92 protein-coding genes, 3 tRNA genes, 2 pseudogenes and 2 riboswitches (2 of these 99 running past the window's edge) are annotated in these 115343 nt (G+C 40.6%); of the genes and pseudogenes, 57 read left to right on the top strand and 40 right to left on the bottom strand.

Annotated elements, in window-relative coordinates; genetic code table 11:
* Positions 1-777, bottom strand: partial view of a S8 family serine peptidase gene (locus RB151_RS18105; RefSeq protein WP_071548592.1) — the beginning only. The gene continues 786 nt to the left of window position 1, outside the view; 777 of the gene's 1563 nt are visible here — the first part of the coding sequence; its start codon is at positions 775-777; the stop codon falls past the left edge of the window.
* Positions 778-1017: 240 nt separating this feature from the next.
* Between RB151_RS18105 and RB151_RS18100 the strand changes: the two genes are divergently transcribed.
* The gene (locus RB151_RS18100) at positions 1018-3078 is read left to right on the top strand and encodes a TonB-dependent receptor family protein (RefSeq protein WP_071548591.1); all 2061 of its coding nucleotides are present in this window, start codon (positions 1018-1020) and stop codon (positions 3076-3078) included.
* 39 nt (positions 3079-3117) lie between these two features.
* On the opposite strand, the gene RB151_RS18095 is transcribed toward RB151_RS18100, so the two are convergent.
* Positions 3118-3834 (bottom strand): Crp/Fnr family transcriptional regulator, encoded by a 717-nt coding sequence (locus RB151_RS18095; RefSeq protein WP_071548590.1) that lies wholly within the window; start codon positions 3832-3834, stop codon positions 3118-3120.
* A gap of 95 nt (positions 3835-3929) precedes the next feature.
* Here RB151_RS18095 and RB151_RS18090 point away from each other — a divergent pair, with 95 nt between their 5' ends.
* The 13 genes and pseudogenes from RB151_RS18090 (at position 3930) to RB151_RS18025 (ending at position 17137) form a co-directional block, all read left to right on the top strand.
* On the top strand, positions 3930-5018 hold the full coding sequence (locus RB151_RS18090; RefSeq protein ID WP_071548589.1) for an ABC transporter substrate-binding protein: 1089 nt from the start codon (positions 3930-3932) through the stop codon (positions 5016-5018).
* A pseudogene (locus tag RB151_RS18085) lies at positions 5011-6029 on the top strand (FecCD family ABC transporter permease). Before RB151_RS18090 ends, RB151_RS18085 begins: the two are co-directional and overlap by 8 nt.
* A complete protein-coding gene (locus RB151_RS18080; protein WP_042846084.1) occupies positions 6026-6766 on the top strand; it encodes an ABC transporter ATP-binding protein in 741 nt (246 codons plus the stop codon). The pseudogene RB151_RS18085 and the gene RB151_RS18080 overlap by 4 nt, the downstream one beginning before the upstream one ends.
* Positions 6767-6813: 47 nt before the next feature.
* The gene (locus tag RB151_RS18075; protein WP_042846082.1) at positions 6814-7164 is read left to right on the top strand and encodes a cupin domain-containing protein; all 351 of its coding nucleotides are present in this window, start codon (positions 6814-6816) and stop codon (positions 7162-7164) included.
* Between the two features lie 13 nt (positions 7165-7177).
* Positions 7178-7948 (top strand): class I SAM-dependent methyltransferase, encoded by a 771-nt coding sequence (locus RB151_RS18070; RefSeq protein WP_048606233.1) that lies wholly within the window; start codon positions 7178-7180, stop codon positions 7946-7948.
* Positions 7949-8176: 228 nt separating this feature from the next.
* Positions 8177-10378: a TonB-dependent siderophore receptor gene (locus RB151_RS18065; protein ID WP_071548588.1), complete on the top strand. Its 2202-nt coding sequence runs from the start codon at positions 8177-8179 to the stop codon at positions 10376-10378.
* Between the two features lie 75 nt (positions 10379-10453).
* Positions 10454-11554: an ABC transporter substrate-binding protein gene (locus tag RB151_RS18060; protein ID WP_071548587.1), complete on the top strand. Its 1101-nt coding sequence runs from the start codon at positions 10454-10456 to the stop codon at positions 11552-11554.
* Positions 11555-11828: 274 nt separating this feature from the next.
* Entirely contained in the window at positions 11829-12488 is a 660-nt protein-coding gene (locus tag RB151_RS18050; RefSeq protein WP_042846073.1) for a helix-turn-helix transcriptional regulator, read from the top strand.
* An 11-nt stretch (positions 12489-12499) separates the two neighbouring features.
* Positions 12500-13567 carry an alanine racemase gene (locus RB151_RS18045; RefSeq protein ID WP_071548586.1) on the top strand — a complete coding sequence of 356 codons (1068 nt, stop codon included), beginning with the start codon at positions 12500-12502 and terminating at the stop codon, positions 13565-13567.
* A 15-nt stretch (positions 13568-13582) separates the two neighbouring features.
* Entirely contained in the window at positions 13583-14644 is a 1062-nt protein-coding gene (locus RB151_RS18040; protein WP_237071485.1) for a M20 family metallopeptidase, read from the top strand.
* A 107-nt stretch (positions 14645-14751) separates the two neighbouring features.
* Positions 14752-15213 (top strand): RidA family protein, encoded by a 462-nt coding sequence (locus tag RB151_RS18035; RefSeq protein WP_042846070.1) that lies wholly within the window; start codon positions 14752-14754, stop codon positions 15211-15213.
* Between the two features lie 94 nt (positions 15214-15307).
* Entirely contained in the window at positions 15308-16603 is a 1296-nt protein-coding gene (locus RB151_RS18030) for an MFS transporter (RefSeq protein WP_071548585.1), read from the top strand.
* A 234-nt stretch (positions 16604-16837) separates the two neighbouring features.
* Positions 16838-17137 (top strand): HdeA/HdeB family chaperone, encoded by a 300-nt coding sequence (locus tag RB151_RS18025; RefSeq protein ID WP_071548584.1) that lies wholly within the window; start codon positions 16838-16840, stop codon positions 17135-17137.
* Between the two features lie 116 nt (positions 17138-17253).
* Here the strand turns inward: RB151_RS18025 and RB151_RS18020 are convergent, their stop codons facing one another.
* Complete coding sequence (locus RB151_RS18020; protein ID WP_048606242.1) at positions 17254-18153, bottom strand: LysR family transcriptional regulator; 900 nt, start codon at positions 18151-18153, stop codon at positions 17254-17256.
* 99 nt (positions 18154-18252) lie between these two features.
* Between RB151_RS18020 and RB151_RS18015 the strand changes: the two genes are divergently transcribed.
* From RB151_RS18015 to RB151_RS18005, 3 genes are all read left to right on the top strand, one after another.
* The gene (locus tag RB151_RS18015) at positions 18253-19584 is read left to right on the top strand and encodes an MFS transporter (RefSeq protein WP_042846065.1); all 1332 of its coding nucleotides are present in this window, start codon (positions 18253-18255) and stop codon (positions 19582-19584) included.
* A complete protein-coding gene (locus RB151_RS18010; RefSeq protein ID WP_071548583.1) occupies positions 19585-19977 on the top strand; it encodes a hypothetical protein in 393 nt (130 codons plus the stop codon).
* A 153-nt stretch (positions 19978-20130) separates the two neighbouring features.
* Positions 20131-21591 (top strand): MFS transporter, encoded by a 1461-nt coding sequence (locus RB151_RS18005; RefSeq protein ID WP_042846060.1) that lies wholly within the window; start codon positions 20131-20133, stop codon positions 21589-21591.
* Positions 21592-21651: 60 nt separating this feature from the next.
* Here the strand turns inward: RB151_RS18005 and rpoD are convergent, their stop codons facing one another.
* The 3 genes from rpoD to rpsU all read right to left on the bottom strand — a co-directional run bounded on the left by rpoD (position 21652) and on the right by rpsU (position 25813).
* On the bottom strand, positions 21652-23493 hold the full coding sequence (gene rpoD, locus RB151_RS18000; RefSeq protein WP_042846059.1) for an RNA polymerase sigma factor RpoD: 1842 nt from the start codon (positions 23491-23493) through the stop codon (positions 21652-21654).
* 188 nt (positions 23494-23681) lie between these two features.
* Positions 23682-25427: a DNA primase gene (dnaG, locus tag RB151_RS17995; RefSeq protein ID WP_042846057.1), complete on the bottom strand. Its 1746-nt coding sequence runs from the start codon at positions 25425-25427 to the stop codon at positions 23682-23684.
* Positions 25428-25597: 170 nt separating this feature from the next.
* Positions 25598-25813, bottom strand: coding sequence for a 30S ribosomal protein S21 (rpsU, locus tag RB151_RS17990; RefSeq protein ID WP_001144069.1), 216 nt, complete (start codon positions 25811-25813; stop codon positions 25598-25600).
* Between the two features lie 329 nt (positions 25814-26142).
* On the opposite strand from rpsU, the gene tsaD reads away from it, so the two are divergent.
* Positions 26143-27162 (top strand): tRNA (adenosine(37)-N6)-threonylcarbamoyltransferase complex transferase subunit TsaD, encoded by a 1020-nt coding sequence (tsaD, locus tag RB151_RS17985; RefSeq protein WP_042846055.1) that lies wholly within the window; start codon positions 26143-26145, stop codon positions 27160-27162.
* A 41-nt stretch (positions 27163-27203) separates the two neighbouring features.
* On the opposite strand, the gene RB151_RS17980 is transcribed toward tsaD, so the two are convergent.
* Both RB151_RS17980 and plsY read right to left on the bottom strand, forming a co-directional pair.
* The gene (locus RB151_RS17980; protein WP_042846054.1) at positions 27204-28736 is read right to left on the bottom strand and encodes a methyl-accepting chemotaxis protein; all 1533 of its coding nucleotides are present in this window, start codon (positions 28734-28736) and stop codon (positions 27204-27206) included.
* 279 nt (positions 28737-29015) lie between these two features.
* Positions 29016-29672: a glycerol-3-phosphate 1-O-acyltransferase PlsY gene (plsY, locus tag RB151_RS17975; protein ID WP_042846052.1), complete on the bottom strand. Its 657-nt coding sequence runs from the start codon at positions 29670-29672 to the stop codon at positions 29016-29018.
* A 108-nt stretch (positions 29673-29780) separates the two neighbouring features.
* Between plsY and folB the strand changes: the two genes are divergently transcribed.
* Positions 29781-30140 (top strand): bifunctional dihydroneopterin aldolase/7,8-dihydroneopterin epimerase, encoded by a 360-nt coding sequence (gene folB, locus RB151_RS17970; RefSeq protein ID WP_042846051.1) that lies wholly within the window; start codon positions 29781-29783, stop codon positions 30138-30140.
* Between the two features lie 43 nt (positions 30141-30183).
* Here the strand turns inward: folB and RB151_RS17965 are convergent, their stop codons facing one another.
* Together RB151_RS17965 and RB151_RS17960 are read right to left on the bottom strand one after the other, a co-directional pair.
* The gene (locus RB151_RS17965) at positions 30184-31425 is read right to left on the bottom strand and encodes a multifunctional CCA addition/repair protein (RefSeq protein ID WP_042846050.1); all 1242 of its coding nucleotides are present in this window, start codon (positions 31423-31425) and stop codon (positions 30184-30186) included.
* Positions 31426-31439: 14 nt separating this feature from the next.
* Entirely contained in the window at positions 31440-32054 is a 615-nt protein-coding gene (locus RB151_RS17960; RefSeq protein ID WP_042846399.1) for a TIGR04211 family SH3 domain-containing protein, read from the bottom strand.
* A 279-nt stretch (positions 32055-32333) separates the two neighbouring features.
* Between RB151_RS17960 and RB151_RS17955 the strand changes: the two genes are divergently transcribed.
* The 3 genes from RB151_RS17955 (at position 32334) to hldE (ending at position 37682) form a co-directional block, all read left to right on the top strand.
* A complete protein-coding gene (locus tag RB151_RS17955; RefSeq protein ID WP_042846049.1) occupies positions 32334-33296 on the top strand; it encodes an inorganic triphosphatase in 963 nt (320 codons plus the stop codon).
* 12 nt (positions 33297-33308) lie between these two features.
* Positions 33309-36155: a bifunctional [glutamate--ammonia ligase]-adenylyl-L-tyrosine phosphorylase/[glutamate--ammonia-ligase] adenylyltransferase gene (glnE, locus tag RB151_RS17950; protein ID WP_071548581.1), complete on the top strand. Its 2847-nt coding sequence runs from the start codon at positions 33309-33311 to the stop codon at positions 36153-36155.
* Positions 36156-36254: 99 nt separating this feature from the next.
* Complete coding sequence (gene hldE, locus RB151_RS17945) at positions 36255-37682, top strand: bifunctional D-glycero-beta-D-manno-heptose-7-phosphate kinase/D-glycero-beta-D-manno-heptose 1-phosphate adenylyltransferase HldE (protein WP_071548580.1); 1428 nt, start codon at positions 36255-36257, stop codon at positions 37680-37682.
* Between the two features lie 71 nt (positions 37683-37753).
* Here hldE and ubiK read toward each other — a convergent pair whose 3' ends face one another.
* Entirely contained in the window at positions 37754-38014 is a 261-nt protein-coding gene (gene ubiK / locus RB151_RS17940; RefSeq protein ID WP_042846045.1) for a ubiquinone biosynthesis accessory factor UbiK, read from the bottom strand.
* Positions 38015-38334: 320 nt separating this feature from the next.
* Positions 38335-38485: riboswitch (FMN riboswitch) on the top strand.
* 157 nt (positions 38486-38642) lie between these two features.
* Here ubiK and ribB point away from each other — a divergent pair.
* Together ribB and ygiD are read left to right on the top strand one after the other, a co-directional pair.
* Positions 38643-39329, top strand: a complete 687-nt coding sequence (ribB, locus tag RB151_RS17935; RefSeq protein WP_071548579.1) for a 3,4-dihydroxy-2-butanone-4-phosphate synthase — start codon at positions 38643-38645, stop codon at positions 39327-39329.
* A 208-nt stretch (positions 39330-39537) separates the two neighbouring features.
* Entirely contained in the window at positions 39538-40341 is an 804-nt protein-coding gene (gene ygiD / locus RB151_RS17930) for a 4,5-DOPA dioxygenase extradiol (protein ID WP_048606279.1), read from the top strand.
* Positions 40342-40425: 84 nt separating this feature from the next.
* On the opposite strand, the gene RB151_RS17925 is transcribed toward ygiD, so the two are convergent.
* The 3 genes from RB151_RS17925 to tolC all read right to left on the bottom strand — a co-directional run bounded on the left by RB151_RS17925 (position 40426) and on the right by tolC (position 44109).
* Positions 40426-41589, bottom strand: coding sequence for a glutathionylspermidine synthase family protein (locus tag RB151_RS17925; protein WP_042846031.1), 1164 nt, complete (start codon positions 41587-41589; stop codon positions 40426-40428).
* Positions 41590-41595: 6 nt separating this feature from the next.
* Entirely contained in the window at positions 41596-42300 is a 705-nt protein-coding gene (locus RB151_RS17920) for a DUF1190 family protein (protein WP_042846030.1), read from the bottom strand.
* 414 nt (positions 42301-42714) lie between these two features.
* A complete protein-coding gene (gene tolC, locus RB151_RS17915; protein WP_042846029.1) occupies positions 42715-44109 on the bottom strand; it encodes an outer membrane channel protein TolC in 1395 nt (464 codons plus the stop codon).
* A gap of 305 nt (positions 44110-44414) precedes the next feature.
* Between tolC and nudF the strand changes: the two genes are divergently transcribed.
* From nudF to RB151_RS17875, 8 genes are all read left to right on the top strand, one after another.
* A complete protein-coding gene (gene nudF, locus RB151_RS17910) occupies positions 44415-45053 on the top strand; it encodes an ADP-ribose diphosphatase (RefSeq protein ID WP_048606281.1) in 639 nt (212 codons plus the stop codon).
* 673 nt (positions 45054-45726) lie between these two features.
* On the top strand, positions 45727-46566 hold the full coding sequence (cpdA, locus tag RB151_RS17905) for a 3',5'-cyclic-AMP phosphodiesterase (protein WP_042846027.1): 840 nt from the start codon (positions 45727-45729) through the stop codon (positions 46564-46566).
* Between the two features lie 7 nt (positions 46567-46573).
* Positions 46574-47155, top strand: a complete 582-nt coding sequence (yqiA, locus tag RB151_RS17900; protein WP_042846025.1) for an esterase YqiA — start codon at positions 46574-46576, stop codon at positions 47153-47155.
* A gap of 88 nt (positions 47156-47243) precedes the next feature.
* The gene (gene parE, locus RB151_RS17895; RefSeq protein ID WP_042846024.1) at positions 47244-49139 is read left to right on the top strand and encodes a DNA topoisomerase IV subunit B; all 1896 of its coding nucleotides are present in this window, start codon (positions 47244-47246) and stop codon (positions 49137-49139) included.
* Between the two features lie 39 nt (positions 49140-49178).
* Complete coding sequence (parC, locus tag RB151_RS17890) at positions 49179-51434, top strand: DNA topoisomerase IV subunit A (RefSeq protein WP_071548578.1); 2256 nt, start codon at positions 49179-49181, stop codon at positions 51432-51434.
* A 113-nt stretch (positions 51435-51547) separates the two neighbouring features.
* Positions 51548-52285: a 1-acylglycerol-3-phosphate O-acyltransferase gene (locus RB151_RS17885; RefSeq protein WP_042846393.1), complete on the top strand. Its 738-nt coding sequence runs from the start codon at positions 51548-51550 to the stop codon at positions 52283-52285.
* A 355-nt stretch (positions 52286-52640) separates the two neighbouring features.
* Complete coding sequence (ftsP, locus tag RB151_RS17880; RefSeq protein WP_048606286.1) at positions 52641-54047, top strand: cell division protein FtsP; 1407 nt, start codon at positions 52641-52643, stop codon at positions 54045-54047.
* 134 nt (positions 54048-54181) lie between these two features.
* Positions 54182-54625 carry a GNAT family N-acetyltransferase gene (locus tag RB151_RS17875; RefSeq protein WP_048606288.1) on the top strand — a complete coding sequence of 148 codons (444 nt, stop codon included), beginning with the start codon at positions 54182-54184 and terminating at the stop codon, positions 54623-54625.
* 253 nt (positions 54626-54878) lie between these two features.
* On the opposite strand, the gene RB151_RS17870 is transcribed toward RB151_RS17875, so the two are convergent.
* Positions 54879-55493, bottom strand: coding sequence for a LysE family translocator (locus RB151_RS17870; protein ID WP_042846017.1), 615 nt, complete (start codon positions 55491-55493; stop codon positions 54879-54881).
* Positions 55494-55741: 248 nt separating this feature from the next.
* Between RB151_RS17870 and folA the strand changes: the two genes are divergently transcribed.
* Entirely contained in the window at positions 55742-56236 is a 495-nt protein-coding gene (folA, locus tag RB151_RS17865; RefSeq protein ID WP_071548577.1) for a type 3 dihydrofolate reductase, read from the top strand.
* Between the two features lie 58 nt (positions 56237-56294).
* Here the strand turns inward: folA and apaH are convergent, their stop codons facing one another.
* From apaH to lptD, 6 genes are all read right to left on the bottom strand, one after another.
* Complete coding sequence (gene apaH / locus RB151_RS17860; RefSeq protein WP_042846014.1) at positions 56295-57122, bottom strand: bis(5'-nucleosyl)-tetraphosphatase (symmetrical) ApaH; 828 nt, start codon at positions 57120-57122, stop codon at positions 56295-56297.
* Positions 57123-57124: 2 nt separating this feature from the next.
* A complete protein-coding gene (gene apaG, locus RB151_RS17855) occupies positions 57125-57502 on the bottom strand; it encodes a Co2+/Mg2+ efflux protein ApaG (protein WP_042846012.1) in 378 nt (125 codons plus the stop codon).
* Positions 57503-57520: 18 nt separating this feature from the next.
* The gene (rsmA, locus tag RB151_RS17850) at positions 57521-58330 is read right to left on the bottom strand and encodes a 16S rRNA (adenine(1518)-N(6)/adenine(1519)-N(6))-dimethyltransferase RsmA (protein WP_042846010.1); all 810 of its coding nucleotides are present in this window, start codon (positions 58328-58330) and stop codon (positions 57521-57523) included.
* Positions 58327-59322, bottom strand: coding sequence for a 4-hydroxythreonine-4-phosphate dehydrogenase PdxA (gene pdxA / locus RB151_RS17845; protein ID WP_042846008.1), 996 nt, complete (start codon positions 59320-59322; stop codon positions 58327-58329). Before pdxA ends, rsmA begins: the two co-directional genes overlap by 4 nt.
* Positions 59303-60622, bottom strand: a complete 1320-nt coding sequence (gene surA / locus RB151_RS17840) for a peptidylprolyl isomerase SurA (RefSeq protein WP_042846006.1) — start codon at positions 60620-60622, stop codon at positions 59303-59305. Before surA ends, pdxA begins: the two co-directional genes overlap by 20 nt.
* A gap of 152 nt (positions 60623-60774) precedes the next feature.
* Positions 60775-63141, bottom strand: coding sequence for an LPS assembly protein LptD (lptD, locus tag RB151_RS17835; RefSeq protein ID WP_071548874.1), 2367 nt, complete (start codon positions 63139-63141; stop codon positions 60775-60777).
* A 181-nt stretch (positions 63142-63322) separates the two neighbouring features.
* Here lptD and djlA point away from each other — a divergent pair, with 181 nt between their 5' ends.
* Positions 63323-64138 carry a co-chaperone DjlA gene (gene djlA, locus RB151_RS17830; RefSeq protein ID WP_042846004.1) on the top strand — a complete coding sequence of 272 codons (816 nt, stop codon included), beginning with the start codon at positions 63323-63325 and terminating at the stop codon, positions 64136-64138.
* 433 nt (positions 64139-64571) lie between these two features.
* Here djlA and rluA read toward each other — a convergent pair whose 3' ends face one another.
* The 6 genes from rluA to thiB all read right to left on the bottom strand — a co-directional run bounded on the left by rluA (position 64572) and on the right by thiB (position 74358).
* Positions 64572-65225 (bottom strand): bifunctional tRNA pseudouridine(32) synthase/23S rRNA pseudouridine(746) synthase RluA, encoded by a 654-nt coding sequence (gene rluA, locus RB151_RS17825; RefSeq protein WP_071548575.1) that lies wholly within the window; start codon positions 65223-65225, stop codon positions 64572-64574.
* Between the two features lie 135 nt (positions 65226-65360).
* Positions 65361-68267 (bottom strand): RNA polymerase-associated protein RapA, encoded by a 2907-nt coding sequence (rapA, locus tag RB151_RS17820; RefSeq protein ID WP_042846001.1) that lies wholly within the window; start codon positions 68265-68267, stop codon positions 65361-65363.
* Between the two features lie 389 nt (positions 68268-68656).
* Positions 68657-71008: a DNA polymerase II gene (locus RB151_RS17815; protein ID WP_071548574.1), complete on the bottom strand. Its 2352-nt coding sequence runs from the start codon at positions 71006-71008 to the stop codon at positions 68657-68659.
* A 62-nt stretch (positions 71009-71070) separates the two neighbouring features.
* Positions 71071-71781, bottom strand: coding sequence for a thiamine ABC transporter ATP-binding protein ThiQ (gene thiQ / locus RB151_RS17810; RefSeq protein WP_042845998.1), 711 nt, complete (start codon positions 71779-71781; stop codon positions 71071-71073).
* Positions 71774-73378, bottom strand: coding sequence for a thiamine/thiamine pyrophosphate ABC transporter permease ThiP (thiP, locus tag RB151_RS17805; protein WP_042845996.1), 1605 nt, complete (start codon positions 73376-73378; stop codon positions 71774-71776). The genes thiQ and thiP overlap by 8 nt, the downstream gene beginning before the upstream one ends.
* A complete protein-coding gene (thiB, locus tag RB151_RS17800) occupies positions 73354-74358 on the bottom strand; it encodes a thiamine ABC transporter substrate binding subunit (protein ID WP_048606295.1) in 1005 nt (334 codons plus the stop codon). The genes thiP and thiB overlap by 25 nt, the downstream gene beginning before the upstream one ends.
* Before the next feature lie 52 nt (positions 74359-74410).
* A riboswitch (TPP riboswitch) is annotated at positions 74411-74508 on the bottom strand.
* Positions 74509-74620: 112 nt separating this feature from the next.
* Here thiB and rppH point away from each other — a divergent pair.
* The 13 genes from rppH (at position 74621) to RB151_RS17735 (ending at position 94094) form a co-directional block, all read left to right on the top strand.
* Positions 74621-75154, top strand: a complete 534-nt coding sequence (gene rppH, locus RB151_RS17795) for an RNA pyrophosphohydrolase (protein WP_042845994.1) — start codon at positions 74621-74623, stop codon at positions 75152-75154.
* A 3-nt stretch (positions 75155-75157) separates the two neighbouring features.
* Positions 75158-77404, top strand: a complete 2247-nt coding sequence (gene ptsP, locus RB151_RS17790; RefSeq protein ID WP_042845992.1) for a phosphoenolpyruvate--protein phosphotransferase — start codon at positions 75158-75160, stop codon at positions 77402-77404.
* Between the two features lie 235 nt (positions 77405-77639).
* Entirely contained in the window at positions 77640-78536 is an 897-nt protein-coding gene (gene lgt / locus RB151_RS17785; RefSeq protein ID WP_042845990.1) for a prolipoprotein diacylglyceryl transferase, read from the top strand.
* A 109-nt stretch (positions 78537-78645) separates the two neighbouring features.
* Positions 78646-79497 carry a thymidylate synthase gene (locus RB151_RS17780; protein WP_042845989.1) on the top strand — a complete coding sequence of 284 codons (852 nt, stop codon included), beginning with the start codon at positions 78646-78648 and terminating at the stop codon, positions 79495-79497.
* 316 nt (positions 79498-79813) lie between these two features.
* Positions 79814-80299, top strand: coding sequence for a prepilin-type N-terminal cleavage/methylation domain-containing protein (locus RB151_RS17775; RefSeq protein WP_225833046.1), 486 nt, complete (start codon positions 79814-79816; stop codon positions 80297-80299).
* On the top strand, positions 80293-80910 hold the full coding sequence (locus tag RB151_RS17770) for a prepilin peptidase-dependent protein (RefSeq protein ID WP_048606299.1): 618 nt from the start codon (positions 80293-80295) through the stop codon (positions 80908-80910). The genes RB151_RS17775 and RB151_RS17770 overlap by 7 nt, the downstream gene beginning before the upstream one ends.
* Positions 80910-81353: a DUF2509 family protein gene (locus RB151_RS17765; RefSeq protein WP_042845985.1), complete on the top strand. Its 444-nt coding sequence runs from the start codon at positions 80910-80912 to the stop codon at positions 81351-81353. The genes RB151_RS17770 and RB151_RS17765 overlap by 1 nt, the downstream gene beginning before the upstream one ends.
* Positions 81350-81736: a type IV pilus modification PilV family protein gene (locus tag RB151_RS17760; RefSeq protein WP_042845983.1), complete on the top strand. Its 387-nt coding sequence runs from the start codon at positions 81350-81352 to the stop codon at positions 81734-81736. The genes RB151_RS17765 and RB151_RS17760 overlap by 4 nt, the downstream gene beginning before the upstream one ends.
* Positions 81714-85088: an exodeoxyribonuclease V subunit gamma gene (gene recC / locus RB151_RS17755; protein ID WP_071548573.1), complete on the top strand. Its 3375-nt coding sequence runs from the start codon at positions 81714-81716 to the stop codon at positions 85086-85088. The genes RB151_RS17760 and recC overlap by 23 nt, the downstream gene beginning before the upstream one ends.
* Positions 85089-85105: 17 nt before the next feature.
* Complete coding sequence (gene ptrA, locus RB151_RS17750) at positions 85106-88003, top strand: pitrilysin (protein ID WP_042845981.1); 2898 nt, start codon at positions 85106-85108, stop codon at positions 88001-88003.
* Entirely contained in the window at positions 88000-91629 is a 3630-nt protein-coding gene (recB, locus tag RB151_RS17745) for an exodeoxyribonuclease V subunit beta (RefSeq protein WP_071548572.1), read from the top strand. The genes ptrA and recB overlap by 4 nt, the downstream gene beginning before the upstream one ends.
* On the top strand, positions 91613-93460 hold the full coding sequence (gene recD / locus RB151_RS17740; protein ID WP_048606307.1) for an exodeoxyribonuclease V subunit alpha: 1848 nt from the start codon (positions 91613-91615) through the stop codon (positions 93458-93460). Before recB ends, recD begins: the two co-directional genes overlap by 17 nt.
* 64 nt (positions 93461-93524) lie before the next feature.
* Positions 93525-94094 (top strand): hypothetical protein, encoded by a 570-nt coding sequence (locus tag RB151_RS17735; RefSeq protein WP_042845977.1) that lies wholly within the window; start codon positions 93525-93527, stop codon positions 94092-94094.
* A gap of 122 nt (positions 94095-94216) precedes the next feature.
* Here the strand turns inward: RB151_RS17735 and argA are convergent, their stop codons facing one another.
* On the bottom strand, positions 94217-95560 hold the full coding sequence (gene argA, locus RB151_RS17730) for an amino-acid N-acetyltransferase (protein WP_071548571.1): 1344 nt from the start codon (positions 95558-95560) through the stop codon (positions 94217-94219).
* Between the two features lie 361 nt (positions 95561-95921).
* Between argA and amiC the strand changes: the two genes are divergently transcribed.
* Positions 95922-97172 carry an N-acetylmuramoyl-L-alanine amidase AmiC gene (gene amiC / locus RB151_RS17725; RefSeq protein WP_042845973.1) on the top strand — a complete coding sequence of 417 codons (1251 nt, stop codon included), beginning with the start codon at positions 95922-95924 and terminating at the stop codon, positions 97170-97172.
* Positions 97173-97322: 150 nt separating this feature from the next.
* Here amiC and RB151_RS17720 read toward each other — a convergent pair.
* The 3 genes from RB151_RS17720 to RB151_RS17710 all read right to left on the bottom strand — a co-directional run bounded on the left by RB151_RS17720 (position 97323) and on the right by RB151_RS17710 (position 97634).
* Positions 97323-97399: transfer RNA gene (locus RB151_RS17720), tRNA-Met, on the bottom strand.
* An 18-nt stretch (positions 97400-97417) separates the two neighbouring features.
* Positions 97418-97494: transfer RNA gene (locus tag RB151_RS17715), tRNA-Met, on the bottom strand.
* Positions 97495-97557: 63 nt separating this feature from the next.
* Positions 97558-97634: transfer RNA gene (locus RB151_RS17710), tRNA-Met, on the bottom strand.
* A gap of 232 nt (positions 97635-97866) precedes the next feature.
* Between RB151_RS17710 and mltA the strand changes: the two genes are divergently transcribed.
* Together mltA and tcdA are read left to right on the top strand one after the other, a co-directional pair.
* Positions 97867-98988: a murein transglycosylase A gene (gene mltA, locus RB151_RS17705; protein WP_048606311.1), complete on the top strand. Its 1122-nt coding sequence runs from the start codon at positions 97867-97869 to the stop codon at positions 98986-98988.
* Between the two features lie 30 nt (positions 98989-99018).
* Positions 99019-99837 carry a tRNA cyclic N6-threonylcarbamoyladenosine(37) synthase TcdA gene (tcdA, locus tag RB151_RS17700; RefSeq protein WP_042849006.1) on the top strand — a complete coding sequence of 273 codons (819 nt, stop codon included), beginning with the start codon at positions 99019-99021 and terminating at the stop codon, positions 99835-99837.
* A 41-nt stretch (positions 99838-99878) separates the two neighbouring features.
* Here the strand turns inward: tcdA and csdE are convergent, their stop codons facing one another.
* Together csdE and csdA are read right to left on the bottom strand one after the other, a co-directional pair.
* Positions 99879-100337, bottom strand: coding sequence for a cysteine desulfurase sulfur acceptor subunit CsdE (gene csdE, locus RB151_RS17695; RefSeq protein WP_048606312.1), 459 nt, complete (start codon positions 100335-100337; stop codon positions 99879-99881).
* Positions 100338-100367: 30 nt separating this feature from the next.
* Positions 100368-101573: a cysteine desulfurase CsdA gene (gene csdA, locus RB151_RS17690; protein WP_042849003.1), complete on the bottom strand. Its 1206-nt coding sequence runs from the start codon at positions 101571-101573 to the stop codon at positions 100368-100370.
* A 696-nt stretch (positions 101574-102269) separates the two neighbouring features.
* On the opposite strand from csdA, the gene RB151_RS17685 reads away from it, so the two are divergent.
* From RB151_RS17685 to rlmM, 3 genes are read left to right on the top strand one after another with little or no spacing between them, the layout of a single operon-like run.
* Positions 102270-103211: a transcriptional regulator GcvA gene (locus tag RB151_RS17685; protein WP_042849002.1), complete on the top strand. Its 942-nt coding sequence runs from the start codon at positions 102270-102272 to the stop codon at positions 103209-103211.
* Between the two features lie 28 nt (positions 103212-103239).
* Entirely contained in the window at positions 103240-103635 is a 396-nt protein-coding gene (locus RB151_RS17680) for a DUF423 domain-containing protein (RefSeq protein WP_042849001.1), read from the top strand.
* The gene (rlmM, locus tag RB151_RS17675) at positions 103628-104731 is read left to right on the top strand and encodes a 23S rRNA (cytidine(2498)-2'-O)-methyltransferase RlmM (protein ID WP_042849000.1); all 1104 of its coding nucleotides are present in this window, start codon (positions 103628-103630) and stop codon (positions 104729-104731) included. Before RB151_RS17680 ends, rlmM begins: the two co-directional genes overlap by 8 nt.
* A 50-nt stretch (positions 104732-104781) precedes the next feature.
* On the opposite strand, the gene xni is transcribed toward rlmM, so the two are convergent.
* From xni to queF, 3 genes and pseudogenes are all read right to left on the bottom strand, one after another.
* Positions 104782-105537 (bottom strand): flap endonuclease Xni, encoded by a 756-nt coding sequence (xni, locus tag RB151_RS17670; RefSeq protein ID WP_042848999.1) that lies wholly within the window; start codon positions 105535-105537, stop codon positions 104782-104784.
* A gap of 45 nt (positions 105538-105582) precedes the next feature.
* A pseudogene (gene ppnN, locus RB151_RS17665) lies at positions 105583-106949 on the bottom strand (nucleotide 5'-monophosphate nucleosidase PpnN).
* Between the two features lie 97 nt (positions 106950-107046).
* Complete coding sequence (queF, locus tag RB151_RS17660; protein WP_042848997.1) at positions 107047-107892, bottom strand: NADPH-dependent 7-cyano-7-deazaguanine reductase QueF; 846 nt, start codon at positions 107890-107892, stop codon at positions 107047-107049.
* A gap of 144 nt (positions 107893-108036) precedes the next feature.
* On the opposite strand from queF, the gene syd reads away from it, so the two are divergent.
* Complete coding sequence (gene syd, locus RB151_RS17655; protein ID WP_042848996.1) at positions 108037-108597, top strand: SecY-interacting protein; 561 nt, start codon at positions 108037-108039, stop codon at positions 108595-108597.
* A gap of 527 nt (positions 108598-109124) precedes the next feature.
* Here syd and RB151_RS17650 read toward each other — a convergent pair.
* Positions 109125-110021 carry a DUF535 family protein gene (locus RB151_RS17650; protein WP_042848995.1) on the bottom strand — a complete coding sequence of 299 codons (897 nt, stop codon included), beginning with the start codon at positions 110019-110021 and terminating at the stop codon, positions 109125-109127.
* 248 nt (positions 110022-110269) lie between these two features.
* On the opposite strand from RB151_RS17650, the gene RB151_RS17645 reads away from it, so the two are divergent.
* The 3 genes from RB151_RS17645 to RB151_RS17635 are packed head-to-tail and all read left to right on the top strand — an operon-like array spanning position 110270 to position 111844.
* The gene (locus RB151_RS17645; RefSeq protein ID WP_042848994.1) at positions 110270-110605 is read left to right on the top strand and encodes a YqcC family protein; all 336 of its coding nucleotides are present in this window, start codon (positions 110270-110272) and stop codon (positions 110603-110605) included.
* Positions 110606-110612: 7 nt separating this feature from the next.
* The gene (gene truC / locus RB151_RS17640) at positions 110613-111374 is read left to right on the top strand and encodes a tRNA pseudouridine(65) synthase TruC (RefSeq protein ID WP_042848993.1); all 762 of its coding nucleotides are present in this window, start codon (positions 110613-110615) and stop codon (positions 111372-111374) included.
* 17 nt (positions 111375-111391) lie between these two features.
* Positions 111392-111844, top strand: a complete 453-nt coding sequence (locus RB151_RS17635; RefSeq protein WP_042848992.1) for a flavodoxin — start codon at positions 111392-111394, stop codon at positions 111842-111844.
* A gap of 82 nt (positions 111845-111926) precedes the next feature.
* Here the strand turns inward: RB151_RS17635 and RB151_RS17630 are convergent, their stop codons facing one another.
* From RB151_RS17630 to glnD, 3 genes are all read right to left on the bottom strand, one after another.
* Positions 111927-112307, bottom strand: coding sequence for a DUF3461 family protein (locus RB151_RS17630; RefSeq protein WP_042848991.1), 381 nt, complete (start codon positions 112305-112307; stop codon positions 111927-111929).
* 432 nt (positions 112308-112739) lie between these two features.
* Positions 112740-113567, bottom strand: a complete 828-nt coding sequence (dapD, locus tag RB151_RS17625) for a 2,3,4,5-tetrahydropyridine-2,6-dicarboxylate N-succinyltransferase (RefSeq protein ID WP_042848990.1) — start codon at positions 113565-113567, stop codon at positions 112740-112742.
* 62 nt (positions 113568-113629) lie between these two features.
* Positions 113630-115343, bottom strand: partial view of a bifunctional uridylyltransferase/uridylyl-removing protein GlnD gene (glnD, locus tag RB151_RS17620; protein WP_042848989.1) — the 3' portion only. Its footprint extends 923 nt past the window's final position; the window shows 1714 of its 2637 coding nt (coding positions 924-2637); its start codon lies off the right edge, out of view; the stop codon is at positions 113630-113632.

The raw sequence follows: 115343 nt of genomic DNA, 5'->3' as shown, positions 1-115343 counted from the left end.
ATATACGCCAAAATCTAAATGTCGAACTACCGCTTTTGAACCATTGACATGTTTATTCCATGCGTTGCGAATATTCATGCCTTTTGGGGCATCTAAATAAGTTTGTAAGTGATTAAAATTTGGTGTTATGTCATCAACATTATCTACCTGCTCGGTATTTTCTGGGGGATTCTGATTAAATGGTAACTGCGGAGGTGTATATAACGCCGTATTTGGGGTAACACAACAATATTCAACATATTCAAAAGTTTCAATTAGATTAGCAAGTTGTAATAGGCTCTCAAAATCAGTTTCCTTGTCATAAGTTACATAATCATATTGGCTGATGGGCTGGCTATTAGTTGAATTAACTGGGGCTATATTAATAGGTATTAAGTCTATTAACAATTTAGTTTCAAGTAAAGTATACTTGCCTTTTAGTACTTTGATATCTAACTTATAATTATTTACCCCCGCTACTTTTTGATTAATTGTTTTTGTCTTTACTGGGTTGTTATATTCCTTAACCTGAGTTTGAATACTGTTTATATTGAAAGTGATCGCTTTTGAATTAAGTTTTTGCTTACTTTCACTTAGCGTTTCATATGTAACCTCAGCATGGTAATCTCCTGATTTATCTATATTAAATAGGTGGTGATTTTCTTTGGTAATTATAGAGTCTATTTTATTTTTATTTAAAAATAAACCAACCTCAACATTAGTTTCTTCTGTATTATTAAAATTAACTAAAATCCCACTTAAATTAAAGTCTATATATTTATAAATTTTTATACTCATCGTATCTCTTTATATTAATAGTTATTGGTTGTTCATTGAATTGGTATTCTATTTAAGGTTTGTTTTTTACTTGTTGCAATATTAATAATTTACTAGTTATTAATGAAAAAAAATTCACAATATTAATTATGCTTTATTTATTTTTATTTTTGACAAATGTCATAGGGATATCTTCCTCCTTCAATTATTTTACCCATCACAAATGAAAATGATAACCATTACTATTTATGGGGTGAATATATGCCTTATCCATTAAAACAGCATAAATTAACGTACTATATTGCTTTAACCTTCAGTATCAGCACGTTAGCGACTACTAAAGTGGTGGCTGCTCAGCAACCGACAAAACCAGAGGTAATAATTGTCAATTCTTCTACGCAGCACAGCCGCTTAACCCCAAGCGAACAGCAAGAGAAAGAGAAACTTGAAAAAGTTGCTGGGGGAACAAACCTCGTGATGATAGAGAAAGACTCCCGCCTTGCCACATTACAGGATGCGCTTGATTACCAGCCAGGGTTAGTTATTCAAAATTTTTTCGGTGGGATTGATCAGCCAAGACTAAATATCCGGGGGTCTGGGGTACAGAGTGCTCCTCTTGCTCGCGGTGTTTTATTATTACAAGACGGCTTACCAGCAACTGATGCAGATGGTAGTTTCCATATTAGTACACTAGAAATGCGGGATGCACGCATGGTCAGTGTACGTCGAGGAGCAAATAGCCTTAACCCTCAAAGTAATAGCCTTGGGGGGGAACTAGATGTTCTGTCTTATACCGGAAGAAATGAACAAGGTCGTTTACGCTATGAGTACGGCTCTCATGGGCGCGAAGCGCTACAAACGGCTTTTGGTGGTGTATCTGATAATGGGTTATTTGATGGGCGTGTTAATTTTACCTATGACCATTTTGATGGTTATCGTAAACATTCCTCCTCTCAACGAAAAACATTACGTAGTAATTTTGGTTATATTACTGATAATTTTGAGAATAGAACGTGGTTAAATTGGACGGACTTACGTTTTGATGTTGCTGGGCCTGTTTCTGAAGAAGTACTAAACGATAACCCTACCGAGGTCTACCCGATGGTATGGCTACGTGATCCGCATCGTAATGTTGAACAATTTCGGGTTGCTAACCGTTCCGATTGGCAGGTAGGTAACCAAGCCATAGGGGCAGGGCTATGGCATATTCGTACTCATGATAACTTCACTACGCCTGCATATTACCGTTTTAGCCGTAGTCACAGTGAAGGTTTACAGCTAACGTATAATATTGAAACTGAGCCTGTTACCTATCGCACGGCATTAGCGTGGGATCAAATGACGCTGCAAACAGAACTGATGCAAAATCGAAAAGGTACGCCAGCGGATAAGAAAAAAATAGGTAAATATGACGGACGTGCGCAAAATATCTATGGTAGTGTTGGTGTCGATATCCATATTACACCAGCCGTGACAGTGAATTTAGATATGAAAGGGACACATGCACGTCGTGATGTTGAAAAGCGGCAAAGCCATCTTTCACTTGATCAAAACTGGACATTTTGGACACCAAAGGCCGGTATTGTTTGGCGTCCAACGGAAAGTCAGCGCTATTTTGCGAATATTAGTGCTAGCGAAGAGCCTGCGACGTTCTGGGAGATTATCAACTCGGGTAATGGAAAGCTAACCAAACTTTCGCCACAAAAAGCGGTTACTTATGAGATTGGTGGTGAGGGCGATATAACAGAAGCCTTGAAGTGGAACCTTGCGCTATATCGTAGCCAAATTAAGGATGAATATATAACAACCTATGACAGTGCAGGGACGGTTGTGGGGGTATTCAACTATGCAGCTAAAACACGTCATCAAGGTTTAGAAGCCGGCTTGGCTGGGCGCATTGGAGTAGGCCCTGGCGATTTTAATTACCGAGTTTCTTGGACTTACAATGATTTTCGTTTTATGGGGGGAGAATATAATGGCAATTATATCGCAGGTATCCCCCGTAATATCATTGCTGCCGAGGTTTTGTATGAGATAGGCGATTGGAGCGTAGGCCCGAATATCCATTGGGCGCCTACGGATATGGCAGTTGATCATCAAAACAATCTTGATATTCAAAAACGCAAGCACTATGCGATATTGGGGCTCAAAGGGAGCTATAAACCAACCGAACAATGGTCCCTTTACTTATCAATGGATAATTTGACGGATGAACGCTATGCAACAACATCAGTTGCTAACCAAACGGTAACAGCGAGAGACAGCACATTATTCCCCGGAATGGGCTTTAATGTGAATGGTGGAGTGACCTTTAATTTCTGATAATTAATAAACGCATTAGCGCAAGTTAATGCGTTTTCCTTAAAATGGGCGCTGCGCAGAAATAGATAACTGTGTCAGGTAATTTTCGTTATAAATGTGCACCGTATCTTTTTCGATACCAATAAACCCTTTTTGACGCCAGCCAGAGACTAAACGGCTCAGTGTTTCATAACGTATTCCTAATTTTGCTGCTAATTGCCCTCGAGATAATGGCAGAACAATATTTAGGCTTAATTGTTTGTGTTTTAAATCAATAAGATAAGCGGCAAGTCTTTGCTCTGCTGAGCTGGAAGTCAGCCAATCAATATGATTGATATTTTCATAAAGCTTACTGCTAAAACGCATGAGTAACTTTTCCATGATGTGTGGGCATGCATGGCAAAGGCGCAGAATATCACGTTTATCTAGTAATAAAGCTTCCCCATCAGTTTTGGCTCGTAAGCTCATAGGGTAACGGTTGTGAGGCATAAACACGGCAGCAATTGCGACGATTTCCCCGACATCAAACAAACCAAAAACTTTCTCTTCGCCTAAATAGGTGTGCCGATATACCTCTATTTGGCCACTGATCATCAAAGGGCAATGTTTGAATGGTTCCCCTTCGTGGTTAATTATTTCACTACTTTTAAACCGTATATAGCCACAATTTTCCAGCAATAAAGATAATTTTTCATCTTCAACTGATTGAAATAAAGAACATATTTTTAGCGAGTCTAAAGATTGTGTATGGGGGAAAATATTTTTGACAAATGTCATAGGTCTTCCTCTTTTGCCGCCTTAGAATAGTCAGAGTATAAATGATAATCATACACATTATCAATTAAGATATTGGCGGGGAATTGAATAACCTTATGATAAATAATGCTTTTAGAATAGTGACAGTCTTCGTAACTTTTTTGGGGATGCTAAGCCCAGCCACTTCCCAATCAATTGATTTTACCGATATGTCAGGTGATAAAGTTCATTTATCTGCCCCTGCAAAACGTATTGTGGTGATCCCGATCCCTGCCGCTTCGATGCTAGTGGGGATGGACGAAAGTAGTGAGAAGCTGGTGGGGATGCACCCGTTTGCGAAGGTCGCCGCACGAGAGGGCATGCTGGGTCAAATGTTTTCACCGGTCTTACAGGTGAACTCTAATGTGGTGGGGAATAGTTTTACACCAAATATTGAGGCATTGTTGAATGTTGAACCAGATTTAGTATGGCAATGGGGGCATCGAGGGGATGACATTATTTCACCAATGCGAAATGCAGGGTTGACGGTTGCTACACTTGATTATGGGCAAGAAAGTTATACCCAAGAATGGGTCCGCCTAATGGGGCAAACGTTAGGCCATAATGAAAAAGCGCAAAAGATGATCGAGTGGCGCCAACACGTCATCGCATTGCTTTCCTCAACCACCGCCAAAATTCCAGAATCCGAACAGCCTCGCGTTTTATATCTATCTCATTTTAAGCAGAGTATTCAAACCTTTGGCTCAACTTCACATAATAATGCAGATTTTGCTTTAGCAGGTGGTGTGAGTTTAAACCGCGACCTCACTGGGCCAAGAACCTTAAATATAGAGCAAATCTTAGTTTGGAACCCAGATATCATTTTATTGGGCAATTTTGAAGAGGGTTTATCCCCCGAGGATGTGTATCAAAATCCGATGCTAAGCGAAGTGACTGCGGTGAAAAACCAACGAGTCTATAAATTACCGATTGGTGGGTTCATTTGGGATGCGCCTAACCAAGAAACGCCTTTGTATTGGCAGTGGCTAGCAATGATCTTCCATCCAGAAACCGTAAAAGTACCAATACGAGAGGAAATTCGTCAACGTTATCAGCAACTTTACGGTTATAACGTTTCAGAGCAACAAATCGATGGTATTTTGCAAATGGGAATGAACAAAAAAAGCCTGCACTACCTTTCTTTGATGGGGAAACCTGATGCGTAATTCGCAAATTCTGTGGGGTGGCTTAGTTATTTGTTTATTACTCACTTTTTTATTGGCGCTGAGTTGTGGGCGTTATCCTGTTTCGTTTTCTGCTGTTTTTCATATTTTCTATGACACCATTTTAGGCAATGACACTGGTTTAGCATACAGTCGCACGGAACAGAATGTGGTATTAAATGTCCGTTTACCTCGGGTTTTGATTGCGGGGGTCGCAGGAGCAGGTCTTGCTGTGGCAGGGGCTGCGCTACAAGGTATTTTCCGCAACCCATTAGTTGGCCCGCAAATTATCGGGGTGTCATCGGGTGCGGCGTTAGGTGGTGCCTTAGCTATCTTGCTGTTTTCTTCATTATTTATAACTATTTCCTTTGCTTTTGTGGGGGGGTATTGGCGATTGTATTGGTTTTCTTGTTAGGGTTGAATCGCCAAGGTAGCCAGTTATTAATGTTGATTTTAGCTGGTGTGATTATTAACGCTTTTTTTGCTGCTTTGATCTCATTAATTACGTATTTTGCCGACCCAAATAATACCTTACAAACAATTGTTTTTTGGCTAATGGGCAGCTTTGCTAGCGCGTCCTATTTAAAACTATCCATCATCTTTCCAGTAGTTCTAGTTGCTGTTCTGGTCATTTTTGCTCTTCGTTTTCGCATCAATGTGTTGTCTCTTGGTGAGGAAAATGCACAGGCTTTGGGGATGAAAATTAACCGTACACGCTGGGCGGTTTTACTTTGTGTAGCCTTGATCACCAGTGCAACCGTTGCGGTATCTGGAACGATTGGTTGGGTAGGCCTAATTGTTCCACATATTGCTCGGATTGTGGTAGGGCATGATCATCGTATCTTACTTCCGGCGAGTGCAGTGATTGGTGGGGTATATATGGTTGGTGTTGATACCTTCGCTCGAAGTATTACCAATGCGGAGATCCCGCTCAGTGTGATCACTGCATTAATTGGAGCCCCTATTTTTGCCTTACTTATTCACACGCTAAATAAAAGGGTGGCTGACTTATGATCGATGTTGAACAGCTCAATTTCACGATAGGTCAACGCCAACTATTTACTGATTTAAGCTTTAAACAGCCAAAAGGCAGTATTGGTGCAATTTTGGGGCCAAATGGCCGCGGGAAAACCACGTTATTGAGGTTATTACTCAGTTTACAACAAGGTGCGACAGGGAAAGTACGGATAAATGCTCCTGTTGCTTATGTGCCACAACTTAGTAGTTCATTATTTCATTATTCAGTGCGGACTATGGTGAGTCTTGGGCGCATTCGCCACTTACCTTGGTATTCCTCGCCCAGCAAAAAAGACCATCAGATAGTTGAGCAATGTTTAACCTATTTAGAATTGAATCACTTTGCTGATCAACCGTTTAACCGCCTTAGTGGGGGCGAGAAACAAATGGTGATGATTGCTAGAGCGTTAGCTAGTGAGCCAGAAATTCTCATTCTTGATGAGCCTACATCGGCTTTAGACCTAGCAAATCAAGACAATGTGCTTAGCGTATTGCGTGATTTAGCCGCGCACCGAGGAATGACCATCTTATTTACCAGCCATTACCCTCAGCATGCCCTGCATATTGCCGACCATTCCTTACTACTGTTTAACAATGGCAGTTTTTTATTTGGCGGTTCTCAAACCATTCTAACGGAAGAAAACCTCGCAAAGCTTTACCAATTACCGGTGGCTATAACGGCTATTAATGATCAAGGTCGACAGACACATGGGGTCATTCCGTTATTTAGGTGATTATTTTCGAAGATAAATAAAATTATTAAATTGAGGAATATAAAACAATGAGTGATAACACAATAACTCCATCAGAAGCGCTTACCATCAGCACATTAATTAATTATACAGAACAGGGGATTGCCAGTCGTGTTCTGGCTAAAAATACTGGGGGCAATATGACCTTGTTTGCTTTTGATAAAGGCCAAGCACTTTCAGAACATAGCGCTCCCTTTGATGCCATCGTCATGGTTGTGGAAGGAAGTTTATTATTAACCATAGAAGGGAAGCCTGTCACCGCAAAGCCGGGGGAAATTGTCAGAATGCCAGCAAATATTCCCCATGCAGTTGATGCACCTGAGCCTGCAAAAATGTTACTGGTAATGCTACGCGAACCTAATACTGATTGTACACATTAACTTAGAGGCGATTATGGATAAATCATTTACAGCTCATGAGGCTGGACATAAATTTTTAGCTCGCCTAGGGAAAAAACGCTTGCGGCCCGGCGGGAAAATAGCAACTGAATGGCTACTTAGTCAGTCTGGCTTACATGCAGAAAGCCACGTCCTTGAAATTGCCTGTAATATGGGGACAACTGCTATTGAAATTGCTTCACAATTTCGTTGCCACATCACTGGTATTGATATGGACAAACAAGCTTTGGCACAAGCTAAAAAAAATGTTGCGGATCATGGTTTAACTGATTTGATTACCATTCAAATGGCAGATGCCTCAAAATTACCATTTGCAGATAACAGCTTCGATGTGGTGATTAATGAGGCAATGCTAACGATGTATGGTGATAAAGCAAAAACAAAGCTATTACAAGAATACTATCGTGTATTAAAGCCGGGGGGCCGTTTATTAACCCATGATATTGCTTTGAAAGATGAACAGGATGTCCAGCAAGTAGCAGCTCAAATGCAGCAAGTTATTCATGTTAAAGCGCAACCTTTGCCACAAACTCAGTGGGTTAACTTATTCAAACAAACAGGCTTTCAAAATGTGACGTCGATAACGGGGCCAATGACATTATTGTCTCCGAAGGGGCTAATCTATGATGAAGGGCTATTAGGGGCGATGAAAATTATTAAAAATGCGTTAAAAAAAGAAAACCGCCCACAATTTTTGCAGATGTTCCGCCATTTTCGTCGAAACCGTGGAAAGTTAAACTACGTTGCCGTGGTTAGCATGAAATAATTAAAAGGAGCCGTTAAGCGCAAGGATGCGTGATTAACCCCTTCCGTCATCATTCTCTCTCTTATTAAGTATTGGTAATGATAATAATACTTATATACATCTTTATTATTAGTTATAATTGATGATAGTTTTTATACAAAATAATAAGCAATGATTTAATCATGCTTTGTGAATTGTTTGTAAATTGATCACGCTGACTTTTATGACCACATTTAAAGGCCTAATTTAATGAAAATAAAACACCTTTTCATTCTTTCACCATGTTTACTCCCTTTCGTTTCCCCCTCAGTATTCGCCGCCGATAAAAAAGAAGAACAAATTACGGTATCTGCAACTCGTGGTTATAAGGCTGTTTCCGAAATGGCACAAACCACTTGGGTGATTGATAATGCTGAAATTGAGCAACAAGCGGAGGGCGGGAAGGAGTTAAAAGATATTTTAGCTCAGTTAATCCCTGGGATGAGTGTTAGTGGCCAAGGTCGTACGAATTATGGTATGAACATGCGTGGTCGTTCGATGATTGTCATGGTAGATGGCGTGCGTTTAAACTCTTCTCGTAGTGATAGCCGCCAACTAGACTCTATCGACCCTTTTAATATCAATCATATTGAAGTGATCTCTGGCGCTACTGCGATGTACGGCGGTGGTAGCAGCGGTGGTTTGATTAATATTGTCACGAAAAAAGGCCAAGAAGAAAAACAAGTTTCTCTTCAGTTAGGTGGAAAAACAGGCTTTAACAATGGCAAAGATCATGATGAAAATGTTGCAGCGGCTGTCAGCGGTGGTAATGAAAACGCTCATGGACGTGTTGCTGTAGCTTATCAACGTTATGGTGGTTGGTATGATGGAAAAGGGAATGCGATCAATATCGATAATACGCAAACAGGTCTGCAATTTTCTGACCGTCTAGATATCATGGCATCAGGTACGATTAATGTGGATGAAAAACAGCAGATTCAAGCTGTATATCAACATTATAAAAGTGAGTCTGATGGTAAACATGGCCTATATTTAGGGAAAGATTTTTCTGCGGTAAAAGGGCAAAGTGATGCCTACAATAGCGGTAAATTAAATTCTGACCGTTTACCGGGTACTGAGCGTAACTTACTTAATTTGCAATATTCAAATGCAGATGTATTCGGGCAAGATTTTGTAGCGCAAGTTTATTATCGTGATGAATCACAAAAGTTTTATCCATTCCCAACCCTCAAAGGGAAAGAGGTGACAAGCATTAGTTCATCCGACCAGCAAACCAATTTCTATGGAACTAAGCTGACATTTAATAGCCAACCAATGGATGAGCTAACGTTAACTTATGGTGTGGATGCAGAACATGAGCAATTCCGTGCCAATCAAATGTTCTTTGATTTAGACAAAGCCAAAGAATCGGGGGGAATGGATTTAACCAAAGCTTTCCAAATTGGCCGATATCCGAGTTATACCACCACGAACATGGCGACATTTTTACAAAGCAGCTATGACATTTCGCCAATGTTTACATTAAGCGGTGGCGTGCGTTACCAATATACTGAAAATAAAGTGGATGATTTTATTGGTTATTCACAGCAAGAAGCTATTGCGAATGGTAACGGTAAATCCGCAGATACGGTTCCGGGCGGGAAAACGGATTATAACAACTTACTGTTTAATGCGGGGGTTTTAGTTAACCTAACGGAAGAGCAACAAACATGGTTTAACTTCTCACAAGGTTTTGAAATTCCTGATATTGCTAAATATTATGGTACAGGTACCTATTCATCTACTCCAGATGCAAATGGCCATTGGAATTTAAAGAATAGTGTGAATATTAATGATACCAAAGTTAAAGGTATCAAGGTTAACTCCTTTGAGTTAGGTTGGCGCTATACCGGTGAAAACTTACGCACGCAAATAGCCACCTATTATTCCCTATCTGATAGAAGCTATGGTATCAATAAAGATGATATGACCATCTATATGAAGACCGATAAACGTCGTATTTATGGGGTAGAAGGTGCCGTTGATTACTTCTTTGATGATTCAGATTGGAGTGTAGGAAGCAACTTCAATCTACAAAAATCAGAATCGAAAGTTAATGGTAGTTGGGAAAAATGGAGTGTTGATTTTGCTAGCCCATCTAAGGTTAACGCTTACGTTGGCTGGGAGCCAAATGACTGGGCATTACGTTTACAAAGCCAGCAGACATTTAACTTAACGGATGCAGCAGGCAAAAAATTAGATGGTTATAATACCGTTGATTTATTAGGAAGTTATATGTTGCCAGTCGGTAAGGTCAGCTTTGCTGTAGAGAACTTACTCGACAAAAATTACTCTACAATTTGGGGGCAGCGTGCTCAAGGATTGTATAGCCCTAAATACGGAGCTCCGAACCTTTATGATTATAAAGGTCGCGGTAGAACCTTTGCGCTTAATTATAGCGTGACATTTTAAATGATTGACATAAAGCCACTTTAGAGTGGCTTTATGCTTATAGAATGATGCAGATTTAAGGTAAAGAGATATCCTATGAAATTATTTCTGGCAGGGTTATTGTGCTTATTTAGCGTTTGGGTACAGGCTAAAACGCCAACGCTGATCACCGATCTACAAGGCCGAGAGGTGATGGTAAATCTTCCGGTTGAAAAATTATTTCTAGTTGATGGTCGCGATATTTTGCCAATTGATATTGCTGGTGGTAAGGAGGGCATTTCACGTATTTCGGGGTGGAGTGATTCATTAACACAATATGCGCCAGACTTAAAACAAGCTTATTTTGCGGCGGTTCCTGAGCTCGAAAATATCCCAACATTGAAAAAAACACGAGAAGCGGGCATCCAAATTGAGAAATTAATAGAACTCGCGCCTGAAGTCGTGATTATGCATAAGGCTAATTATGGGTCGATGCGTGATAGCCAATTCTTACCACAATTAGAAGCCGCGGGTATTAAGGTTATTTTTATTGATTTTCGAATGGATATTGCGAAAAACACCCCGAAAAGTATCTTATTATTAGGGCAATTGTTAGGTACGCAAGAAAGAGCAGAGCAGTTTGCAACGTTGTACCAAGAAAAATTAAAGGCGATAGAGTCTCAGTTGGTTCAGCCGTTTCCTTCCGTGTTAATTGAAGCGAATGCAGGGCTATTTGCAGATAACTGCTGTCAGCTATATGGTCGTTCAGGCTATGGCGTTTTGGCATCGTTAGCGGGGGGAAATAACCTCGTTGCTGATAGCTTTCCAGCTAAAGGGGCAGAAAGTTCCATTGAGAATATTATTACATTAAACCCTGATTTTTATCTCTTAACAGGGGCGGATTGGCATAATTTTAACCGCCGTTCAATTGCAGTCAGCTTAGGATACCGCGCAAATAAATCTGATGCACAAAAGCAATTGGCGGTATTAGTCGATAGGCAAGGCATCTCCTCATTAACATCGGTAAAAGAAAAACGGGTGATGGCGATTTACCACAACTTTTACAATAACCCAATGAATATATTTGCTATTGAAGCAATGGCAAAATTTATGCACCCTGAGATATTTACTAAGTTAAACCCAGAGCAGAACTTAACGGATTTTCAAAAGCAGTTTACTCAATTGCGCTCGGAAGGCGTTTTCTGGGTTACATTATAACTTATCATCACATCTGACTTTTTGTTAGCAAGGATAGCTAACAAAAAGTTTGGTCATTTTTTATCATTATAAAATCAAGTGACATACCTCTAAGCCTTGTTATATCGGGCTCCTTCATTGTTTTATAAAATGCTATGATGATTGTTATTATGATAGTAGCAAAATTTTTGTTAGCTATAATCAAGATATAGATCACAAATTGTTCAAATCTTGATTGAGTCTCCTTCATGATCTAACTAATATTTAGTTAGGCTTAAAATAAGTTTGGTAAAAAATGAAAATAATTCAAGATAATTTTGAAATGTTATTAGCTGTAATGAAAGGCATTGCTGGCCAATTTGGAGAGAACTGTGAGGTGGTGTTACATGACCATAGCAAAGGTTTAGAAAGTAGTATCGTGGCTATTATTAACGGTCATGTGACAAAAAGAAAGGTTGGTGATCCAAGTAGTAATTTAGGGCTTGAAGTGTTACGTGGTACAGATGTCGATGGCGATAAATATAATTATTTTACCCAAACTAAAGATGGGAAAATGCTGCGCTCAACCTCTATTTATTTACGGGATGAAAACGGTAAAGTGTCAGGCGCACTTTGTATCAATCAAGATATTTCAGAATTTATTGCAGCAGAAAAGGCGATTCAAGGTATTACACAACGCAATAATATTGAGCAAGATACAGTTAAAGAAGTTTTTGTCACTGATGTAAATGAAATCTTAGATCATCTTATTCAAGAATGTATGCAAGTTATTAAAGTGCCCGTCATTAATATGGCTAAAAAAGAAAAAATGGATGCCATTAAATTTTTCGATGACCGTGGGGCTTTTTTAATTAAAAAAGCAGGTGAGAAAATCTGTGAGTTTTTAAATATTTCCAAATATACCCTTTATACCTATTTAGCGGAATTAAAAGGGGATGACAATAATGAAGATTAAGAGAGGTTTTTATGCCAATAACGCCTTATGTTGCATTAGACTTACAGCAACTTGAAAAAAATGTCAGGGGCATGACAGGCAGGTTAACTCAGCAGGGAATTGAACATTGGCCACATATTAAGACACATAAATCGGTGGAGTTGGCTAAATTCGAAATCGAATGTGGCGCAAAAGGGATTACTTGCGCGACATTACAGGAAGCTACTGTAATGGCACAAGGGGGGATTAATCATATTCTCCTAGCCTATCCTATGATTGGTGAACAAAAATGCCAACAATTTGTCGCATTGGCTAAACAAGTTAACTTAAGGACGATTGTTGATAGTTTGCAAGGGGCTAAGCAATTATCAACGGCAGCAGTGAATGAAAACCAAATAATTGAAATATATATTGCAGTTGATTATGGCGCTCACCGAGAAGGTATTCAATTAGACGATTTAGAGCAATTTGCTCTTAATGTGCAAGAGCTACCTAACTTAAAAATTATTGGTGTATTTACTTATGCAGGGACAATATACCAATATCGAACTGAACCTGAAATACGTAAAGCAGCTAAAGCAGAAGCCGATCTTTTATTATCTTGCCAGCAACGTTTAGCGAATATTGGCATTAAGGTACAACGTACATCAGGAGGCTCAACACTTTCATCCTTTTATGCAGATGAATTAAAGGGTATTACGGAGTCCCGTGCGGGCAATTTTATTTTTGGGGATATGAATGCAATCTATGGTGGTATTTATACGCCAATAGATTGTGCCTTAACGATTAGAACGACAGTGGTAAGTATTCCAATTGCTGGGTATGCGACTGTGGATGCAGGGACTAAAACATTAACATCAGACCAATCTGCTGAATCAGGATTTGGTTATATTGTTGAAGAACCAAATATCAAACTGGTTAAGTTAAATGAAGAACATGGTTATCTCCGTTATGATCCTGAAAAAATAAAACTAAATATTGGTGATGTATTAAATATTATTCCCAACCATAGCTGTGTTATTCCGAATTTAACTAATAAAATATACGCATTAAATAATAATGAAATAGACCATATCATTATACCAGACGCACGATATTAATTATCGGAGAATAAAATGTATAAATTAAATAAACAGCAACAAAATGAGTTGCTAGAGCTTCTTTGTGCCTTAATTCGGCATAAATCAGAAAATCCTCCAGGGGAGGAGCAACAAGTTGCTGAATATATATATCGTTATTTTAAAAAAGAAAATATTGATGTTGAAATGCAAGAGGTTGCTTCAGGTCGACCAAATGTGATTGCTTATTTAAAAGGAACAGGGAAAGGAAAACATCTTTTATTTAATGGGCATATTGATGTGGTTCCTTGCGGTTGTGGTTGGAGTACTGAACCTTTTGACCCAGTGATTAAAGATGGAAAAGTATTTGGTCGTGGTGCTGCAGATATGAAATCAGGGGTTGCCGCTATGATGTATGCGGCGACGTTATTAAAGCGTAATCAAGATACATTTTCAGGGGATTTAACATTAGTTTTTAACGTTGATGAAGAACGAATTAATCTGGGAATGTTGCACTATATTAAAGATGGAATCAGTGCTGATTATGCCATTATTGGTGAGCCTACTTCCCTTGATGTTTGTATTGCACACAAAGGGGTAAGCCGTTATAACCTGAGTACAAAAGGAACAGCAGGGCATGCAGCAAAAACCCGTTACCCAGATAGTGCAATATCCAAAATGGCAAAAATATTACCGGCATTAGAGCTGCATCGTTCTTCTGTTGAAGAAATAGAGCATCAATTATTAGGCAATGCTTCCATGATTATTACCACTATTAATGGTGGTACAGCTCCAAATATTGTTCCTCAACATTGTGATATTGAAATTGATAGGCGTTTAGTTCCTGGGGAAGATAAACAAGATATTGAGCAAAAAATTCACCAGGTAATAGCTGAATATAACCAAGGCGAAGAAATTGAATATCACTTAGATAATTACTTATTTATTCCTGCTTCAGATATTCCTGTTGGCCATGAACTTACTCAGGTGGCCTTAGAAACAGTAAGCCGTTTTACTGAGAAAACATCACAACCTCAGATATTTGAAGCAACATGTGAAGCGCCTTTTTTCTCTGTTACTAGCAAAATCCCAACATTAATTATGGGGCCCGGGGGTTAGCTCAAGCGCATGTGAAGGATGAGTTTGTTGAAATAAGTGAGTTATACCTCGCAGCAGAAATTTATTATGACATGGCAAATACATTGCTAAATAAATAGGAATAACCAATGAATATTGAAAAAAAATTAGAAGAAAAGGGAATTAAATTAGCTACACCAGGGGCTCCTAAATTTTCATATGTTTCAATTAAGCAATATGGTGATTTACTTTATACATCAGGGCATGATTGCCAAAAAGATGGTGAATTACTCTATACAGGAACACTAGGAAAGGAGCTTTCGGTAGAAGAAGGAAAGGAAGCGGCTAAACAATGTATTATCAATATACTTTCGACACTTAAAGCTTATTTAGGTGATCTAGATAAAATTGATGAGTGCATTAAATTACTCGGGTTTGTACAAAGTACAGATGACTTTAAAAACCAGCCACAAGTTATGAATGGGGCTTCAGATTTTTTAATTGAAATACTTGGAGAAAAAGGAAAGCACGCGCGTTCAGCTATAGGTACTAACACACTGCCTTTTAATACACCGGTGGAAATAGAACTAATAGTAAAATTAAAATCATAAGTAATAGATAAAAAATTAAAGATTATTAATAAAATAAAGCTGCGGAGTGAATATTATTCCGCAGGGTCCTGTTACGTCTTAAAGGTACTTAACTATGTCACTACACGCGAGTAAAAGACTAAAGCGCTGGCAGTTCATTGCGCTCACATTCTTGCTGATAGCAGGTATTATTAATTTTTTAGATAGGGCATCACTTTCAATTGCTAACTCAACCATAAGTAAAGAATTAGGGTTTAGTGCGACACAAATGGGGTTGTTATTATCTGTATTCTCATTTGGTTATGCTTTATGCCAATTACCTATTGGTATGGTTATGGAGCGCTTTGGCGTTAAAAAGATTTATGGCTTTGGGCTATTTTTATGGTCATTAGCTCAAACAGTAACAGGGTTATTATCTTCATTTACTCATTTAATTATCGCCCGAGTTATTTTAGGAATTGGTGAGGCTCCTCACTTACCGACAGGCGTTAAAGTTGTTAATGATTGGTATAACATCCGTGAGCGAGGTTTACCTATGGGGATTGTTAATATGTCCTCAACATTGGCTCAAGCATTAGCACCACCATTATTAATTGCGTTAATGTTAGCATTTGGCTGGCGTACGATGTTTATCATTATTGGTATTAGCGGTATTATTCTTTCAATTCTATGGTTTATTTTCTATCGTAATCGTGAACAATTAGAACTAACAGACGATGAATTAGCATATTTAAATGATGGAGCACCGCCGTCATCCACTAATAAAGTCTCTTTTAAGGAATGGGCATCATTATTTAAACAGCGTTCTTTATGGGGCATGATTATTGGGTTTAATGGTGTTGGCTATATGGTCTGGTTATACCTAACATGGTTGCCAGCGTACCTTGAGAATTCTCGTGGTTTAAGTTTAGAGAAAACTGGGTGGGTAGCTGCCATACCATTTTTATTTGGTGCGTTGGGAATGTTAATTAATGGCGTTGTTGCAGATTATGTTGTGAAACGTGGCGCAGATAAAATGAAAAGTCGTAAATGGATGATCTGCTTAGGGTTATTATTTGCGGCAATCTTTACATTGCCAGCGGCTTATACAGACAGCACATTCTCTGCAGTTGCTTGTATTAGTATGGCATTGTTTTCTATTCACTTTGCAGGGACTTCTGCTTGGGGACTGATTTTAGTTTCAGTTCCTTCTCGCTTAATCACCTCTGTAAGCGGCATTCAAAACTTCGGTGGTTTTATTGGGGGGTCATTTGCTCCGATTATTACCGGTATTATTATTGACCAAACCCATTCATTCACTTTAGCGCTTGTGGTTTGTGCAACTGTCGCATTTCTTGCTTCATTAGTTTATTTCTTCTTTGTAAACGAACCTATTAAAGACCCCGCGGAAATGGAGGTAAAAACAGCATAATGCAATATTATAGCCACTTTTTATAAGTGGCTTTTTTTATAAAAAATAAATCTTATACAGATGCTCTAATTAAGATTTACCTTCGTGATTATTTGTTTTTATTATTTATTGTTTGAATTTTCAATCCAGTATTATTTTAACTATCAAAATTAGAATATGTAATTTTCATAAATAATATGCTAATAATACCTTGCCACATAATTCTGTGTTTTAAATTTTTTAAAGGAGTTCAAAATGAGAAAGGTTATTATATCTAGCGTATTATTTGCAGTGTCTACAATTTCATTTAACTCAATGGCTGCAGACAACAATACAGTTACACCTGAAAATATGACTTGTCAGCAATTTATTAATTTAGACCCTCAAAGCTGGGCACCTGTTGCGTTATGGGTAACAAACCAAGAAACGCAATTTAAAGGTGGAGATTATGTTGCGTTAACAGAGCAAAGTGTTGCTGAAGTCCCTCAAATTGTTGACTTTTGTAAGAAAAAACCGGAAGGCACTCTGCAAGATTATTTAGCATCTAAGAAATAAAGCAAACTATTATGCCATGGAGGGCATAATAGTTATTACCAACCAGAAAAATGAGTTTTGATACTGTGGTAGATTAGAAACTATATTTTCGAAATATCGAATCAATCTTTATACTTTTATTTATTTACGGCTAATTTATCGGCTAAAAAATCGATAAATGCCCGTGTCTTAGCAGGTAAAACAAAAGTATTTGGATAAAGTAATTGAATATTTTGTTTCGGTAAGCGGTATTCGGGTAATACATGGACTAAACGACCATGCTGTAAGTCATCATCAACCATCCAAGCAGGGCATATTGCGATACCTAAAGAAGCTAACACCATATGGTGAATAACAGCTGCAGAATTAGACTCATACTGATTTTTAATTAAAGGTAAGTAATATTTTTCATTTTTTGAATTCTGTAAAAAATATTGAGGATCTTGCCAGTTTAATAATGCATGGTTAATCCATGGAACATTGGCTAAATCCGTAAGTTGTTTGATCGGGTATTTTTTTAGAAATTCAGAGGTGGCGACTAAGAAAATCTCATATTCACCTAATTTTTTCATTTTAAGGGATGAGTTTTTTAAATTACCTAATCGAATGGATAAATCGAGTTTTTCTGTGATGAGGTCGTCTAAGGATGAGTTAAATGAATATTGTAACCTTAGTTTAGGATAAAGGCGGCAAAACTCAGGGAGTAGCGGTAAAATAAAACGTTGGCCAAATTCACTCGTTGATGAAAAACGCAATAGACCCGCAATATTAGTGCCTAAATTTTGGCTTCTTTCGAAAGCTTCATCTATTTGGCTTTGAATACGTTTAAAGTCGTCATAAAAATGTTTTCCCACCTCTGTTAATGCAATATTTCGTGTATTTCGTGTTAACAAGCTGACATTAAGCTGAGCTTCTAATTGCTTGATATCGACACTAACCATAGAACGGCTTAGCCCTAAAATATCTGCGGCTTTAGTGAATGAACCGGAATCAACCACTTGTAGAAAGCTAATAATCTGCTTGAAATTTTTTTGCATAATAGAGTCGATTGTTTGTTTTTATTAAACAATGATTTTACTTCCTTTGCATCGACAAAGAAAGACCCTAACTCTATTCTTTGCCACCGGAGGAAGTGTATGACTTATCGATACAAAATAGCGACAGTCTTTTTACTTGGTTTCTTTATTGATTGTATTAACATTTTTATGTCGGCTATTGCCTTACCTGATATCGCATTTTCATTTTCAGCCAGCCAATCTCAGGTGGCTTGGGTAGCAAATGCTTATATTTTAGGACTCGTTTTGGTGATGCCAATGAGTTTGTGGCTTGCGGGTAGGCTAGGTCACCGAAAATTATTGTGTTATTCAATGCTGCTTTTTTCTTTAGCTGTGTGGTTAAGTGGGGCGAGTGGATCAATTTATCAATTAATTTTTTGGCGTTTTACGCAAGGAATGGCAGGGGGATTATTAATACCGGTCGGTCAGGCATTAGTTTTTGCATTATTTCCAAATAATGATCGCCAACGGATCTCTACCTTGATAATGACGGTTGCGTTAATAGCACCTGCATTTTCACCTGCAATAGGTGGCTTAATTATTGATTCTTTATCGTGGAATTGGATTTTTTATTCGAATCTTCCTTTTTCATTATTAACTGCATTTCTTGCTTGGATATGGGTAAAAAATGAGAGTAAGAAAACCAGAGAAAAACCTGATATTTTAGGTCTATTAATGGTGAGTATCAGTTTATTATGTTTATTATTGTCATTTTCGTTCTACAACGATTATCACAGTATTTCATTAGCCATATTGAGCTTTACGGTTTCAGTATTAGTATTTATTTTTTACCTACAATACGCAAAGAAATGCCGTGAACCTATTCTAAATTTTCAGTTATTAAAGAATGCGAACCTACGTACTGCTTTTATTGTTTATTATGCAGTACCGGGGGTTTTTACAGGCGTAAATTTACTGAATATATTTAACTTACAAGTGAACCTTGGGTTTAGTGCGGGGCAGACAGGGCTATTTATGGTGCTGTATGCTGTAGGCGCTTTAGTTTCAATGACTAGTGGCGGGAAACTGTATCAGCGTATCGGGAAAAAGCAGTTATTTGTTATTGGAATTTTACTACACAGTTTGGGAATATTTTTTCTCTACTGGGTATCGAATTTAGATCAATTAAGCTTACTTGTTATTGCTTATCTATTAATGGGAACAGGTGGAGGTTTATGTACGAATACCGCACAAATTAGCTCATTGATGGACTTTAAAGATAAAGATTTACTACAAGGCAGTGTGTTATGGAATATTAATCGCCAAGTGGCGTTTAGTGTTGGGGCGGTGGTATTAATTTCTATATTTAGTTTAACTACTTTTTCTAGTGATTTACTACGTTACCAATATACATTTTTAATTGCTTCAATACTTGGGCTATTCTCGTTAATTTCAGTCATAAAGGAAAAATAAATGAGCGAAACAATGAAAAAAGCGCTGCAAAGCGTGGTTGACCTACATACTTTAATTGAAAATGTATTTACTGGCCGTGATGACGATAAAAGTTTAGCCCCTCTATTAGCCAGTTTTGATGACAACTTTAAAATGGTCACAATTCAAGGGCAAAGTATTGGGCTTGATAAAGTGAACACATTATTTAGCAGTAATATAGGCAACAAAACTTCATTTAGTACAAGGTGCCTTAATATGCTTCCGTTACGCGAAGATAACCAGTATTGCTGGGTGCAATATCAAGAAAAACAGCTTAATGATGGGGTTGAAACATTAAGAACTTCAACTGCATGTATTAGAGTTGAAGCAGAGAAATGCTATTGGGTTTATCTTCATGAAACACCAGTAGCATAAAGATTAAAACTCATGTTCACATAAAACGACCTTAAGGTCGTTTTTTTATAAGTAAAAAAGATAAAACATTCAAATGATATTTGTTCTCATTTTAATTGACCGTCGGTCGGTCGAGTATTATCATGTTGCCATGATCGGGACGAGGAAAATAAAATGAGACGGCTTTTTTTGATCTTAGCAGTTTGTTTAGGCACCTTTATGGCAACGCTAGATATCAGTATCGTGAATGTTGCATTACCAGCTATTGGGCGTGAATTAAACGTGAGTATGTCGATGCTACAATGGGTTATTGATGCTTATGCACTATGTTTATCGGCATTACTTCTTTCTGTAGGGCCAATAAGTGATCGTTATGGGCGAAAGAAAGTATGGTTAATAGGCATTGTCATTTTTACTTTAGGCTCGGCTATCTGTGCATTGTCAACATCCCCTGAAATATTGATTACAGGTAGGGCAATACAAGGGATAGCAGCCGCTGCGTTAATTCCCGGGGCTCTTTCTATAATTTCCCAAGCATTTACCAATGATATTGAACGGATAAGAATTATTGGCATTTGGTCAGCAGTGAGTGCACTGTCTCTGATCATTGGCCCAATTTTAGGTGGTTTTTTAGTTGATAGCTTCAATTGGACAACGATCTTTTGGATCAATATTCCAATCGGGTTGCTGACATTATTATTAGGCTGGTTAGGTATTCAAGAAAGTGCTGACCCTGACAAAGCTGCATTAGACCCAATAGGGCAAAGTTTGAGCATTGTGGCTTTAGGTGGATTAACTTTTGCTTTGATAGAAGCTGGTGAGCAAGGCTGGGGAAATTATATAACACTTAGCGGATTAATTATCTCAGTAATAGCGAGTATCGGGTTTATCTATGTTGAACGTCGCATAGAGAGGCCATTATTGCCGATTTTTCTATTCAAACAGAACCCTTTTTTCTTTCAATATAATATGGCTTCTTTTGCGCTCGGTTTTGCGACTTATAGCAATGTATTTTTTATCGCCCTATTTTTACAAAAAGGACAGGGGTGGGGAGCGTTTGATGCGGGAATAAGAATGGCGCCAGAGTTTATTGCTATGGCCATTTTTTCATTCTCATTTAGTAAACTCTCGCGCTATATGAGCGTCAGAAATCTGATGATCCTAGGCTTTATTTTTATTGCTTTCGCTTCCTTATTATTCACGCGTGTTAATTCTGAAACAGCCTATCCTCCGATTGCGGTGATATTATTTATATTAGGTGCAGGGATGGGAATGTCGACGCCTGCAATTGGTGCATTAGTGATGGCTAGTGTTGAAAAAGCCTATTCGGGAATTGCATCCGCGGTTATGAATGCATTGCGGCAAACTGGTATGACGTTAGGAATTGCTTTGTTAGGGACATTAATGACCCAGCATGCCATTGGTAAATTACGCCATGATGACAGGCTAGTTGGTATTCTATCGGTACAGGAAATCGAACAGTTGATTCAAACTTCCTCTCGCGTTCCATCTTTGTTTATTGAGCAAATTACTCGGTCAGCCTTTGTGTCCGGTTTTAATTTGGCGATGTTAGGCGGAGCAATGGCTATTCTGGCAACATTATGCCTAATGGTAAAAGTGAGGTGGGCTAAATAGTTTTATGGTGAATTAGTATGCATAAAAAAACACCTGCCGAAGCAGGTGTTAAATAATAAATTATTCATCAAGGAAGCTGCGTAGCACTTCTGAGCGGCTTGGATGACGTAATTTACGTAATGCTTTTGCTTCAATCTGACGAATACGCTCACGGGTAACGTCAAACTGTTTACCGACTTCCTCAAGGGTGTGATCGGTATTCATATCGATACCAAAACGCATACGTAGAACTTTCGCTTCACGAGCAGTTAAACCTGCTAATACTTCATGAGTTGCAGAGCGTAAGCTTTCCGATGTCGCAGAGTCTAAAGGCAGTTCTAAAGTGGTATCTTCAATAAAATCACCTAAATGTGAATCTTCATCATCACCGATAGGCGTTTCCATTGAGATTGGCTCTTTAGCAATCTTCAGGACTTTACGAATTTTATCTTCCGGCATTAGCATGCGTTCTGCCAGTTCTTCTGGCGATGGCTCACGGCCCATTTCTTGCAGCATTTGACGAGAGATACGGTTCAGTTTATTGATAGTTTCAATCATATGAACCGGGATACGGATAGTACGTGCTTGGTCAGCGATTGAACGCGTGATAGCCTGACGTATCCACCAAGTTGCATAAGTTGAGAACTTATAACCACGGCGATATTCAAACTTATCAACGGCTTTCATCAGACCGATGTTACCTTCTTGAATGAGGTCAAGGAACTGCAAGCCACGGTTGGTATATTTCTTCGCGATAGAAATAACCAAACGCAAGTTCGCTTCAACCATCTCTTTTTTCGCACGGCGCGCTTTTGCCTCACCGATAGACATACGACGGTTGATATCTTTCACCTGTTCAATCGTCAGGCCTGTTTCTTCTTCAATATGACGCAATCTTTGTAAACAACGCAGAATTTCTTCTTCAACTTCAATCAGTTTTTCAGACCAAGGTTTGTTCATCGCTTTTGCAGCGGTTAACCAAGTCTCACTTGTTTCATTGCCGCTGAATAAAGTGATGAAGTTTTTCTTTGGCATTTTGCATTGTTCAACACACAGTTTCATGATGGTACGTTCTTGAGTACGAACTCTATCCATCATTTCACGCATGTTATTGACTAAGTAGTCAAATTGTTTTGGTACTAAGCGGAATTCTTTGAACACCTCTGAAAGCTGTTCAATGGCTGCCGCTGTTTTCGCATCACTACGACCATATTGCTTAATATGTTGACGCGTTTTTTCGTATTGCTCACGAAGGTCAGAGAATTTTTGGCGAGCTAATTCAGGGTCGATGCTGTTATCGTCCTCTTCTTCTTCCTCTTCCTCTTCTTCGTCTTCTTCGTCTTTATCTAATTCTTCTTGTGGCAATTCAGAACCAACATGTGTTGCTGTTGGTGCGAGGTCTTCTTCCGCATTAGGGTCAACAAAGCCAGTGATTAAGTCAGATAAACGACTTTCACCTGCTTCAACGCGGTCGTATTGCTCAAGAAGATAAGTGATAGCTTCAGGATATTCAGCCACAGAGCACTGAACCTGATTAATCCCATCTTCAATACGTTTTGCGATGTCGATTTCGCCTTCTCTGGTGAGAAGCTCGACAGTTCCCATTTCACGCATATACATGCGCACTGGGTCAGTTGTACGGCCAATTTCACTTTCAACACTGGACAGCACTTGTGCAGCGGCTTCTGCTGCATCTTCATCAGTATCGGAAGTATTCTCAGCCAAAATTAAATCATCGGCATCAGGTGCTTCTTCCATGACCTGGATGCCCATGTCATTAATCATCTGAATGATATCTTCGATTTGATCTGAATCGACGATATCTTCCGGCAGATGGTCGTTGACCTCGGCATAGGTTAAGTAACCTTGCTCTTTACCCTTGGTTACGAGTAGCTTAAGCTGCGACTGCGGGTTTTGCTCCATAAGACGGTATCCACACTTCTGAGTATTTAGATTGGTGTCGGTCGGCGAAACATTCGGCCAACAAGAACATACAAAGGGAACATTTATTATTTCGCTACGCCCTTTATTTTTCGTAGCGTTTTACAGGCATCTGCCTTGTGTTTATCGGCACTTAAGCCGTTTTAAATATTAATTCTGTCTTGGTTATATTATGTTTTCACTCTTGAGAGAGTGATTAAGCGGACTTCTTCGCGCTCTTCTGGGGTCAGCCCTTCAGTTCGTTCTTTTGCTATTAAATAGTCGAAACGTTCGTCAAGTGCGCTATTAAATAGATGATTTAAGGCATCTATAAAGGTATTTTCCGCTATCTCCTCTATTTCTATATCGTTCCATGTTGCTAGTTTTTCAAGCTGTTTCGAAAATTTATTATCACGATAACGCTCTAGCAACTGCCCAGTAGTCATCCCGGGGGTGGAACGGCATACATCAACCAATTCCTGAAATAGAGAAAGCCCCGGCATTTGAATATGGGCAATTCCCTCCAATGAGGGAACGAGTTCCGAAAAGTTCGGATTTTGTACCAACAGCGCGATTAATATTCGCATTGTGGTTGGTTTTAATTTTGGTGCCTGATAGTTAACTGGTTCTTTGCTCTCTCTATCAATCATAGCAAGAACCTGAGAAATATCCGGTATACCAATAAAATTTCCTAGCTCTTGAGCCATATAAAGGCGCAGAGTTTCGCCCGGTATCTGTTTAATCAATGGGATAGCAAGTTTACTAAATTTTGCTTTCCCTTCTTGAGTTTTCAGGTCAACTTGTGGCACAAGTGAATCAAATAAAAATGCAGAAAGTGTTTGAGCATCTTTCATGCGTTGCTCAAAAGACTCTTTACCTTCTTTGCGTACTAATGAATCGGGGTCTTCACCATCGGGTAAAAACATAAAACGAAGTTGGCGGCCGTCAGTTAGATAAGGAAGAGCTGTTTCCAGCGCCCGCCATGCAGCTTCTCGGCCAGCTCGGTCTCCATCATAACAGCAGATAACAGTATCTGTAGAACGATAAAGTAGCTGAATATGTTCTGATGTTGTCGATGTTCCCAATGAGGCAACCGCGTAGCGGATATCATACTGGGCAAGGGCAACAACATCCATATAACCTTCAACAACCAACAACTTAGCTAATTCATTATTATTTTGTGTCGCTTCATATAGGCCAAATAACTGACGGCCTTTATGGAAAATATCTGTTTCGGGGGAGTTTAAGTATTTAGGTAATGCATCCCCTAAAACCCGCCCACCAAATGCAATCACTCGACCGCGCCTATCCCTAATTGGGAACATGACCCGCTCTCTAAAGCGGTCATAGATTCGGCCGTTATCATTGGTCACTAACATGCCTGCATCATCAAGCTGTTTGCGACTTTCTGGGTTTACTGCGAATTTCTTGAGTAAATTATCCCACCCAGCAGGGGCGAAACCAATTGAAAAATGCTCAATAATTTCGGCACTTAAACCACGTTGGCTTAAATAATCTATGGCTTTACTAGCCGAGGGATGATTTAAGGCAGCGCAGTAAAATTGATTAATTTTCTCCATCAACTGATACAGGTTTTGCCGTTGATGTAGTTCTATTTGGCTTGCTCCAGTCCCTTTTTCATAAGGTACATCAAGACCATGCAGTGCTGATAGTTCTTCAATTGCTTCGACAAAATCAAGTTTGTCATAATTCATTAAAAAATCGATAGCGTTGCCGTGGGCTCCACAACCAAAACAATAATAAAACTGCCTTTCACTGTTAACAGTAAAAGAAGGGGTTTTCTCATTATGGAACGGACAACAAGCGTGATGATTTTTACCCTGTTTTTTTAACGGGACTTTTGCATCGACTAAATCAATGATGTCTGTTCTTGCTAACAAGTCATTGATAAATGAACGCGGAATTCGTCCAGCCATAAGCCTCTTTTTCGCCTGTTGATGAACGATAATAAGCCGCGCTTCCTTGAGGAAAGCACGGCCTTTAACTGCTTAGCTATTTACTACTACGAAACTGAGTGACTACGAGAGAAACTAAAGTTTTGTATTAGCTATCGTCTACTTATGAATGCGGTTTTCACCGCAATCAACTAGTACAGACGAGTACGGCGTGCGTTTTCGCGAGCCAGTTTCTTAGCGTGACGCTTTACAGCAGATGCTTTAGCGCGTTTACGTTCAGTCGTTGGTTTTTCATAGAATTCACGACGACGAACTTCAGCTAAAACCCCTGCTTTTTCACAGGAACGTTTGAAACGACGTAGTGCAACGTCGAATGGCTCGTTTTCACGTACTTTAATTACCGGCATGTGCCTCTCACCTCAATAGAAATCGGTTTGTTGCTGGTATTGATTCACCAGCCTTCATTTAAAATGGTGCGGAATTTTACTTCAATGAGTACGGGTTTGTAAAGTGCCGTATAAAATTGAATCACACAAGATCACCTGATTTGTTGCTTGTTCGATGAAAAAGTAAACAAAACCAGATAATAATGAGAATTAGCCACACGAAATTTTTATTACAGGGGGCTGATTATAGACTATACAGCAATGAAAGTCAGCCTTTTGACAACATTAATTACGCGATTGAGCGAAAATAGTGATAGACTTGCGGTCATGCAATAAACAAGGGTAGTGCAATGCGTGTTTTAGGTATCGAAACCTCTTGCGATGAAACTGGTATCGCAATCTATGATGATGAGCTTGGCCTAATGGCTAATCAATTATACAGCCAAATTAAAGTGCATGCCGATTATGGTGGCGTAGTACCGGAGTTGGCTTCCCGTGATCATATCCGTAAAACAGTCCCTCTGATTCAGGCCGCGCTGAAAGAAGCTAACCTGACTCGTGAAGATATCGATGCGGTAGCTTATACTGCTGGACCAGGGCTGGTTGGTGCTTTAATGGTGGGGGCAACGGTTGGCCGGTCATTGGCTTTTGCATGGAATGTGCCTGCGGTAGCCGTTCATCATATGGAAGGCCATTTGCTAGCGCCGATGCTAGAAGAAAAAAGCCCTGAATTTCCCTTTGTAGCACTCCTTGTTTCTGGTGGGCATACCCAATTAATAAGCGTGACAGGGGTCGGTGAATATGCGCTTCTTGGTGAATCTATTGATGATGCAGCAGGTGAAGCGTTTGATAAAACAGCTAAATTACTAGGTTTAGACTATCCTGGTGGCCCCGTTTTATCTCGTATGGCACAACAAGGCACCGCAGGGCGTTTTGTGTTTCCAAGACCAATGACGGATAGGCCTGGGCTTGATTTCAGCTTTTCAGGTTTAAAGACCTTTGCAGCAAATACGATCCGTGAAAATGCGGATGACGACCAAACCCGAGCTGATATTGCTAGGGCTTTTGAAGATGCGGTAGTCGACACTCTCGCAATCAAATGCAAACGCGCGCTGGAGCAAACGGGGTTCAAACGTTTAGTGATGGCAGGTGGGGTGAGTGCCAACCGAGCGTTAAGAGCAAAAATGGACGAGGTCTTGAAGCAGCGTGGGGGCGAAGTGTTTTATGCGCGTCCTGAGTTTTGCACCGATAACGGCGCGATGATTGCACTAGCCGGTCTTATCCGCTTGAAAGGGGGGGCAAGCACAGGGTTAGGTATTACAGTGCGCCCACGTTGGCCACTTGCTGAACTACCTCCGCTAGAAAAATAATATTAGGGCTGCTGTGCAGCCCATTTGTTATCCCTCAAATATCAATGTAAGACAGTAACCGCTTCTTCTAATCGAATTGAACGCCCTTTGACCATGTTCGACGTTTCTGTGCTTTGTTCAACTAACAATGTGCTTTGCTGCGTAATGGTTTCTAGTTCACTAACGGCTTGTGTAATGTCAGCAATGCCAGCGGCTTGTTCAGAAGTGGCTTGGCTAATATGCGTAATTAATTGAGTGACATTTTGTATCTGGTCGACGATATCTTTCATCGTGTCACCAGCGGTGTGCACTTGTTCTTTCCCTGAGTTAACTTTCTTTTCGCAATCGTTAATGAGTTCACGAATATCATTCACTGCGCTAGCACTGCGGCTTGCTAGGCTACGTACTTCATTAGCAACCACAGCAAAGCCTTTGCCTTGCTCACCTGCGCGAGCGGCTTCTACAGCGGCATTTAGTGCTAATATGTTGGTTTGAAAAGCGATATCTTTGATGACATCGGTGATTGAATTAATTTTACTTGTACTACGGACAATTTCATCCATGGTATCAACAACAGCTTCCATCATCGCGCCACCGCTAACTGCGGTTTCGCTGGTTGCATTAGAAAGCTGATCAACTTGAACCGTGTTGTCTGCATTCATTTTTACGGAAACTGCCATTTGGTTCATAGTAGCAACAGTTTGTTGCATATAACCGACTGTTTGCTGGGTATGGGTATCTAGCTCATGGCAATCGGAAACTAAAGATTCACTGCCTTTTCGTACACTATCCACTTGTGCAGAGACATCTTTGATTAACCAGCGACATATTAGCCCCAATTGGCCGATTGAGCGTAAAACCAGCCCTATTTCATCGGTACGTTGCATATGGTGAATGCTATGGCGTTCGCCTCGAGCAATACTTAAAGCCTGTGTCGCAATGTTTTCCAGTGGTTTAGCGAGCATTCTTTCAAAGGCAATATTGCCAATAATTAGCGTAATAAGTGTACAAGCACTGGCGATGGTAAATGGCAGCGCTTGTAACCCAGCTAAGCTCGCCATGACTAGCCAAAATATCAATAGTAAACTCATGGTTAATCGAATGCGCCAACGTGTAGAAAAAGTGGAAAAGTGAAACGGCATTTTTTTGGAAAGCACAAGCCCCTTAACTATTTTACGCTGACATTTATTTCGATTCATTGCGGCATAGAGCGGTTCAACAGTCGCAATTTCTTGGCGAGTCGCGCGTGTTCGGATCGACATATAACCTGTAATTTTGCCTTGACGTTTAATCGGGACGATATTGGCTCTAACCCAGTAGTGATCGCCATTTTTACGTCGGTTTTTGACAATGCCGGTCCAAGGTTCTCCTTTTTTTAATGTGGCCCACATATCAGCAAAAGCTTCTTTAGGCATATCGGGATGACGAATAATATTGTGAGGACGTGTTAATAATTCATCTAATTCATAGCCACTGACTTGCACAAAAAAATCATTAGCACTAACAATGTTGCCTTGTAAATCGCTAGTAGTCATTAACGTGATGTTTTCGTCTAACATATGTTCATTTTGAGTGATATAAGGGGTTCTGCTCATATAAATACCATTATTATTGTTTAATTTTGCTTTTATATAGTCGACACTTTTTAAATATTCCTTAGTAATAAATTTGCAATAAATTAACTTTTTATTAAAAGTGTGCGCTAGTTATGGCAAAAATGTAACGCAGCACAAATTGCTGCCAGTACAGTTTTAAGGTGAGATATAACCCTGCTGTTATTATTCGGTGTTTTAGGCAGTCTGTGATGAAAATGAAACGATAAAAAAAGAGCTGAATTTTCAGCTCGTTTTTATCATGATAGAAAAGAGGGGGGATTAATCGTCGAGTTCTTGTTCTTTGGCTTCTTGGGCAATTTCTTTATTGGTTTTTTGCTTTTTATTTTTTAGTTTTTGCCAAATCCGGCTTTCTTGACCGCGCCAAAGACGTTGTATGTTGCCATGATGGCGCACAAGGACTAAGCAAGATAACATTGCGACAGGGAAAGTAAATTCAGGCTTAAACCACCATACGTAAAATGGTGCCAGTAGCGCACTCACAATTGCCCCTAATGAGGAATAGCCGCTTAGCAGTACAGTGAGTAACCATGTACCAGCGACTAACCCAGATAAGTCCCAACCAATAGCAGCAATTGAGCCAAAAGCGGTAGCAACGCCTTTCCCGCCTTTAAAATGGAAGAAAACAGGATAAATATGCCCAAGGCAAGCTGCAATTGCGACAAACCCAAGATAGAATGGTTGCACATTTAAATAATAAGCAAGCCAAACTGGGACCATACCTTTTAATACATCGCAAATAAGAACAGCAGCAGCGGCAGCTTTGCCACCGACACGTAATACGTTAGTTGCACCGGGGTTACCAGAGCCGTGTTGACGGGGGTCGGGTAGTCTCGCCAAACGGCAGATCAGTATCGCACTCGAAACTGATCCACATAGATAGGCGAAGATTATCATGCCAAGCGCGGTTGCACTCATAGCTAACTCCAAAAACGGTTAAGGCCATATATTCACTTCAGCCTTGGATAATACGCATATTTTTGCCGAAGTGGTATCAATTCAGTACATAAATGAGAAAATGACGTGATGGATATCGTATTTATTGAACAATTATCAGTCATCACCACGATAGGTGTATATGACTGGGAACAAGATATTGAACAAAAATTAGTGCTCGATATCGAAATGGGATGGGACAACCAACGCGCGTCTATGAGCGATAATGTTGAGTACTGCTTGGATTATGCACAAGTCAGCCAAGCCATTATCAGCTATGTAGAGGAAAATAAATTTGGTTTAGTCGAGCGAGTGGCTGAAGAAGTCGCTCAGCTCTTATTGACTCAGTTTAAAAGCCCATGGGTACGAATCAGGGTGGCTAAGCCGGGCGCAGTCGCTCGCGCACGCCAAGTGGGGGTAGTAATCGAAAGGGGAATTAAAACCGCTTAAACGGCGACTGGCGGTGTTATACCGCCAGTATGACCATGGCTTACTAAGCTATTACCATTATTTGCTGTTGTTTCTGCCAATCTTGCACAGCTTGAATACGCTGCCGTGTTAGTTCTTGGCGAATTTCCGGCCCTGTAAACCCTTGTTCAATAATCGGTTTGACCTCAACAGCACGCGCAATGGCAAATGCTTGTCTAAGAAATTCCCCTTGTGGATAGGCTTGTTGCTCAAGGCCTAATCTGCCTCTTGCATCGGCTTCACTGATTAAACTTAATTGCGTAATTCGTTCAGGTTTGCGCCAACTATCTAATCCGTCCATAACCGCAATTAAATCATTTGCAGGTAGCTTATTGATAATATGAATTTTATCATGGTAGCGAGCTGCAAGGCGAGCCAGATCACGGGCGCTACTAGGCACCCTCAATCTATCACAAAGTTTTTCAATGAGTACGACTCCATTTTCCCCATGATTAGGATGACTGGGCCAAACGGAAGGGGGCGTTAATGCTTTACCTACATCATGGCAGAGCGCAGCAAAGCGAATATCGATATCATCAGATAAGGTTGCGATAACCTTCATGACCATCAAGGTATGAACCCCTGTATCAATTTCTGGATGCCATTTTTCGGGGGCGGGAACACCAAATAAGCCATCAATTTCCGGAAAAAGGACGCGAAGTGCACCGCATTGACGCAATACGTCGAAATAAACTTGGGGTGAGCTTGATTTCAGTGCTTTTTCTGTTTCTGCCCAAACACGTTCAGCGGTTAAGTGGCTTAATTCCCCCGTTGCCGCCATAGATTGCATTAGTGCTAAAGTTTCAGGTGCGATAGAGAAACCATATTCGAAATAGCGTGCAGCAAAACGGGCTACACGCAATACCCGTAACGGGTCTTCTGAAAATGCACTAGATACATGACGTAATAACCGGTTTTCTAAGTCTTTGATACCGTTAAACGGGTCAATAATTTCGCCAGAATCACTTTGTGCCATTGCATTAATGGTTAGGTCTCGTCGTAATAAGTCATCTTCAATGGTGACATCCGGGGCGCTATAACAACTAAAGCCAGTATAGCCAGCGCCGGTTTTACGCTCAGTTCTGGCTAGCGCATATTCCTCATGAGTTTTCGGATGCAAAAAAACGGGGAAATCTTTCCCTACTTGTTGAAAACCTTGCTCAAGCATAGCTTCTGGGGTTGTACCAACTACCACAAAATCCCTATCAGAAATAGGAAGACCAAGGAGTTGGTCCCGCACGGCGCCACCAACGAGATAAACTTGCATATTAATGACCTTTGTTACATCCAACCATTATTACGTTTTTTACGACGAGGGATGATGTGAGGTAAAATCAAACCAAAAACTAACCCCGCTCCAGCAACGCCTCCACCATACATAAACCATTGTAAAATCAACTCACGGCGGCGATCATCCAAGTTGACCTCTGCTATTTCCAGTTTTTTACCTGATTTAATTAATTCATTTTTTAGTTTTTCATTTTCAGCTTTTAGCTGGTTAACGATATTGTCGTTATCCGCCACTTTTTGTTGCATTTCTGCGGTACGGGTATTCCATGTATTGTCAATGCTATCTAATTGTTGACGTAGTTTTTGATTTTCAGCCTCTAATTCAGGAATACGCGTTTTCATGCTTGGGGTATTACTTAATTGGTCTACAGGTAGCCAAACAGTTCTGCCTTTTTGATCTTTGATTTGCGCAAATTTATTATCTGTGGAGATCAGCTCAACCGTTTCTCCCGCATTAAGTGTGCCAACAATGCGGTAATTTGTACCAGGGCCACTATGAACGTAAGTTGATAGGTCATCTGATACATAACGTTTTTCTGCTGCGTGTGCATTTAAGGAAAGGCCTAGCCCCATGAGTGAAATTAATAATAATGGAATTTTTCGCATGGTATTTACAGTCTTTTGTGGTGAGTGAATTTTATATTCATTGAATACTAATAAGTAAAGTGTGTAGGTGCAAACTCTAAACATCGATGTATTCATGCTCTAAAGGATAATGAGAACTATCCTAACTGTCTAAATTACACTTCTTTTTATCTCATTTACAATATAACTCTCTGAAAGAAATGTAATAGGTAGAATTTTTGATTTATAGATAGTTTCTTTTCTCTGCTTGGCTTGATTGGGGTAATATGATGGCAGTGAAATAATCAATTAAGGATATGTATGAGCCACGTAGAGGTTGAACTCAAATTAGCCGCAAAAGGGTGTGCAATCGAGGCTGTTCGCCAGTGTATTTCTACACTTTCCCACCAATACAGTGAGCCAACTAAGTTAACCAATATCTATTTTGATACAGAAAAAAGACAATTGCGTCAATGGGATATGGGGTTACGCATCCGCGGTTGTGATGGTCGCTACGAAATGACGATTAAAACAGCGGGGCAGGCAATTGGTGGGCTACATCAACGCCCTGAATTTAATGTTGATATTGATTCGCCAGAGCTTAACTTAGCGGCATTTCCAACGGAAATTTGGCCGGAAGGGACGGATGTCGCTCAGCTACAATCTGAACTTAGTATACTTTTTAGTACTAATTTTACCCGTGAAAAGTGGCTTGTCACGTTTGAAGATAGTGAAATTGAGGTTGTTTTAGACCAAGGTGAGATTTCTGCTGGGGCAAAAGATCTACCCATTCAAGAGTTTGAATTGGAACTTAAAAAAGGCTTTATCGCAGACGTACTCAATCTAGCCAAAAAAATTGCCGATATTGATGGCCTTCACCTCTCATCTGTCAGCAAAGCAGCCCGAGGTTACTCATTGATTAACCCGACTACTACACCATTAACACGGCCGGATGCCATATTTGATTACGAAGAACAACCTATTGAAAAATCATTGACTCATATGCAGTTACTTTGCCAGCAACACGAAGCATATTGGTTAGCTGGTGAAAGTGATGCTCGGCAGGGTTTTTCTGAGTTTTTGCGTTTTGTGCAAGCCTTTTTAGTTCATTATCAAAATTCTGCGCCTCACTTTGTGCACGATACGCCGTTAGAACAGTTGCGTTTAGATATTGCGAATGAAGCCATCAGTGCTGAGGATTTTTGCTATAGTAGCCAATGGTTAAAGTGCAAATTAGCCTTTATTCAATGGCTAAGTGCTTTAACTTATCAAGAAGCTCAATAAGGTATTGATAAAATGCTCTCTTTTCCTAATTTGCTGCGAGCCCAAAGTGAACGTGTTTTAAGTCAAATAGCCGAACAAGCTCATGAGTTACTGCCCTTAAATGAGCAAGAAACCCAAGTGCTTACGTTCAGTGATTTTGTATTTCAGCAGGTTTTAGCGCATTCGCGCTTTTTACTTGAAATTCGTTCTCAACCTCCGAAAGCCGATGAATGGAAAAGTTACGCAACATGGTTAGCGCAAGAAATGTTGCCCGTCACGGAGGAAGAGCATTTGATGCAGGTGTTACGCACATTTCGTCATCATATGTTAGTGCGTTGCGCATGGATGCAAATATTAGAGATAAGCACCCAAAAAGAGACAATTTATCAATTAAGTGTATTAGCAGAAACACTGGTTGTTGCTGCTAGGGATTGGCTGTATCGGGAATATAGCCAATCTTGGGGAACGCCTTGTAACCTTGAAGGAAAGCCGCAGCCATTATTAGTGCTAGGCATGGGTAAATTAGGTGGCGGGGAACTTAATTTTTCATCTGATATTGACCTGATTTTTGCGTATCCTGAAAACGGTGTAACCCAAGGTGGCCGAAAAGAGCTAGACAATGCACAGTTTTTTACGCGTTTAGGGCAAAAATTAATTCGGGTACTTGACCAAGTCACCGCACAGGGTTTTGTGTATCGGGTTGATATGCGTTTGCGGCCATTTGGTGAGAGTGGCCCGTTAGTTTTCAGTTTCTCAGCCCTTGAAGATTATTATCAAGAACAAGGGCGAGATTGGGAACGCTATGCGATGGTCAAAGCTCGGATTATGGGGGCTAACAGCCTTCATTATGCTCAAAGTTTACGTAAGCTTTTGCGTCCTTTTGTCTATCGCCGCTATATTGATTTTAGTGTGATCCAATCGCTGCGTAATATGAAAAATATGATTGAACGGGAAGTTCGGCGTCGCGGGTTGGTGAATAACATCAAATTAGGTGCAGGGGGGATACGTGAAGTTGAATTTATCTCACAAGTTTTTCAGCTTATTCGCGGAGGGCGAGAGCCTGTTTTGCAGTCGCAATCCTTATTTACGACTTTGCAAGGTATACGCGAATTAGCACTATTAACCGACGATCAAGTCGATACTCTGCAAGATAGCTACCTTTTTTTGCGTAGAGTCGAAAATTTACTGCAAAGTATTGATGACCAACAAACTCAAACACTTCCTGATGATGATTTAAACCAAGCGCGTTTATCATGGGGAATGGGTTACAGCGATTGGCAAACATTTTATCATGTGTTGAGCCAAAAAATGGCCGCCGTCCATCTCATATTTGCCGAGCAAATCGGTCAGGACGATGAAGATGAAGGTTCAGATACCTTCAATGAGATTTATATTACACTTTGGCAAAGCGAGTTATCGAAAGAAGAGTTAGCGACATATTTGCCATCTAAAAATGAAGATGTCGCGCAAAAAATAATCCATGGCATTTTAATGTTTCGTCATGATCTTAACAAGCGCACCATTGGCCCTCGAGGGCGTGATGTGCTTGATGATTTAATGCCTAAATTATTAGCTAAAGTTGGTGAGCGTGACGATGCAGGTCAGGTGATCGAACGGATGACACCATTACTATTAAGTATTGTCAGCCGTACTACTTACCTTGAACTAATGCTTGAATTTGATGAAGTTTTGACGCATGTCATTCGCTTATGCGCAGCATCGCCGATGATAGCAGAACAACTTGCTCGTCACCCATTATTACTGGATGAACTACTTGACCCACAATCTTTATATCAACCCCTACCATTAACCGCTTATCGTGATGAATTGCGCCAATATTTAATGCGAATTCCTGAAGAAGATGAGGAACAGCAACTCGAAGCGCTACGCCAATTTAAGCAAGCACAGTTATTACGTATCGCAGCCGAAGATATTTCAGGTGTATTGCCAGTCATGAAAGTGAGTGATCACTTAACTTACTTAGCTGAAGCGATTATTGATGCGGTTGTTCATCAAGCTTGGCAAAAGATGGTAAGGCGCTATGGCGAACCTGCGCATTTAGCGCAGCAAGATAAAAAACAATATGGTTTTGCTGTGTTAGGTTATGGGAAGTTAGGGGGATGGGAATTAGGCTATAGCTCTGACTTAGACTTGGTTTTCTTATTTGACTGCCCATTAAATGTGGTCACAAATGGTGATCGTTCCATTGATGCACGGCAGTTTTATTTACGTGTTGCCCAATGCATTATTCACCTATTTAGTACTAGAACCGCTTCAGGTGTTTTATATGAAGTTGATGCGCGCTTAAGGCCGTCTGGTGAGTCAGGGATGTTGGTAAGCACAATCCAATCTTTTGATGATTACCAAAAAAATGATGCTTGGACGTGGGAACATCAAGCATTAATACGCGCTAGAATGGTATTTGGTGATGCTAATTTACAGCAACAATTCGCGTTAACTCGCCATGAAACTCTTTGTATGCCTAGGGAACCACAAGTCTTGCAACAGCAAGTACGTGATATGCGATTGAAAATGCACCAACACTTAGGTAGCCACCAAGACGATGAATTTGATTTAAAAGCGGACCCTGGAGGGATCACCGATATTGAGTTTATTGCTCAGTATTTAGTCTTACGGTTTGCTTCGCAAAATGCAGCATTGACGCGTTGGTCGGATAACGTCCGTATTTTCGAACTAATGACCCAATATAACATTATGTCAGAAGATGAAGCGGCGGCGTTAACTTATGCCTATGTCACAATGCGTAATGAATTACACCATTTAGCCTTGCAGTCATTGCCAAGCCGAGTCAACATCAGCCAGTTTGCTGAAGAACGCCAGCAAGTTTTAGTCAGTTGGCAAAAATGGTTAGGTGAGTAAACACTGACAGCAGTTTACGGCATTTTATTTAGCTAAACAGCGCAATATGCTAGTATTGTTGCAAATTATTATCAGACTTTTTGAAAACTGGAGTGCAGGATGAAAGTAACTCTTCCGGATTATAAACAAGCCGGTGTGCTAGTAGTGGGTGATGTGATGTTAGACCGTTATTGGCATGGTCCTGCAAACCGAATTTCACCTGAAGCCCCTGTTCCTGTAGTTAAAGTGACCATGGTAGAAGAGCGCCCTGGTGGTGCAGCTAACGTTGCTATGAATATTGCGTCATTAGGCGCAAATTCCCGTCTTGTTGGTTTGACGGGTATTGATGATGCTGCGAAAGCACTCACTGAAAATTTAAATGCAGTGCAAGTACGTTGTGATTTTGTTGCGATCCCAACGCATCCGACGATCACCAAATTGCGTGTATTATCGCGTAATCAGCAATTGATCCGCCTTGATTTCGAAGAAGGTTTTGACAATGTTGATGCTCAGCCGATGTTAGAGCGTATTGAACAGGCGCTACCGTATATTGGGGCGCTTGTGTTATCAGACTACGCAAAAGGGGCTTTAACCCATGTCGAAAAGATGATTGCTTTAGCAAATAAAGCAGGCGTGCCTGTCTTGATTGACCCAAAAGGAAATAACTTTGAGCGTTATCGAGGTGCCACGTTACTGACACCAAATATGTCAGAATTTGAGGCCATCGTAGGGCCTTGTAAGAACAATCAAGATGTTGAAGAAAAAGGTATGAAGTTGCTTCAATCTCTGGATCTAACGGCTTTATTAATCACTCGTTCAGAGCAAGGGATGAGCTTAATTCGTCGTGATGAAGCCCCATTGCATTTACCAACCCAAGCGCAAGAAGTGTTTGATGTCACGGGGGCGGGTGACACAGTGATTGGGGTATTAGCTGCTTCAATTGCTTCTGGTCGTCCGTTACATGAAGCGTGCGCACTCGCTAATGCTGCGGCAGGTGTTGTAGTCGGGAAATTAGGGACTTCAACCGTTTCACCAATTGAATTGGAAAATGCTATCCGTGGTCGTGCGGATACTGGTTTTGGCGTAATGACCGAAAGCGAACTAAAACAAGCAGTTGCTAACGCAAGGCAGCGTGGTGAACGGGTTGTTATGACCAATGGCTGCTTTGATATTTTGCATGCGGGGCATGTATCTTATTTAGCAAATGCACGTAAATTAGGTGATAGATTGATTGTTGCAGTAAATAGCGATGCATCTACTCGTCGTTTAAAAGGGGAGACTCGGCCTGTAAACCCATTAGAGCAACGCATGGCAGTACTTGGAGCATTAGGCGCCGTTGATTGGGTGGTTCCCTTCGAAGAAGATACACCACAACGCTTAATTGCAGAGGTATTGCCGGATATCTTAGTCAAGGGTGGTGATTATCAACCAGAAGATATTGCGGGCAGTGCTGAGGTGTGGGCTGCGGGAGGTGAAGTTAAAGTGCTTAATTTTGAAGATGGTATCTCAACAACCAATATCATTAAAAATATTATGAAAACCAGCTAATTGATTATTTACGAGTGATAAACCTCACTTGGGTGTTTGAAACCCAGTGAGGTTTTTTTGTTTTTTAATGATTATTCGTTTTTGTCTTCGCTAAAATGGGCTTCTAATGCGCTGACGCGCTGTTCCATTTTGGCTAATTTTTCACGGGTGCGTAATAAAACTTGAGTTTGAATATCAAATTCTTCTCGGCTGACTAAATCCAGTTTACCGAGCTGTGACTGTAAAAGAGAACGCAGCTTTTTATCAAAGTCTTCGCCTAGATCACGTACGCCTTGTGGTAATGCACCTTGGATTTGGCGTGCCACCTGTTCCAGTTTTTTCGGATCGAGCATTCGCGGGTCCTTAATTAATCAAAAAATAATTATTAGTAGTGTAATGCCTCTTGTCGCGGTAATAAACCTTTTTCCACGCCATACTGAGAGCTATCACTGTGTTGGTCACTTTCTGCGACCCTAAACACAAACAATCTCTACCCCCAAGTGATAATGCCCTTTTCTCTTTTAGTCACAGAGAATGGAAAAATAAATAGAGCAGTGAAATTAACCTTTATAACGCTAAGTTTTTATTCATGTTTTTTGACTAAAAGTGTGAGTTGTTCGCCAATTTTGATCTTCATCGTTGCGCACTTGAATTATTGGCGTTATATTAATTGCGTTTATCTCAGGGCGGGGTGTAAGTCCCCACCGGCGGTAACATGCAACGCGCATGAAGCCCGCGAGCGCTTTATCATTTTGTGGTAAAGGTCAGCAGATCCAGTGTGAATCTGGAGCCGACGGTTATAGTCCGGATGGGAGAGAATTAACTGTATCTGCATGTTTGTGCGGTGTTGCACAATATTGTTCTGCATACCTGAATGAGTTGATAGCCATCTTGGCTATTTGTTTATTCATCATTTCTCGTACTCCTAAGACTGCCTTGATTCTGGTAACTAGTTAATAACTATTTAAGAGGTTTTTTACCATGGATCATACGCTACTTTCCGAATTCGGTAATCCTATCGAACGTGTTGAAAACGCTATCGAGGCTCTGCGCCAAGGTAAAGGTGTCCTTGTTCTTGACGATGAAGATCGTGAGAATGAAGGGGACTTAGTGTTTGCCGCAGAAACTATGACAACAGAACAAATGGCATTTACCATTCGCTATAGCAGTGGGATTGTTTGCCTTTGTATCACTGAAGAACGTCGCAAGCAGCTTGAGCTGCCAATGATGGTGGAAAATAACACAAGCCAAAATCAAACCGGTTTTACTGTAACAATTGAAGCTGCCAAAGGGGTTACCACTGGGGTTTCTGCCGCAGACCGTATCACAACTATCCGCGCAGCAATTGCAGATAAAGCAGTACCTTCAGACTTAAATCATCCAGGCCATGTATTCCCATTACGCGGTCGAGAAGGCGGCGTATTAACTCGCCGTGGTCATACAGAAGCATCTATTGACTTAGCCACTATGGCTGGTTTCAAACCCGCGGGTGTTCTGTGTGAGTTAACTAATGACGATGGTTCTATGGCACGTACACCAGATGTTGTCGTCTTTGGTAGGCAGCATGGTTTAACCGTTGTGACGATTGAAGATTTAGTTCAGTACCGTTTGCAGCAAGAGCAAAAAAGAAAGCTAGCTAATCCTCATCATATTTCGAGGAGTAGGTAAATTTCGAATATCACCTAAATAGCGATATTGGTTATTTAGGTAATAAGTAGTCTGTTAAGCATATAGAATCATATTGAGGCCATTGAGTTGCACACCTTGATGGCCTTTTCAAATTTTTTGATGATCATCCTCATAATTAGCCCACTGTGTTTTTTACTAAACGGCGTATGCTGTAATAAGAAACTAATTGAGGTGGAGTCAAATCATCATGTCGGTAAATACGTCTGTCGTACAAACTAAACTCCCTGCTATTTTTATTGGTCATGGCAGTCCAATGAATGCGATTGAAGACAACCCTTATACTCAAAAATGGGAACATCTTGGTAAAACTTTACCGCGGCCCACTGCGATATTGGTGATTTCAGCGCATTGGTATACACGAGGGACAGCAATTACTTCGATGTTAAAACCTAAAACGATTCATGATTTTGGCGGTTTTCCTGAAGAGCTCTATCAGGTTGAATATCCTGCTCCGGGTTCACCTGAATTGGCGCAGCAGGTTGCTGACTTATTATCCCCTGAACCTGTTTACCTTGATACCCAAGAGTGGGGACTGGATCACGGGACATGGGAAATCTTAGTGCGTATGTATCCAAAAGCAGATATTCCTGTGGTTCAACTGAGTATCGATGCAACTAAACCTATGGCTTGGCACCATGAATTAGGCAGAAAACTGTCTGTTTTAAGGGAGCATGGGGTGCTAATTATGGGAAGCGGTAATATTGTCCATAACTTACGAGCAATGAATTGGCAGAATGCACAAGCAGAGCCGTATCCATGGGCTATTTCTTTTGAGCAGTTTGTCTATGACAACCTACAAAGCCGTGAGCTGCCACATCCATTAACAAATGGTTTAGAGCGGGAGGACGGTAAGCTATCTAATCCCTCGCCAGAACATTATTTACCTATTTTGCCAATACTGGGAACATGGGATGGAAAAGAAAAAATTAGTATACCTATAGAAGGGATTGTTTCTGGATCATTGAGTATGATGTCAATTCAAATTGGTTAACTTGTTGTTATATCTTCGCATAATAAAAAAGCTCAAACTATATTAGAAAGTTTGAGCTTTTTGCGTTTTAGTGATTGATGATAACTAATCGATGATCGTATGTGGGTAAAAACGCGATAGATCTTGAGTGATCAGTTCTTTATCTTCACGGATGCAGATCCCCGCAGGTTGGTCATTCACTAGCCAACTGCCCACTAAGGTATAGCTACCTTCAAATTGTGGAAGAGGGTGGAACTGCTGAATAATCATACCTTCTTCACCATATGGGCCATCAGCAGCAGCAATTTCTTTGCCATTTTCGATGATACGAATATTGGCTCCTTCACGAGAAAAAAGCGGTTTAATAACGTATTTATCGAGTTCAGGTTGTGTTTTACCATCGGCAAAATAAGCCGGTAGTAAATTAGGGTGATCAGGGAACATTTCCCATAACATTGGGAGTAAGGCTTTGTTGGAAATAATGCTTTTCCATGCAGGCTCTAACCAACGAACACCTGCATCCTGTAGTTTGGTTGAGAAAATTTCTCTTAGCATAAATTCCCACGGATATAATTTGAACAGATTACTAATAACCTGATCTTGAGTATCCGAAAACTCACCTTTTTCACCTAGGCCAATTTCATCAATATATAAGAATTCAGTGGCTACGCCAGCTTCGTTAGCACAGTCTTGAAGATACTGAACAGTACCTCTGTCTTCTTCGGTATCACGACAGCAAGACATATGCAGTAGACGGAAACCGTATTGATCTTTAAGTTGAGTAAAACGCTCGATCAACTGTTCTTGAATACTATTAAATTGATCTGCATTTTCTGGTAACTTGCCAGCTTCGATTTGATCTTCAAGCCAAATCCATTGGAAAAATGCAGATTCATATAATGAAGTTGGCGTATCTGCGTTATTTTCAAGTAGCTTTGGTGGGTTAACCCCATCGTAAGCAAGGTCTAACCTTGAGTACAAGGACGGTTGTTCACTTTTCCAAGAGCTACGAACAAACTCCCAACAATGTTTGGGAATTTGAAAGCGAGCCATTAATTCATCACTTTCTACTACGCGTTCGACAACTTTTAAGCACATTTGATGCAACTCTGCCGTTGCATCTTCGATTTCTTCAATTTGTGCCATTGTGAATTGATAGTAGGCATCTTCTGACCAGTAAGGTTCACCATACATAGTATGGAATTCGAAACCAAACTCAGAGGCTTTTTCACGCCAATTCGGGCGTTCGACAATAGGAACTCGTTTCATTACTTATCAACCACCCATTGAACGGGAAGATGAAGTTGATTTCGCAGAAGAAGATGAACGTTGTGCCATTGCTTGTTTATTCACTGTATCACCAAAACCACCGCGTGTGACGGTTGATGTTGTTGGTGGCTTAGGTGCCATGGCCGTTTTAGGTACGCTCATTGAACGACCACCAGCAACGGCTGGGCCGTAACTTTTACCCGTGGCATCAACAAACTTACCGTTAGCTGGGCTAGCTGGGTTTTTTGAACTAAACAATGGTTGGGAAGCCGCGCTACCACCCATCATACGGCCCATCATGTAACCCATCATTAATGGCATCCACATGCTGCCACCGCTGCTTTGTGCTTGTGCGGTTTGTTCACCATTAGTAGAACCCGTCCCTGCTATACCTGCTTGAGCAGGAGCTTGGGTACACATTGACTCACCAAACTCAGCAATACAATCAGCTTGGGTTTCATATTTTGGCGCTGTTTTGGCTGCTTCTTGTAGGGCATTGTTGTAAGCAAGAGTACATTGTTCTGCTTGTGATGGATTAGCTTGGCTGCAATCCTGTGCATTGGTATACAGTGATACGGTTTCATCACTTTCTTCACAAGCTGAAAGCATAAATACCGCACTGACGGCAACGGCAACTGGTGCCATACGATATGAGCGCCAAGACTTACGGAATGCGCTTTGATTAATATTTTTGGTACGCTTCATGGTCATGGTAATTACCCTGAATATAATTAAGTAAGATGTTATTTAGGTTACCTCTAGGATAGGGGATAACCGCTGAAAATTAAAGCAGAAATACAGGGGAAATAAGCTGATTTTATCATTTTTGTCGCTTCCCCTCTATTTTTTGAGGATTGAATATACACAGTTACAGTAATAATTAGCTAATTTCATTAAATATCAGTACATTAATTACTGTTTGTTTTTTGTGCTATTGTGCAATAACCCTAGTGAGAATAGGCTGAAATTTCTAATTAAGGTAATTTAAAAGTAGTTATAAATCACCTAAGCTGGCTAAAACGGGCAATTTAACAGATTAGTACCGGAAATATATGGCCTTTTGCAGATAAAAAATAACCCGCTAAAATAGCGGGTCATTGTACCACTTAAGCACCAACCAAAAATTTAGTTAATAGCTGGCGCATTGGTATTACGGATGATACTACTTGGCGCAGTTGATATTTCTTTGCCTAAATTTGCATTTAGACGCGCAATATCATCTTCATTTAAAGTACCACGAGCAAATTCAATGTTGAGTTGGTTAATCATATAATCATAGCGTGCATTAGATAGATTCTGTTTTGCTTGGTATAGGGCCGTGGTGGCTGTTAATACATCAACGATAGTACGCGTACCAACCTGATACCCAGCTTCCATCGCATCTAATGAGCTTTGTGCAGAAACAACGACTTGTTTATATGCATTGATGCTACTGATTGATGAAGATACGTTGTTAAATGATGAGCGAACTAATTGAACGACGTTACGGTATACTGTTTCGAGTTGTTCACTCGCACCTTGGAAACCATATTGCGCTTGTTCAACTTGTGAACTAGTCGCACCACCTTTATACAGTGGGATACTCAAGGTTAAACCAACGCTGTTTTGCCCGTTATAACTATTACGTGCACCAGAAAGACCTGTGTATGGGTCGCTATAGCCACTACCATGTTGGTAGTTATTCGTCACACTGGTTGATGCGCTCAGACCAACTGTAGGCATATGACCAGTTTCTGCTAAGCGAATATTTTCACGCGAAACATCTTGTGCTAAACGTGCACTTAGCAGATTAAGGTTACGTTCTTCTGCTTCTTTTAAAATCGCGTTGATATCGCCTAATTCAGTGGTTTTAAAGCGATCAATATTCAAAGAAGCAAGTTGGCTATAATATACGCCGCTGACTTGACGCAGTTTTTCAATCGCATTTTCTAAGTCGTTACGGCCTGCAACTTCTTGTGCAATCACGCTGTCGTAGTTTGCACGAGCGTTTTGTACATCCGTAATCGCCACTAACCCAACATTAAAACGTTGTGTTACTTGATCTAATTGACGGTAAACAGCTTCTTTATTTGCTTCGATGTATGATAATGCGTCAATCGCTTTTAACACATTAAAATAGGCGGTTGCGGTATCTAAGATCAGTTGTTGCTGGCTGGTTTGATACGTCACATCGGAAATACCCGCTGTTTTTTCTTGAATCGACAATTGACGCCATATCGACATATCAAAGACGACTTGCGTTAATTTTAACGTCGCATTTAAGCCCGTACTTTCAGTATTTCGCGCATCGCGGTAACCGCTTCCGTAGCTAGCACCAGCATCTAACCCTAATTGTGGTAGTAATGGGCTACGAGATTCATTAATTTTTTCAAAAGCTTGGTTACGTTCAGCTAATGATTTTCTTAATTCGGGGTTACTTTCTTTAGATTTTTTGTAAACCTGCAGTAAATCTTCTGCGTAGCTATTGGTACTGAGACCCACAAAACTCATCGCAATAAAAAGGGGAAGCAGTTTCTTCATTTTGATTCCTTGATTAAACAGCAAATTAAGTTGAGTCTGCGGTCTAAAACGTACCATGCCTAAATGAGTCGTAGGTATCAAATTATGCGTTTTAGAGAGCCAATAAAACAGACCCTATTGTTGCTCTTCGATTTGAATAATGGCGCACATTGTAACAGAGTATCACTTGTGTTAACGGTAGCCTTTTGTGCCATTTTGTCTTAATTTCATTAAACATTACCTCATCTGAGGTTAAAAAGCCTTAAAAACAGTTTTAATCCACAATTATTTCCTTAATATGGAAATTAATAGTTTTGGGAAATGCAATGACAAATAAAATAAAACAGCCAATTAAATATGGCAAAAATGATGTCGAAATTATATCCAAGCGTAAATTATTTAATGGTTTTTTTCAAATGATTGAGTACCGATTTCGTCATCGTCTTTTTGCTGGCTCGTGGAGCAATGAAATCCGTCGCGAAGTATTTGAGCGTGGCCATGCAGGGGTTGTTTTACCTTATGATCCACAAACGGATAATATCGTTTTAATTGAACAAATTCGTTTCCCTGCCATAGAAACCAGCGCAACACCTTGGTTACTTGAGGCTGTCGCAGGGATGATTGAGGAAAACGAATCACCCGAAGATGTTATTCGTCGAGAAGCCATGGAAGAGGCAGGGTTAGTGATTGGCCGCGCCGAAAAAGCGCTAAGCTACCTTTCTAGCCCAGGCGGTACAACTGAGCGTATGTATGTATTTATTGGCGAGGTAGATAGCCGCCAAGCAAAAGGTGTCCATGGGCTAGCATCAGAAAATGAAGATATTCAAGTGCATGTAGTAAGCCGAGAACAAGCTTATCAGTGGGTGGAAAACGGGGTTATTGATAATGCGGCGACAGTAATCGCCATTCAATGGTTGCAGCTTAATTATCACAAGCTTCGTGGAAAATGGATGAAACAGTTTTAAATAACAATTAATCTAGTGAAGTGTGTGCTAATTAGCAGATATTTAACTAATTACTCGTCATACTTCAAGCTGCAAGTGTGTTGGCCGCGCTTCGCCACCCAAGTCACATACTGGTGTATGCTCCTTGGGATAGCTCAGCTTGCCGCCTTCTTGCAACTCGAATTATTTAGAGTAATTCGAGTAAGTTAAAAATTATGCTTTAAGGTGATTGCAGCGAGGCAAGGCGCACTAAAGCAAGGAGTACAACAAGCTGCAAGTGTGTTGGCCGCGCTTCGCTACCCAAGTCACATACTGGTGTATGCTCCTTGGGATAGCTCAGCTTGCCGCCTTCTTGCAACTCGAATTATTTAGAGTAATTCGAGTAAGTTAAAAATTATGCTTTAAGGTGATTGCAGCGAGGCAAGGCGCACTAAAGCAAGGAGTACAACAAGCTGCAAGTGTGTTGGCCGCGCTTCGCTACCCAAGTCACATACTGATGTATGCTCCTTGGGGTAGCTCAGCTTGCCACTCGAATTATTTAAAGTAATACAGCGCTAAGTTGGCGCGTTGGCAAATTACCCTTTAGAATAATTACGGTGTATTTTACAGCAAGCGGCAGTGTGTTGAGTTTGTGTATAGTTGTAATGAATATAATTAATTAGGCATAAATAATATTTACGGATAAGGAATACTTTTGGACAGCCAGCTTGAAGTGACTGCAAAGAACTCGAAGATCGTGAGAATTTTACAAGTTACGGATACGCATCTTTTTGCTAACACTGAGAACACCCTTTTAGGTGTAAATACTTATGATAGCTATCAAGCAGTGCTTGGCGCTATTGCAAAAGAAAATCTCCCAATTGATTTGATTGTTGCGACAGGGGATCTGGTTCAAGACCAATCGCCACAAGCTTATCAACATTTTGCAGATGGTATTGAGCGTATTCCTGCGCCTTGTGTTTGGCTTCCTGGAAACCATGATTATCCGCCAGCCATGGTTGAAACCCTTAGGGTGGCTGGTATCTCAAGCGCTAAACAAATTTTAATTGGCGATGAATGGCAAATTCTAATGTTAGATAGCCAATTGCAAGACGTCCCCCATGGTGAACTTTCTGAGCAACAATTAGAATGGATGAAGCAGAGCTTAGATGCGCAACCTGACCGTACAACGTTAGTAATGCTACACCATCATCCATTGCCTTCGGGCTGTACATGGCTAGATCAACACAGCTTAAGAAATTCGCACATATTAGCGGATTACCTAAAAAGCTATCCAAATGTTAAAACCATGCTGTGTGGGCATATTCATCAAGAAATGGATGTGCTTTGGCATGGAATACGTTTGTTAGCCACGCCTTCAACTTGCGTGCAATTCAAACCACATTGTACTAACTTTGCGCTAGATACCGTAGCACCCGGTTGGCGCTATTTGGAACTCAGTGTGGATGAACAAGGGCATAGGCATATCAAAACGAGTGTGCATCGTTTAGAGACGAGAGAATTCAGCCCTGATTTAGACTCCGACGGTTATTAATCACCTTATGTCTACTTTACTTTATATTCACGGTTTTAATAGCTCACCTTTATCAGCTAAAGCAAATAGCTTAAAGAAATGGGTTGATGCAAACTACCCACATATCAATATGGTTGTGCCGCAATTACCGAATTTTCCTCGGCAAGCTCAAGCCATGTTAGAAGATATTGTCTTACAACATAAACAGGGGAAGATTGGCCTAGTAGGTTCCTCCCTTGGAGGGTATTTTTCTCTTTGGCTCAGTGAGCGTTATCAACTTCCTGCAGTGGTGGTCAACCCTGCTGTAAGACCCTTTGACTTACTACAAGACTATTTAGGGGAGAATACAAACCCCTATACTTACGAAAAATATGTGTTGGAAAACAAACATATTCATGAGCTAAAATCCTTATACATTGAAAAGTTAACATCTCCTCATCTTATTTGGTTACTACAGCAAATGGGGGATGAGGTACTTGATTATCGTGAAGCTGTTACCTATCTTTCTAAGTGTAAACAGACTGTAGAACCTGACGGTAATCATGCATTTGTTGGTTTTGAAGCATACTTTCCTCAAATTGTTCATTTTTTACAATTGGCAGAGAAATAGTGTCAAAACACATGAACACTGTTATTATCAACAGTAACTCACTGATTGAATAGTTCAATTAGCCACCTATTTACCGCAGAATGACAACATGACTCAATCTAGTTATAACGCAGAGGCCATTGAAGTCCTCAGTGGTTTGGAGCCTGTTCGCCGTCGTCCGGGGATGTATACTGATACCAGCCGACCGAACCATTTGGCTCAAGAAGTAATTGATAATAGTGTCGACGAAGCCCTTGCTGGGCATGCGGGGCACATCGAAGTTATTTTACATGCCGATCAATCCCTTGAGGTGATCGATGATGGGCGTGGTATGCCTGTTGATATCCACCCTGAAATGAAAGTGCCAGCCGTAGAGTTAATTTTAGGGCAGCTGCACGCAGGGGGGAAATTCTCCAATAAAAGTTACCAGTTTTCCGGGGGCCTACACGGGGTAGGTATTTCCGTAGTCAATGCGTTATCAAAACGTATTGAAGTTACAGTGCGTCGCGATAGCCAAGTGTATCAAATTGCCTTTGAAAACGGCGATAAAGTAGAAGATTTGCATGTAATCGGTACCTGTGGCAAGCGTAACACAGGGACTAGCGTGCATTTTTGGCCAGATGAAAGCTATTTTGACAGCCCAAAATTTTCAGTTTCGCGTTTAACTCATAATTTAAAAGCCAAAGCCGTTTTATGTCCTGGCGTGAAAATCACGTTTAAGGACAAGCTCAATAATACAGAGCAAAGCTGGTGTTACAGTGATGGGTTAACTGATTACTTAATGGAATCCATAGACGGGCTAGAAGCATTACCCGCAAAACCTTTCACTGGGGAGTTCTCAGGGGAAACTGAAGGTGCTCAGTGGGCGCTGTTATGGTTACCTGAAGGCGGTGAATTGTTAACCGAAAGCTATGTAAACCTTATTCCAACCGCGCAAGGTGGAACCCACGTTAATGGTTTACGCCAAGGGTTATTGGACGCGATGCGTGAATTTTGTGAATTCCGCAATATTTTACCTCGTGGTGTTAAGCTTTCGGCAGATGATATCTGGGAACGCTGTACGTATGTACTTTCCGTAAAAATGCAAGACCCTCAATTTGCAGGGCAAACGAAAGAACGCCTTTCATCGCGTCAATGTTCTGCATTTGTTTCCGGTGTTGTTAAAGATGCCTTTAGCCTGTGGTTAAACCAAAATGTGCAAGTGGCTGAGCAACTGGCGGAAATGGCAATATCGAGCGCACAACGCCGGATGCGTGCGGCGAAAAAAGTAGTGCGTAAGAAGCTAACCAGTGGCCCTGCATTGCCGGGTAAACTGGCAGATTGCAGCTCGCAAGACCTTAGCATGACAGAACTCTTCCTTGTCGAAGGGGATTCGGCGGGTGGGTCAGCAAAACAAGCCCGCGACCGTGAATACCAAGCTATCATGCCATTACGTGGTAAAATCCTAAACACATGGGAAGTGTCTTCTGACGAAGTTTTAGCTTCCCAAGAGGTACATGATATCTCCGTGGCAATTGGTATTGACCCTGATAGCGAAGACCTCAGCCAACTACGTTACGGTAAAATTTGTATTCTTGCGGATGCGGATTCCGATGGTTTACATATCGCAACGTTATTGTGTGCTTTATTTGTGCGCCATTTCCCGACTTTAGTCAAAGCGGGGCATGTATATATGGCTATGCCGCCGCTGTACCGTATCGATTTAGGCAAAGAAACTTTCTATGCCCTTGATGAAAGCGAAAAAAATGCGGTACTAGAGCGTCTTAGCCGTAAGCGTGGTAAACCGAATGTTCAACGGTTTAAAGGGTTGGGTGAAATGAACCCACCACAATTACGCGAAACCACATTAGATCCAAATACTCGTCGCCTTGTTCAGTTAACCATCGATGATGAAAACTACCAAGAAACGCTTGCCGTTATGGATATGCTTCTAGCGAAGAAACGCTCTGAAGACCGCCGTAATTGGTTACAAGAAAAAGGCGATATGGCTGAAATTGATGTCTAACATCCGAATTGCGATGAGAAAGCGTAAGGAATTAATTAAATGAGTGAAATTACTCATGATGGTGTGGAGCGCCTACCGCTTCATGCCTTTACTGAAAATGCCTATCTAAACTATTCGATGTACGTCATCATGGATAGGGCATTACCTTTTATTGGCGATGGGCTTAAACCTGTTCAGCGCCGCATTGTGTATGCCATGTCAGAACTTGGTTTGAGCAACACAGCAAAATATAAGAAATCAGCAAGAACTGTCGGTGACGTACTAGGTAAATACCATCCACATGGTGACAGAGCGTGTTATGAAGCGATGGTATTAATGGCTCAACCGTTTTCTTACCGTTACCCACTAGTGGACGGGCAAGGGAACTGGGGAGCACCGGATGACCCTAAATCGTTTGCAGCAATGCGTTATACCGAATCGCGCTTATCAAAGTATGCGGAAGTTTTGCTGAGCGAGTTAGCTCATGGCACGGTTGATTGGGTACCTAACTTTGATGGTACGTTAAACGAACCTAAAATGTTACCGGCGCGTCTGCCAAATATTTTATTAAATGGCACAACGGGCATTGCAGTGGGGATGGCGACAGATATTCCGCCTCATAACGCCCGAGAAGTGGCAAATGCGCTAGTGGCATTGTTGGAGAAACCAACACTGGGTCTTGACGATATCATGGCGTTTGTTCCTGGTCCTGATTACCCGACCGAAGCTGAAATTATTTCTTCACAAAGTGATATCCGTAAAATTTACCAAAACGGCCGTGGTTCTGTTCGTATGCGTGCTGTGTGGGAAAAAGAAGACGGCAATGCAGTGATAACAGCGTTGCCTCATCAAGTTTCTGGCGCGAAAGTATTAGAGCAAATTGCTAGCCAAATGCGCGCGAAAAAGCTACCCATGGTTGAAGATTTACGTGATGAATCTGACCACGAAAACCCAACTCGTTTGGTTATTGTTCCGCGTAGTAATCGTGTTGATATTGACCAAGTGATGACGCATTTATTTGCGACTACCGACTTAGAAAGAAGTTATCGTGTTAACCTGAATATGATTGGCTTGGACAATCGTCCTTCAGTTAAAGGGTTAGTTGAAATTTTAACTGAGTGGATTACTTATCGTCGCCAAACAGTTCGTAATCGATTAAATCACCGTTTAGACAAAGTGTTAAGGCGTTTACATATTTTAGATGGTTTATTAATCGCTTACCTTAACATTGATGAAGTTATTGAAATTATTCGTACAGAGGACGAGCCAAAGGCTGTCCTAATGTCTCGCTTTAATATTACGGATACACAAGCAGAAGCTATTTTAGAGTTAAAACTACGTCATTTAGCGAAGCTTGAAGAAATGAAGATCCGTGGTGAACAAGATGAATTAGCAAAAGAACGTGATGAGTTACAAGGTATCTTAGGGTCAGAGCGTAAATTAAATACCTTAATTAAAAAAGAAATTCAGGCTGATGCTAAAGCTTATGGCGATGATCGCCGCTCACCATTACATGAGCGTGAAGAAGCTAAGGCCATGAGTGAGCATGAAATTCTCCCTTCAGAGCCTATTACCGTTGTGCTTTCTGATATGGGCTGGGTACGTAGTGCTAAGGGCCATGATATAGAGCCGACGAACCTCAATTACAAAGCTGGCGATGGTTTTAAAGGCGCAGCTCGAGGCAAATCGAACCAAGCCGCAGTATTCCTTGATTCAACAGGGCGTAGTTATTCTGTTGACCCGCTTGAACTACCATCAGCGCGTAGTCAAGGCGAGCCATTAACAGGGAAACTGTCATTGCCACCAGGTGCAACCATTGAACATGTGTTAATGGCACCTGAAGAGCAAAAATATTTGATGGCGTCTGATGCTGGTTACGGCTTTATTTGTACTTTCAATGACCTAGTAACCAAAAACAAAGCAGGTAAGGCTTTAATTTCGTTACCAGATAACGCAAAAGTGTTAGCCCCCATTGAGCTACATAATGAACAAGAAGATTTGCTGTTGGCAATAACCAAAGCAGGGCGTATGTTAATATTCCCTGTTTCAGATTTACCACAGCTGTCGAAAGGTAAAGGGAATAAAATTATCAACATAGCTGGCGCTCAAGCTGCAAGTGGTGATGATTTGTTGACTTGGCTTATGATTTTACCTACAGGTGCATCAATGACTTTGCATTTTGGTAAGCGAAAATTGAAATTTAAAGCTGAAGATCTGCAAAAATATCGTTCAGAGCGCGGCCGCAAAGGGACCTCCTTGCCGCGAGGAATGCACAATATTGAACGTATTGATATTGAGCCTTTAGGTGCTGAATAATTAGTTAAGTAATAAATTCCTATTTATTCACTGCTCAGTCAGATTTGATTGGTGAATAAGTGGGTGATATTAATAGATTGGGGCTGTATGGCCCCGTTGAATTTGGGGTTAGTATGTTAGCGCTGATTAGAGCGATTATAGTTATTATCTACACGCTTGCTGTTTGTATCGGGGGCGGTATTTACTGTCTATTTAGCCCACGCAATCCAAAACATGTGATGACGTTTGGCCATATGTTTGGTCGGTTATCTGTAGTTTTTGGGATTAACGTGATCAACCGTGTCCCTGAAAAAGCCAAAAGCTATGGCCCAAGCATTTATATTGGTAATCACCAAAACAATTACGATATGGTGACCATGTCAAATGGTGTGCAGCCAAGAACGGTAACAGTGGGCAAAAAAAGTTTAGTTTATATTCCATTTTTCGGTTTTTTATATTGGATCACTGGCAATATTCTAATTGACCGCGCTAATCGTTCTAAAGCACATAATACGATTACTCAAGTGGCGGATCAGATAAAAAAACGTAAAATTTCAGTGTGGATGTTTCCAGAAGGGACGCGCAGCCGTGGGCGCGGTCTATTGCCTTTTAAAACGGGGGCATTTCATGCTGCTATCGCTGCTGGGGTACCTATCGTGCCAGTCTGTGTTTCTAGTACGCAAGGCAAGATTAAACTAAACCGTTGGAATAACGGCAATGTGATCATTGAGATGCTAGACCCTATCGATACGTCAGTGTATAGCCGTGAACAGGTTCGCGAACTGTCAGAACTCTGCCATTCCTTAATGGAAGCTAAAATAAAAGAGTTAGATTTAGAAGTCGCTGAAATGGCGAAGCAATCCCAAAAATAGTGCGTTATTAAGCCTAATATTCAATAATGCGGTCAGTAAAAATTATTGCCCGCATTATTATCCAAAACCGAGTTTGCTCATCAAACTTGAATCGCATTTCGTATAATTTTTTCCTTTTTAATTAATTAACCCTACTACTTGTAAAGCTATTAATTATATTTTTATATATTAGAAGATATTTTTAGAATTTCCCCTTTTTTCGCGATATCATGGCTGACATAATATTACGGTACTATATTGTTGTATCTAAGTAGTTATTTTACTAGCGCCAATTCAAAATTAGCCGCATTATTGGCTGAAAGTTTCTAATATTAAATAATAAAATGCGCTGGAATTTTTGTTTAGCGGAGAATTTATGTCATTCAATCGATGCCAAACCCTTGTAGCGGCAGGGTTGGCTCTATGTATGTCCTATGTGCCAATGAATGTAAGCGCAGAGGGGGCGATAGCTTTACCTGTGCCACCGTTATTAGAATCTCGGTCTGGTCAGCCACTCTTTTTGACATTACAAAAAATCCATTGGTCTTTTGATGGGAAATACTCAGCCGATATTTGGGGAATCAATGGTTCTTCACCAGGACCAACGATAAGAGTCAAAAATGGTGATGATTTAAAGCTAATTTATAGCAATAGATTACCTGAAGCTGTTTCAATGACCATCAGTGGGTTACAAATCCCGGGGACTCAGATCGGTGGGGCTGCAAGGCTGATTTCACCAAATGCAGATTGGTCCCCCGTGATCCCTATTCGTCAAAATGCAGCGACACTTTGGTATCATGCAAATACCCAAGGAAAAATGGGTGAACAAGTCCACAATGGGTTATTAGGCATGTGGATCATAGAAGATGATGTGACTAAAAATTTGCGTTTGCCTAAGCACTATGGTGTCGATGATTTTCCTATTATTATTCAAGACAAGCGGCTAGATAACTTTGGTGTGCCTGAATATAAAGCGAGCGAAGACGGTTTTCTTGGCGATACCTTATTAGTTAATGGTGTTCAGGACCCGTATGTCGAAGTTTCTCGCGGATGGGTGCGTTTACGGTTGTTAAATGCATCGAATTCACGTCATTATGTAATGAAAATTAGTGATGGTCGCCCATTTTCGATGATCGCATCAGACCAAGGCTTACTCACTGTGCCTGTTAATGTTCAAGCATTACCACTCGCCCCAGGTGAAAGGCGAGAAGTGCTGATTGACATGGCGAAAACTCAAGAGTTGACCATCACAGCAGGCGAGTCTGCAACATTTATGGACCGAGTAAAAGGGTTATTTGAGCCGTCAAATAGCCTAATCTCTACTAATGTGTTGACGATTAAAGCCACAGGCTTAATGTCGTTAGTGACTGATGGCTTACCAACGCAATTAGCTGAAGACAAAACGCAAGTTACATCCAGTATAATGCAACGTGAAATCCACCTTAATGACGGCTTTGGTATTAATAATGCGGTTCTTGATACTAATAGAGTCGATATGACAAGCCGTCAAGGAAATTGGGAACGTTGGGTTATTACAACAAATGTTCCGCAAGCGTTTCATATTGAAGGTGTGAGGTTTAAAGTGCTGAACCGCAATGGTCAACCGACTCCGCCTGAAGATTATGGTTGGAAAGACACCGTATGGGTAGATGGTCGTACCGAGTTGTTAGTTCAAATGATGCAACCTTCGTATAACCATTTTCCATTCTTATTCTATAGCCAAAATTTGGAAAAAGCGGATTTAGGTTCAGCGGGTCAGTTGGTGGTTTCACCACAAGAGTAGTTAAATGAAATAGCAATGTCATCAATAAGAACTATTAAGGAGGTTATTATGCCAAACACAAGAGCTAGAGCGTTAAATTGTATAATAATCATTAGTTAGAGAGGTATTTGCTTCTCTAACACTAGGAGAAGTTAATGGTAACATTGGTTGTTTTAACCCCTGAAAATTGGGAAGAGTGCGCAGATTTACAGGTTTCACCAGCGCAATCCGCATTTATTGCGTCGAACCTTTATTCTATTGCTGAAGTGCAATTTCTAACGGGGTTTGTCGTGAAAGGGATATGCCATCGTGATGAGATGATTGGGATGTTAATGTATGGTATTGACCCCGATGATGGTAATTACTGGATTTATCGTTTTATGATTGATGAAAAACATCAAGGTAAGGGCTATGCAAAGCAGGCAATGGCTTTGTTGATAGCGGATATTCAGCAGGAAAATACAGCGAATATTCCCTTTTTGATGGTTGGTTATCATTCAGAAAATAATACTGCGCACTATTTTTATCAAAGCACAGGGTTTGTTTCCCAAGGCTTAGCAGATTGGGGGGAGAATTTAGCTCAATATTGCTTAGTTTAAAAATCAGCGAGCCGCATGGAAATTGCGGCTCTTTTTTATCTTGAACTATCAAAGAATAATTTATTCGGTAACACAAAGTTATGCCGTTTTAATAGTACGAAGGGTCTCCCACCCTATTAAATAGAGTGGAAGTCATCAGAAATTGAATTTGTGTTCCTTTGAAAAAGGAAAGGAATTTATAAGCTATCGTTAATCAATAAACAGTATAGACAGAGAAATTAGGCTATTGTTTTTTGCATTTTATCTTAATGAACTAACTAAGCGCTACGCGAACTCCAAAAGCAATTAAAATAACTCCCAGCACTTTATCAACATATTTTTGCACTTTCGCTAACCCTTTTCTAACTGGGGCACTTTGAATTAAAAAGACTAAAATTGGCCAATAAATAACGGCGAGCCCCCAAATAATAAAAGCAAACCATAGTTTTTCGCCAACAGTTGAATTGATGTCCAATACTTGAGTAAACACAGCAAGGAAGAAAAGGGTTGCTTTCGGGTTCAGGACATTACAGAGAAAGCCTTGCATAAAGGCTTTTTTGAACGAGACAATCTCATGTTTACGAGTATTTAAATCAACTAAATGACTTGAATGTGGCAGTAGGCTTTTAATACCAATCCAAATTAAGTACGCTGCACCTGCATACTTTAAAATGTTAAATAACCAAGGGGTGGTGGTAATGAGCACTGCAAGGCCTGCGACACAGTAAGTCATATGTAATGCAATTGCAGCAATAACACCAAAGGCTGTCATGAGAGCCGCTGAACGTTGGTATCGTGCGGCATTTTTAACAATTAAAAAGAAGTCAGGACCTGGCGATAGCATCCCTAGGGTTGCTATGGTGGCAATCATAATACTGGTTTCGTACATGGGATATTCTCTTTTCTATAGCCCCTTACTAACCCAATTTTTAGAATTTGCAATACCTTGCTAAATACCCGTAAATTGAGGCAGGATGAGGTATCTCTTTTGTTTTTAAATGTTATTTTTAGTCCTAAATTTATCAATTCGAGTATAAGTGATTCAAACCTGTTTAAGGAAGCTTAAATTTAGTCGACGAAGCAATTCTCTTTCCGTATAGTGTGCTCAATTTTTATATTAGTTTCTAAGGTGAGTAGATGAATATTAGCTTAATCGCAGCAATGGCGATCGATCAGGTTATCGGCATGGAAAAAGCGATGCCTTGGAATTTGCCCGGTGATCTTGCGTGGTTCAAACGAAATACGTTAAATAGGCCTGTTATTATGGGGCGTGTCACCTATGAATCAATCGGGCGTCCATTACCACAACGCGTCAACATCGTATTAACTAGCCAGCCAGGGGCAGACTCTAACGTTGTTTGGGTGACCTCTATGGAAGAAGCGCTAGCTGCTGCACAAACGGTAGAGAATGTTGAGGAAATCATGGTGATTGGTGGCGGTAAGGTTTACCAGCAGTTTTTACCTCTAGCGAATAAATTATACCTGACTCATGTTGATGCAGAAGTCATTGGGGATACTCATTTCCCAGTTTATGAGCCAGATGAATGGGATTCGATTTTTACCGAATATCACGAAGCGGATGAAAACAATACGCACGGCTATTGTTTTGAGATACTAACCAAAAGAGTTTAAATTTTCATTTCACAAAAATGGCGCTTAATGCGCCATTTTGTTTTTAATAGAGCCAAAACTATTCTTTACGGCTTTTTTGGTGTGATTTTTGGCGATAAAATTGTTTTGTTTCCCAGTGGTATAAGGTTAGGTCACCACCCCAGCAGCAGCCAGTATCTAAAGCATAAACGTTATCTGGTGTACATTTCCCTTCAAGGGATGCCCAATGGCCAAAGAACACCGAATAATCCTCAGGAATTTGACTTGGTAAATCAAACCAAGGTTTTAATGGTGCGGGCGCTTTTTTAGGGTTTTCTTTGCAAATCATATCAAGCTGCCCATTCGGGAAGCAGTAGCGTAAACGTGTGAGAGCATTGGTACTAAAACGTAAGCGTGCTAACCCCATTAAACTACTCGACCAATTATTTGGCATATCGCCATACATTGAATCGATAAATAGCGGGTAAGCATCACTGGAAAGGACGGCTTCGACTTCCCTAGCGCACATCCGTGCGGTTTCAATATCCCACTGTGGCGTTATACCTGCATGCGTCATCACTATTTTTCTTTCTTCATCAATTTGCAATAAAGGTTGACGACGTAGCCAATTGATTAGTTCGTCTAGATCAGGGGCATGCAATAATTCATCAAGGTGATCTTTAGGTTTATTACGACTGATTTTACAGTAGATCCCGAGAAGATGGAGATCATGGTTACCGAGAACCAAACGCACCGCGGGACCTAAACTTTTAACATAACGTAAAACTTGCAGTGACCCAGAACCTCGGGCAACCAAGTCACCAGTAAGCCATAATGTGTCTTGGTTTGGATCAAAATTGACCCTGTCCATTAGTTCACGAAGTTCACGATAGCAACCGTGGATATCACCTACTAAATATGTCGACATAATTAATTAATCAATGTTGGAATTGCAAGACGAAAAGCGGGGATATCAACGTGAAAATGGTCCCCTTGAGTGCTTAGCATCACGTAATAACCTTCCATCGTTCCCATTGGTGTTTCAAGAATTGCACCACTGGTGTAACGATATTCTTTTCCAGGAGGAATGACGGGTTGTTCACCCACCACGCCTTCACCTTGAACTTCAGTTTTATGGCCATCACTGTTAGTAATGAGCCAATAGCGGCTCATTAATTGGATGGGTTCTCGCCCTAAATTGCGAATACAGATGGTATAAGCGAACACATACCTTGCAATATCGGGTTGAGATTGGCTTTCGATGTAGACACTCTGAACTTGGATGCTTACATTTGGTTCATTAAGCATAGTGCCTCCTTCAACAGACTATTCTGACCGGTTAGAAAGATAGTTTGCCATTTTGCAATATTGTTCAACAGAAATATTTTCTGCACGGGTACCTAAGTCAACACCCAAATTGGTTAACTCTTCAACACTAAATAAATCCCCTAAGCTATTGCGGATCGTTTTACGGCGTTGGTTAAAAGCTTGGGTAGTAATACGACTTAAGAATTTAATATCTTTTACTGGATAAGGGTTTTCACGATGAGGGATTAACCTCACAATCGCAGAATCTACTTTTGGTGCTGGAGTAAATGCTGTTGGCGGCACTTCGAGTACTGGAACCACATGGCAATAATATTGCGCCATGACACTTAAACGACCATAAGCCTTACTCCCAGGGCCTGCTACCAGCCGATTAACCACTTCTTTTTGCAGCATGAAATTCATATCTGCAATCGAGTTAGTAAATGTAAATAGGTGGAACATCAATGGGGTAGAAATATTGTAGGGTAAGTTACCAAATACCCGCAGGGGTTGACCTGCTTGTTTTGCTAGCTCGCCGAAATCCACAGTCATCGCATCTTGCTGAATGATAGTGAGTTTATCTTTTAGTTGCGGATGGACGTGTAACCGTGCCGCGAGATCACGGTCGAGTTCAACGACGGTCATTTTGTCGATTCGGCTACCAACCGGTTCTGTTAAGGCACCTAAGCCAGGGCCAATTTCGACAATGGATTGGCCCGGTTTCGGGTTCATTGCATCTACGATGCTGTCAATAATAAACTGGTCAGTTAAAAAGTTCTGCCCGAAACGTTTGCGGGCAAAGTGCCCCTGATGGACTCGATTATTCATGTATTTTTAGATGTCATTTGGATAGCTAACTTTAATGCGGTGATAAAACTCCCCGCATCAGCATGACCCGTCCCCGCGAGTTCAAGCGCAGTGCCATGATCGACAGAGGTACGGATAAAAGGCAGACCGAGGGTAATATTCACCGCTCTGCCGAAACCTTGGTATTTTAACACAGGAAGACCCTGATCATGATACATTGCTAAAACTGCATCTGCGTGATCTAAATACTTAGGTTGGAAAAGGGTATCCGCGGGTAATGGCCCAACGAGATGAACCCCCTCTACACGTAAGCTTTCAAGTGCGGGTTCGATGGTGTCAATTTCTTCGGTACCCATATGGCCACCTTCACCTGCATGTGGGTTTAAGCCACAAACATAGATTGTAGGTTTTTCAATACCGAATTTTGTTTGTAAATCATGATGTAAGATGGTGATCACTTCACGTAGACTTTGTTGCGTGATGGCACCTGAAACATCTTTAAGTGGTAGGTGTGTGGTGGCTAAGGCAACACGAAGCTCTTCGGTTGCTAGCATCATAACGACCCGCTCACAACCACTACGTTCTGCAAAAAACTCGGTGTGACCACTAAAGGGAACACCGGCATCATTAATAATGCCCTTATGCACTGGCCCCGTTACAATCGCTGAAAATTCACCCTTTAAACAGCCATCACAGGCTTGTGCTAATGTGTCAACCACATAACTACCATTTGCCACATTGAGTACGCCTGCTTTCGCCGGGGTATTTAAATCAACGGGTATAATGGATAGATGACCTGGAGTATGGGCTTTTACTGCCTTACTTGATTCATATTCGGTCAGAGTGAGTGGTAAGTTTAACGTTTTAGCGCGTTCAAGAAGTAAGTTTGGATCAGCGCATGCAACTAACTCAACAGGCCATGCCTGCTGAGCGAGTTGGATTAGCAAATCTGGACCAACCCCGGCAGGTTCACCGGGGGTGATAACAATAGGCTTAATTAGATTTTTCATCATTAGATTGGTTGTCACGACCATCGATGACTTTTACGTAAGCAGAAGCCCGCTGCTCTTGCATCCAGCTTTGCGCTTCTTCATTAAATTTACGGTTAAACAGTAGGCGGTACGCTTGGTCTTTTTGTGCCGCATCTGTTTTATCTACCTTACGTGTATCTTCTAATTGAATTAAGTGCCAGCCAAAACTTGAAGGAACAGGTTGGCTTAATTCACCTTTGTTTAATTTCATCAGAGCATCACGGAATGCTGGGTCATAGATATCCGGCATGTTCCAACCCAATTCACCGCCTTTTAAGGCGCTACCTGGGTCTTCTGAATTCTCTTTTGCCGCATCTTCAAATGTGATTGCGCCAGAACGGATATCTTGGGCTATTTTCACTAGTTTCTGTCTAGCTTGAGTATCATCCATAATTGGAGATGATTTAATCAAAATATGGCGTGCTTTTACTTCTGTTACAGAAATCGGTTGGCTACCACCACTGACATCATTTACGCGCAAAATATGGAAACCAACACCAGAGCGAATTGGGCCGACAATATTGCCTTTTTTCGCATTTTTTAATTGTTCAGCAAAGACAACTGGCAATTCTTGTAAACGTGACCAACCCATATTGCCGCCTTTCAGCGCTTGCGGGTCTGCTGAGTAGGCAATCGCTAATTTACCAAAATCCCCACCTTTTTTCAGTTCAGTTAAGATTTTGTCTACTAAGGCTTCCGCTGTTTTTAATTGCTCTTGAGTTGGGTTTTCGGATAATGGGATTAAGATATGGCTGAGATTAACCCCCATTTCGTAGTTTGCTTGTGAGCTCATTTGTTCAGCAAGAGAATCAACTTCTTGCGGTAAAATTGTCACACGGCGGCGTACTTCATTATTACGCACTTCAGCGATCAGCATCTCTTTACGAATTTCACTGCGATATTGAGCCATATTGATGCCATCAGCAGTTAAACGCTTTTGCATTTGCTCCAGAGTTAAACCGTTCTGGCGAGCAATATCAGCGATGGTCGCATTCACGGCTTCTTCTGGAATGTTTATCTGCATCTGGTTAGCCATCTGCAAGATGATGTTATCCATAACTAGACGCTCAAGGATCTGATGACGCAGGGTTTGATCATCAGGCACCTGTTGGCGTGCGTTCTGAGCGTTCACTTTTACCGTATTGATCATATTCTGGACGTCACTTTCCAGCACAACTCCGTTGTTGACGACCGCAGCTACTTTATCCATTTGCTGCGGCGCAGCCAAGGCAGCAGAGCTTGCGAACATCAGTCCCAGAATAAGCGTTCTCCAATTCTTCATAATGGTCCTATAATATTGACTTTGATTCCGCAAAATGCGGGCTAATACGTGTTTACTCGCCATACTTCGAGTTGCAGTGTTGTTGACTGCACCTCGAAGTATTTAGAGTAAATGCATCTCAAATTATTCAGAATAAACGATGCTATTTGTTATCAGAAAGCACGTTGATAAGGCATAATACCTCGGCTCAACATTTCCTGACTACCTAAACTATGATTGTTATTTAGGCCTCTAAGTTCCACATTGATTGACCATTTATTATCATATTCGCTGCTGAACTTTTCTTTTTGCCAACCGACAATCTTACGTTCATAGCCAAGGTTGACTGCCCAACAACAGGTATTATATTGCAACCCAACCAGTTGGCTCGCGGATTGTTTTTGTTTTGTATCATAATAATATGAGCCGACAAAACCCCAGCGATCATTCAATGGCCAACTAACAACCGTACCTACCTGTGAAATACCTTGTTGATATTCAGGTAATTCTTGATTTTTACCTAACTGGTCTAAATCACGGAAGGTTGCTTGAATATAATCGCGGTCAACAAAACGGTAGTTCAACTGAACTAATCTATCTGCATCTAAACGATATTCTGCAACAGCGTTCCCCATAGTGACATTGCCTAGACGACGGTCATACTGTAAACCACCGCGCATTCCCCAATTATCATTGATGCGCCACATGGTATCAGTGGCCCATAATAAGGAACCGGTATTACTTTTATCATCAATTGGGCGGTTAGAGTCACCCGCACGAGGGCGTTCGAAATAATAAATTTGCCCAACGGAGAAATTAAAGCGCTCAGCTAAACTATCATCATAGAGGCGAGTTGTAACACCCGTAGTGAGCTGATTTGCTGAGGCTATACGGTCAAGACCACTGTATATTCTGTCACGGAACAAACCGCTGTAATCCGATTGTAATAATGAGGAATCGAAGTTATTGATATTGTCCTGATCTTTATACGGAATATACAGGTACTGTACGCGTGGCTCTAATGTTTGTATAAAATCGCTTCCTTGGTAGAGGTCGCGCTCAAAAACGACTTTTGCGTCACTTTTGAACATTGGGAGAACACGGCTTACATTTTTCTCTAAATTTTTATCAGTATTAGAGCGGGGTATGTCTTGGTCGTAATGGGTAGCATACAATTTAATGCTATTGTTCATATTTGCCCAGCCATTTGATAATGGCAGGTTCACCTCAGGTTCGAAGTGTAAACGTGTTGCATCAGGGTTGTTTTTACCCACACTAGTAAAACGAGCCGCTTGCGCATAGGTATGAAAATCGAAAGCGCCTAAATTATTTTTATAATAATTAAAGTCAACTTGCGGCTCCGCTTTATATGCGCGTTTGTTTGGGTTATCAGCAAAGATCTGGAACTGCTTATGGGTAACTTTAGCATTCCAGTTAGTATCTGAATAACCGGCACTGAATTTTTGGGTGGCATAACCATCAGTGGTACTACCGTATTGGGAACTAAAATCTGTAAAGTAGCTTGGGTCGCTTACTTTGGTATAGTCTGAGCTAAAATTCCAATGCCCTGCATAGGTACCTGAATGGCGCCAGTAGAATAACCAGCGGTCATCGCTGTCACGCTTTTCACGTTTACCACGTTCTTTATCTTTACTGTAGGCTCTGTCATGCTTCAGAAAGTCAAATGCAACGGTACCTGTTCCTGGTGTTATTAGATAACGGAATTCATTATTTAACTTAACACCACGGTGTGTCATAAACTGTGGGGTGATAGTTGCATCGTAGTTCGGTGCAATATTCCAATAATAAGGTAAAGAAAACTCTAAACCGTCATTAGTTGAATAGCTACCTGTTGGAATTAAGAAACCGGAACGACGCTTGTTACCAATAGGCAACTGCATATATGGGCTATAAAAAATTGGCACATCACCAACTTTAAAGCGCGCATGCCAAATTTCAGCGACTTCTTCTTCTCGGTCGATAATTACTTCTGAACCAGCAACGCTCCAGCTATTATTGCCGGGTAAGCAGGTGGTGAAAGTCCCATTTTCCATAATGGAATAACGGTTTTCATCACGCATCTTCATTTTTGTTGCGTCACCACGTCCCTGACGGCCTACCATCATGTAGTTACCATCATTTACATCGGTATTTTTGTTATCTAAATTCGACCATGCTGAAGGGCCTTTTAAGATAATTTGCGGATCATCGTAATGAACATTACCGGTTGCGGTCACTTCACGTACAGGAGGCTCACCCGCCGTTTCTGTTTGGGTGAGTTTGACGTTATCAGCGGTTAATGTCTGGTTCCCTTGTTGAATATCGACATTACCGTCATATTCAACAAAATTAGGGTATTCGCCACGGACATCTTCAGCAGTTATGTGAATAGGCAGGTTGTTGGGGTCACCCTTTACAATAGGTTTTGTATATACAGGGACACCCAGCATACACTGCTGTGCAAGGTCAGCATGTGCTTGCTGACTATAAATTGCCGCCCATACCATGGTGGCAAGTAGTGTTGGATAGCTTTTTTTCATCATTAAATATGCGGTTCCGTCATAATTGGCACAGCCAGCAAACGCTCAAAGACTAACTTAGCCAACCACTTTGCGCCAGTATAATGTAAAAAACTTTACGCGCGGGTAGTTATGCATAGAGCAGAATGAATAGTATGATAATGCAAAATTGCATTCTGAGCATTGAAGAATTGAGGGATATATGCACTATTGGGGTAAAATTATTGGCGTTGTACTCGCAATCGTCTCTGGATTGGGCTTTTGGGGGGCGCTAGTAGGGCTAATTATTGGGCACGGTTTTGATAAAGCATCGATACAACGTAAGTTCGCTGGGGCGATGAACAAACGTGATCGGCAAATCATTTTCTTTGCGAGTACCTTCCAAATTTTAGGTCATTTAACGAAGTCGAAAGGCCGTGTAACTGAGACAGATATTCAGCTTGCATCAAATTTGATGGATAGAATGCAATTGCATGGAGAGACCCGAAAAGCTGCCCAACAGGCATTTAGAGAAGGTAAATCTCCTGACTTCCCATTACGTGATGTATTAAAGCAATTACGTATGGCCTGCTATGGTCGTTTTGACTTAATTCAGATGTTTCTGGAAATTCAATTACAAGCCGCTTTTGCGGATGGGCAGTTGCATCCGAATGAAAGAAAAGTGTTGTTTATTATCGCGGAAGAGTTAGGGATTTCAAAAGCCCAATTTGAGCAGTTCTTAGATATGATTCAAAGTGGTCGCCAATTTGGCCAAGGGTACTCTCAGCAGCAATCTGGGGGCTATTATCAACAATCTAATGGCCCAACCTTAGAAGATGCCTGTAAAGTGCTTGGTGTGTCTCCTAGCGATGACCCTACAAAAATTAAACGTGCTTACCGTAAATTAATGAGTGAACATCACCCAGATAAGCTGGTGGCGAAAGGTTTACCCCCTGAAATGATGGAAATTGCTAAACAAAAAGCCCAATCAATTCAAGCGGCTTATGACCTAGTCAAGAAGGAGCTGGGCTTCAAATAAATTTCCCTGTCATATTTCGCGCCGCAGCGTTGTTGGCTGCGCTCGCGCACCCTAGTCACATACTACTGTATGCTCCTAGGGATTTGCTCTCTTGCCGCCTAGCTGCAACACGAACTATTTAAGGGAAATCAGGTTAACGAAGAAAAACCAAAAAACCTCGTTTTGTTGTCTTCATCCATGAACCCCTAGTTACGTAGTTATCTACGCTCTAGGGATTTCTCTCTTGCCGCCTAGCTGCAACACGAACTATTTAGAGGAAGTCAGGTTAACGAAGAAAAGCCAAAAAACCTCGCTTTGTTGTCTTCATCCATGAACCCCTAGTTACGTAGTTATCTACGCTCTAGGGATTTGCTCTCTTGCCGCCTAGCTGTAACATGAACTATTTAGGGTATGGCAGAGGGGGGATTAATCAAACGATCAAATAAATTTAGCGTTAAAAATCGGGTTGGCAGGTAAAATGCATTGGTGTGCCATATTCAGGATGAGTGATATATAACTCCTGAGCATGTAACTGTAAGCGTGGTGCTAGGGATTTTGCCTCATTGTGAGCATAGAAGCGATCACCAAGGATAGGGTGCCCTAAAGCCAACATATGTACCCGTAATTGATGGGAGCGGCCTGTAATTGGTGAAAGCTTAACGCGAGTTGCTTGCTCTTCATATTGCAAAACTTGGTATTGCGTTTGAGCTGATTTCCCCGTTTCAAAACACACCTTTTGCTTAGGGCGGTTTGGCCAATCACAAATTAGTGGTAAATCAATTAAGCCTTCTTCTTTTTCTAAATGGCCCCATACTCGAGCAATATAGACTTTTTTCGGCTCCCGTTCCCTAAATTGGCGTTTAAGCTCCCGTTCTGCGGCTTTATGCAGGGCAACAACCATTACGCCACTCGTCGCCATATCCAGACGGTGGACAGATTCTGCCGTAGGAAAATCACGCTGAATACGACTCATAATGCTGTCATGGTGCTCTGGCGCTTTTCCCGGCACAGAGAGTAGCCCGCTTGGCTTATTCACCACAATAATGTGGTCATCTTGGTATAACACAAATAGCCAAGGTTCAATGGCGGGATGATAGGGTTCCATCATAAAATATGTAGCTCCCAAAGCTCTTAAAAAATTCTCCCTCAGATGAGGGAGAAGTCAGTCATGATTTTAAATTAGGTTAGCTATAATTCAAACCGTTAATAATAATCGATATGAATGGGCTGCCGTGTATACATCTTACTGATGCGTCACCACAACTAAGCGAATAGCATCTAAACGCCATGTTGCTTGGTCAATATTAGTGATCAGTTGTTGGCGCTCTTCCTCGATAATATCCAGTTCTTCATCACGAATATTAGGGTTAACCGCTTTAAGGGCTTCTAAACGAGAAAACTCCAACGTTAGTGCTTTGTCGGCGGCTTCTTTAGCGCTCTCTATCAAGGCTTTGGCTTCTGTTTCCACCATAGGTTCAGATAAACGCAGTACAGAATGCACTTCATTTTGCACCGCATTGACCAATTTGCTCGCCATATGGCGGTTAATCGCATTTAATTGACGGTTAAAACTTTCAAACTCAACTTGAGACGATAAGTTATTGCCTTTTAGGTCAATTAATAAACGCACAGGCGTAGCGGGTAAGAAACGGCTAATTTGCAGGTGCTTAGGCGCTTGAGCTTCCACAACGTAAATTAACTCTGTCAGCAAAGTACCTACGGGGAGAGCTTTATTTTTTAATAAAGAAACCGCGCAGCTACCTGTATCGCTGGATAACACTAAATCCAAGCCGTTACGGATAATTGGGTGCTCCCAACTGATAAATTGCGTATCTTCGCGTGAAAGTGCCTGTTCCCTATCAAAAGTAATGGTACAGCCATCTTGAGGAAGGCCAGGGAAATCAGGGACTAACATATGGTCAGAAGGCGTCAGAATAATTAAGTTATCACTCTTATCTTCTTGGTTAATTCCAACGATATCAAATAAGTTTAGTGAGAAATTGACTAATTCAGTGTCATTATCACCTTCACCAATTTCTTGAGCCAATTGGTTACCAGACTCCCCGCCGTTAGAATGCATTTCCAGTAAACGGTCGCGCCCTTGTTCCAATTGTAATTTTAAGCTGTCATGTTCTTCACGACAGGTTTTGATAAACTCATCGAAACCGTCGGTTACCGTTGGGTCGGCCATAAATTGTAATAATGGCTGATAGTACTTATCGTAAATTGCTCGACCCGTTGGGCAGGTATGCTCAAAGGCATCTAAACCCTCGTGATACCAGCGCAGTAGAACGGATTGTGCCGTATTTTCTAAATACGGGACGTTGATGGTGATATCACGGTTTTGGCCAATCCTATCTAAGCGGCCGATACGCTGTTCTAAGAGGTCCGGGTTGAAGGGTAAATCAAACATCACTAATTGGTTTGCAAATTGGAAATTGCGGCCTTCAGAACCAATTTCAGAGCAGAGTAACACTTGTGCGCCTTCTTCTTCGGAAGCAAAGTAAGCTGCTGCACGGTCGCGCTCTAATAGTGATAACCCTTCATGGAATACGGCTGCACGGATACCTTCGCGTTCGCGTAAGACTTGTTCTAATTGAAGTGCGGTTGCAGCTTTCGCGCAGATTACTAATACTTTTTCATGGCGGTTAGCGGTTAAAAAGCCCATCAACCATTCAACGCGTGGATCGAAGTTCCACCAAGTTGCATTTTCACCTTCAAATTCTTGGTAGATTTGCTCTGGATAAAGCATTTCTTTGGCGCGTGTTTCGGTGTCTTTTTTTGCTCCCATAATACCTGCAACTTTAATCGCTGTTTGGTATTGGGTTGGCAATGGCATTTTTAAAGAATGCAATTCGCGGCGAGGAAAGCCTTTTACTCCGTTACGCGTATTGCGAAATAGCAGCCGGCTAGTCCCATGACGGTCCATTAACATGTTAATTAGCTCTTGGCGCGCAGCCGTACCATCTTCACTCTCAACATTTGCCGCTTTTAATAGCGGTTCGATGTCTTGCTCTTTAATTAATTCATTGAGCAAGTTTTGCTGGTCGTTTGTCAGTTTTTCACCAGAGAGCAGTAATGAAACGGCATCGGCAACAGGGCGATAATTTTCTTGTTCTGCAATAAATTCTTGATAGTCATGGAAACGGCTAGGGTCCAGCAAACGTAAACGCGCAAAGTGGCTTTCTTGGCCTAGTTGTTCAGGTGTGGCGGTAAGTAGCAGAATAGAAGGAACATTTTCAGCTAATGTTTCAATAACCTGATATTCACGACTAGGGGCTGATTCACTCCACTGTAAGTGGTGTGCTTCATCAACAACCATCATATCCCAGCCAGCTTCAACGAGTTGGTCAAAGCGTTGCTTACTGCGACGCACGAAATCGAGTGAACAAAGCACCAGTTGTTCAGTTTCAAATGGGTTATCACTATCGTGTTGTGCTTCGCTATAACGGCTATCATCAAATAAAGAAAAACGTAGGTTAAAGCGGCGTAGCATTTCGACTAACCATTGGTGCTGTAAGCTATCTGGTACAATAATTAATACACGCTCAGCACGCCCAGCGATTAATTGCTGGTGGATAATCATCCCTGCTTCGATGGTTTTTCCTAAGCCAACTTCATCGGCTAATAACACACGAGGGTGGTGGCGTTTACCCACTTCATTTGCGATATGTAATTGGTGTGGGATCAAACTGGCTCGAATGCCACGTAACCCTGTCGCTTGGTGCTTAACTTGCTCACTTTGGAATTTACGCGCACGATAACGCAAGGCAAAGCGATCCATACGGTCAATTTGGCCAGCGAATAAGCGGTCTTGCGGTTTATTAAACGTGAGCTTACTGTCAAGAAACACTTCCCTAAGACTTACATCTTTTTCTTGTGTATCTAAGCGAGTGCCGATGTAAGTTAATAATCCCTTGTCTTCTTCAATGCTTTCAACTTGAAGCTGCCAGCCTTCATGGCTAGTTATGGTATCACCTTCATTAAACATTACTCGGGTAATAGGGGCATCGCTGCGTGAGTAGAGGCGGTTTTCTCCACTTGCAGGGAAAAGTAACGTGACCATACGGGCATCAATCGCCACAACGGCACCTAATCCAAGTTCGCTTTCTGTATCGCTGATCCAGCGTTGACCAAGAGTAAATGGCATAGATTTAATTTAATTCCATAAAATTGAGAGTTTATTTTTAGATTTTTTAAGACAATTTTTATCGGTATCTTCGCTCATTATTGGTATAACCCGTTATGAGTCACACAAGGAAGAGTTCGAGTTATTTTTAAAAAAAGTCAGTACCTGATGATTAATTATACACATTTAATAATTCAAATTGCAGCAATGTGAGTGAATAGACCCATATCGTTAAGTGGAAAGGCTGTTGTGGGTTTATCACAAGGCATACCATTTGAATTATAACGAGTATCGTTGATTATCGCGCATTATTTGTGCAGTCAGATGTGCGATACATCAAAGGGGCGATATATTAATTCAACCAGAGCTTATCGTCACCTGTTAAAAAAACACCAAAGCGATATTAAATTTTAAAACAAAAGTGTAATTTGCCCAGTGAGTAAGGCATCAAAGTCATCTTGTAAGAAGGGGAGAATGGCATCAGCTATCGGCTTAATTTGTTTCAAAATATAGTGTTCGTAATCTGGCTTTGCAGTGATTTTTTCAAGGGGTTCTGGCCCTGCTTGGGTAATGATATAGCTGATCCAGCCACCATTTTGGTACTGTAAAGGGCGTTGCAATTTTAAATTATAGTCATCCGCAGCGCGGGCTGCTCGAACATGGGGGGGCACATTTTTTTGGTAATCGGTTAGTTTGCGCCGTAGGCGTTTACGGTAAATTAACCGCTCGTCATACTTCCCTGTTCGAATGTTTTTTATATATTCGCGAATATACTCATGGTATGGCTGACGATGGAAAATGAGGGTGTACAGCTCTTTTTGGAATATCTGGGCTAATGGCGTCCAGTCAGAGCGGATAGTTTCCAGCCCCCTAAATACCATAGTGTCTTTACTCAACCCCGCATAGCGTTTTTTACTGCCCATTTCCGCACCACGTACAGTTGGCATTAAGAATCGGCGATAGTGGGTTTCATATTCCAGTTCTAAAACACCATTTAATTGCAACTCATCCCTTAAATGGTTTTTCCACCAGTTATTCACGTAATCACGTAAGGCAAACCCTATTTTTTGCGCTTGTTCTTCATTGTGAGCCTCACGTAGCCAGACAAATGTGGAGTCGGTATCACCATAAATAACTTGATAACCTTGGGACTCAATCAGGCGTTTTGTGGTACGCATAATTTCATGCCCACGCATGGTAATCGACGCTGTTAGCCTTGGGTCGAAGAAACGGCAACCTTCTGCGCCCAATACCCCAGCAAAGGCATTCATAATAATTTTAAGCGCTTGAGATAACGGAGCGTTATGTTCTTGTTTGGCTTTATCGCGTTCTTGCCAAATATGGCTAACAATATCAGGCAAACAATGTGTTTTACGGGAAAACCATGCTTGGCGGAAACCCGGAACCGAATGTTGTGGGTCTGGGTGTGCTAACCCTTCGATCATCCCTGCGGGGTCAATTAAAAAAGTCCTAATAATTGAAGGGTATAGGCTTTTAAAATCCAAAACTAATACGGAGTCATATAACCCAGGTTGAGAATCCATGACAAAGCCCCCGGGGTTTAGCTGGGATTTTTGTTCCATCAAATTTGGAGCAACAAAACCAAGGCGGTGTAAACGTGGAATATACAGGTGAGAGAATGCAGCCACTGAACCGCCCATTTTATCCACGGCAAGGCCTGTTACAGTTGAGCGTTCTTGCAAGAATGCCATTAAATCTGTTTTTGCAAAGATGCGATGCACTAAAATGCAGTCTTGAATATTGTAGTGAGCCAAAGCGGGTTTATCATGGGCGAAGCGGCGGTTAATTTCATCCATTCTGTCGTATGGAGTATCAATCGCTTTACCTTCACCAAGCAATTCTTGGGCAACAAATTCTAAGCTAAATGACGAAAAGCTCCAAGTGGCTGCTTTTAAGGCATCAATGCCATCAATAATTAACCGGCCTTCAGCGGAAGCGAAAAATACCCCTTGTTTAAAACCATGTTCCCGCCATTCGAGTTTTTTACCTTGCCGGCCAAGTAATAGTGGAATGCCATAACGCTCAGCATGTTTTTGTAAAACTTGTAGGTCGAATTGGATTAAGTTCCAGCCGATAATGGCATCAGGGTCGTATTGTTTCAGCCATTCATTAAGTTTCTCAATTAATTGAGGCCGGCTATTCACATAGACTAGGCGGTGATCCCCCCCTCGCGCTGGCCCTTGAACTGGGCCTAACATAAATACGACGTTGTCATTGCACCCTGATAAGCCGATTGAATATAGCTCGCCATGTTGGCTCGTTTCTATATCAAGAGATACTGCTTTGATAGCGGGACGATAACCTTCACAGGGTTTAAGTTGATACTCACCTTGTTGAGTCTGAGAAAACCAGACTGGCGCAGTAATAAAGCGCTCCATTAAGTAGCGTTCACAAGGGCGAATGTCTGTTTCTAATAATTCGACGCCTAATTCACTGCAATTTTTGCTGAGATTTTGTAATTGGCGGTATTGATGACAATAAATGGCATACACTTTTTCCCGTTGAAAATCGGCCAATTCAACCCGCCGATAGGTGACATTAGGTTGGCTATCTAGCAAAGGCTTTACAATAGAAAGTTTAGATTCGGGTAAAAAACCAATCGCTTTTTGATAAGGAATAGTAATTTTTTGAGGGCGTGTGTCGGTAAGCAACCAATAAGTGACCTCGACACCTTGACGGGTGTCTCGCCAGTGGCGGCTAAGAATAAAGCCTTTTTCTGCGGAGGTCATAAGTTGAGACATTTAGCTACTCGCGTGACAAAATATCCTATAAATATACGCGAATAGTGTGAATTTATACAGTATTAATTGTGAGTTCGTGTCGAGATGTTAAGTAAGGTTGAGGCAGGACTTTTACCCTGCAATAACTGTTGAGTCGTACCATCGTAGGCAATCACACCATCAGCAATGACCAATGAGCGTGGTGCTATTTGTAGCGCATCATCAATATTATGTGAAACCATTAATAAGGTGATTGATTTTTCTTCACAAACTGATTTAAGTAACAAGAGCATTTCACTGCGTAGGGCAGGGTCTAAAGCAGAAAAGGGCTCATCAAGCAGTAAGATTGGTTGATTACGGATAAGGCAACGGGCAAGGGCAGCACGCTGACGCTGCCCTCCGGAAAGCTGTGCTGGTAATCTATCTAAACAATCGCGCAGGCTAACATGATCAGCCATCAGCTCTACTTGTTGCATTTGTGCTTGAGTAAGCCGCAAGCTAGGGTGTAGCCCCAAACCAATATTTTGCCTAACGGTTAAATGTGCAAATAAATTATTTTCTTGAAATAACATGGAAACAGGGCGTTTTGCAGGGGGGGTAAAGGTATGGTTTTCGCCATTTAATTCAATTGCCCCAGTTTTAGCAAATTGAAACCCACTGATTAAACTTAATAACGTACTTTTCCCTGCACCACTGGGCCCCATAATAGCGACGCATTCCCCTGATTTTACTGAAAAATCAAATAACATAGTTAGGTTATCGTATTGGTAGTTCAGTTGGGTCAGTTTAATCATAATGTTTTCCTGAAATGCGTTCTAGCAAGCTAAATAAGCAAAAACAGAGCAGTAATAGTAACATCGCAGTGACTGCACCATCATTTGTTCGATAAGCACCAATTTGTTGATACAGGTAATAAGGCAGGGTAAGGAAGTTTTCATTACCAAATAAGGCGACAACACCGAAATCACCGATGGAAATAACACAAGCGAATGCGAGAGCTTGTGCAATAGGTTTGCGTAATGCTTTTAATTCAATGATTTTAAAGCGGTTGATGCCTGAAATACCCAATGACTGGCATAAAGGATTATAACGTTCTGCCATATCCCGCATAGGGTTTTCGAGAACCTTTAATGCGTAAGGAATAGCGAGTAAGGCATTTGTCATAATAACTAAAGGGTAGGGTGTTTCTGGTAACCCAATCGTTTCATTGAAAAAAATGAAGAAGCCTGTTGCTAATACGATCCCTGGCATAGCCAGAATAATTAGCCCACTCAGTTCGATAGCTTGACCAAGGCGTAAGGCTTGACGTAAACGCAATTCACGGCTGCTCCATAGCAGCATTAAGGTCAATATAACGCAAACAAAGCCGGCACATAGTGCGATGAATAAGGAAGTGCTGGTGGCTTGCCAAAGCGCTGATTGTTGTAAAACAGACCAAAGTTGCCCATTTAAGCCATCTAAAATAACGGCTAAAAGCGGGGGGAGTAGCAATAACATGGCCGCAATGATAAACAATGCATCACGAATACGGCGAAACCAATTATCTGTTGGGTCAACCCATTGAGCTTGTTGACTAAAACCAACTGAAAATAAACCATTAATTTTTTGGCAAATAAACATCAGGCCGACACAGAAAAAAAGCTGGATAAGCGCTAAAATAGCGGCTCTTCCTAAGTCAAAATCGTAGTTGAGTGCTTGGTAAATCGCGAGTTCAATGGTTGTGGCAGCGGGGCCACCGCCGAGGGCAAGAACTGTAGCAAAACTGGCAAAGCACAACATAAAAATTAAGGCTGCAGTAGGCAGAATTTGCCGACGCAAATAAGGCCATTCTAAAATCGTAAATTGCTGCCATTCATTAAACCTAAGTTGTGCAGCAATTTGCCGCTGCTCAATAGCTATATTTTCTAATGATTGTAATAGCATACGAGTAGCTAGGGGCATATTAAAGAATATGTGAGCCAACAGGATGCCTTTTAAGCCATAAGGGGAGAATTGGTAGTTGATACCGAATAATTGGGCTAATTTTCCTAACCAACCAGTTTGCCCATAGACCGATAAAATACCAAATACTGCAACTAAAACTGGTAATACTAAAGTCATCGCACACAAACGTAGGAATAAAGTTCTTCCTACAAAGCGGCGGCGATAAAGGGCTCTAGCCAAAAAAATAGCAGGGGTTACCGAAAGAACGGCAGATAAAAAAGCCTGCCAGAAGGTGAAGCCAATCACATGCCATAAATAGCTATCGCTAATAATTTCATTAATCGATACTTCAGGCGCGAAAAACCAAAGTGCACCAAGACTAAGAAGTGCAACAGTGATTAATAAGCCGGAGGCGAGTACCCCCGGCAGTAAGGACCGATTCATTAACGACTGACGGCGGCTTGCCATAAACGAGTCCATGTCTGACGTTGTTTGGCAACTTCTTGCGAACTAAATTGCAGCGCCTTATTAGGGAGTGGTAATTGGTTATACACTTCAGGTAATGGGGTATCAATAACCGGATACATCCAGTTTGTGGTTGGTAATGTATCTTGGAATTCAGGTGTTAAAATAAACTGTAAGAATTGCTTAGCTAGTTCAGGTTGAGGGCTGTTTTTAAGCCTTGCTGCCACCTCAACTTGCATATAGTGGCCTTCGCTAAATAATGCCGCTGCATAATTGTCTTTTTTATCATTTAGCATTTGATAACCGGGAGATGAAGTATAACTTAGGACAAAGTCACCTTCCCCTTTTAAAAACAAACCGTAAGCTTCACTCCAGCCTTTAGTGACCGTTAACGTTTTAGCCGCCATTTTTTGCCATGCATCGGCAGATTTATCACCATATAATTTTTCTATCCATAGCATTAACCCAAGCCCTGGCGTACTGGTTCGTGGGTCTTGGTAAATAATTTTCCAATTATTATCGCTAGTTAGCAGATCATCCATACTGGTTGGTGGTTGTTTTATTTTATTTGTGTCGTATATGAATGCGAAATAGCCATAATCATAAGGAATAAAGGTTGAGCTATCCCATTCAATAGGCAGTTTTAAGGCGTTGGTATTGATGTCAGCGGGTGCGAATAAACCTGTTTTTTCCGCAGAATCTAACAAGTTGTTATCTAAGCCTAAAATGACGTCAGCTTTACTTTTTTTGCCTTCCATTCTTAGGCGATTGAGTAAAGCAACACCATCACCCAATGCGACTATTTTTAAATCACAGTCACACTGTGCTTCAAAATTCTTCTTAATCTGTGGGCCCGGCCCCCACTGCGCAGCAAAGGAATCATAGGTATAGACAGTGAGTGTAGGTTTTTCGGCCCAAGCGAGTTGGCTAAAACTAAGTGCACTAAGCGTAAAAACTGATGCTATAATTTTGTTTTTTAACATGCTTTTTCCTGCGCTAAAAAGATAGTGACACAGGATTTGAGGGGAAACCGATGCATATCGGTAGCTCAAATCCCTACGCCGGTATTAACCGGATCAGGTTCTACGGGTTATTTCTCAGCCTAAACATATTTGGCACCCCGTTGAGACGTTCACTATTGTAGAGACTTCAGACATATCTGCAAACTGTATTGATATAGGTTTACCAGTTTGGGTATGTGTGAAACAATTAGGCATCTTTCAAATTTGGTTATTGAGGTAGTCTGTGATTGATGATGATGGCTACCGCCCGAATGTAGGAATTGTAATTTGTAATCGGCAAGGGCAAGTTCTATGGGCCCGCCGCTATGGTCAGCATTCCTGGCAGTTTCCTCAAGGAGGCATCAATCCAGGGGAATCGCCAGAACAGGCGATGTATCGTGAGTTATACGAAGAAGTCGGGCTACAGCGTAAAGATGTCAGGTTATTGGCATCTACCCGTAATTGGTTACGTTACAAATTACCCAAGCGTTTGGTGCGTTGGGATACAAAACCTGTTTGTATCGGGCAGAAACAGCGTTGGTTTTTACTTCAACTTCAATGCAATGATGCAGATATAAACGTGCAGCGCAGTAAATCGCCAGAATTTGATGGCTGGCGATGGGTCAGTTATTGGTATCCTGTCAGGCAGGTAGTTTCTTTCAAGCGGGAAGTTTATCGCCGTGTGATGAAAGAGTTTGCGCCAGTTGTTATGCCTCTACAGGAACAAAAATTACCGCAACGGCCTGTTTTTAATAATCGTAGGCGTGGGGCAAAGTAGCCGATGTTGATGCGTTTACGTGACATTGTCGAAAAAGTTGCTATGGCAACTAGTTTGGCAGATGCACTAGAAATATTGGTGAATGAAACTTGCAAAGCGATGCGGACGGATGTTTGTTCAATTTACTTAGCTGATCACCCTCGCCAATGTTATTACTTAATGGCAACCCGCGGGTTAAAAAAACCTAGCGGGATTGCTATACGCCTTGGTTTTGATGAAGGCGTGGTTGGCGCTGTCGGGCGTCAATCTGAAATGCTCAATTTGGCTGATATCCGTGAGCACCCCCAATATAAATTCCTTCCTCAACTCAAAGAAGAACAGCTCAAAGCTTTTTTAGGTGTACCTGTGGTCTATCGGCGTCAGCTATTAGGCGTTCTTGTCGTGCAACAGAGAGAGAAAAGGCTATTTAACGAAACTGAAGAATCTTTCATGGTGACGTTGTCGATGCAACTCGCGGTGATCCTATCGCAAGCTCAAACAAAAGGTGTTTTTGGGCAATATCGACAAAATAGAATTAAAGCCATACCCGTCTCACAGGGGATTTCAATGGCTTATGGTTGGCAAGATAACTCTCAGCCATCTTTTGAAAGTATCAGTCAAGCTAGTGCTATTGATATTGAAGGGGAAAAACAGCGCCTTATTACTGCCTTAGAAAGTGCAACTGCGGAATGCCGTCGTATTAGTAAACGTTTTATGGCTAGCTCTGCAAAAGAAAGCGCTGCAATATTTGATCTTTATAATCACTTGTTAAGTGATCCTCAACTTAAAAAACATCTCTTTGCAGCTATTGAAGATAAAGCAACCGCAGAATGGGCCGTAAAAACAGTCATTGAAAATTATGTCGAGCAATTTTCTCGCTTACGTGATCTGTACTTAAGAGAGCGAGGCGCAGACCTGAAAGCGTTAGGCCAGCGTTTATTATTCCACCTTGATGACTCATTAACACTGAACGAACAGTGGCCAGAACGTTTTATTTTAGTTGCGGATGAACTCAGTGCTAGCGTACTTGCTGAATTACCGATTGAGCAACTAATGGGTGTAATAGTGCGTGATGGGGCAACACACTCACACTCTGCTATTTTGATCCGCGCAATGGGGATACCTGCGATTATGGGGGCAGATATTGAGCCTTCGTTATTGCACAATCGCCATTTAATTTTAGATGGTTATCGTGGTGAAGTCTTCATTGAGCCGGAAAACCTGATTATTCAGGAATATCAGCAAATCATTGAGGAAGAAAATGTTATTAGCCGATTGGCGGAAGGCACCCTTGAGCAAGATGCAATACTGAAAGATGGTGAACAGGTCTGTATTTATCTCAATGCAGGTTTAAGCCCCCGTTATGAGCAACAAATTAATACTGGTGTTGATGGTATTGGCTTATATCGTACTGAACTTCCTTTTATGCTACATAATGGGTTTCCTTCAGAAGATGAACAAAAACAGCTGTATAAGGAAGTACTACAACTGTTTCCCTCAAAGCCTGTGGTACTAAGAACTTTGGATATTGGTGCAGATAAACAGTTACCTTATATGCCAATTAGTGAAGAGAACCCGAGCTTAGGTTGGCGAGGGATCCGGATCATGCTAGACCAGCCAGAAATATTTTTGATCCAATTAAGGGCGATGCTGCGAGCTAACGCGCTTTCAGGCAATTTGCGTATTTTATTGCCGATGGTAACCAGTATAAATGAAATTGATGAAGCTATTGTCTTGATCAAAAGAGCAAAAGAAGAAGTGAGCCTGTTGCTAGGAACACCTATCAATATGCCGCAAATAGGGGTAATGCTGGAAGTTCCCTCCCTATTATTTTTACTACCAGAAATAAAAAAGCGGGTTGATTTTATTTCGATTGGTACCAATGACTTTACACAATATTTACTTGCTGTTGACCGCAACAACACACATGTGGCGGCACTATATGATAATCTTCATCCCGCGGTCGTGCGTTTTTTAGCGAAAGTGAGTGAAGAATGTCAACGTATTCAGCTGCCTGTAAGTGTTTGCGGTGAAATGGCGGGGCAGCCACTTAGTGCCATGATATTGATTGCGCTGGGGTATCGTTCTTTAAGTATGAGCGGGCGTAGCGTTCCTCGTATGAAATACTTAATCCGTCAGCTAGACCCAGCCTTGATGTCTGAGCTAGTGCCAAAACTATTGGCCGCAGAAACCTGTGATAGCATCAGACAGGAGGCAAGTGAGTTTATGGAGAAACATCGTTTAGGTGGCTTTGTACGTGGTGGAATTTAATTCAGTCATCATGTCTGGACTAACGTCAATGATGAGTGCCTCTCTGCTATTGGCGCTTATGAAGCCAAGGGAGCGCTATTTTAATTAAGTGTTTAAATTAGGTGGGAGCAAATAATTTTGAGTATAAATTACTATACTTTTTATTGTATGCTTTCGTGTGCTTCGAATAAATTGAAGTCTATTGAATATTTTATAGCCGATGACTGATTGGCTTAATTATTAAAAGTGGGGAACGATGAGTAACAGCTACTTAGCATTTCCGGAAATTGATCCTGTTATGTTCTCAATTGGGCCAGTATCGCTGCACTGGTATGGTTTTATGTACCTTGTGGGTTTTGTTTTTGCACTATGGTTGGCTGGGCGACGTGCTGCAAAGCCTAATAGTGGATGGACAAAAAATGAGGTTGAAAATTTACTCTATGTTGGGTTCGTAGGTGTATTCGTCGGTGGCCGACTTGGTTACGTTTTCTTTTATAATCTTCCTGTTTTTCTTGATGATCCCCTTTATCTGTTTAAAGTTTGGGATGGCGGGATGTCATTCCATGGCGGTTTAATTGGTGTAATATGCGCCATGATGTGGTTTGCCCACCGTACACGCCGCCGTTTTTTACAAGTTTCAGACTTTGTTGCTCCATTGATCCCATTTGGTTTAGGTATGGGCCGTATAGGTAACTTTATTAATGGGGAGCTATGGGGACGAGTGACACTGGATACGCCATGGGCATTTTTATTCCCTCATTCGCGCAGTGAAGATATTCAACTTGCAGCCCAAGACCCGTCATTATTACCTATTCTTGAACAGTATGGTGTGCTACCAAGGCACCCGTCTCAGCTCTATGAGATGTTCTTAGAAGGTATTGTCCTATTCCTTATTCTTAATTTATTTGTTCGTAAACCTCGCCCAATGGGGAGTGTTTCCGGGCTATTTTTAATTGGTTATGGTGCATTTAGGATCATAGTTGAGTTCTTTAGGCAACCAGATGCCCAATTAGGGTTATTTAGTGGGATCAGTATGGGGCAAATTCTATCAGTCCCAATGATTATTGTTGGTATTTTGATGATTGTATGGGCTTATAAATATGGTAAAAACATCCCAGCACACAAGCCATTAAAAGAGCCTAAAAACAGTTAATTAACCCGATTGTAAGGGCTAGCTGTACACCTTAAAACGACTCTTTTATTAAAGGAAAAGGGTAGGGTGCTAGCTAGCCACTTAAGTTATTTTGAATAAGAGAGTGACTATGAAGCCGTATCTTGAGTTATGCCAACGTATTATTGATAAAGGACAGTGGGTTGAAAACGAGCGGACAGGTGTTCGCTGCTTAACGGTTATCAATGCTGACCTTGAATACGATGTTGGCAATAACCAGTTTCCTTTGATTACGACTCGTAAAAGCTTTTATAAGGCTGCAATTGCTGAGCTCCTTGGGTATCTACGCGGTTATGATAATGCAGCTCAATTCCGCGAAATTGGTTGCAATACTTGGAATGCTAATGCCAATGAAAACCAAGCATGGTTAAATAACCCCCATCGTAAAGGGGAAGATGACATGGGGCGAGTATATGGTGTTCAAGGTCGCTCATGGCAACGTCCCGATGGTACGTATTTAGACCAACTGAAAAAAGTCGTTAATAATTTAAAAAATGGCATTGATGACCGCGCGGAAATCATCACTTTTTATAACCCCGGCGAATTTGAAATGGGTTGCCTGCGTCCTTGTATGCACACTCATACGTTTTCACTGTTAGGTGACACCCTTTATTTGACATCCTATCAACGTAGTTGTGATGTTCCGCTTGGTCTTAATTTTAATCAAGTTCAATGCTTTGTTTTACTTGCATTAATGGCTCGTATTACTGGTCATAAAGCAGGTAAGGCTTACCATAAAATTGTAAACGCACATATTTACGAAAATCAGTTGCCTTTAATGCGAGATGTTCAGCTAAAACGTGAACCTTTTGCGTCTCCTTCATTGGTTATTAACCCTCAAATTAAGTCATTGGATGATATTGAAACTTGGGTAACCACAAATGATTTTACTTTGGAAGGGTACCAATGCCATGAAGCAATTAAATACCCTTTCACTGTGTAATAAATAAATTGTTTGATAGCTAAGGTGGCCTGAAAGTAAAAGTCACCTTAGTGTTTTTATTCGTGCATACCACATTTCCCTCCTTTGGTTGTTTCTATCCTTTCGTTGAATCCAATCTTGTCTGGCTATCAAAATTTTTTCTTGTGTTTATTTCTACATGACTACTTTTTTGCGAAAAGCTTCGCAAACATGGCTAAACATTGTGTGAATTCCATATGAGGTTGCGAAGCTCTACGCAAGATGGATCAACCTAACTCGCTATATAGTTTTTTTTCGCCAATATCCACTTTGTGTATAAAACATGGAAGAAAAGGCGATGAAACAGAAGCAAAGTCATACCCAACATGGGTTCACTTTAATTGAAATCCTCTCAGTGTTATTTATTTGTTCTTTAACAACTTTATCTGGTATGCATCAGTGGAAACAGCATCTAGAAAAGCAACGGTTAATTGATGCTGCAAGGCAACTATCTGAGTTTATTTATAGTCATATGATGGAAGGTGTTTACTTAAATAGGCATCAGTTGTTATCAATCAAGATTGGTAAGGAGGGCTGGGGGATATCTGTAAAGGATGCGAATACCCGCCAAGAAATAGGGAAAATAACAGCAGATAAGTATCAAGGAATTGAACTTATTAGGGCTAGTCGTCACTCAGTCGATTTATATGGCAAGCAAGGTACAAGCCGCGCGTTTAGCTTCGAATTAAGAAATAAAGATACTGATATTTCTATTTATATTTCGGCCTTAGGGCGGATTAGGGCTTGCAGTAAGAAAAATATTGTTGGGTTACCCAAATGTTAAACAGGGCTAGCATTGATGGAAATAAAACACCAGATAAAAACCAAGGTGGTTTTACATTAATTGAAATGTTAATAGCAATAGTAATAAGTAGCTTTGTATGTGTTGCTGCTATGAATAGTATCCCCGCCATTTTTAAGCAAACTTATCGCGCTTATTTCCAATATCAACTTGATAGAGAAGTTAGGCAGGTCTTGCTGAATATGGAAAAAGACTTCAGGCGTATTGGTTACTGTAGCAGTGCTCATTGTACTGGTGAGCCAATAAAAATTAGTGCTAAGTTCCTGAGTAAAATTAATAACTCGTGCATAATTTTTGCTTATGACCAAGACCTGTCTGGGCAGTGGGAAAATATTAAATCAAAAAAGACAGAGACTGATTATTTTAGCTATCGTTTTAATGGTGAGAAATTAGAATCTAACCGAAATGTTAGAAACTGTGATGGAACTCGTTGGCAATCATTGTTCGACCCTAATGTTGTTAAGGTCAAACGGCTATCGTTCAATTTGTTGAAAAACAAGCGAATATTAGAAGTGTTTTTAGCAGTAGAAACTCGGTTGTTACCTAATCAAGTATTTAATTACCAGTTTGCTGTATTTCTTAGGAATCTATAATGGGGCTAATAAAGCAGCAAAATGGGAGTGTCGCTTTAGTGATGGTGGTTGTGCTAATGACCATGGGGTTGATACTCATTAAATCACTGCATTTTTACCAAGAGCGGGCTTTCGAAGAATGGCGCAAAGAAGTTCGGTATTTTAGCGGGTTTAATCGAGCAGAATCGGCACTTGCTTGGGGAGCTACACTATTGTGGGATATCCATTCACGTAACTATAAAACTTGGTTTTGCCAGCAAAATACAAACCGGAAATGGAAAACTTGCCTAAAACATTACAAAGGTTCAAATTTTATTTTATCGGGGCAAAGTGATTATCAGTTTGGTTTAGAAATAAAAGTTTATCGTTGGGTTATATTGGATGTTAATAAGCAGCAAGTTATACCGCGTTCGAAGGGCTGGTTAGACTATTGCCCTGTGACAAAAAAAGGGTTTTGCCAGTGAAAATAGAACAGCAAGGCTTTGCATTAATACAATCAATCATTGCAACCGCAGTTTTTGCTATCTTATTAATAGCTTTGCTAAACTATACGCAATATATCGTATTGAATTTTAATCAATTGTATAAAGATTCAACGGCGGTAAGGGTCTTGCATAGTCGATTAGAAAAGCAGGGGGCAGTCGGTGATGAAACCTATTCTGAGGAAATCTCTTCCATTGGGGAGGTTTTACGTTACCCTGAATGGAAAATAGAGCAAACTCTTACGCACCCTGTTAAATATTGTACAGAGTCGATGGCTTCACTACTAATTTCAAGGCAGCGATTTTCGTTAAGCCGCTGGTACTGCTCAATAGGAGAGCATCATGTTTCAGGTTTATCATTCTAATCAATTAGATTTATTAAAAGAGTTAATTGCTCATTTAATGAAAAATGAACCACTTCCTCACCCTTTTGAGCAAGAAATTATTTTGGTGCAAAGCCCAGGTATGTCTCAGTGGCTACAAATCGAGTTAGCAAAGCAATTTGGCATTGCTGCAAATATTAATTATCCATTGCCAGCAACATTTATTTGGGACATGTTTAGGCGGGTACTCCCTGATATTCCTAAAGAAAGTGCATATACGAAACAAGCAATGACATGGAAATTGATGACAATATTGCCAACCGTGATTGATGAAGAAGAGTTTGAACCTTTAAGGCATTATCTTCAGCAAGATACAGACAAACGCAAGCTGCATCAGCTTGCAGGGAGAATTGCTGATTTATTTGACCAGTATTTAGTTTATCGTCCTCAATGGGTTGAAAAATGGCAGCAAAATGAAGAGATTGAAGGGTTAAGCTCGAATCAATTATGGCAAAAGCGCTTGTGGCAATGCCTTGTTGATTATTCAAACGAATTAAAGCAACCGCCTTGGCACAGGGCAAATTTATACCAAAGCTTCATTAATAAGCTGTTAGAAGTACCTGATTTAGGAAAAATGCTACCAAAACGTATTTTTATTTGTGGCATTTCATCACTTCCACCTACGTATTTGCAGGCTCTTAATGCTATTGCAGAACATACGGACGTTCATTTAATGTTTAATAACCCCTGCCGCTATTATTGGGGGGATATTCAAAGTGCATCATTTTTAGCTAAGTTACAACAGCGTAAGCTACGTCATTATCTTGATAAACATGAAATTTCTCGGTTTAAGGCCGAAGAACATAGCCCGACCTTATTTAATGAAAATGGTGAGCAAAATATTGCTAACCCATTGTTAGCGTCGTGGGGGAAACTTGGTAGAGACAATTTATATTTTATTGCCCAACTTGATAACGCCAATGAAATTTCTGCGTATGTAGATACAAAGCGTGCAAATTTATTAGAAAATATACAGCAAGATATCTTAGATCTGGAAAATCATGCACAGCTAGGAACGACATTAGAAAGTTATGAAACGAGTTCAGGCAAACGTCCAATAAGTGAGCTGGATGAATCTATAACATTTCATTCGTGCCATAGTGCGCAGCGGGAAGTTGAAGTATTACAAGACCGGTTATTAGCACTTTTTGAGCAAGATCCGACATTAACTCCGCGTGATATTATTGTGATGGTTGCGGATATCGATAGCTACGCACCTTATATTCAGGCTGTTTTTGGTAATACGGCATCCTCTCGCTATATTCCATTTTCAATTTCAGATAGAAAAGCACTACAAGCTCACCCAATCTTACAAGCATTTATTACGCTACTCGATTTACCTCAAAGCCGTTTTTCGACGGAACAGGTGCTTTCTTTGCTTGAAGTCTCCTCTTTTTCCCGCCGATTTGGGATCGATGAAGGCGAGTTAAGTTTATTGCGTCGATGGGTTAATGAATCGGGGATCCGCTGGGGGCTTGATGATGATAATGTACGCTCTTTTGCTCTCCCTGTTATTGGCCAGAATACTTGGGAATTTGGCTTAAGCAGGATGTTGCTTGGTTATGCAATGGATAGCCGAAATGGTCCTTGGAATGGTATTTTACCATATGATGAATGTAGTGGGTTAGCCGCGCAACTTGCTGGCAAACTCGCATTATTAATAAATACATTAAGGGAATGGCGAACCTTATTAGAGCAAGAACGTTCACTGAGTGAATGGAAGGAGCTTTGTCAGCTATTACTGGATAGCTGTTTTATGGTTGATAGCGAAACTGAGTTGGTATTAACGTTATTAACAGAACAATGGCATCAAATTATTGATAATGCGATAACATCAGGATACGACAAGCTCATTCCACTTCGTTTAATCCGTGATGAACTCTCAGTGCGTTTTGATGACGAGAAGATAAGCCAGCGTTTTTTAGCAGGTTCGGTTAACTTTTGTACTTTGATGCCAATGCGCTCAGTCCCATTTAAAGTTGTTTGCTTATTAGGCATGAATGATGGTGCTTATCCTAGAAATATTCCACCGCTAGGCTTTGATTTAATGGCTGAAAAATCAGTCCGAGGGGATAGAAAACGGAGGGACGATGACCGTTATCTATTTTTAGAGGCATTGAACTCAGCAGCTAAACAACTCTATATTAGTTATATAGGGCTATCTATTCGTGATAATCAACCTTGTAATCCATCAGTATTAGTGACGGAATTGCTTGATTATATTTGCCAAAGTTTTTGTTTGGTAGGCGATGAGTCGCTTACCATCGATGAAAGTGCTAAGCGTTTAAATCAAAGGTTAGTTATTCAACATAATAGAGTACCATTCGCAAAAGAAAATTTCCTCCCTAAAACACCTTACCAAAGCTTTGCTAGTGAGTGGTTACTCGCAGCAAAAACAGCCAATAGAGTTGATGAACCATTTTGCTCTGTACTTGAAACTCGAGAACCTATTACGGATATTTCTCTCGAACAATTGTTACGATTTTATCGTCACCCAATTCGGGCGTTTTTCCAACAACGGTTAAAAGTGCATTTTTCAATTGAAGAAACAGAGTTGCCAGAAGAAGAGCCATTTACCCTTGGTCGGTTACAACGTTATAAAATTAATGATCAAATTTTAGATTTGCTTGTCAAAGATGAAAGCCCAGATCCATTTTATTTCGCTTTGAAAGCTTCAGGTCAGTTACCGGCTAAGCAATTTGGCCAGCTTTTTTGGGAGCAGCAGTTAACTGAGATTTTACCATTAGCTGAAAAGGTTAAAGAATATGACAGGCAACTTTTTGACTACCCTATTGATTTTGAAATAAATAGGGTAAAAATTACTGGGGTACTTAAAAATGTTCACGAGACAGGTTTATTACGCTATCGACCAGCTTACTTAACCGCTAATGATGGGGTCCAGTTATGGATTGAGCATTTATTATTTAACTCGCAAATTGGTGAAGGGGACAGCCTATCACTAGGTAGGGATAATAGTATTTGGCAATTTTCATCTATTAGCAAAGAGGATGCCTTGGGGTATCTACAAGACCTAATAACAGGGTACTGTGAGGGTTTTGATTCGCCCCTAATCCTTCTAAATCAAAGTGGTTGGAATTGGATAACGGCTTGTTTTGATAAAAAGACAAAGCAGTATGATTTTTCAAATGAAGAAACACAACAAAAAGCACTGTCGGCTTTGCTTCAAAGTTTGCAAGGAAGCCAAATGAAAAAAGGTGAGATGGAAGATGATTATGTGTTGCGAGCATGCAGAAATATTGATAGCGCTATGATCCAATCGCTTTTATTAAACACTCAGCGGTTCTTATTGCCGATGACAAAATACTTGAAATAACGGGAGAGCACCATAGGATGCAACATTTATCCAAAAAAATCGCTCATTTGTTCTTATTATTCACCATCTTGGTGTGTGGTAGTGCATTAGCAGCGCAACCACTCTGGGAATTACTACCAGAAACGATTAATAAGAGTGAAAGTGATCCTAGGGAATATAAAGCAATAAAACTAAGCAATGACATGACTGTCTTGTTGGTTTCAGATGCCAAAGCAACGAAATCGCTAGCTGCTGTATCGATACCTGTTGGTAGTATTGAAAACCCAGATAGCCAGTTAGGGCTAGCTCATTATTTAGAGCACATGGTCTTAATGGGGTCTAAAAAATACCCAGAGCCAAGTAGTTTCTCGGAATTTTTACAAAAGCATGGTGGCAGCCACAATGCGAGTACTGCACCTCACCGTACTGCGTATTATTTTGAAGTTGAAAATGGGGCATTGCAGGAAGCGACAGATAGACTAGCTGATGCTTTAGCAGAACCACTTTTAGACCCTATAAATGCCGATAGAGAACGTAATGCGGTCAATGCAGAGCTTACAATGGCGCGTTCTCGTGATGGCATGCGTCTATGGCAAGTGCGCTCGGAAACATTAAATCCCCAACACCCAAATTCACGCTTTTCTGGGGGGAATCTTGATACATTAAAAGATAAAGCGAATAGTAAATTACAAGACGAATTAGTGGGCTTTTATAAGCACTATTATTCTGCAAATTTAATGAATGGTGTTCTTTACGGTGATCAATCTATTGAATCATTAGCTAAAATTGCCCAAGACACATTTGGTCGTATCCCTAATTTTAATGCGAGCGTACCGGTTCTTGATATTCCAGCAGTAACAGATAAAGAAAAGGGCATCATTATTCATTATGTCCCCGCACAACCACAAAAAGCGCTACAAATTGAATTTAGCATCAAAAATAATATGGCAGACTTTCGTAGCAAAAGTGATAGCTATATTAGTTACTTGATCGGGAATAGAAGCCCTGGGACATTAGCGGACTGGTTGATATCACAAGGCTTTGCTGAGGGTATTAGTGCATCAGCCTCACCAAATGCAGATAGAAATTATGGTTCTTTTTCCATATATGTCACATTGACTGATAAAGGCTTAGAGAACAGAGACGAAATTATTGCCGCTATTTTTGCCTATCTTGATCTGATCAAGAAAGAGGGGGTCAATAAAAATTACTTTGACGAAATAGCAAACGTGCTCAATTTGTCATTTAAGTATGGGTCGATTGTAAGGGATATGAATTATATTGAATGGCTCTCTGACCAGATGATTGATGTTCCAGTTAAACATGTTCTTGATTCAGACTATATTGCAGACAAATATGATCCAGAAGCGATTAAACAACGCTTATCGGAGTTAACTGCACAAAATGCACGAGTTTGGTTTATTGGCCCGGATGAGCCTAGTAACAAAAAGGCTTACTTTGTTGATGCGCCTTATCAAGTTGATAAAATCACACAAAAACAATTTAATCATTGGTCTAATTTAGAATCTAAAATGGGTTTTAAATTACCGGTTTTAAACCCATATATTGCGGATAAATTGACGCTAATAAAAACAGATAAAGCCTATAAACACCCTGAGTTTATTTATCAGGATGGGAATACGCGTGTTTTATATATGCCAAGTCAATATTTTGCAGATGAACCCAAAGCGAGCATTACCTTATCATTACGCTCAAACCAAGGTGACAAGGATGCTAAAGAACAAGTTACAGGGGCCTTGTTGCAATATATTTCATCATTAAAAATGGATGAACTGCAATATCAGGCGTCTGTTGCAGGTATGTCTGTCTCTGTTTCTCAGGGCGTTGGATTGCAGTTAAATGCGAGTGGCTATACGCAACACTTACCTGAACTCTTTTTGTCAATGACTAAGCTGTATCTTAGCTTTGAACCGACTGAGCAGGAATTAGCTCAAGCAAAATCTTGGTACAAAGAGCAAATAGCGGTTGCTAACAATGCTAAAGCTTATGAACTGGCAATGCAGCCCCTGCAGCGCATCAATAGCGTACCATATTTTGAGCAAGAACAGCGTCTTGCTGAATTAGATAAAATTACGCTTAAAGAAATTACTGATTATCGTGAGATGCTGGTTAAGAGTGCTGCATTACAAGCACTTGTTTTCGGTAATATCACGGAAGAAAAAAGTATTGAGACCATTAAAGATGCTCAACAGCTACTCAAAAGCGAAGGAACAAACTGGTGGCGTGGGGATATCATTGTTATTGATAAAAGCTATTTAGCTGATTTTCATAAACAAGGGAATAGCTCCGATAATGCATTAGCGGAGATCTTTATTCCAGATGGTTATAATCGCATTGATGGCGCTGTTTTTGGTGGCATTCTCGCGAAGGTGATCCAACCTTGGTTTTATGACCAACTGAGGACAAACGAACAGCTTGGTTATGCCGTGTTTGCTTTTAAAGCGGGCCTGGGCGATCAGTGGGGAATTGGCTTTTTATTGCAAAGTAATGCTAAAACGCCGAACTACCTGAATACTCGTTATCAGGAATTTTATACCAATGCCTTGGAAAGGTTGAAAAAATTACCAACAGATGAGTTTAATCAGTATAAACAATCGATGATTACTGAAATGAAACAACCACCACAAACGTTCTATGAGGAGGTTGGTCGCTATTCTTCCGATTTCTCACGTAATATTTTCAGCTTTGATACTCGAGAAAAAGTAATAGCTACGCTTGGTTCTGCGACTAAACAACAGGTAATCAAATACTATGAAGATGCAGTTATCAAACACAAAGGGCTAGCACTTAGCTCTCAGGTTATAGGGCATGGTGTTGATGGAAAAGCAGGGTACGCTAAATTGAAAAATTGGCGGCTGTACCCAACAGCTTCAGAATTACAAAAGAGTTTACCAATAAAGGAAGATGCTGAGTGAATAACGCGCAGATAGGGTCCCAATTACTGAATGTTTTTTCATTACCGTTGCAAGGGCAGCGTTTAATTGAAGCATCGGCAGGAACCGGTAAAACATACACAATAGGTATACTTTATCTGCGTCTTTTATTAGGTTTAGGGGGGGCGAATGCTTTCTCTAGGCCTTTGAGTGTTGAGGAAATTTTAGTTGTAACCTTTACTGAAGCAGCAACGAATGAGCTACGCGGTCGTATTCGTCAGCGGATACATGAAATGCGCTTAGTGTGTTTAAGAAATGGCGTTGGTTTTGAATCACAGCCAGAATATCTTGAACTATTAAGTGAACTTCCCGAGGGTTTACAAAGGGAATTTGCCCAAGAATGGCTATTGGCGGCAGAAAGGCAAATGGATGAAGCTGCTATCTACACTATTCATGGTTTTTGCCAAAGAATGTTGGTTCATAATGCATTTGAATCAGGTGTGTTATTTGAGCAAACAATGGTTCAAGACGAATTTCCGATTCAAAAGCAAGCTTGTGCAGATTTCTGGCGTCGTCATTTTTATCCGTTAAATTATTCGATGACGAAAGTCATTCAGTCATTGTGGAACAGCCCTGAGTCATTGTTAACAGAGATAAAACCTTTTTTGCAAGGTGATATTCCAGTTATTATTAATCAGCCTCAACAAATAGAAACACTAGAGGAACGACACCAGCGGTTAATCTCATTAATTGATTCAGTTAAAGCATCTTGGCTAGAACATTCCGCTGATTTCGAAAAGCTGATTACAGATTCTGATGTTGATAAACGAAGTTATAGTTCCCGTTTCTTACCTTCTTGGTTGACAAAAATAGCTCAGTGGGCGCAAGAGCCTACTGAGGATTATCAGTTACCAAAGGATCTCGTTCGTTTTTCACAAACTACATTGCATGAAAAATCTAAAAGCGGTTCTGGGCCAGAACATATTGTTTTTCAACATATAGACAACCTACTTTCTCAATCATTAACACTTAAAGACCTTATTATTCCACTCGCGATTTCTGAAGTTAGGCAAACTATTACTCGAGAAAAACACAATCGGGGAGAAATGGGGTTTGATGACCTATTAACTCGTTTAGATAGTGCTCTTAGCCAAGAGAGTGGGAAATTTTTAGCTCATGCTATTAGCCAGCGTTTTCCTGTGGCAATGATTGATGAGTTTCAAGATACAGATGCACAACAATACCGTATTTTTCAACGGATTTACCAAGGTGTTGAAAACAGCGCCTTACTTTTTATCGGTGACCCTAAACAGGCTATTTATGCCTTTCGTGGTGCAGATATTTTTACTTATATTGAAGCCAAAAAAGAAGTTAGTGCTCACTACACATTAGAGACTAATTACCGTTCATCTCAAAGTATGGTTGAGGCCGTTAACCATATCTTTAGTCATTGCGAATCTCCGTTCATATTTGATCAAATACCTTTTCAACCAGTTAACTTTGCCCCACAAAATAGTGGGAAAAAATTGGTCCATAATGGTGATGAAGTTAACGCTCTCACTTTTTGGCAATTGGGTGCTGAGGGGGTTTCTGTCGCGGAATATGAGCAAGCAATAGCGTCACAATGTGCGGCACAAATAGCTCAGTATTTACTAGGTGGGCTGCGAGGGGATACTTATTTTGATAATAAAGGTAAGTGTACTCCTGTTGCAGCTTCAGATATTACCGTCTTGGTACGTAGCCGGCGAGAGGCCGTATTAATTCGCGATGCTTTAAATCAACTGAATATAGCTTCTGTTTTTCAATCCAATAGGGAAAGCGTATTTTCCACCCCCGAAGCTAGGGATCTGTTGTGGTTATTGCAGGCGGTATTATCCCCTGAAAAAGAACGCGTTTTGCGTAGTGCATTAGCCACAGGGATATTAGGTTTATCAGCAAAGCAAATAGATGACCTTAATCACGATGAGAAAGCGTGGGAACAATTAGTAGATGAATTCGCTCGTTATGCACAAGTGTGGCAAAAACGTGGTGTACTCCCAATGCTTCGCATGGTGATGGCTCAGAGGCATATCGCTGAAACATTATTATCTGGAATTGATGGCGAACGCCGATTGATGGATGTAATGCATATTGGTGAACTGTTGCAAGAAATGTCACTACAACTTGAAGGTGAGCACACACTTACTCGATGGTTAGCGCAGCAGATTGCACACCCAGACCATCAATCAGATGCGCAACAAATGCGCCTTGAAAGTGATAAACATCTGGTTCAAATTAGTACAATTCATAAATCTAAAGGTCTTGAATACAAAATTGTTTGGTTACCTTTTGCCAGTAATTTTTTACCTCAGTCCAAAGGGTTATATCACGACAGAACAGATTTCGGTACAAGGCTAGACTTGTCTGATGGTGAAGATACCGTGGCCTTGGCTGATGAAGAGCGATTAGCTGAAGATTTGCGTTTATTATACGTAGCCTTAACTCGGGCTATCTATCACTGTAGTGTGGGGGTTGCGCCGCTGATTAAAGGGAATAGAAAGAAAAGTGGTGAAACGGACTTACATTTATCTGCGCTTGGATACGTCATACAAAAAGGGCAGGCAGGAGATAGCCAACTGTTAAATGAGATGCTCGATGAACTCAGTAACGATGTAATTAATGTTACTGTCATTGATGTACCTGAATTTGAACGTTTAACTCTTGAGTCAAATCATGATGAAAACTTAGCGGCAAGGGAAGTCACTCGCTATTTTGATGACCACTGGCGTGTTACCAGCTATTCGGGGCTAAGTTATGGTTCTAGCCATTCAGAAGACGGGCAAGCGGTATCCGCTCTACAATTTGCAAATTCACTAGCACCAAATATGGATACTGAAGTCAGCGTTGATCTTGAGCAACAAGAAGGTGAAAATTCGGCTGAATTTTTAACGCCACATCAATTCCCTAGAGGGGCATTGCCGGGGACCTTTTTACATACTCTGATGGAAGAGATTGATTTCTCTGAAGCAATTTCGGTTGAATGGTTAACTGAAAAATTAGAAGCGGCAGGGTTTGGTATTCAATGGGCACCTATGTTGCAAGAGTGGTTAAATGCGATTGTTCAGGCTCCGTTAGCAGATGATGGCTTATGTTTATCTGCATTACAGCCACAAGATCAGTTAGATGAAATGCAATTTTATATCCCTATAGAATCGGAACTCACGGCTAATCATTTTGATAAAATTGCCCATCAATATGACCCGCTATCTCAGCGTTGCCCTCCGTTGAATTTTGAAAAGGTACAAGGGATTTTAAAAGGGTTTATTGATTTGACTTTTTTTTGGGGTGGAAAATTTTATCTTCTTGATTATAAATCAAATTACCTGGGTGAGGATGCCAGCTTTTATACTCAAGAAGCAATGGCCGAAGCCATGATCGATCACCGATATGATTTACAATATCAATTATATTCCTTGGCACTACACCGCTATTTAAAACAAAGGTTACCTAATTATGATTACGAAACGCATTTCGGTGGTGTGTATTACTTATTCCTAAGAGGGATTGATAAGGTAAATTCGCATAATGGGGTCTTTTTTTATCGGCCTTTAGAAGCTTTTATTGGGGAATTGGATCTCCTTTTTCAAGGTAGGCAACAAGGGGAGGTGCTGAATGAAAGCACTATTTAATCGGGGAATTGAAGAACGTATTTTTACTCCACTTGATGTGCAATTTGCCTATAGCCTATCAGAGGATGAAAACCCAATACTACTGATGGTTACTGCTATTCTTAGTGCGGAAACGATGGCAGGGCATGTTTGCTTAGCGTTATCTGACATCATGCCTGAAAAGTTATTTGCAGGTCGGCATCCTGAACTGGCCGCGGAGTTTTGGCACAAAATGGGGCAGCCAGATGAGCAAACGGTTTATCAAACTTTGCTGCAAGCAAATGCAGTTTCGTTAGGAAATGAAAATAAAACGTCCCCGTTGGTTCTGTCGGGAGATTACTTATATTTTCAACGAATGTGGCAATATGAGCAGTATGTTGCGCATTATTTTTCTAACACCCCAATAGATGATAAAAATAACCAACAAATCAAGGTGGTTTTAGATAATTTATTTCCGATCTCAGATGAGATTGATTGGCAGAAAATTGCAGCTGCTGTTGCCGTGACGAGTAAAGTCTCCATAATTTCTGGGGGGCCGGGAACAGGGAAAACAACAACGGTCGCGCGTATCCTCGCTGCATTAATTAAACTGGAAACTAAGCATGAGTATAGGGTCAGAATTGAGCTTGCGGCGCCTACAGGTAAAGCGGCTGCAAGGTTAACCGAATCTTTAGGAGAGGCAATGAAACATATGCCTTTAACCGATGATGAGAGGGCGTTATTACCACATCAAGCGAAAACACTTCATCGTTTACTTGGTGCTCAGCCTGAAAGCCAAAAATTTCGCTATAACCGAGATAACCGATTATCGCTAGACATTTTAATTGTTGATGAGGCATCAATGGTCGATTTACCGATGATGGGTAAATTACTTGAGTCGCTGCCTGAAAATGCAAAACTTATTTTTCTTGGTGATAAGGACCAACTTGCATCTGTTGAAGCAGGGGCTGTACTCGGGGATATTTGCCAGTTTGCAGATAATGGCTACAGCCTTGAACGAGCGGCTCAGCTTTCTGAAATATCGGGTTATTCTATCGATCAATACTCTTCGACAACAGGTCCGATAATTCGCGATAGTTTGTGTTTATTGCGCAAAAGCTACCGTTTTTCTGCTGATTCAGGAATTGGGAAACTTGCTTTTGCTGTAAATGCGGGAAATGTACTTGGTGTTCAAAAGTTATTAAAGCAAGGCTGTTTTGATGTGCATAATTATGTGCAAGAAACGGCAGATGATTATGCACAAATTTTATTAAATGCCTCTGAAAATTATAAAGATTATTTATTGGCTGTAAAATCAAAGGAAACGCCGGCTCAGGTTTTAAAAAAGTTTAATCAATATCGTTTATTAACCGCTTTACGGGAAGGCCCTTTTGGGGTAGTAGGCCTGAATGATAAATTAGAAAAATTATTACATCGGCAAGGGTTAATAAACCGTCCCTATAATTTATTAAATAAACACTATGCTGGCCGGCCAATCATGATTAGCCGCAACGATAGTCCACTAGGTTTATTCAATGGGGATATTGGTGTCATATTACCTGATGAAAATAATAGCCTGAGAGCTTACTTTCAATTTCCAGATGGCACTATTCGTGGAATACAACCGAACCGTCTACCACAGCATGAAACCGCTTATGTGATGACGGTTCATAAATCACAAGGTTCGGAGTTTGCTCATACCGCATTAGTGTTACCGCAGGTATATTCACCTGTTATTACACGTGAACTCGTCTATACCGCAATAACCCGAGCAAAAAAAGAATTGTCCCTTTATGGGAGCCCAAAAGTATTACGTCGAGCAATTGAAACGCCGACAAAACGGCGCAGTGGTTTGGCGATACAATTAATGTGACTAAGATATACTTAAGTGACAGTTATATTTAAATAATTTATAACCATAGATTAAAGGTAATAAGATGGATAACCAGCAAGAAATGACCGCAATAACCCTAACATTAAATGCAAGGCTTGAGCCGATTAGGCGTGCAGATTTAGAAGATGCATTTGATGAAGTCATGAAAAGCATGGGGAAAGATATCCATGTTACTGGTGGTGGTACGTCACTTGATGATAATGGTGAGGCACAAGAATGCGATATAGAAATCGCTATTGCGGATGCTAGTGACGAAAATATCAGCTTAATTATCCAGCTATTTACTTCAATGTTAGCGCCGAAGGGCTCTCGTTTATTTATTCATGGTGAAGATGTCCGGATTGATTTTGGTACAGATGAAGGGCTGGCAATTTATTTTAATGGAACAGAATTAGCCGATGAGGTTTATGAAAACGGAGATATCAATGAGGTCTTTGACATACTTGATGAAGCAGTTGAAGATATTGGTAGTATCCATGGTGTTTGGGATGGGCCAACAGAAACAGCATTTTACTTTTACGGCACTTCTTTTGCTGAAATGGAAGCTGCATTAAAACCCCATTTAGATACAATCCCATTATGCCAAAAGGCAAGGGTTGTACAAATAGCTTAACTGTGTAATTTATTCCTAGCTAGAGTTAAAGTTGTAAAAGTGCCCACCCAAATTATACATCCATATGATTTGGGTGGGAGAGGATAATTAACCAGCTATGGTTTCAAATAGTGTCGAAATAGTTATTTATCTGATTGGGTTTTTAAATCTAATATTAAAATCTTAGAACGCCGCTGGTAGTTATATAATGCTTGTTTCTTCAATGGTAGCATTTCAATTTCAGCAGGGGTAAAGCCACGTTCTTGGAACCAATGAATGCTGCGTGTTGTTAATACAAACAATTTGTCTAAGCCAAATTGTTTTGCTTGAGCTGCCACTCGATTAAGTAGTTCTTCCCCTCTGGCAGAGCTGCGGTAGTCAGGGTGAACTGCAACACATGCCATTTCTCCAAGTTTTTCTTCTGGGTATGGGTAGAGAGCCGCACAAGCAATCACCAAGCTATCACGTTCAATAATGGTAAATTTGTCGATTTCCATTTCAAGCTGCTCACGTGAACGCCGTACTAAAATGCCTTGCTGCTCGAGTGGGCGAATAAGTTCTAAAATGCCCCCAATATCGTTAATATTTGCGCGGCGGATTTGCTCTGCACTTTCCATTACTATTTGGGTACCAATACCATCGCGGGAGAACAGCTCTTGGATTAAAGACCCATTTTCTTGGTAGCTCAATAAGTGGCTACGGCGAACACCACGACGGCAAGCTTTTGCTGCACCGCGTAAAAAGCGTACAGTTCCTGAGTAATAATCCCCTTCAGATTCCAGCTGTTGAATGAGGTTTTCCGCTTCATTTGGGAATAACTCAGACAGGATATTACCGTTCTTATCAGCAACCCCTTGCGAAGAGCAAAAACCGATAAGTTTCTCAGCCTTCATTTTTACAGCGAGTTGGGTGGCTATCTCTTCTGAGGTGAGATTAAAGCTTTCCCCAGTAACAGAAACGGCAACAGGGCCAATGAGTACAATGGAACCGTTATCGAGTTGGTTATTAATCGCTTCTTCATTAATACGGCGTATCCTACCACTATGGCAATAATCAATACCGTCATCGACACCTAATGGTTGAGCAATAACAAAATTACCACTAACTACATTAATATGCGCGCCTTGTAACGGAGTGTTACCTAAGCTCATGGATAACCGAGCTGTAATATCTAATTGTAAAGCACCTGAGGCTTGTTTGACATATTCAAGTGTATTGGCATCAGTTACGCGAGTATGTTTGTGATAAACAGCGTCATAGTTATGCTCTGCTAGGATATCTTCGATTTGAGGCCGAGCGCCATAAACGACGATAATCCTTATGCCTAAACTATGTAATAACCCTATATCATTGACAATACTAGGGAAATTTTCATGGGCAATTGCTTCACCACCAAGCATAATAATAAAAGTTTTGCCGCGGTGGGCGTTTATATAAGGGACCGAATGGCGAAACTCATCAACCAATTCGGTACTGCGCTCTTTCATAACGACCCTCTTAAATGAATTTTTATTCGCTAATAATGTATTTTTATTCTTTTTGGCGCAGAATATCAAGTAAAAGATGGTATAAAAAAAGTAACAATTTTATTTTTGACGTTTACATATCTCTAAATTTAACTATATATACTCTACGGAAATTAAATTGCTTAAAATTGACACAGAAAGTCACTCAAAAACATTTTCTCTAGGTATGATTAAGTTATGCTTATAGTGGTAAGTCTATAGATGTCTTGTATATTCTTAATGACAGAGCACAAATGATTAGTTAGAGTGCTTATTTCTGGTCAAGCTATTGGCAGTTATTCTTAAATCACTTTATTTCTCAGTTCTAGGTTCGGAATTATTGATGAGTCATCAAGATCACAGCCCATCGAAGCGCCGTTTTATACAGGGCGCAGCTGCAGTTATGTTACTGAGCGTCAGCCCATTCGGTTTTTCTGCAAATAGCAGCGTCATCGCTGTGCGTATTTGGCCTGCATCAAGCTATACCCGAGTTACGCTAGAATCCAGCGTCCCGTTAAAGTATCGCCAGTTTGTGCTTAATAACCCTGAGCGCATTGTTGTCGATCTTGAAGGGGTGCAGTTAAATAATGTGCTTAAACAGATGGGGACTCAGATCCAAACTCGTGACCCGTATTTGAAGTTGGTTCGGGTAGGGCAGTTTGATCCTCAAACGGTTCGTTTAGTTTTTGAAGTAAAAAATAGAGTTAGCCCTCAGTTCTTTACGATAACGCCTGTTGGTGAATTTAAACATCGTTTAGTGCTTGATTTTTATCCGGGCAAAGGTGTCGATACCAATGATGACCCACTGTTGGCATTACTTGAGGATTACAATAAAGGTGATCTCGAAGAAAACATGCCAGCTCAAGCTAAAAAACCAGGGAAGGCGGGAAGGGATCGCCCGATTATTATTATGATAGACCCGGGACATGGTGGTGAAGACCCAGGTGCGATAGGGAAATATAAAACGCGAGAAAAAGATGTCGTCCTGCAAATCGCACGTCGTTTAAAAGCATTAATTGATAAAGACCCTAAAATGCGGGCTTATATGACACGAAATGAAGACGTTTTTATTCCGTTGAAGGTTCGTGTTGCGAAAGCAAGAAAGATGCAAGCAGATTTATTTGTTTCTATTCATGCTGATGCATTTACTAATCGTTCAGCACGCGGTTCCTCTGTCTTTGCTTTATCAACGAAAGGGGCTACCAGTAATACGGCTCGTTATCTTGCGCAAACTCAGAATGAAGCTGACTTAATTGGTGGGGTAAGTAAGAGTGGAGATGTATATCTTGACCATACAATGCTTGACTTGGTCCAAACGGCAACGATCAATGATAGTTTGAAGTTTGGTGATGAAGTATTAAAACTCATGGGTAAAGTCAATAAATTGCATAAGAACAAAGTTGACCAAGCCGGGTTTGCGGTACTTAAAGCGCCTGAAATACCATCAATTCTAGTTGAAACCGCATTCATTAGTAATTTAGAAGAAGAGCGAAAGCTTAAAACAGCTAAGTTCCAGCAACAAATGGCTGAATCTATTTTTGAAGGGGTTAAAGCCTATTTCCGCAATGGTGGAGAGCTAGCTATTCGTAACTAATCGAGTGAGCTATTAGGTATATGTTGATATAAAGGTGATGAACTAATTTGTGAGTCGCCTTTTTTATTTGCATAAATAAAAAAATAAGGGTTTATACAGGATAAAGACTAAAGGTGATTTGCTATTCAAGGAAGGAAACTAAGAAAGAATTGGTTGCGGGGGCTGGATTTGAACCAACGACCTTCGGGTTATGAGCCCGACGAGCTACCATGCTGCTCCACCCCGCGACTGAAGAAGTAAAAAATTGGTTGCGGGAGCTGGATTTGAACCAACGACCTTCGGGTTATGAGCCCGACGAGCTACCATGCTGCTCCATCCCGCGACTGAATTTTTACATCTTTATACTGCTGACTACTTTTAATACTTTACTGATAAAATCAGTAATTGGTTGCGGGGGCTGGATTTGAACCAACGACCTTCGGGTTATGAGCCCGACGAGCTACCAAGCTGCTCCACCCCGCGTCCGATTCGGGCACTATACTCGGGATGAGATCTGATGCAAGTTTTTTCGTGTTTTTTTTTCAAATTTCAGCATCTACAGAACAAAATCCGCACTGAATGTCTACTTTTTAATCTTTGGTGGGAGTATTGAGAAAAATAACTGAACTAAATATGTTTACTCGTTTCATTCCCAATTTGGGTTTGCTATTGTGCGTTTCATATTGGATTGTTGGATGCGCTTGGGTGGTGGAGAATGAATTTAGGACTGACAAAAATTGTAAATAAGCGAGCAGTAAAAAATGGGTTGGTAATCAGTGTGTTTTTTTCTTTATTGGCAGGATGCCAAACTCATCCAACGGATAAAGGCCAACAATATAAAGATGGGCGTTTAGTACAAGACCTGCAAAAAGTTAACCAAGTGAATGTTCAAGGTCGGCCTATTAATGCACCTGATTTTAATCAACAAGTTGTTGAGATCAAAAATGCATCACCCCGTTTATTTCAAAATAACAGCGATACCTACCATGCTATCGAGAATTGGTTAATGGCGGGGGGAGAACCTGCGAAATTAGCTAATTTCAATTTAACAGCTTTTCAAATGGAAGGAGCTGATAATTATGGGAATGTGCAATTTACTGGTTATTACACGCCTGTTATCGAGGCTAGACGCGTCCCACAAGGTGAATTTCGTTACCCTCTATATGGTATGCCACCGAAAAGAAAATCCCGCTTACCTAGCCGAGCAGCTATTTACAATGGTGCATTGAGTGATAATTTAATTTTAGCTTATAGTAACTCTGTCGTTGATAATTTTATGATGGAGGTACAAGGAAGTGGTTATGTTGACTTTGGTGATGGCAGCCCACTGAATTTCTTTGGTTACGCAGGTAAAAACGGTCATGCATACAAAAGTATCGGTAAAGTGCTTGTTGATCGTGGAGAAGTACCATTAAACCAAATGTCTTTGCAAGCTATCCATGATTGGACAAATAACCACAGTGAGCAAGAAGTTCGCCAATTATTAGAAGAAAACCCATCGTTTGTTTTCTTTAAGCCTCAATCATTTGTCCCTGTTAGGGGGGCGAGTGCAGTACCTTTAATTGCTAAAGCTTCAGTGGCATCAGATAAAACATTAATTCCGCCTGGGACCGCATTACTTGCAGAAATCCCCGTATTAGACGGTAATGGTAAATTTACGGGGCAGTATGAAATGCGTATGATGGTTGCCTTAGATGTCGGAGGGGCAATTAAAGGACATCATTTTGATATTTACCATGGAACGGGCCATGAAGCTGGGAAAATGGCAGGTTTTTATAATCATTATGGGCGAGTTTGGGTGTTGAAAAAAAGCCAACCGCTTTTTGGTACAATGTAGTTAACGTTTTAACTAAGGTTGTTTGTTATTATGCAAGCTAAGCTTTCAGATGCTTGGATGCAGCGTTTTGCTGGGATCGGGCGTTTATATGGGCAACAAGCCCTTCATCTTTTTGCACGATCTCACATTTGTGTTATTGGTGTCGGTGGGGTTGGTGTATGGGCAGCTGAGGCGCTAGCTCGTTCAGGTATTGGTTATATTACTTTGATTGATATGGATGATATTTGTGTAACCAATACAAACCGCCAATTACATGCAATAAAATCGACAGTGGGCTTACCCAAAGTTGAAGTCATGAAAAATCGCATTTTGGAAATAAACCCTGAATGTGTAGTGAATGTGATTGATGATTTCATCACTGTTGATAATGCTGCTCAATACCTTAGTACGGGGTTTGACTATGTTATTGATGCGATTGATAGTGTTAGGCCAAAAGCTGCACTGCTAGCGTATTGCAGGCGCTTTAAAGTCCCTGTGGTAACGACCGGGGGAGCCGGGGGGCAGATTGACCCCACGCAAATCCAAGTTTCAGATCTCGCAAAAACTATACAGGACCCATTAGCTGCCAAACTACGTGAACGTTTGAAATCTGATTTTAATGTCGTGAAAAATGGCAAAGGCAAGCTTGGTATTGATTGCGTTTTCTCAACTGAGCAATTAGTTTACCCGCAAAGTGATGGGACGGTGTGTGCCGCTAAAAGCACCGCCGAGGGTTCTAAGCGTATGGATTGCGCAGCAGGTTTTGGCGCAGTAACCATGGTAACTGCGAGCTTTGGCTTTATCGCAGTTTCTCATGCACTCAAAAAAATGGTTGCAAAAGCGCAAAGGCAGGCAAGTCAAAGTGAGTAAGAATAGGAAGAGGCCATAAAATAGCCTCTTTCTAGCATTGATTATGCTGGCGTCATTTCACTGGCAATATTTTGAATTGCACTAATGAGTGATTGAATGCCATTTTGGCGGGATTCACTTAGCTGTGCCGGTAAGCCAGTTTGGGTGAGTAAATCATTAAAATTAATATCTATGATTTCCTGCGCTGTTTTTTGTTCTACCGCCGCGAGTAAAATGGTAAATAAACCTTTTACTACACGCCCCTCACTATCACCATAAAAGTGGAACGTATTATTATCATTGAGCAGTGCACCTATCCAGACGCGGTTTTCACAGCCTTTAACCTCTTGAGTTTGTTGCTTTTCATCGTCAGTTAATGGTGGTAACTTTTTAGCAAGCTGGATGAGCAAACGATACTTATCTTCCCATGCTTTGTACGTTGAAAATTGTTCAACTATTTCTTGAATTCCAATCTCTGTACCAAAAGGGTGCGGAGCAAAATCATGTTTAGTCGAAGTCATTAGGCTTCCTTCTGTATCTTTAGTCTTCATTTAATCATTTAGTATAGAAAGTGAGAGTGTGACTGCATCGATAAACTTATTGATGTCTTGCTGGTTGTTATAAGGCATTACTGAAATGCGCAAACACCCACTAATATTCAATGCATCCATTAAGGGTTGGGCACAATGCTGACCATAGCGTAATGCAATATTTTGCTCGGTCAAGAGGGTACCTAAATCGCTATGATGAATATCTTTAAAATTAAATGATAATAAAGGGGAGTGAGAAGGGTGATAACTCATAAAGTTGGGGAGTAATGACAGCTTCTCGTAGGCGTATTCCACCAAGGAACATGCATAAGCTTCAGCAGAAGTTAAATCGACACCTTCTAGCCACTTAAGGACAGCAGAAAAGGCAATGACGCCAGCAATATTTGGTGTTCCAGCCTCAAAACGCTGTGGGATAGGCGCAGGGGTAAAATGGTCAAATGTGACATCAGTCAGCATTTTACCTCCTCCGTGCCAAGGGCTCATTTGTTCTAATAGCTCAGTTTTCGCATAACAAACCCCAAGCCCTGTAGGGCCATACAATTTGTGGGCTGAAAATGCGTAAAAATCAATATTCAGCTTTTTTACATTTATTGGGCTATGTACTACACCTTGTGCTCCATCAACCAGAACAAGTGCCCCAACTTGGTGAGCCAACTGAGTTATAGCATGTAAATCAGTTTGATATCCCGTTACATTGGACATTTGTGTGATAGCAACAAGTTTGCTTTTTGTGGAGAGCTTTGATTTGAGCACATCAAGGCTTAATGTTAAGTCTTTTTCAACAGGCCATTTAATTATTTTAGCGCCAGTTTGTTGAGCTAGCATAATCCAAGGTAATAAATTTGAGTGATGTTCGATTTCACTTACAATAATTTCATCACCGGGTTGTAATCTTGAGCGAAAATAACACTGAGCAATTAAATTGATTGATTCAGTAGTTCCACGCGTCCAGATAATATTTTTTTCGCTGGGGGCATTAATCAATTTGGCAGTGCGGACACGGCCTTGTTCATAGTCACGAGTTAATTTTAAGGCGTCAGGGGATTGGCCCCGATAAACAGAACTACCTGATAAACGGTAATAATTATTTGAAGCATCGATCATGGCTATGGGTTTTAATGCGGTAGCTGCGCTATCAAAAAATAGAGTCGATGAGTCTAAAGCAGGAAATGCGAGACGAAATGAAGCGGCGCTAAAATGGTCCATGAGTTCTTTCTTTTAGTCAAAATTTATCTGTTATTGGCTATTGCTGAGTGTGGTGTAATTTGATTGTACATTTATTAGTACATTTATAGTTATTTTTTTGATTAATTTAAACATATCATTTTCAACCTAAGCATTGAAATATTTTGTTACGTTTGGTATTAATTGTTATCAATTATCTAGAGTGTGTTTTTTAAAATGATTTAGCGTTTTGCATTACAATGCAATCCTTTTTATTCAGAAATTATTTTATTGATATCCTTTACGAACATATTTCAAGAATTATCTTAAATATCTAACTGAAAGTTTTTTCGGTACACTAGTAGTTATCTATAGATTATTGTATTTATTACGTTAAATTGCTTAGGTATTTATTGTTAGTGGTTTAAATAAATAGCAAAAAAAAGCACCGCGCGTTGGCGGTGCACTATAAAAATCACTATGGACAGACAGGGTAAATGTACAGGAAGTGAAAAAACAGTAGCAAAGCTACAAAGTCTGGCTGAACCAGACAACTTGCAAACACAACATCACAACCACAAAGCCAAAAGTTCCAAAGTAACTAAACTCTGTAACTTTTCGTTCCGGCTTAGGAAGTGTGCATACTATAGGTATTTACTGGCGTATCCTCAAGGGACAAATTATAATGCTTCGGATGAAAAAAACTAATGAATAACAATATGCCAAGTAGAAGTGATTATGTCTAAAAGATTACCGCCCCTGAATGCACTGAGAGTCTTTGATGCAGCAGCTCGTCATTTAAGTTTTACTAAGGCTGCAGAAGAATTATTTGTAACGCAAGCTGCTGTTAGTCACCAAATGAAAAGTTTGGAGGATTTTCTTGGGCTCAAGCTGTTTCGCCGACGTAATCGCTCATTATTATTAACGGAAGAAGGCCAGAGCTATTATCTTGATATTAAAGAAATTTTCTCTTCTTTAAATGAGGCGACACGCAAGCTTCAAGCGCGAAGCGCGAAAGGGGCTCTAACAGTAAGTTTGTCACCAAGCTTTGCTATCCAATGGCTTGTACCAAGGCTTTCAGGCTTTAACCAAGCTTATCCTGGTATTGATGTAAGAATACAGGCTGTGGATAGAGAAGAAGATAAATTGGCAGATGATGTTGATGTCGCTATTTTCTACGGTAGAGGAAATTGGTCAGGGTTAAGAACGGATCGGCTGTATGCTGAATATCTAATGCCAGTATGTTCACCATCGTTATTAACAGGTGATAACCAACTTAAAAATCCCGAAGATTTAGCAAAACATACGTTACTTCACGATTCTTCTCGAAGAGACTGGCAAGCGTATGTTAAACAACTAGAGTTACAGAATGTGGTCAATGTACAGCAAGGGCCTATTTTTAGTCATAGTGCTATGGTTATCCAAGCTGCTGTACATGGGCAAGGTATTGCATTAACAAATAATGTGATGGCCAAAAATGAAATTGATGCAGGGCGTTTAGTTTGCCCCTTCAGTGAAGTATTGGTGAGTAAAAATGCATTTTATTTAGTCTGCCAAGAAAGCCAAGCAGATTTGGGCAAAATAGCGGCATTTCGCCAGTGGATCTTAGGGCAAGCAGCGAGTGAACAAGAAAAATTAGGCTTTATTACGGGTGACCAAGATGTGGCGCTTATTCAGTAATCAAGTAGTTAAATAAAAAGGTGTTACTGTGAATAGTCGTTTGATGTTAATTTTTGCTGGGATTAGTGGCTTCTTTACTGTTGCTTTTGGGGCTATAGGCTCTCATGCGTTGTCGTCAATCATGAGTGTCCACCAAATGGACTGGATTGAAACAGGCTTACGTTATCAAATGTTACATACTGTTGCGCTTATGGTGTTAGGTGCAGTTTTATTGCGTAAAGTGGTTCTATGGTTTTACTGGTCAGGGGTATTTTTTTCAGTTGGCATACTTCTTTTTAGCGGTAGTCTTTATTGTATGGCCCTATTGCAGGTAAAATACTTTTCTTATTTTACGCCAATAGGGGGAGTATGTTTCCTGATTGGCTGGCTGTTAGTAGTAATTGGCGCTATGCGTCTAAGGAAATCGGCGTCACGTAATGAGTAATAAAATTGCACTATATTGCCGTCCAGGCTTTGAGAAAGAGTGTGCAGCAGAGATTACAGACAAAGCCGGGCAAAAAGAAATTTATGGTTTTGCTCGGGTAAAAGAAAATAGTGGTTATGTTATTTTTGAGTGTTACCAAGCAGAAGATGCAGATACACTCGCGCGGACGTTGCCTTTTCGAGAGTTAATTTTTGCTCGTCAAATGATTGTGGTGGGGGATTTACTAAAAGATCTGCCGCCAGAGGATCGTATTACCCCGATTATAAACGCGCTGAGCCAGCAAGTTGTTCGAGCGGGTGATATTCGTGTTGAAGTGGCAGACACGAATGAATCTAAAGAGTTAATGAAGTTCTGCCGTAAGTTTACGGTGCCTTTACGTAATGCATTACGTAAAGAGAAAATTTTACTTCCTCTTGAAAATTTTAAGCGCCCAGTGATCCATGTATTTTTTATTGCTCCGGGTTGCTGTTATACAGGGTATTCCTATACCAATAATAGTTCGAATTTTTATATGGGTATCCCGCGATTAAAATTTCCATCAGATGCGCCAAGTCGCTCAACATTAAAACTCGAAGAAGCTTTTCATGTATTTATTCCTTATGAAGAGTGGGAAGAGCGGTTAGCAAGCGGTATGAACGCAGTTGATTTAGGGGCATGTCCGGGAGGTTGGACATACCAATTAGTGAAGCGCAGTATGATGGTCCATGCCGTAGATAATGGCCCAATGGCAGAAAGCTTAATGGATACTGGGCAAGTTAAACACCACCGAGCTGATGGTTTTAAGTTTCAGCCAAGTTCACAAAACATTACTTGGTTAGTATGTGATATGGTTGAAAAACCGGCGAAGGTGGCTGCACTGATGACTGATTGGCTAGCACAAGGTTGGTGTCGGGAAGCTATTTTCAATCTCAAGTTGCCAATGAAAAAGCGTTATGAAGAAGTTTCACATATTCTGGAAAAGATGAAAACACAGCTAAAAGAGCAAGGTGTGAATGTGTTAATTCAAGCTAAGCAACTTTATCATGACCGAGAAGAAGTCACTGTACATGTGATGAGAATTTGGTCTGCCAACCCAATGGCGCGTGAATATTACTAGTTAGTGTACTGCCATTCTAAAGGCCGCCAAGTGTGGCCTTTTTTGTGTGTTTATTTAGTGTAGTAACGTAGTTGATTTAAATTACCTTGCAAAGCTATATCTGTTTTTAATGTTGCAATATCACGGCAAATCAATGCAATTTGCTGCTGATCGACTAACTTTTTTTGCCATTTTTCTTCTAGTTCCGATAAATGAGCAAATAAATTTTCAATTGAATGATATTGTTGTAAAAGCTGCGTTGCACTTTTAGGGCCAATCCCTGCAACTCCAGGCACTTTACTACTGCTAATACCGGCAAGCCCCCAGTAATCAGGGAGTTGCTCAGGTGTAACGCCAAATTCCTTTTCAATAAACGGAACATCGAGCCAGCGTTTTTGAAAATAATCACGAATTCGAATATTCGGAGATAATAATTGGCAATAACCTTTGTCTGTGGATACGATGGTAACTGTATGCCCCGACCCAGCAATGCGTGTTGCTAAGGTCGCCGCTAAATCATCTGCTTCATCTCCTTCAGATTGCCAGCAATGTATCCCCTTTTCTTGGAAAAGAGCAATCAGAGTTGGCAGTTCAGCTTGTAAATCCTCAGGCATAGGCTGTCGACCCGCTTTGTAATCGGGTAGTTTTTCATGACGCCAACTTTGATGCCGCCCTTCCTCATCAAATACCGCCACAATATGAGTTGCAGCGGTATGATTTAATAATTGGGATATGGCAGATAAGCAGGTTTCACCACACGGGCTTCCTTGCACCGCATGGATGCGGCGTATTAAGTTTAGTGCATCAATAATTAATAAATGGATCATAAATACGCCATACCTAAAATGTTTATCCTTACTTGTAGACCATACTTATTTTACAATTTCGTAGCAAGGCTCATAAGCTGTACCACCTGGTAGCTTCATGCGGTGCTGTTCTACGAAGCCTTGCAGTAAAATATCCATTCGTTTCATGAGTTCGGTATCACCGTGGATTTTAAATGGCCCGTGCTTTTCTATTGCCTTCATACCAAACTCTTTTACGTTACCAGCAACAATCCCAGAGAAAGCGCGGCGTAAATCAGAGGCCAGTTTTTCAGGTTCTTGACCAGGATGAAGGTTCAATGAAGCCATATTTTCATGCGTTGGTTCGAATGGGTGTTGTAAATCTTGAGCAATTTTAATTGACCAGTTGAAGCTATAGGCATCACCGGTGCTACGGCGGTTCTCTTTAACTTTTGGCATGCTTTGCTTCATTACTCGGGCGACTTCTTGGGCATCGTCAATAATGATTTGGTAATGCTTACTGGCATCTTCACCTAAGGTATGACGGATAAAGTCATCTAAAACGGTAAAATATTCAGCACTTTCTTTTGGACCCGTTAAGATAAGCGGCAGAACTTGTTCGCTGTTGGCTGGGTCCATTAAGATACCCAGTAAGTAAAGTAGCTCTTCAGCAGTTCCTACCCCCCAGGGAAAATAATAATGCCGTGGCCTAATCGAACAAACGCTTCTAAGCGTTTTTCAATGTCAGGCATAATAATCAGCTCATTTACCAGTGGGTTAGGTGGCTCTGCGGCAATAATTGATGGCTCTGTTAAACCAATAAAACGGCTATTTTTATACTGTTGTTGAGCATGCCCTACAGCAGCACCTTTCATTGGTGCTTCCATTGCTCCTGGCCCACAGCCAGTACAAATATTGAGCTCACGTAAGCCAAGTTCGTTACCAACTTTACGACCATACTGGTATTCGATTTCATTAATGGAGTGACCGCCCCAGCACACAATCATGCTTGGGTCTTCATCAATATGTAATGCGCGGGCATTACGCAAAATGGAGAAAATCATATTAGTAATATGAGCTCCATTTTCAAGGTCTAAATGGAATTGTTCTTTTGCGTAGGTAATTTGTGCATGAACGAACAGGATATCACGTAATACTGAGAATAGGTTTGCTTGCAATGTACGGATGATTTTACCGTCAACAAAGGCTTTTTCTGGCGGGTCTATAAGTTCTAGTTTAACACCGCGCTCACGACGTAATACATTGATATCAAAATCTTTGCTTTTTTCTAATAGCTCTTTACTGCTATCAGTAAGGCTGCCTGAGTGTAGAACGGCTAAAGAGCAATTTCTAAATAATTGGTACAAATCGCTACTGGCCGTACGTTTTAGCATATCAACTTCAAGTTGAGATAGTAGATCCATAGATCCTAATGGACTGATATGAGTAATCAAGTAGTACTCCTTTACCCAGTGGGTTCTTGATATGTGAATTGTACTGTAAATGCATGGGTAACATTTACTTTCAATTGTTTTTCAACTACATGGATACTTATTGCCGTGCTAAACGACCTAATTCAGGCGTAAAATCCTCATTACTTCGCCATGGGTTAATATCAAGCCCTCCACGGCGAGTATAACGTGCATAAACACTTAATTTATCGGGTTTACACAGTTGTGTAATATCATTAAATATACGTTCAACACATTGTTCATGAAACTCATTATGATGGCGAAATGAAATTAAATAACGTAATAGGGCTTCACGATTAATTTTCGCACCGCAATAGTGAATTTGTACGGAGCCCCAATCAGGTTGATTAGTAATTAAACAATTTGATTTTAACAAATGGCTAACTAAGGTTTCTTCGACGATATCTTCTTGCGTACTATTTGCTAAGTAGTCACGGTTAAATTCATAATTATTGATATCAATTTCCTGATCATCAATACATATCCCTTGCAATGGTTGGATAGGTTGATGGGAAAAATCATCTAATTTATAAAGTGTAACGCTAACCTTACCATTAGCACAGCGGCTTAAATCATTTTGCAAAACGCTTCGCACATTTTCCCAAGTTTCAAAGCATGTTTGGTTAAAGCTGTTGAGATATAGCTTAAAACTTTTGGATTCAATAAGGTTTTCACTATGGGCATCAACACTGATTGAACCAATCGCAACTTGAGGGACACCACGTTGGTTTAGCCAAGAAAGCTCGTACATTGTCCAGATATCTGCACCATGAAAGGGAAGAGCATCGGCGTAGATCGCTAAAGGAGAGCGATTTAGGCTGCGAGGAACGGCTTGGAGTAATGTTGCATCATATTGGTCATGATAAGCCGTTTTTTTCCCTAACGTTAAATTATCAAGTGCGGGATTATTCTGGTAGTGTGACATATTGGTCCTTGTACTTCATAAACGAGAATGAGGTTAAAAGGCAGAAACTGGTACATTTTATTCGCCCGTAAACTTCTGCCATAATACCATTTATCCACCTTGTTGACGTCTTTCAATTTAACGCAGCTATAAAACCATATAAATATGAATACAACACTTTCTGTCGCATTGCATAACTTTACTGAGAAATATGTTTCTCAATGGCAACAACAAACTGGTTTACCGCCCGCTTCAACGGATTTATATGGTATTCCATCCCCTTGTATTGTTCGCACTGGCGAAAACTGGGTGTATTGGGAGCCTCAAACATTTCCAATTAAGGGTGCAACCCTGGATAAAGTCGCTACTGCATTAGATATCAATTTGCAAAGTGATATCCACACTTTTTATACCACTCAGTTAGCTGGTGATATGAAAGCGACATTTCGTGATATTACCCTTAATTTAGTGCAAGTTTGGAATGAGGATGACTTTATTCGCTTACAGGAAAATTTAATTGGCCATTTGGTCACTCAAAAGCGTTTAAAGCTGCCGCCAACGTTGTTTATTGCAACCTTAGATTCTGAACTTGAAATGATATCAATGTGTAATCTTAGTGGTGAAATAATCCTAGAAAAATTTGGTAGTAAAGAAAGACGAGTACTTTCTTCGAATTTAACCTGTTTTCTTGAAGAGCTGACTGTCATTGTGGAGCCAAAGGGGTAAGCATTTTATTACAACTTGGTGTAGGTAAAAGCTTACAATTAAGTTAAGCAATATCTTAAAGTTTTCTTCTTTTATAAGAATGATAATTATTTAACTTTTTATTTCATGGCGTTACTACCGTACGTGATATTTCATTTAATATTATTGAATTATTGCAAGCCATACTAGGTTGTTTTAGTAAGCGGTTTCATACATTCTTATCTCGCTGGACAGGGTAAGTCAGTTTAGCTTTTTATACCTAATTATAGGGTGTAAAAATTTTTAAAAGTAAGGCGAGGGATTGCTAAATAGGTTAAAACACCTATTAACATGCTTTTATTCAACAGGATGTTGAGTGACAGGATGTCATTTTGCAGGATGCATAAGTCCTAAAGCGTAAGCCAGTCAACCAAGGTTGACTGGCTTTTTTCCTGATAAATATTATAGAGTTAATAATAGGCTTTATTGGTTATGGTTCTTCAAGGCATTTTTATTAACGGCTAGTTATCATTTACATTCTTGCTAACGCAAGGCCTGCGAACGAAATATTAATGGCTGTTATGCTGGGAGTTTTTAGTTAATGACATAATAATTTCTTGGGTCATTGCGTCGCGCAGCGCTTCGCGACGGCGAAACTCAGCTCGGCGTTGGCTTTTGACTGATTCTATATCGCGTACAGGCTCTTGAATTGGCAATTGGAACCAGCCGTCTGCGGTTTGCGTCCCATTGCACTCTAACCAAAAAGTATCATAACTTGATTTTAAATGTTGGCTCTTAATATGGCATTGGTTAGAAACGCCTAATATTGATTTTACATGGAAAAAAGTAGCGACAGCATAAACTGCGGACATTAATAAATTCTTAGGTCTCATACCGTGCATTTGTTTAGTAATTAACCTAACTTGGTCAACACTTTGCTCGGTTGAAGGCCCTTGTAAGGAGCATACATAAAGTTGGCCTTCAGGGCCGAAAGAAAAACTCATTAAATAGATCTCATCACCTGTTTCATTTTTCAGGTGTAGAGTGAGGTCACCTTCTCTTGGGTATTGTGAATATATTAAGGTTAATTGAGCAAAATCCCCTGATTTTAACTCAATATTAGCCACAACAAGCCCTTCACGTTTATCACAAAACATGGCTTCGATAGCTTCAGGTTTAAATGTTGTTTCAACTAAATTAAGTGTATAGCTAGCCGTAAGCAACTTTTGCTTTCCAGTCCAAGCCTTATGAAGGTATTTATTAATCGGTCGTTCAATGAAATGAGGAACACCTTCAATTGCCGCCGAAAATTGAGCACAACGGTAGTTTTGGCACATTACCTGATAGTGTTTATATTGCTCAGTAGGAAGTTTAGTAATACGAATTTTTCTTTTTAATTCAACATATTTTGAGTTAAAAGCTCGCCAAACTTTATTTTCCTTACGCCACTGCTTTAGTAATCCCATAGATAAACCATTTTATTGTTAATTATTTTGTTTGTATTAAATTGAAAAACATTTGATTTTACTTTTATCAATCGAAACAAATCATCAACGAAACTTATCAAGTTAAGTCGAGCAGATAATTAAGCAGAAAATAATGGTATAGAGATATCAATAAACTTGTATTTCCTCGTTTTTAACCCCATTTATCCGACAGAATTGTGATGAAAAATAAAGTATATTTGCTTTGTGATAATTAAATAGGTTTAAGCATGAATATTGAACAACGCATTATTGAAAAACTTTGTCATCTAGAAGAGGAAATGAAATTAAAATCCCTTTGGAATGAACAGCCACCAAGTCCTGAAGCTTTTAAAAGTGTTGAACCCTTTTGTATTGATACAATGGAAGCTTCGGAATGGTTACAATGGGTTTTGATCCCTCGCTTGCAGATACTGATTGAGCAAAAAGCGGTATTGCCGACAAGCTTTGCAGTTGCCCCTTATTTTGAAGAGGCTTATAAGCATGACGAAGAAGAGCGTTATACATTGGTTATTCATCACTTGCGTGAGCTAGACGGCCTTTTTTCAGCGAAAACGAGCGGGTGAATAATTAATGCTGGAAATCATTTATCACGATGAGTATATGGTTGCGGTGAATAAACCGGCAGGTATGCTAGTGCATCGCAGTTGGTTAGATAGCAAAGAAACGGTGTTTGTCATGCAAACGCTGCGAGATCAAATTGGGCAATATGTGTATCCCATTCATCGGCTTGATAGGCCTACATCAGGTATATTGCTTTTTGCGTTGTCGAGTGAGGTTGCAAGGCTGTTAGCTGCACAGTTTGAAAGCCACCAGTTAGAAAAAGTATATCATGCTATCGTTCGTGGCTATTTAACCGAAGAGCAAACCATCGATTATCCACTCTTGGAAGAGTTAGATAAAATTGCGGATAAACACGCGTCTCGTGAGCCCGTTTTACAGGAATGTATTACTCATTGTAAGCCAATCGCCACCGTTGAATGCCCTATTGCTATCGGGCGCTACGACACATCTAGGTTCAGCTTGGTTGAATTAAGGCCGGAAACAGGCCGTAAGCATCAACTAAGAAGGCACATGTCTCACCTTCGTCATCCTATTATTGGCGATAGTAAACATGGTGATTTGCGGCAGAACCGGGGAGTTAATGCGAATTTTTCAGTATCACGACTGATGTTGCATGCCAGTTTATTAAATTTAAATCACCCGATAACAAAAGAAAATATATCACTAGTTGCGCCGTGGGACACACAATGGTTGTCATTAATTGAACAATTTGGGTGGTCAGATAAGGTTGTAAAGTTAGGAATAAACGTTATTAATTCGTCAAATGAATAAGAAATAGAGGGGGTGTTATGTCAAAAATAGGCATTTTTGTTGGAACTGTCTATGGTAACTCTTTGGCTGTTGCAGAAACGGCACAAGAAATTTTAGAACAGCAAGGGCATGAAGTGGTTGTCTTTGACGAACCTACCTTGAATGATTGGCAACACTACAATTCAGGTGAAGAAATTGCCTTAATTGTGACTTCATCTACAGGCCAAGGGGATTTGCCCGATACTATAGCGCCGTTGTTTAGTGAAATTAACGATGTTGTTGGTTATCAACCTGATTTACGTTACGGCCTAATTGCTTTAGGTGATAGCAGTTATGAAAGTTTTTGCGGGGCTGGGGTCCGTTTTGATGAGCTATTAGCCGAACAATCAGCTACACGTATTGGTGATATTTTATTTATTGATGCAATTGAAGTGGACACGCCAGAAGAATATGCGAAGAGTTGGATTGAAGCTTGGGCTGAGCTACTTTAAATGCCTGCACCGTGGGATTACCCATATTTATAATAAATAGCGGTAATGCTACGGCGCAGTATATAATCACTTCGCCTGTAAATTATTTACGGGTAAGTTTTTCGAGGTCAGCTTCAATTTCTGCAATTTTATTTGAAACAACATGTTCTAAATGGCGTAAGTCATCAAGAATTTTGTGTTTTAAATCAATATCAGTTTGCTCTGTTTGGCAAATTTGGTCTAGTTCTTCAATCGCATAACGTAGGTTAGTATTGATCTCGTTAATTTCTTTGAAATTATTACCGCCATCGGCAATCGTTTTACGTTGGCGTGGGTATTTGAATTTTACGCTTTTAGCGAAAAACTCCCCTTTATCTTTGCGAAAATAGATTTTTAAAATGTCATTATTCGCTTCTTGACGCAAGGAATAGCGGTCAATGTCTTGGGGGTTACTGATGCCTAAACTTTTCAAATTATCGTACATGTTAGCTCGCTTTACTGTAGGAACAGAGTCGGTAAACAAAGTGATAGTGTGAGCAAGGCCGTAACAATATCGGTCTATTTCCCTTTATGGTACTACTGGTTTAAAGACGTAGGTTGGAAATACCCTATTACGTCATTTTGCAATAGCATCATTATAATGAAAAATAAAATAATACAGTTTTATTGATGGTAAACGGCAAAAGTCACGGACATATTATGCGCGATTTCTTGAAATTGACAAACTTCTCTTTGCAATTAATGCGCTCAGATGAACCACAAAATGAAATATTAACGAAAGTGTATTGAATATGGCCACCCGATTTGCATACAAGGTATGCGCTTCGGGATAGCTTCATGTTTAACCTAATTACTATGAAATGATTACAAAAACTGAGTAATAGGTTTTTAGATAGTAAGTAGTGGCTGATAGGAATTATTCATCAATACTTCTTAATAATTCATTGATCCCTACTTTACCCCGTGTTTTCTCGTCGACCTTTTTAACAATAACAGCACAGTAAAGGCTATAGCTACCGTCTTTGGAAGGCAAGTTACCGGAAACAACGACAGACCCCGCAGGTACACGACCGTAAAAGATTTCGCCAGTTTCGCGATCATAAATTTTTGTGCTTTGTCCCAGATAAACCCCCATTGAAATAACGGAGCCTTCTTCAACAATCACACCCTCAACCACTTCTGAGCGAGCACCAATAAAGCAGTTATCTTCAATTATTGTCGGGTTTGCTTGTAATGGTTCTAAAACACCACCAATGCCAACGCCGCCAGATAAGTGAACATTTTTACCAATTTGCGCACAAGAGCCGACTGTCGCCCATGTATCAACCATGGTGCCTTCATCAACATAAGCCCCTATGTTGACGTATGATGGCATTAAGACGCTATTTTTAGCAATGTAAGCCCCTTTACGTACAGCGGCTGGTGGAACAACGCGAAAACCTTCTTTTTCGAAGCGAGCTTGGTCGTAGTCGGCAAATTTCATTGGGACTTTATCGAAATAACGGCTTTCAGCACCATCAATGACTTGGTTATCTTGAATACGAAATGATAACAACACGGCTTTTTTGAGCCACTGATGTGTAACCCAAACACCAGCAATTTTTTCTGCGACACGTAATTTACCGCTATCAAGTAATGCAATAGTCTCTAAAACGGCTTGTTTTACTGGGATAGAGACGGTATTTGGTGTAATACTGCTTCTATCTTCGAATGCTTGTTCAATGATCGCCTGTAAATGCTGCATTGATTGTATTTCCCTCTTGAATGACATGAAAGTAAGCGTTGACCGCAATAATGCGATGAGCGCTATATTTTATCCTTCGATTTTAGGGCTTCTGTCAACCTTTCTGATAACTCTTGTTGCATATTTTTACTTAAGGCTTGGTGCTCTTTATCTGCTAACACAAAGAAATCTTCAACTTTTTCGCCAATAGTGGTGATCCGTGCGCCATATAGCGAAATTTCCATTTGAGCAAAAACATGCCCAATTCGCGCTAATAACCCTGGTTGATCTAAGGCAAATAATTCCATATAGGTACGGCGATCATTCGTTGAATGTAAAAAATTGACTTTTGTTGGAACCGTAAAATGACGTAATTTAGATGGAATAGTGCGTGGTTTTGGTAGCGAAATTTCAGGTTGTTGCACCGCTAGCAACAACATTTTACGGATATGTTCATATCTATCTTTCGACAATGCATTCCCGTTAGGCTCTAACACCACAAAAGTATCCATTGCCATATTATCTTTATTAGTAAAGATCTGCGCACTGTGAATACTTAAATTACGCCTATCAAGTTCACTAGCAACAGCTGCAAATAAATGGGGTTTATCATGGCACCAAATAAAAATTTCAGTGCCACCATGTTTAGGTTGGGTGCTTATCAGGACAAGCGGTTGGCTTAAATCATGCGCTAGCAAATGTTTGGCGTGCCAAGCCAGTTGTGATGGGGTGTGACGCAAAAAATAGTCGGCGTGACAACGGGACCAAAGCGCTTGCAATTTTTCTTCGTTAATAGGGGACTGCCGTAATAATGATAAAGCTTGATAACGGTGATGGCGGATACGTTGGCGCAAATCAGGCGTGCTTTGCATCCCTTGATTTAACTGGTGTTCAGTGGATAAAAATAACTCGCGGATTAAACTTTGTTTCCAGCTATTCCATAATGTGCTGTTGGTCGCGCAAATATCAGCGACGGTCAAGCACATTAAATAATTAAGACGCGAAACTGTTTTTACTTCAGTTGCAAACTGCTTAATGATATCGGGGTCTTGAATGTCACGCCTTTGAGCGGTTACTGACATCAGTAAGTGGTTTTTTACTAACCAAGCGGCAAGACCTGCTTCTTTGCTCGAAAAACCATGTAATAAGGCGAAGTCATACACAAATTCGGCTCCAAGATCAGAATGATCTCCTGAACGCCCTTTAGCAATATCATGGAAAATAGCGGCTAGCCGTAAAATCTCAGGTTGAAGTAATTTAGGGTAAACACTGACACAAAGCGGGTGATCGCGGCGGTTTTCTTCTAGGGTAAAACTATCAATTTTTTGCAAGACGCGAATTGTGTGTTCATCGACGGTATAAGCATGGAATAGGTCGAATTGCATTTGGCCAACAATATTGCTCCAAAGAGGCGTATAAGCGCTTAGGACACTGTGAAGGTGCATAGGGACAAACGCACCTTTGATTGCTCTTGGATGGCATAATATTTTTAGGAATAGTTTTCGTGCTTCTGGCAGTTCACAGAGCGGCTTCACAAGATTTCGTCGCGCAAAACGTAATTGCCGTAATGTGGTTGAGTAAATCCCTGTAATATTGGGATAGCGGGCCATTTGGTAGAACATTTTTAAGATAGTGGCAGGCTGGTTAATGAATAGGTCATCATCAATCATATCAATTAACGAGCCACGAAGCTGGAATTGAGAATCAATAGGACGAGGCTTTTCATCGGGGTTGAGGGTCAAAATGGCTTCATCAAATAGTTGTAATAACATTTGATTTAGTTCTCTAACGCGCCGA

Source organism: Providencia rettgeri, from assembly GCF_001874625.1.
GTDB classification, from domain to species: domain Bacteria; phylum Pseudomonadota; class Gammaproteobacteria; order Enterobacterales; family Enterobacteriaceae; genus Providencia; species Providencia huashanensis.
The sequence above is the reverse complement of the archived record's forward strand: the minus strand, read 5'-3'. Positions and strand labels throughout refer to the sequence as shown.

What these genes read in the sequence shown, in the direction of transcription:
- RB151_RS17815 (WP_071548574.1), bottom strand. Translation starts at nt 71,008, where the DNA reads ATGTCTCAACTTATGACCTCCGCAGAAAAAGGCTTTATTCTTAGCCGC.
- RB151_RS17780 (WP_042845989.1), top strand. Translation starts at nt 78,646, where the DNA reads ATGAAGCCGTATCTTGAGTTATGCCAACGTATTATTGATAAAGGACAG.
- RB151_RS17955 (WP_042846049.1), top strand. Translation starts at nt 32,334, where the DNA reads ATGAGCCACGTAGAGGTTGAACTCAAATTAGCCGCAAAAGGGTGTGCA.
- thiB (WP_048606295.1), bottom strand. Translation starts at nt 74,358, where the DNA reads ATGTTAAAAAACAAAATTATAGCATCAGTTTTTACGCTTAGTGCACTT.
- rluA (WP_071548575.1), bottom strand. Translation starts at nt 65,225, where the DNA reads ATGATGGAACCCTATCATCCCGCCATTGAACCTTGGCTATTTGTGTTA.
- tolC (WP_042846029.1), bottom strand. Translation starts at nt 44,109, where the DNA reads ATGAAGAAACTGCTTCCCCTTTTTATTGCGATGAGTTTTGTGGGTCTC.
- yqiA (WP_042846025.1), top strand. Translation starts at nt 46,574, where the DNA reads ATGTCTACTTTACTTTATATTCACGGTTTTAATAGCTCACCTTTATCA.
- hldE (WP_071548580.1), top strand. Translation starts at nt 36,255, where the DNA reads ATGAAAGTAACTCTTCCGGATTATAAACAAGCCGGTGTGCTAGTAGTG.
- csdE (WP_048606312.1), bottom strand. Translation starts at nt 100,337, where the DNA reads ATGACTTCGACTAAACATGATTTTGCTCCGCACCCTTTTGGTACAGAG.
- RB151_RS18045 (WP_071548586.1), top strand. Translation starts at nt 12,500, where the DNA reads ATGCCAATAACGCCTTATGTTGCATTAGACTTACAGCAACTTGAAAAA.
- RB151_RS18025 (WP_071548584.1), top strand. Translation starts at nt 16,838, where the DNA reads ATGAGAAAGGTTATTATATCTAGCGTATTATTTGCAGTGTCTACAATT.
- lptD (WP_071548874.1), bottom strand. Translation starts at nt 63,141, where the DNA reads ATGAAAAAAAGCTATCCAACACTACTTGCCACCATGGTATGGGCGGCA.
- ptrA (WP_042845981.1), top strand. Translation starts at nt 85,106, where the DNA reads ATGCAACATTTATCCAAAAAAATCGCTCATTTGTTCTTATTATTCACC.
- rsmA (WP_042846010.1), bottom strand. Translation starts at nt 58,330, where the DNA reads ATGAATAATCGAGTCCATCAGGGGCACTTTGCCCGCAAACGTTTCGGG.
- RB151_RS17920 (WP_042846030.1), bottom strand. Translation starts at nt 42,300, where the DNA reads ATGACCATGAAGCGTACCAAAAATATTAATCAAAGCGCATTCCGTAAG.
- RB151_RS17925 (WP_042846031.1), bottom strand. Translation starts at nt 41,589, where the DNA reads ATGAAACGAGTTCCTATTGTCGAACGCCCGAATTGGCGTGAAAAAGCC.
- RB151_RS18050 (WP_042846073.1), top strand. Translation starts at nt 11,829, where the DNA reads ATGAAAATAATTCAAGATAATTTTGAAATGTTATTAGCTGTAATGAAA.
- parE (WP_042846024.1), top strand. Translation starts at nt 47,244, where the DNA reads ATGACTCAATCTAGTTATAACGCAGAGGCCATTGAAGTCCTCAGTGGT.
- RB151_RS17875 (WP_048606288.1), top strand. Translation starts at nt 54,182, where the DNA reads ATGGTAACATTGGTTGTTTTAACCCCTGAAAATTGGGAAGAGTGCGCA.
- dnaG (WP_042846057.1), bottom strand. Translation starts at nt 25,427, where the DNA reads ATGGCTGGACGAATTCCGCGTTCATTTATCAATGACTTGTTAGCAAGA.
- ptsP (WP_042845992.1), top strand. Translation starts at nt 75,158, where the DNA reads ATGTTGATGCGTTTACGTGACATTGTCGAAAAAGTTGCTATGGCAACT.
- RB151_RS17650 (WP_042848995.1), bottom strand. Translation starts at nt 110,021, where the DNA reads ATGGGATTACTAAAGCAGTGGCGTAAGGAAAATAAAGTTTGGCGAGCT.
- lgt (WP_042845990.1), top strand. Translation starts at nt 77,640, where the DNA reads ATGAGTAACAGCTACTTAGCATTTCCGGAAATTGATCCTGTTATGTTC.
- queF (WP_042848997.1), bottom strand. Translation starts at nt 107,892, where the DNA reads ATGTCACACTACCAGAATAATCCCGCACTTGATAATTTAACGTTAGGG.
- folA (WP_071548577.1), top strand. Translation starts at nt 55,742, where the DNA reads ATGAATATTAGCTTAATCGCAGCAATGGCGATCGATCAGGTTATCGGC.
- syd (WP_042848996.1), top strand. Translation starts at nt 108,037, where the DNA reads ATGAATACAACACTTTCTGTCGCATTGCATAACTTTACTGAGAAATAT.
- RB151_RS17765 (WP_042845985.1), top strand. Translation starts at nt 80,910, where the DNA reads ATGGGGCTAATAAAGCAGCAAAATGGGAGTGTCGCTTTAGTGATGGTG.
- RB151_RS18035 (WP_042846070.1), top strand. Translation starts at nt 14,752, where the DNA reads ATGAATATTGAAAAAAAATTAGAAGAAAAGGGAATTAAATTAGCTACA.
- RB151_RS17735 (WP_042845977.1), top strand. Translation starts at nt 93,525, where the DNA reads ATGGATAACCAGCAAGAAATGACCGCAATAACCCTAACATTAAATGCA.
- RB151_RS17965 (WP_042846050.1), bottom strand. Translation starts at nt 31,425, where the DNA reads ATGCAAGTTTATCTCGTTGGTGGCGCCGTGCGGGACCAACTCCTTGGT.
- RB151_RS18065 (WP_071548588.1), top strand. Translation starts at nt 8,177, where the DNA reads ATGAAAATAAAACACCTTTTCATTCTTTCACCATGTTTACTCCCTTTC.
- apaG (WP_042846012.1), bottom strand. Translation starts at nt 57,502, where the DNA reads ATGCTTAATGAACCAAATGTAAGCATCCAAGTTCAGAGTGTCTACATC.
- RB151_RS18040 (WP_237071485.1), top strand. Translation starts at nt 13,583, where the DNA reads ATGTATAAATTAAATAAACAGCAACAAAATGAGTTGCTAGAGCTTCTT.
- RB151_RS17685 (WP_042849002.1), top strand. Translation starts at nt 102,270, where the DNA reads ATGTCTAAAAGATTACCGCCCCTGAATGCACTGAGAGTCTTTGATGCA.
- djlA (WP_042846004.1), top strand. Translation starts at nt 63,323, where the DNA reads ATGCACTATTGGGGTAAAATTATTGGCGTTGTACTCGCAATCGTCTCT.
- RB151_RS18005 (WP_042846060.1), top strand. Translation starts at nt 20,131, where the DNA reads ATGAGACGGCTTTTTTTGATCTTAGCAGTTTGTTTAGGCACCTTTATG.
- RB151_RS17960 (WP_042846399.1), bottom strand. Translation starts at nt 32,054, where the DNA reads ATGCGAAAAATTCCATTATTATTAATTTCACTCATGGGGCTAGGCCTT.
- ftsP (WP_048606286.1), top strand. Translation starts at nt 52,641, where the DNA reads ATGTCATTCAATCGATGCCAAACCCTTGTAGCGGCAGGGTTGGCTCTA.
- rpoD (WP_042846059.1), bottom strand. Translation starts at nt 23,493, where the DNA reads ATGGAGCAAAACCCGCAGTCGCAGCTTAAGCTACTCGTAACCAAGGGT.
- RB151_RS18030 (WP_071548585.1), top strand. Translation starts at nt 15,308, where the DNA reads ATGTCACTACACGCGAGTAAAAGACTAAAGCGCTGGCAGTTCATTGCG.
- RB151_RS18075 (WP_042846082.1), top strand. Translation starts at nt 6,814, where the DNA reads ATGAGTGATAACACAATAACTCCATCAGAAGCGCTTACCATCAGCACA.
- xni (WP_042848999.1), bottom strand. Translation starts at nt 105,537, where the DNA reads ATGATCCATTTATTAATTATTGATGCACTAAACTTAATACGCCGCATC.
- recD (WP_048606307.1), top strand. Translation starts at nt 91,613, where the DNA reads ATGAAAGCACTATTTAATCGGGGAATTGAAGAACGTATTTTTACTCCA.
- recC (WP_071548573.1), top strand. Translation starts at nt 81,714, where the DNA reads ATGTTTCAGGTTTATCATTCTAATCAATTAGATTTATTAAAAGAGTTA.
- RB151_RS18020 (WP_048606242.1), bottom strand. Translation starts at nt 18,153, where the DNA reads ATGCAAAAAAATTTCAAGCAGATTATTAGCTTTCTACAAGTGGTTGAT.
- thiP (WP_042845996.1), bottom strand. Translation starts at nt 73,378, where the DNA reads ATGGCAAGCCGCCGTCAGTCGTTAATGAATCGGTCCTTACTGCCGGGG.
- plsY (WP_042846052.1), bottom strand. Translation starts at nt 29,672, where the DNA reads ATGAGTGCAACCGCGCTTGGCATGATAATCTTCGCCTATCTATGTGGA.
- RB151_RS17770 (WP_048606299.1), top strand. Translation starts at nt 80,293, where the DNA reads ATGTTAAACAGGGCTAGCATTGATGGAAATAAAACACCAGATAAAAAC.
- RB151_RS17980 (WP_042846054.1), bottom strand. Translation starts at nt 28,736, where the DNA reads ATGAGCAGAACCCCTTATATCACTCAAAATGAACATATGTTAGACGAA.
- parC (WP_071548578.1), top strand. Translation starts at nt 49,179, where the DNA reads ATGAGTGAAATTACTCATGATGGTGTGGAGCGCCTACCGCTTCATGCC.
- RB151_RS17775 (WP_225833046.1), top strand. Translation starts at nt 79,814, where the DNA reads ATGAAACAGAAGCAAAGTCATACCCAACATGGGTTCACTTTAATTGAA.
- truC (WP_042848993.1), top strand. Translation starts at nt 110,613, where the DNA reads ATGCTGGAAATCATTTATCACGATGAGTATATGGTTGCGGTGAATAAA.
- RB151_RS18090 (WP_071548589.1), top strand. Translation starts at nt 3,930, where the DNA reads ATGATAAATAATGCTTTTAGAATAGTGACAGTCTTCGTAACTTTTTTG.
- pdxA (WP_042846008.1), bottom strand. Translation starts at nt 59,322, where the DNA reads ATGATGAAAAATCTAATTAAGCCTATTGTTATCACCCCCGGTGAACCT.
- thiQ (WP_042845998.1), bottom strand. Translation starts at nt 71,781, where the DNA reads ATGATTAAACTGACCCAACTGAACTACCAATACGATAACCTAACTATG.
- csdA (WP_042849003.1), bottom strand. Translation starts at nt 101,573, where the DNA reads ATGGACCATTTTAGCGCCGCTTCATTTCGTCTCGCATTTCCTGCTTTA.
- RB151_RS18010 (WP_071548583.1), top strand. Translation starts at nt 19,585, where the DNA reads ATGAGCGAAACAATGAAAAAAGCGCTGCAAAGCGTGGTTGACCTACAT.
- rpsU (WP_001144069.1), bottom strand. Translation starts at nt 25,813, where the DNA reads ATGCCGGTAATTAAAGTACGTGAAAACGAGCCATTCGACGTTGCACTA.
- RB151_RS17630 (WP_042848991.1), bottom strand. Translation starts at nt 112,307, where the DNA reads ATGTACGATAATTTGAAAAGTTTAGGCATCAGTAACCCCCAAGACATT.
- mltA (WP_048606311.1), top strand. Translation starts at nt 97,867, where the DNA reads ATGAATTTAGGACTGACAAAAATTGTAAATAAGCGAGCAGTAAAAAAT.
- nudF (WP_048606281.1), top strand. Translation starts at nt 44,415, where the DNA reads ATGACAAATAAAATAAAACAGCCAATTAAATATGGCAAAAATGATGTC.
- tsaD (WP_042846055.1), top strand. Translation starts at nt 26,143, where the DNA reads ATGCGTGTTTTAGGTATCGAAACCTCTTGCGATGAAACTGGTATCGCA.
- RB151_RS17635 (WP_042848992.1), top strand. Translation starts at nt 111,392, where the DNA reads ATGTCAAAAATAGGCATTTTTGTTGGAACTGTCTATGGTAACTCTTTG.
- rapA (WP_042846001.1), bottom strand. Translation starts at nt 68,267, where the DNA reads ATGCCATTTACTCTTGGTCAACGCTGGATCAGCGATACAGAAAGCGAA.
- apaH (WP_042846014.1), bottom strand. Translation starts at nt 57,122, where the DNA reads ATGTCGACATATTTAGTAGGTGATATCCACGGTTGCTATCGTGAACTT.
- tcdA (WP_042849006.1), top strand. Translation starts at nt 99,019, where the DNA reads ATGCAAGCTAAGCTTTCAGATGCTTGGATGCAGCGTTTTGCTGGGATC.
- dapD (WP_042848990.1), bottom strand. Translation starts at nt 113,567, where the DNA reads ATGCAGCATTTACAGGCGATCATTGAACAAGCATTCGAAGATAGAAGC.
- RB151_RS18095 (WP_071548590.1), bottom strand. Translation starts at nt 3,834, where the DNA reads ATGACATTTGTCAAAAATATTTTCCCCCATACACAATCTTTAGACTCG.
- ygiD (WP_048606279.1), top strand. Translation starts at nt 39,538, where the DNA reads ATGTCGGTAAATACGTCTGTCGTACAAACTAAACTCCCTGCTATTTTT.
- RB151_RS18070 (WP_048606233.1), top strand. Translation starts at nt 7,178, where the DNA reads ATGGATAAATCATTTACAGCTCATGAGGCTGGACATAAATTTTTAGCT.
- argA (WP_071548571.1), bottom strand. Translation starts at nt 95,560, where the DNA reads ATGAAAGAGCGCAGTACCGAATTGGTTGATGAGTTTCGCCATTCGGTC.
- RB151_RS18015 (WP_042846065.1), top strand. Translation starts at nt 18,253, where the DNA reads ATGACTTATCGATACAAAATAGCGACAGTCTTTTTACTTGGTTTCTTT.
- RB151_RS18080 (WP_042846084.1), top strand. Translation starts at nt 6,026, where the DNA reads ATGATCGATGTTGAACAGCTCAATTTCACGATAGGTCAACGCCAACTA.
- ubiK (WP_042846045.1), bottom strand. Translation starts at nt 38,014, where the DNA reads ATGCTCGATCCGAAAAAACTGGAACAGGTGGCACGCCAAATCCAAGGT.
- RB151_RS18100 (WP_071548591.1), top strand. Translation starts at nt 1,018, where the DNA reads ATGCCTTATCCATTAAAACAGCATAAATTAACGTACTATATTGCTTTA.
- surA (WP_042846006.1), bottom strand. Translation starts at nt 60,622, where the DNA reads ATGAAGAATTGGAGAACGCTTATTCTGGGACTGATGTTCGCAAGCTCT.
- rlmM (WP_042849000.1), top strand. Translation starts at nt 103,628, where the DNA reads ATGAGTAATAAAATTGCACTATATTGCCGTCCAGGCTTTGAGAAAGAG.
- glnE (WP_071548581.1), top strand. Translation starts at nt 33,309, where the DNA reads ATGCTCTCTTTTCCTAATTTGCTGCGAGCCCAAAGTGAACGTGTTTTA.
- ribB (WP_071548579.1), top strand. Translation starts at nt 38,643, where the DNA reads ATGGATCATACGCTACTTTCCGAATTCGGTAATCCTATCGAACGTGTT.
- RB151_RS18060 (WP_071548587.1), top strand. Translation starts at nt 10,454, where the DNA reads ATGAAATTATTTCTGGCAGGGTTATTGTGCTTATTTAGCGTTTGGGTA.
- folB (WP_042846051.1), top strand. Translation starts at nt 29,781, where the DNA reads ATGGATATCGTATTTATTGAACAATTATCAGTCATCACCACGATAGGT.
- RB151_RS17885 (WP_042846393.1), top strand. Translation starts at nt 51,548, where the DNA reads ATGTTAGCGCTGATTAGAGCGATTATAGTTATTATCTACACGCTTGCT.
- RB151_RS17870 (WP_042846017.1), bottom strand. Translation starts at nt 55,493, where the DNA reads ATGTACGAAACCAGTATTATGATTGCCACCATAGCAACCCTAGGGATG.
- amiC (WP_042845973.1), top strand. Translation starts at nt 95,922, where the DNA reads ATGAGTCATCAAGATCACAGCCCATCGAAGCGCCGTTTTATACAGGGC.
- RB151_RS17645 (WP_042848994.1), top strand. Translation starts at nt 110,270, where the DNA reads ATGAATATTGAACAACGCATTATTGAAAAACTTTGTCATCTAGAAGAG.